Genomic DNA, 115,343 nt, shown 5'->3' with positions numbered 1-115,343 from the left:
AAAAATAAACCATTGATAATAAAAAACTTATTCAAATAACAAGCAAAAATAAGTAACAAATCATTAAAAAGAATATAATAATACTTAAACAACTAAATTTTCTGTGTTATAAAATTTAGGAGCGTGGTTAGGGGGATGAAGACAACACAACAAGCCTGGCATGCTTACTTGCGGTGCAACTATTTGGCTAAAAATGCCACCGGTGGCAAAATTGCAGGGAAAATACACTTAATAAAAAAACACACGATATCAGCACCTTGTCGAACATTAGAAGTTTTTCTAATGATGCTGATTTAACACTGAATCAAATAACTTCTGTTATTGATTCGCATTAAAATAATTTTGGAGGTTATTTTAAATGTTTAAGAAAACGACATTAGCCAGCACAATTTGTATGGCCCTTTTTGGGCAATGTGTTTATGCAGCAGATGAGGCTACAGAGCAAACACAAAACGCTCAAGCAAATGACAACAATGATTCCCTTGAAATAATTGAAGTTGTTGGGATCCGAAGCAGCTTAAATAAAGCCGTTAATATCAAGCGCCAATCAATTCAGGTTGTTGATGCGATTGTTGCCGAAGATATTGGTAAGTTTCCTGATAATAACCTTGTTGAGGCGCTGCAACGTGTAACGGGTGTACAGGTAACAGACCGCGCATCGGGTGAAGTAAATACTGTTACAATCCGTGGCTTAACCGATGTTACAACAACAATTAATGGCCGCGAAATGTTCACCGCAGCAGGGCGTCAACTTGCTGTTGCAGATATACCTGCGGCACTACTTGAAAGTGTAGAGGTATACAAAACACGAAATGCCAGCCAATTAGCGAGCGGTATTGCGGGTCAACTTAATGTTCGCACCCAACGCCCATTTAATTTTGAAGGCTCAAAGGTTGTGGTCAATGCCCGTGGCGTTTATCAAGACCAATCTGAAGAAACCGATCCTATCGTAAGTGTGCTTGCCAGCAATCGTTGGGAGTCATCAGTTGGTGATGTAGGCGCATTAATTAACCTTTCATTTGCTAGCACCAGCTACCGAGATGAAAATAGTGCGCCAGGTGGTTTCGTGCCATTTAGAGCTGATAACTTAAATCGCATTTACCCATGGCCAACTGGCCTTGAACACGGTATGGACAGAACGCCAGGGGCAACCATGTATGACCCTGCAACTGACAGTGAGGTTGAATACTATCTAAGTCGTGACGCACTAAATCAGTCAGATCTAACTGGTAAACGTGAACGCCCAGCAGTAAACCTGTCATTTCAATGGGCACCAAATGACACATCAGAGTATATTTTCGAAGCATTTTACAATGGCTACCGCAACGAAAGTAATAACCACCTTCTATTCTCATACGCAGATTCTTCACGTGTAGAAACCGTGACTCAACCTGTCTTGTTTGAAGGCACAAATGTCATCAAATCACGTGCTTGGGGTGACTCAGGTGCATTTACCAGTGGCGACTTTTCTAAGAGCCAAACTGATAGCTACATGTTTGCATTAGGTGGTAAATGGGCGCTATCTGAAGATGCAACACTAAAATCTGAGTTGGTCTATCAAACAAGTAAATATGAACGTGAGTTTGTTGCTATGCAGGCAAATACTCGTTTTCCATTTGTCATGGCAGACTTTAACCATGAAGACGGTATCATGGCATGGACTGTTTACGATGAAGAGTTTGGTACTCCACTTGATTTAACCGATCCGAGCTTATGGACCACCAGTACCATGTTCGACAACGGCGGTGAGGATAATGGTGATGGCTTAACATTCACACTTGACCTCGACTTCTATGTTGACTGGGGTATCTTTACGAAAGCGAAAGCAGGTGTTCGTTATGATAAACGTACAGCTGATAGCAGCAGTCGTGATTCTAATCGATTTAACCCTATTCCATTAGCATCTCTTGGCTCAGATGCGCACTACGTAAATAGTGATTTCTTTGATGGGAAAAGTGATTTGCCGAGATCATGGGTTGCCTTTAATGCAAAAAATTTATGGCAAAACCGTGCAGAGTATCGTGATACGTTTAATTTCTACGATAGCGCAGATGGCGAGCGTCGAATGACGCTACAAAAGAACTTCGATATCGACCAAACATCATGGGCTGCGTATGTGCAAAGCCAATTTGAAACACAACTTTTTGGTAATCGATTAGACGGTGATATTGGTCTTCGCTATACCTACGCAGGCGCTGACATGGACTTTTACCACTGGGATGGAGAAGTTGGTGGCATAGTACAAAGTACTGGCCGAAATAGTAGCGCAAAATTTTTGCCTAACTTAACGCTACGCTATCATTTAAGTGATGATTTAATTACTCGTTTTGCTTATACGCAAACCTTACGCCGTCCAGAGTTTGGCCAATTAAATAGCTTTATCAATTTACGTCCAGACACTACAAACGTTGGCTACGGTAACGCAAGCGGTGGTAATCAAAGCCTACGCCCAGTTGAATCTACGAACTATGACTTCTCACTAGAATACTACTTCAATGAAGGTAGCTCAGCGTATGCGACCTACTTCTACAGAGATATTGAAGGATTTGTTTTTGATTCATTACGCCAAGCTCAATTTCCAAACCCAGAAACAGGTGAGATGGAAGACTATATACTTTCTCAGCCTGGCAACACATCTAATGGTGTTCTTAAAGGCGTTGAAGTTGGCTTAGTTTACTTCCCAGAATCTGTTCCACAGTGGTTAGATGGCATTGGTCTTCAAGCTAGTGGTACCTTCTTAGATTCGGATCAAGATATTCCAATCTTCAGCAACGAAGGTGAGTTAACAGGATACACAAACAGAAGCGTATTTGGTGTATCAGATACCTCATATAGTGGTGTGTTAATTTATGAGCGAGAAAATTTCAGCACTCGCCTCTCTTACGTTTGGCGTGACTCATTCTTAAATCGCTATGGCTCAGGTCGTTTCGCGCATCCACGAGGTGTTTATCGTCGACCAGAACAAAGTTTAGACTTCCAAGTAAGTTACGATGTCACTGAAGACTTGGTTGTGACATTTGATGCAACAAACCTAACAGATGAGGTTTATCGTCAATACTACGAACTACCAACTGTTCTAAACGACTCAGCCTCTATTTATAGCCGTACATTCGGCTTAGGGTTCCGCTATAGCTTCTAACTAAATTTAGCAAAACCAAGGACGGTTTATTTGATTTCCCCATCAAGTTAGAAATAAAGCACTGTACCCTCAGGGTCGGTGCTTTTTTCATTTCAAATACGCTAAAATTATCTACGCGCAACAACATTGCCACCGGTGGCAATGTTTGCTAAAGTTGTTTGCATAAATAACAGTCTTAGGCCATTAAAAAACAACTAACGTGCCTAAGTTACTCACTGCTAATTAAGTTTAGTCATTACATATTTAAATTTTGCCACCGCTGGCAACGCAAGATTTTGAGGAACCTTATGTCAATTAAATCACAGCCGCTTTCACTTCACCCTGATAGGCTATTTTCGAGTGACCCGGCAATTGTTAGTGTTGCCCGAGAGCTTTATGAAGAAATTAAAGATCTTCCAATAGTCAGCCCACATGGCCATACAGACCCAAAGTGGTTTAATAAAAACCCTAACTTTGGTAACGCCACTGAACTATTTATAAAACCAGATCACTATGTATTTAGAATGCTTTACAGCCAAGGTATTGAATTAACTGAGCTTGGTATTCCTGAGCATGGTATCGATGGCGATTTAACACGATCAAAAAATGCAGATCCAAAAAAAGCTTGGCAGATTTTTGCAGATAACTATTACCTTTTTGCAGGTACTCCAAGTGGCTATTGGTTAGATGCCGTTTTTTGTGATGTATTTGGTTTTAAAGAAAACCTTAACTCTGAAAACGCACAACAATACTACGATAAAATCACCGCTGAACTTGCAACAGATGCTTATAAACCACAAGCATTAATGGATCGCTTTAATATAGAGCTCATAGCAACAACTGAAGGTGCATTAGATTCACTTGAACATCATAAAGAGATGGCTGAAACGGCCATGGCCAAACGAGTTATAACCACATTTAGGCCTGATGATGTTGTCGATGCGAGCCGAGAAGACTTTACTGACAATCTCGCTAAGCTAGCTGAGTTAACAGACCAAGATACCAGTACTTGGCAAGGTTATTTAGAAGCGATCCGAATTCGTCGCGCTTACTTTAAAAAAGAAGGTCGAGCAACTGCAACCGACCATGGTCACCCAAGTGCGATTACAGCTGATCTATCACTATCTGAATGTGAAGCATTATTTAAAAAATGCCGCACAGGTAACGCTACAGAACAAGAGCAAGAGCTATTTCGTGGCCAAATGCTAACGGAGCTGGCAGGTATGAGTATTGAAGATGGCCTTGTGATGCAAATTCATCCTGGCGCACATCGTAATCATAACCAGCCAATTTTCAATCAATTTGGTCGTGATAAAGGCGCAGATATTCCAAGTCAAACCGAGTATGTTAATGCGCTTAAGCCACTTTTAAGTAAATATGGTAATCATCCAAAGTTAAAAATTATTTTATTTACCTTAGATGAAACGACATACAGTCGTGAGTTGGCACCGCTTGCTGGTCACTACCCTAGTTTAAAACTAGGTCCGGCATGGTGGTTCCATGATAGCCCTTCAGGCATGTTACGTTTTCGTCAGCAAACAACTGAAACCGCTGGCTTCTATAATACGGTCGGTTTTAATGATGACACGCGAGCTTTTCTATCGATTCCAGCAAGGCATGATGTAGCACGTCGAGTTGATTGCCGCTACTTAGCAGAGCTTGTTACAAATCATCAAATAACGATTGAAACAGCCCACGAGCTTGCTTATCAACTGACTTACGGGTTGGTTAAAAAAGCGTATAACTTATAAAAATCTAGCACGGCATTATTGACATAATGTCGTGCTTACTCAGGAACTCGAGATGTTGATTCGCGTGTCACTAGGTGCGGCGTTACTGTTTTTGGCATAGGTAGTTTGTCTTGATTGCTACGAGAGCGATTAATCAACTTTTGTACGGCTAAGCATGCCATATTAAATACGGGTCGGCGTATTGTTGTCAGCGATGGAATGATCCGAGATGCGAGAATATTGTCATCGAACCCCGCCACCGATAACTGTTCTGGCACTTTAATACCTTGGTTGTTAGCCACACGAAGCACTGCTGCGGCCATCTCATCATTATTAGCAACGATTGCTGTTGGCCTAGGTTGTTTGTTTAACAACTCTCTGGCGCACTCTAAACCACTGTCGTAACTATTCTTGCCTTCAACAATATATTCTGAGGGTAAATTTACATCATAAACCTGCAATTCAGCTAAGAAGCCAGCTAAACGTTCTATTGATGAACGATAATTTTGTGGGCCAGAAATAAAGCCAATATCCTGATGGCCTAATTCAACTAAATGATCTGCCATATCACGCATTGCTGCACGTTCGTCAGATACAACGATATTATCAGCGTCATCCAAATCAACTGATGCAAGCCTTACGTAAGGGCAATCAATATCTCTTAAAGCCGCAGCGAGCTCTTTGTTTTCTGATACCGGAGGCAAGATAATGACGCCATCTAATTTTGAACGAGCAATAAAGCGTAAGCAGTCATCAACAAAATCTTCACGTTTTGCAGAGCCTGGATGTACCACTAGCTCGTAACCTAATTCAGCACAGACACTCAGTGCTCCTCGTTGCACTTCATCAATATAGAGTGCATCAGGGTTATCATAAATTAGTCCTAACAAATACGAACGGCTTGAGGCTAACCCCCTGGCTTGCTTATCTGGCGAGAAGCCTGTTTGCTTTATTATCTCAAGCACTTTTTCACGTGTTGCTTCACCTACTGCGGGTGAGCTATTTATTACACGCGAAACGGTACGTTTTGATACCCCCGATAAGCGGGCAATATCATTAATTGTCACTGACATAGAAGATTCCGAAATAACTAACTTAGCTATAGTAGCACCAAGCTTTTATCCATAAAAGCTGTTAACTGTAGCAAAGCAATTGTTTTTATTAATCAATCAACCCTAGTAAGCGAGGTAAAAACTCACTTATGGCAGGTAAATAGGTCACCAACATAAGCACCATAAACATCACGCAATATAAAGGCAGCATTGGCCTAATGATTTTATGAAGCGAAGTTTTTGCTACTGCGCAGCTGACAAACAGTACACTGCCAACCGGCGGCGATACCAAACCAATTGATAAATTAAGCACTATCATTACCCCAAATTGCACCGGGGACATGCCAAACTGTGCTGCAACAGGCAAAAAAATCGGAGTAAATATAAGCACAGCAGGTGTCATATCAATAAAGGCACCCACTAATATTAAAATGAGATTGATTAATAACAAAATTAGTAATGGGTTATCACTTAAGGTTAAGAAAAATTGACTCACCATTTGCGGAATGTGTGAATATGATAAAACCCACGACATCGCACTAGAAGCGGCAATAATGAGCATCACGATTGCCGTTGTCTCACAGGCTTTTAGCAGTAGTTTAGGTAACTCATCTAGCGATAATTCTTTATACACAAAAACAGCTAAAACCAATGCATATAATACAGCGACAGCCCCGGCTTCTGTGGCTGTGAATACACCTCCTATGATACCGCCAATAACGATTATTATGAGTAGCAAACTAGGGATGGCTGCAATCACTTTTTCTAAAACCAAAGCAAGTGGTAAACGTGCTGCTACAGGGTAGTTGTTTTTTAAAGAATAGATGGCACAAACCAACATCAGTGTTAATCCCAGTAAAATACCTGGTAAATACCCAGCAACAAACAATGCCGCGATCGACACACCACCACTTGCTATAGCATAAATAATTAAGATGTTACTTGGCGGTATTAGCATACCCGTTGTTGCTGCGCTGGCCGTGACCGCAGCGGCGAAGTTTTCACTGTAACCGTGCTTTTTCATTTCTGGCACCATAAAGCTGCCTATCGCCGATGTGGCCGCCACTGCAGAACCAGAAATTGCGCCAAACATCATACACGACATCACATTGACCAGCGCTAATCCGCCCGGTAAAAAGCCGACCATAGCCATAGCAGATTCAATTAAACGCCTAGCAATGCCCCCCTGCCCCATGATCAGACCCGATAGAATAAAAAAAGGAATGGCAAGTAGTGCAAAGCTGTCTATTCCCCCTATCATTTGCTGCGCAATGGTCGTTGCCGCTGGGGTAAAATCCATGTGCAAAACCAGTGCTAACAACGTCGACAGAGCAATACTAATCGAGATCGGTACATTGATTAGCAGCAGTGTGAAAAAACAAACAAGCAACAAGATGGCTGTCATTTCCATTATTCTTGCTCCTGTGTTTGTCTAAAAAAATAAATGATATTTTCAATACAATTAAATGTGATGAGTACGCCGCTAATTGGCAAAGCAGCGTAAATAAACCCCATATTGATCCCCAGTGCTGCTGAACGTTGATCTAATGCAAAGCTTAAGTTCATTAACATACCGCCTCCATAAACTAATAGGCTGAGCGCGGTAATCAGTACTGAAAACTCAATTAAAAATGAACACTTACGACGTATCGTTGGAATCATCTTTTGATAGAAAAGATCTAGCCCTAAGTGTGCTCGGGTACGATAGGCATACGAAGCACCTAAAACGCCAATCCACATAAGTAAAAAGCGAGCAAGTTCTTCAGTGTAAGAATTAGGAGATCGCAAAATAAAGCGTGAGAACACCTGCCAACTAACGACTGCAACAATGGCAAACATCGCAACAATTAATACCCATTCAATGAGCTGATTTATTTTCGCGTTAAACTCTTTCATAACGCCTCCTGCATCGCTTTTATTGCCGCAATTTGTGCGGCGATAGGCGTGCCTTTGAATGAGGCATGAAAAGGGGCTACTTTCTCTTGAAACACTTGTTTATCTGGGTAAATAACCTCAACACCCGCATCAACAACGGCCTGCAATGCCTGATCAGATGCTGATTGCCACAAACTACGTTGATAGGTAACAGAGTCTTGCATTGCTAACTTCAGCCAGTGTTGCTGCTGAGTCGTTAATTGCTGCCAAACCTTTTGACTAGCAACTACGATGTCAGGCACAAAAGTGTGTTCATCTAGGGTGTAGTATTTCGCAATTTCATAATGACGAGATAGGTAATAGCTAGGTGGGTTATTTTCTGCACCATCGACAACACCTTGTTGCAGGGCAGAATAAAGTTCACCCCACGCAATGGGAGTGGCAGCGCCACCTAAAGACTGCACAGTAGCAATAGCCATTGGGCTAGTTACAACTCTAATTTTGCTACCAATTAAGTCATCGGGCGTTCTAATAGCAGCATCTGTTGTGTAAAAACTGCGACTACCCGCATCATAATAGCCAAGCCCTTTAAGGCGAGCTACAGCTAGGTCATCAAGCAATTTTTGCCCAAGCTGACTATTAAGTACTTTCCAAAAGTGCTCACTATCGTTAAATAAATAAGGCACCCCAAATACTTTCATTTGAGGCACAAAGCCTTCAAGTGGGCTTGACGATACTTTTGTCATCGACAAACTACCGATTTGTAATAACTCTATTAACTCTCTTTCCGTGCCTAATTGTGCTGCGGGATAAATCACAATTTCCATTTGATTATCAGAGTAATAAGCTAAACGTTCTGCCATATACTCCATGGCTTGATGGGTGACATGGCGAGTATCTAATGTATGCGCCATTGTTAAGCGAATAACCTTGTTGTCGTCACTGCAAGCACTGATAAAAAGTAAACAGCAGCAGAGAAATAGCGTGCTCAGAAGATTTTTATGCATTGTTGTGTCTTCTTTGTGTGTTCAGTTGTGTGTTCATGTTGTCTTATATAATCCTTTATATTTCATTAAGGTACACGGCTATCCAAGCTATGACCTGCGTATCCATTTAAAAAATTTTGTGAGTTTTAAATGGAAAGCTATAAACAAACGTTAATTGTATTACTTATTTGTTAAAGGCCAGTTTTGACTACCGGTAGCAAATTGTCAAATCTTATTTGCCACCGGTGGCAAAATTAACTACTATGTTCTGCAATACACTGTAACAATGCTAAGAGCGGGCACAAAAATGCAAACTTTAAATCGTAAAAACTTTAATAAAAACAAATATCCAACGAGTATAATGCAGTTTGGAGAAGGCAATTTTTTACGTGCATTTGTCGATTGGCAAATAGATAAGCTTAACGAACAAACCGGTTTAAATGCCGGTGTTGCTATCATCAGACCCATCGACTACGACTCGCTGCCGCTTCTTAATACACAGGATGGCTTATATACCTGTATTATTCGTGGTATCAATGAGCAAAACAAAGCTGTTTCTGAGCAGCGTATTATCAGTTGCGTTAACGAAGAAATCCCGGTTTACAAAGAGTTTGATAACTATTTAAAGCTTGCCGAGAACAGCGACCTAAAAGTCATTTTTTCGAATACGACAGAAGCCGGCATTGAATACATTCCCGAGGACAAGTTATCTGATACACCTGCAAAGGCATTTCCTGCAAAACTAACGCAATGGTTATTTCACCGCTTCAAGCACTTTAATGGTGCAAGCAGCAGTGGCATGATCATAATTCCTTGCGAACTTATTGATTATAATGGCGAAAAGCTTAAAGAGATTGTATTGCAGTACAGTCAGTTATGGGATTTACCAAGCGAGTTTGTGAACTGGCTTAACGAGCACAATCATTTTTGTTCATCTCTCGTTGACCGTATTGTGACGGGTTTTCCGCGCGATGAACATCAAGCATTACAGCAACAATGCGGTTATTACGACAACTTCATGGTAACAGCAGAGTACTTTCATTTATTTGTAATACAAGGGCCACAGCATTTAGCTGATGTATTACACCTTGAAGGAAGTGACTTAAATATTAAGGTTGTTGACGATATTGCGCCTTATAAGCAACGAAAAGTGGCTATTTTGAACGGTGCACATACTGCTATGGTTCCACTTGCCTATATGGCAAATATTGATTCGGTTGGCGAGGCTCTCGCTTCACCTCTGCTTGAAAAATACGTTACTAAACTTGTATTTGATGAAATCATCCCGACTCTATCCTTGCCTAAAGAAGAGTTACAGATTTTCGCTAATGACGTATTAAACCGCTTTAGAAACCCTTACATATGTCACCTACTGATGTCTATTTCATTAAATAGCATGACTAAATTCAAAACACGCTTGTTACCTCAATTAGAACAATATATTAGCGACAACGAAACTGTACCACCACTCATTGCAACAGCTTTAGCTGGGCAAATATTGTTTTATCGTGGCGAGCGAAATGGCGACAAAATTGAATTAGCCGACAGTCCAGAGTGGTTGGCTTTATTCAACGAGCAATGGCAACAACATCAGCAAGGATCAATAACAACCAATGAGCTAGTAAGCTCAGTGTTAGCTGCAAAGTGGCATTGGGATAAAGACTTAAATGAAATTGCAGGCCTTACAGATAAAGTAACTGAACAACTAAGCCTAATGCTATCAAGCTCAGTTGAACAAACGCTTATTAACTTATTGGAGTCATAAGCATGAGCAGACTATTACGACTTCACAATACTGATGATGTAGCCATTGCCTTACAGCCAATTAATGCAAATGAAAGAATCGAATTTGAAGGCTTTTCTTTTACAACGTTAGAAGACATAGATAAGGGTCATAAAGTTGCGCTTAAGCCGATTGCTAAGGGTGAGCGAGTCATTAAATATGGCGCCCCAATTGGTTTTGCACTTGAAGATATTAACCCTGGCGCATGGGTACACACACATTGCATCAAAACAACTTTGCATGATGAATTAACATACCAATATCAGCCAGAGTTTGTTGCACAAGCCCCTGAGGAGCCATCACCGGAGGTTAATATTTACCGTCGTGCCAATGGTGAGATTGGTATTCGTAACGAGATATGGTTGATCCCAACCGTTGGCTGCATGAATGGCATGATCAAACAAATGAAAGATGAGTTTTTACGTAACCATGCTGATCTTGAAATTGATGGCGTACACATATTCCCTCATCAATTTGGCTGCTCTCAATTAGGCGATGATTTAGAAACCACAAAAGTTTTATTGCAAGATATGGCCTTACACCCTAATGCCGGTGGCGCGTTAATCGTTGGTCTAGGTTGCGAAAATAACCAATTAGCAGCTTTTAAAGCGGGTTTAGGTGAAATAGACGAATCACGAATTAAGTTTTTAATTTCACAGCACTCTGATGATGAAGTTGAAGATGGCGTAGCTCTGCTAGAAGAAATCTACAACGTCGTTAAACACGATAAGCGAGAAACCGGCAAGCTCAGTGAAGTAAAGTTTGGCCTTGAATGTGGAGGCAGTGATGGCCTATCAGGGATCACAGCTAACCCCATGCTTGGCTACTTCTCTGATTACTTAATTGCTCAAGGGGGCACGACAGTCCTTACGGAAGTCCCCGAGATGTTTGGTGCAGAGACATTACTCATGTCTCGCTGTAAAGATGAAGAAACCTTTAATCAACTTGTCAGCATGGTTAATAACTTTAAAGGCTATTACAAAGCACACAATCAGCCTATTTACGAAAACCCTTCTCCTGGCAATAAAAAAGGCGGAATTAGTACATTAGAAGATAAGTCGTTGGGTTGTACACAAAAGGCTGGCACAAGCAAAGTACAGGCTGTACTTGAGTATGGTGAACGCTTAAGTGTCGCTGGTCTAAATTTACTTAATGCACCAGGTAATGATCCCATTGCCACCAGCGCACTTGCCGCTGCAGGCTGTCATATCGTGTTATTCACAACCGGTCGAGGTACGCCATATGGGGGCTTTGTGCCGACTTTAAAAATTGCTACTAACTCAGAGCTGGCAAATAAGAAAACGCGCTGGATAGACTTTGATGCTGGTGTGCTAGTCAGCGGTAAAAGCATGCCTGAAGTGCATCAGGAATTTGTCGATTTATTAGTTGAGATAGTAAACGGTAAGCAAACATGTAACGAAGTTAATGATATTCGTGAAGTCGCCATTTGGAAAAAAGGAGTCACTCTGTAATGCAGGCTAAAAAAGTCGCCATTATTGGAGAGTGTATGGTGGAATTGTCTGGCGAGCTGTTCACAGCCATGCAACAAAACTTTGGTGGTGACACCATGAATACCGCAATTTACCTAAAGAAATTAGCGGGCGAAAAAATCGATGTCTGTTATGTAACTGCCATGGGTGAAGATGCATTAAGCCAAGCTATGATCGCTCGTTGGCAGGACTATCAAGTAAATTGCGACTTTGTTCTTAAAGATAAGCAAAGACATGCTGGCCTTTATATGATTCATACAGACCAACATGGCGAGCGTTCTTTTCAATATTGGCGCAATAATTCTGCAGCAAAGCACCTTGTTCAGCAGCCCAAATTTTATAATATCATCAATAAATTAACTGAGTTTGATGCTGTTTATTTATCAGGCATTAGCTTGGCGATTTTGCCCCCAGATGATTGCTATGCATTACTTAACGAGCTGACAAACTTAAAGCGCGCAGGTGTAAAAATTATTTATGATAGCAATCACAGGCCTTCGTTATGGCATTCGATGCAATACTGTCAGGATATTAATAAGCGGATGGCGCAATTAGCCGACCTGGCTTTGGTAACGTTTGATGATGAAGCACTGATTTGGAGTTGCAAAGATATTTCAGCTTGTAGAGAGTGGCTTCATCAATTAGGCGTTAAAGAACTTGTAATTAAAGATGGTGAAAATGGATGCCAATACAGTACGTTAGAGCAACAAAATGCAACGCATTATCCTACCAATAAAATTAATAAAGTCATTGATACAACAGCGGCAGGAGATGCATTTAATGCTGGTTTTTTATCGGCTTGGCTGCAGGATCAGGCTATTGAAAAATGCGCAAAACAAGGAAATTATATTGCAGGGCAAGTCATTCAGCACTACGGCGCTATCGTTGAGATAACACCCTAAGTTTTACTAAAATAAGGTTTAACCACCAATTAACTTAGTGGTTAAACCTGCAAATACGAATAACTTAATAATTATTTAAAAGTTAAAGCCTAGAGAAACCCAATAACGGCGACCATCTTCAACATATCCGTATTCATCTTCAGTGATTTCTTTATCAAACAGATTATAAACACCAAATCCTAACTTAATGCTGCGGCTTAAATCGTAGTTACCACCAATATCAGCCAAGGTGTAATCTGGGGCAATTAAGCTGTCTTGCGACGGGCCTGTTGTCGGCTGGCTTTCTTCGCCGCGGTAATGAACACGCAGCCACGTACCTAGCTTATCAACCGGGCGCCAATTAACTGAAGTTTGTAAAATATGCTTAGGTAATTGGTTAAGTGGGCTGCCTTTGTATTCACCGGTTTTTTGCTCAGAATCGGTGTAGGTGTAGTTGGCACTTACATCAAGCTCACTGGTAATGTCGTAAGATACTGATAACTCAAAGCCTTGCGTAACGGCTTCATCCACATTGACATAGGTCGTTGGCATCGAACCAAACTGGTTTGGTCCATCGGTGCACTGGGTGAGTGGGCACGAAATACGGGTAATTTTATCTTCAAACTCGTTGTAAAATACGGTGCTTGAAAGCGATAAATCACGGCTGGCATCATAGTAGATACCCATTTCGTAGTTTACTGATTTTTCAGGGCTTAAATCTGGATTACCATAAATATTACCACCTCGGCTCACTTGCCCCCAAGCTGCGGTAGATTGACGAATATTCGGCGCTCTAAAGCCTGTTGAGATGCCGCCTTTCACCGTCAGCGACTTAGTTGCTGTATACACACCATATAAACGCGGGCTGAAATGGCCTGAAAAATTACCATCATGGTCATAACGAAGGCCGGTAGTGAGTTTAAACTGCTTGGTTGCAGCCCACTCATCTTCTGCAAATACTGACCACTGCTCGTTCTCAACATGCGTTAAGTCACTAATGCGGTTACTGGTGTAATCGTCTAGCTCTTCTTTTAAATATGACGCACCAAATGCAGCATTATGATTGGTAAATGGTAAAGTCCAGCTTGTTTGCGCATCGGTATTTTCGACGTACATTTCACGAGAGGTATTATCGAATTTGTCATACTTTAAGTAACTGCGTGATGAGCCAAAATCATAAAAACCATTATGACTTAGTGAGTAGCTTTCTTGGTCATACTCTGTGGTTGATGACTCTGGGCAACCACGTCGGCCACAACTTTCACCTTCAGCTAAAGGAGCAACTGTTTTACCTAATGTTTCATCGAGTTTTTGTTTTGCAGAGCCTACTTCAAGCATAATTTCATGGCTATCAGAGGGGGTTAAGATAAACTTAGCTTTGATATTGCTTTGCTCTTTACCACGAAAACCTGCTTCAAAATCGTCTTCGTCACGCTTTGAAAACTGACCAGATAACTGCATACCTAATAACTCAGGAATTAAACCACCCGCAGTGAAGAAGCTGCCTTGGTTGATATTACCCGAGTCACTTGATTCTTGAATTGTGCTGTCTAAGCGTAATTCACCGTACCATTTTTCAGGTGTTTTACGGGTAATAATATTGATAACACCACCGATTGCATCTGAGCCATATAGTGAAGACATAGGACCGCGAATAACTTCAATACGCTCAATTGCTGAAATAGGTGGAGTCCATGCCCCCTCTACACCTGGGCCATCACTGTTTGGACGAGTTTCACGAGAGGTTTGACGCTGGCCATCAATTAAAATCAAAGTATATTGACTTGCCATCCCGCGAAGGCTGATATCTTTTCTGTCGCCACCACCTGTGACAACCACACCAGGAACGTCGGTCATTGCATCGGTTAGATCTCGGTAAAAACGTTTTTCAAGCTGCTCACGGTCGATAACACTAATACTGGCTGGCGCCTCTTTAAGCATTTGCTCGTAACCGGAAGCCGATACAACTATTACTTCCATGTCTTGTTTTTTGTCATCAGCGTATGCAAAATGGGAAAGACCTGCTAACACAGCAGCGGTGAGTGGTAAAACAGAAGAAACAACCCTCGTCATAATAATACTCCGTGACTTTTTGTTTATAAATGATAATAATTAGCGTTTGCATACTAATGAGAAGTCCCGATTTTCACAATTTACGATTTCTTAAAACTGAATTAAGAAGGCCTGAACCATGAATTCCAAGCTGATAAAAACATTGCGTGTATTTTCTCGTACTGTTGAAACAGGCAACATGAGCAGTGCAGCTGCAGAGTTATCGATGACCACATCGGCTGTCAGCCAACACATTAAGCAATTAGAACAAGAAATCGGATTGAGCCTATTTAACCGCAGCCCGCGCGAACTGACTTTAACCGAAGCGGGCCACCTGTATTATCAAAGCTGTTTAAAAATACTGGCACTGGCGGATCAGGCCAGTACGCAATTGCAACAATTACAAAATAAGCCCAGTGGCGAGCTCAAATTAGTTGCGCCAGTGGGTTTTGGCGGCGGCCTATTAAGCGAGCCATTAGATCGCTTAATTAACGAGTTTGATGATTTACGTATTCAGTTAATTTTGACTGATGAGCCAATTGATATGATCAAATGCGGCGCTGACCTAGCGATTGCGATTGGCCCATTAACTGACTCAAACCTCGTTGCTCGTAAATTAGCAACTTGGCCGTTAAAGCTATGTGCTCATAAAGACCATGCAATTAGCAAACTCGATAAAGCCAATTGGGAAGACCTTGGCAACTTTGCCCGTATCGCCCACAGCAACGCCGACAGTAATGCATTTAACCCGTCAACGCTGGCAAGCAAGCCGTTACCGAAAGCAAAGATCACCGTAAATAATATGCAAAGCTTAATTAAATTAGTGTGTGATGGTGTTGGCTATGGCGTGCTACCAGAGCCTGAAGTCAGGCATTTACTAAAATCGAAAGAGCTGGTTGAAATAGCACCCGAGTGGGCAATGCCAAATTACACTGTTTATGCCGTAACACCAGCCAGAGACAGCTTAGCGGCAAAAACAAAAACTGCCATTGATACATTAAAACTGTGCTTTAACCATGTTTCTAAGCAAGTTGAATTAGTTGATTAAGACGCTACAAGGATAATACCCATTTGCCGTATTCGGATGGGTATTATCCAAATTAGTATTAACCTAGCGCCAGCCAAACGCCCACGCACATCATTAGCGCGCCAGCAATACGATTTAACCACTTCACATTATCGCCTTTATCCAAAAACAGCCTTAAGCTTTTACCGCCTGTTGCGTAAATCAACATACAGATAAATTCGCTCAGCATGATAATGCTCACTAATACCGCAAGCTGAGGAGCAACCGCTAAATCAACATTAATAAACGGAGGGAGTAAAGAAATCATAAATGCCCACCCTTTTGGGTTTGCAATGGCAGTAATATAACCCTGCGAAAACAATTGCCCACGACCAATTTGCTGCTGTGTATCATCGTTAGGTTTAAAGCTGGTTTTAGCGCGCCACATATTAACCCCTAGGTAAATTAAGTACGCACCACCTAAGTATTTTAAAAAGGCAAATAACTCAGGGTAATTAAGCATAATACTGGCAACCCCTATCACCGCAGCAATGGCTACCGTAGCAACGCCTAACACCTCGCCGACCATCATCCACAGCGTACGTCTGACGCCTACACTCATCCCTAACGTCATAGCGAGCGTCATACACATACCAGGTGTAATAGAAACAAAGAAAAAGGTCGGAATAAAAACCGCGAGTACTGCTAAATCGAGCATAAATGCAATCACATGTTTATTGCTTAAAAAGAGAAAGCGATTAAATCACATTCACTTAAATAAGCAAACAAACACGCGATTGCTAACAGAGTTATAAACACACATTTGAGAGTATAGTTTACGCTAGCCCTTAAGAGGCTTTATTATAAGCGAGTGCTCAATACAAAAATCCCCGCTATAAGGCGGGGATTTTTAATATTTTACTAATTACTGAGTGACACCTTCAGCGGCAACTGGCTCTGCGGGTTTTTCGTCACTTAATAAGTATTTATCTAACCACTGCTCTTGCTCCCAAAGTACATGCAGCAAGCTCTTACGAGCGCGATAGCCATGTGCCTCATAAGGTAACATCACTAAGCGGGCTTCCTTACCTAGGCCTTTTAATGCAGCGTACATACGCTCACTTTGCATTGGGAAGGTACCCGAGTTAGGATCTTCTTGACCGTGGATCATCAGCATAGGCTCATTGATTTTTTCAGCGTGGAAAAACGGTGACATTGCCGAGTACACATCTTGCGCTTGCCAAAAGTCACGTTCTTCACCTTGGAAACCAAATGGCGTTAGGGTGCGGTTGTAAGCACCACTGCGGGCAATACCGGTTTTAAATAAATCGCTGTGCGCTAATAAATTCGCCACCATAAAGGCACCATAAGAGTGACCTGCAATGGCAATGTTATCTTTATCGGCCACACCTTTTTCAACAAGTACATCTACCGCAGCCTTAGCACTTGCCACCAGCTGCTCACGGAATAAATCGTTTGGCTCTTTACCATCAACACCCACAATTGGCATTTTCGGGTCGTCAAATACAGCAATACCTTTTGCAAGATAAGGCATCGGCCCCCAATAACCGATATAGGTAAATTCATACGGCGATTCACGCACTTGTGATGCAACGGCTTTATCTTTATATTCAAGCGGATAAGCCCACATTAAAACCGGTAACGGGCCTTGAGTTGAATCATAACCCGGAGGTAAATAAAGCGTACCACTAAGCTCAACACCATCATCACGCTTGTATCGAATTAGCTCTTTAGTCACCCCTTTAAACTCTGGATAAGGGTGCTCAAAAGTCGTAAGTTGAGTCAGTGTTTTATCGTCGAGGTCGCGAATAAAGAAGTTAGGTTGCTCAGTTTTAGATTCGCGAATCGTAATTAAACGCTCGCCTTCATCATCAAGCATGGCACGCACACGCTCATAGTATGGCGCTTCTGATTGCCAAACGCGTGTTGTGGTATTAGTTTTTACATCATAACGGTCTAAAAACGGAATATTGCCCTTTTCAGATGCACCCTTACCGCGTAAGAAAAGATAACGCCCGCCAACAACTTTTAATACATCAGCGCCTAAATCATTTTTTTCATAAATTGGGTAACCTGGGTTTTTGTAGGCATCGTTATAGCTGCGCTCAGAAAATAACACGCGATTTTTATCTGCATTACGCGGTTGAATAACAAATGTGCGAACTTGTCGGTCGCTAAAGCGCCATTCAGATAACAAAGCAACATTACCGTTGCCCCAAGTAATTGAATCAAAACGGCGTTCAACTTTAGCAAATAACTTAGGATCACGTTTAAATGGTGCTCTTAGGCTATAAAGGTAATCGTGATATGGCACGTCGGTTTTCATATCACCGCCGTCTTGTGCTTCTGCCCAAATTACTTCAGCGCCTTGATCTGCTCGCCATTGAAATTCGCGGCGACCAGTACGCACACTGTCATAACCTTGTGGAATGTTATCTGCTAAAGGCTGCTTCGCAAGCTCTGCAAGCGTATAGCCACGCATTCCCCAAATTTGCCAAGTTGCAGCAAATCGGCTGTAAGGCACTTGATAAGAAAAAGGCTCATCAATCATGCCAACCAAAATATTGGTTGAATCAGGTGAGACCGAAAACGATTTAATTAAGCCCGGTTGACCAATTGGTTGGCCTTGACCACTAAGCGGAATATAAGTCAGCTGGCTTTGCGCAAAAAACTTAAATTGTGCTTCATCATATGGGCTAGTTAGTAAGTTTTGATAAGTACGCGCAGGCGCTTTTTCACCACTACTTTGCTGAATAACTGGCACAATCTGCGAGCTGTCGTTGCTGATACGTGCTTTACCAATATTGACCGCTGCATTAGCTACAATGGCGCTGCTATCTGGCAACCAAGTATAAGGCGTGCGCGTTAACACTGAATTGAGAGGTGTATCACTTAACTGGCGGGCTTGCTTAGTACTTACATTATACACCCATAAGTTAGCACTCGATGCTTGTTCAACCACAAACGCCAAGTATTGACTATCGCTTGACCAACTTGGTGAGCGTAAAATGCCATTTGGCAAACCTGATACAACAATTTCAGAACCGGTTTCGACATGCTTAAGCACTAAAGATGTAAACTTATTACGCACTCGTGAGCGCGAAAAATTAGCAGGATTAAGCTTAATACCCGCAAGTTTCAACTCTTCTTTGGCTAAGTCTTGTAAGGTATCGATGCGTTTTCTATCAAATAACGCCAGCCACTGGCCATCATTCGATAAATAACTATTCGGTGCAAGCTTAGCGTCAACCACAGCAGCCAGTGCGGGCGATGGCGTTTGATAACCTTGATTAGCAAAACTGGGTGTGCAAACAGCTGCGCCAATAACTAGCGCAAAAAGCAGTTTAAATGCTTTCATGTTCGTTCCTTTTTCGTTTTTATTTTCGATTCTGTAAACAAGTAGAACATGTTTGCAGCATTTCATAAAGAGTTTCGACCCTTTTGGCAGCCAATCAGTGACTTAAACAGCTAAATTACGCTAAAATAAAAGCACTCTATTCGCCACTTTTTGCTAATAAAAATGAAAAAATCGACAGGCAAAGTCACAATTTGGGATGTAGCTGAACAAGCACAAGTTTCAAAATCAACCGTGTCTTTGGTCCTTACCAACAGTGATAAGGTCAGTAAAAAAAGTAAAGAAAAAGTACTGGCTGCCATTGATAAGCTTGGCTATGTGTATAACCGCGATGCTGCAGCACTTCGTAGCAAGCGCTCAAACCTAGTCGCGTTGGTTATAAATGACTTAACCAACCCGTATTCAGCTCAGCTTGCTGTTGGTCTCGAAAAACACATCTTTGAGCTTGGCATGCTGCCAATGCTGGTGAATATTGCGGAGTGTGTCGAAAGGCAAACTCAAGTGGTGAAAACCCTAAAAGAATACAACGTATCGGCGTTTATTATGTGTCCGGCACCGGGGACTGAGCAACAGTGGCAAGATGATTTAATAAATAGTGGTTTTCCGGTTATTAATATCATGCGTGAAATTCCGTTTTCAGCTGCGCCGTGTATTTTGCCTGATAACAAAAAAGGCACACACATTTCGACCAGCCATATTTTATCGCAAGGCATAGAAGAAGTAGCATTTTTAGGCGGCACCGCAGAAATATCTGATTACCATGAGCGCTTAAGTGGCTTTTTAGCTGCGCTTGAGCAATTTAATATTACTGACGAAAAACTGGTTATTCAGGCGCCGACAAACCGCCAAGGAGGCCGAGAAGCCTTTAATACCCTTATAAAACAAGCGCCAAATACCAAAGCAATTGTCTGTTTTAATGATGTGATTGCTTATGGCGCGATTGAAGCTATGCGCCAACACGGCCTAGAGCCTGGTAAAGACATTAAAGTTATTGGCTTTGATGACCTAGAAGATTCGCGCTTAATGTTGCCTTCCCTTTCAACCATCGCCATTAATGCCGATGAAATCGGTAAACGCACCTGTCAGGTGCTAAAAGAACTATTAGATAAATCAACACCGCCAGTTCGCACCTTGGTGGATGTTAACTTAAAAATACGAGATTCAAGTCAATGAAAAAAGTGTTAGTGATCGGCTATGTATGGCCTGAGCCTAATTCGTCGGCAGCCGGCACCCACATGATGTCACTCCTGCGCGCCTTTCGTGCAGAAAACTGGCAAGTCGAATTTGCAAGCCCTGCGCAAAAAACCGAACACATGGTGGATCTCAGCGAAGATGGCATTACTACACAAGTAATTGCATTAAACTGCTCTAGTTTTGACGAGTACGTACAAGCGTATAACCCTGATATTGTGATGTTTGACCGCTTTATGATGGAAGAACAGTTTGGTTGGCGAGTCGACAAATACTGCCCTAACGCACTTAAAATTCTCGATACCGAAGATTTACAGTGTCTAAGAAATGCCCGTCACGACGCTCATAAAGCAGGTAGAGAGTTCAGCCATAGTGATTTACACAGCGATATTGCCAAGCGAGAAATCGCCGCTATTTTACGCTCAGACATCAGCTTAATTATCTCGCATTACGAGATGCAGCTACTCAATGACGTTTTCAAAGTAGATAACGCCCTACTTCACCACCTACCATTTTTGGTCGATTTGCAGCATATCCCCACCAGCACGAAAACATTTGCTGAGCGCAAACACTTTATGACCATTGGTAATTTTCGTCATGCGCCAAACTGGGATGCAGTGTTGTACTTACAACAGATTTGGCCGCTGATCCGCAAACAATTACCCGATGCCGAACTCCACATTTATGGCTCTTACCCACCACCAAAGGCAACAGCGCTTAACAACCCAAAAACCGGCTTCTTAATCAAAGGCTGGGCTGATGATGCTTATCAAGTAATGGAAGATGCCCGAGTATGTTTATCGCCACTGCGTTTTGGGGCTGGTATTAAGGGTAAGTTACTCGAAGCGATGATCATGCAAACGCCGAGCGTAACAACTCCTATTGGCAGTGAAGGCATGCATCAAGATGAGCCTTGGTCAGGCGCAATCTGTGAAGATGCACAGCAATTTGCTGATGCAGCAGTGGCGCTTTATCAAGATGAAGCGTTATTTACTCAGGCACAGCAAAATGGCCAGCAGTTATTGCAAAAATATTATGATAAATCAAAACTTCAGTCGCAGTTAATCGCTAAAATCACCGCCATTAGTGAGTCATTAGCGCAGCATAGACAGCAAAATTTTACCGGCCAAATGCTCAAACATCACACCATGCGTTCGACCCAATACATGGCGCAGTGGATTGAAGCTAAAAATAAGTAATTTTGCCGTAAATAACACTAGACATAGCGGCTTTTGTCGCTAAAATCGCGCTGGTCAATTTAAGCGATATAGTCTAGCTATTAGACTATATCTTATTGAATTTTGGTCTATCCTTAACTGAACAATTTAACCTTTGGTTCAAAACGCCTTTGAAAACCGCAACGTTTACTGAAAAACGAAAATTTATCGTGAAGCTTGGCAAAATGCTTCATAAATACGGTACACCTGCATACCGACTAGAAGCGCACTTAATGGAAGTTGCGACTTACCTCGGTTTGAAATCATCTTTTGTTATGTCACCAACATCAGTGACATTTGTGATCTGGACAGATGGCCATGAAGAAGAGTACACCCATGTTGCGCGTGTTGATCCGGGCGATCATGACTTAGGTTCGCTGGCAGATACCGATGACTTAGTAAACAAAATGCTTAATGGCGAGCTGACACTACAAGAAGTCGATCAACAGCTCGATATTATTTACACCATGCCAAACCCATATAATAAATTTATGACTGGCGTTGCGTTTGCGACTTCGGGTGGTGCATTTGCCATGTTAATGGGTACTAGCTGGAATGATGTATTTTGGTCAGCACTTATTACCTTAGTGGTGTATTTATTTGTACTTTGGTCAACACGCTCTAAACGTGTTGCCCATATGCTTGAACCATTAGTAGCCATTGTATCGGCGATTATAGCCTGTGCTATTAGTGTCTATATTGATGCCCAAATTAACATACGACTGGTGGTACTTTCTGCCATCATTGTATTTATTCCCGGCTTAGCATTAGCCCTAGGTTTAGCAGAGTTAGCAGCAAGACATTTAGTATCTGGTACCGCTCGGGTGATGGACTCATTCATGCTGCTGTTTAAGCTCTATTTTGGTGCTTTTATTGGTATCGGCATTGGTTTTGCTATTTTTGGCCAAAGCGACTTTGTGCAACCCGAGCCTTTACCTAAATGGACGGCTTGGCTAGCTATATTCATGCTATGTAGCAGCCTAATCGTGATTTTTAGAACCAAGCTAAAGCATGCTGTTTGGTCTATTGCATCTGGCTTTATAGCGTATGGGACAAGTATTGGTTCAGCCATGTACCTAGACTACACATTAGGCACATTTGTAGGCGCATTAGCCGTGGGCGTTTTTAGCAACTTATTCAATCGCGTTGTTAATGCGCCAGCCTCCATTGTAGCTATGCAAGGCTTGATCGTATTGGTACCAGGTAGTAAAACCTATATTGGCTTAAACTCACTAATTGAAGGCCAAGATTTCGTTTATGCAGACCATATTGGCCAACAAACCTTTTTGATTTTCATGTCATTAGTGGCGGGGCTTATCTTTGCTAACGTCGCGCTGCCACCGAAGAAAAGTTTATAACTTACTAAGCCCGAATTTCTCGGGCTTTTTTACACCCTCGTTTTAATAAGCCGACTTTGCTTATCAGCAACAAACTGATATAACTCTAAGTGCATGTGGTAAAAATAAAAAGGATTTATTCAGTGATAAGATTGGCTTGGCTGTTATGCAGCTTTTTCGCATTCAATGCGTTTGCAGAACCCCAGTGTATTAACTGTCATCAAAGCCAAGTTGAGGACTGGCAAACATCCCATCATTTTCATGCTATGGAAAAAGCCACTCCCACTACAGTGCTTGGTAATTTCAATGAGCAAACCCTTGACTACCAAGGCCAGCAAGCGCGCTTTTATCAACAAGACCAACAACTTTTTATAAGCATGCCAAACCTTGATGGCAAGCTAACTGACTACCCGGTTTTATACACATTTGGCTATGAGCCATTGCAGCAATACATGTTTGATATGGGCAAAGGCCACATTCAGCTGTTTCCATTTGCATGGGACTCGCGCAGTAAAGCACAAGGCGGCCAGCGCTGGTTTGTACTGCACCCTGAGCAGAAAAAACACGACCTATTTCACTGGTCGCAAAAAGGCCAAAACTGGAATCACATGTGTGCCGATTGCCACTCAACTGATTTCAAAAAGCAATTTGACCTTAAAACGAATAGCTTTGATTCGAGTTATTCAAGCATTAACGTGAGCTGTAAAGCGTGTCATGGCGATCCAAAAGCTCATTTAAAATGGGCTGATGGCGATAGCAGTATTGCCGATAAGGGCTTTACCCATAATATTAAAAAGCAAACTCCGCTTTTTACCCAAAAAGCCGATGGCAGTATGCAAAGCGTGCAGCCACTAGTAAAAAGCGAGCAAGTGCAAGTGTGTGCAACCTGTCATGCTCGCCGCTCACAACTTGATGACCGCAAAGACCCACATAGTTTTTTACAAAGCTTTCAAGGCTCATTACTCACTCCTGAGCTTTATCATGTTGATGGTCAAGTGTGGGATGAAGACTATGTATGGGGTTCATTTTTACAAAGTAAAATGTTCAATGCGGGGGTTACCTGTAGTAACTGTCACAACCCTCATTCGGGTAAATTAAAGCTACCGGGCAATCAAACCTGTACGCAATGTCATAGCCAAGAGGTGTTCGATACGCCGAAACATCACGGTCATAAAGTGGCAAGTGAAGGTAGCCAATGTGTTGATTGTCATATGCCTGCCACCACCTATATGCAAGTTGATGCAAGGCGCGACCACAGCTTTCGGGTACCACGCCCAGACTTAACATTAAAAACCAATGCCCCAAATGCTTGTAATAGCTGCCATGAAGATAAGACGCCGCAGTGGGCGGTTGCCAAAATAAAAGACTGGCATCCAAATTCAAAACACCTTGGCACTGCGCATTTTTCTGAGGCGTTTTATGCCGCCGATAACCGTTTACCTAATGCCTCAACCATGCTGACCAAAATCGTGCAAGATAAAGGCTTTCCTGACATTATTCGCGCTTCAGCATTAAGCCGTTTAGCCGCAAGCCCTGATAACAACGCTGTCGTTGCGATTGCTCGCTCAGTAAAAGACAGCGAGCCATTAAAACGCCAAGCAGCCATTGAAGCGGCTATGCCATTTGATATCAATCAGCGCTGGCGTTTATTAAACCCGCTTTTAGATGATGAGCATTTACCAATCAGAGCAGAAGCTGCAAGAGCACTTGCAGGTATGTTAACTCAGCCGTTCCCTACGGGTCTTAATGAGCAAGACAGCAAACGCTTAAATGCAGCCCTTGATGAGTACAAAAGCATTCAACAGTACCAAGCCGAGCGTGGCTATTCCCATACCAATTTAGGTAATCTGGCACTCACACTACAAAAGCCATCGCAAGCTAAAGCACATTATCTACAAGCAATCAGTGTTGAGCCTATTTTTGCTCCTGCTTATGTCAATTTAGCTGATTTATACCGAAATCAAGGCGATGAAAAAGCAGCACAAGCTATCTTAAAACAAGGCTTAAACGTTAACGCAGAAAGCGGCGATATTCATTATGCCCTGGCTATGAGCCTTATTCGCACAAAACAAAAAGACACCGCCCTTACTCATTTACAAAAAGCAGCGCAGTTTGCGCAAGAGAATGCCAACTATCAGTTTACCTACGCGCTACTATTACAAGATTTAGGCAATATGCCAGCTGCAATATCAGCCCTTGAGCGTGCTTTTAATCTAACACCCAATAACCCAGATATCAGCTACAGTTTAGCGCAGTGGTATGTGGCAGAAGAGAACTACAGCCAAGCACTGTTTTATGCCAGAAACCTAGCCCGCTTGGTACCGGGTAACCAGCAAATTGAGCAGTTTGTGAAACAGCTCGAAATGATGAATAGCATTAATCATTAAGCATTAAAAAAGGGCCAAGTAGGCCCTTTTCAACTTAACTTATGGTTAATAATTAATGACCATAGTTTAGTGATTTTGCTTTTTCGATTGCTTCATTCACATTAAGAGACGCTGACTCTTGACGCGGTGGGAACTCTACAAAAGATTGTACATGTTCGTTTAACTTAGCAATGATTGGCTGTAACAACCAACTCTTACGCATGATTTGGTGGAAACCTGTTACTCCATCATAGTGCTCTAATGGATCTTTACGTAAGTTAAATAGTTTAGGCATGCTGTGAGTTACCATGTCTTCGTAATATAAACCATTTGGTTTAGTTGCAAAGTGCATTTTCCATGGGCCAAAACGAACTGCTGTAAGCTGAGACTCATAGTAATAGAAGAAATAATTACGTGCAGACTTATCCGCCTTACCTGTCCAATAAGCTAGGTTGTTTTCACCATCAATATAAACTTTGTCTGACTTTTTAAGTTTTTCTCGTAAGTTCTTTTCACCTAGCGCAGCAGCAACAGTTGGGAAGACATCTTCATGTGAAGAAATACCATTTAGCTTTAAGCCTTTAGGTATTTTGTTTGGCCAACGAACTAAGAAAGGCACACGCACGCCCCCTTCCCAAGTTGTCATCTTTTCACCGCGGAACTCAGTTGTACCCGCATCAGGCCAGCTTGATTGCTCAGGGCCATTATCACTGGTGTAAATAACTATGGTGTTATCGGCAATTTTAAGCTCATCAAGTTTGTCAAGCAGCTTGCCAACATGGCCATCATGTTCAATCAGGCCACTCCCAAATACGTCTTCTTCCGAACTAATGCCCGTAGCTAAATGACGACTTTCTGGTTTTAAGTGAGTGTACACATGCATACGGCTAGACGCATGCCAAATAAAGAATGGCTTTTTCGCTTTAACTGCTCGTTCCATAAAGTTAAGTGAGCGCTCTAACACTTCTTCGTCAAAGGTTTCCATACGTTTACGAGTAAGTGGGCCCGTATCAATGATTTTGCCATTGGCGTAAGATTCGATAACACCACGTGGACCAAACTTTTTCACAAACTCAGGATCTTTTGGGTAATCCGCTTGTTCTGGCTCTTCAGATACATTGAGGTGATACAAGTTACCGTAAAATTCATCAAAGCCATGCTTTGTTGGTAAGTGCTCATCTAAGTCACCTAGGTGGTTTTTACCATATTGCGCAGTCATATAACCGCGATCTTTTAAAAATTCAGCTAGCGTAGGGTCGGCTTCTTTTATGCCAAGTGGGTTACCTGGTTGGCCCACTGTTGTTAAGCCTGTTCGAATTGGTAATTGCCCCATTAAAAACGCAGCACGACCAGCTGTACAGCTAGGTTGAGCATAGTGGTCTGTAAACAATGCACCTTCGTTAGCAATGCGATCAATATTAGGGGTTGGGTAGGTCATACCGTGCGAATATGCACTGAGTGAGATTGGCGCAACGTCATCAACCATAATGGCTAATACGTTTGGTTTATCTGCAGCAAGGCTTACCGTTGAAACTAAGCCACAAATAGCCGCCGCTATTAGTTTTTTCATAAATCATCCCTTTTCATTAATATTACTTTTAACTCCAGAAGAGCAAATTCAAGTATAGATTAAAAAACAATCCAGTCTAGTCTCTAAAAGCGGCAAAAACGATTTAAATCAAATTTCCACAAAAATCACACAATTGTATTAAGCCACTGAAAAACAATAGCAAAACAATACTTAAGTGCTTTTTGATAGCCTCGTTTTATTTACTGAGGCTTGTTCGCTTTTTGTGCTCGCCTTAGTCACTATTTTTATGCTATTTTTATTTTAGAAAGGAATAAATTGTTGCCTCTTTAGAGGCTGACTTCGAATATTTATTAAGCCAAAAGTATCTAAATTCAACTTAAATAAACTAAACCAAGCATTTATTATTCAACCTTTTGTGTAAGGAAAACACATGACTTCTCTTCGATTCCCCTCTTTACTAGCACTTATGATTGCAGCTTCAAGCCATGCGGCTGAGCAAAAAGAAGTACAGGACATGTCAGACCCTCTGGCTGTTTATACACAAGCCGGAGTTGGTGTAACAAACAAAGGACTCAACTTTAAAGTTGGCCAAGCATACGATACAGGTATAGCAACAACTGCTGGCATGAATGTTTTTGAAGTAAAAGGAATATATGGCGATGCGCTGGGCTGGGAAAGCGATAGCAAAACGACAGATTCAATTGACTCTTTTCGCTTTCGTAATTTCTCAGTTGACCTAACCACAATGGGCGCAACGCAGATTGATGCTAACTATAACCTAAATGCCAACCTTGTCGCTGACGAAAGTATGGATGTTTCGTATAGCTACATTAAAGCTCTGAAACCTATGGGGCGTTTTACCTTTTACCCGTTAGCTGGTGTGGGTGCATCGCTCGGTGAAAATACCCTAGAAGATGACGGCACTCGTGACAGCGGTTATTCCATTATGGGTGCTTATGGTTTAGTCGGTATGTACGCAAAAATAACCATTAACGATAAAATTTGGCTTAACTACAATCCATTTTGGCTAACAACTATCGGCGGTAGCGATAACTATAAAGACCACTACTACGGTCTAAACCAAAGCCATATTTTGACTCATGAATTTGCAGCAAGTTACCAAATTAACCCGCGTATGAATCTACGCTATTTCGCAAACTGGAATGAAAACGTTGATTTTATGGATGGCGATCATCGTCTCGAATTTAATTATCAGCTATAAAATTTGAAGTAACAAGAAACAACAAGGTAAGGGATTAAGTGAAAAAAGTTGTACTAATAAATATGCTTACAGCAAGTTTGCTAAGCACACAAAGCTTCGCATCAAGTTACGATGAATATGCAATAAAACCTGCAGAGCAGCAATTAAGTAATCAACAACAAAAAGTTGATGAACCGATTTCATTTTTACCCATACCGACTTTTATTACAGAGCCAGCTGTAGGACCGGGGCTTGGTGTTGTTGGCCTTTTTTTTCATGACAACGAAAAGAAGGCCAAAAAGAAGAAAAAAGAAGGCTCTACCCTGCCACAAAGCATTAGTTTAGTGGGCCTAATGGGCACTAAAAATGGTACCAAAGGCGGAGCTGTTGGCCACATTACCTTTTGGGATGAAGACCGAATTCGCTATCAAGGGATTGTTGGCTGGGCGAGTATAAACCTTGATTTTTATACCTTCGACGAGATCAAGCTACTCACACCATTATCGTTGAATATTGAAGGCCCAGCGGTGTTTCAAAACCTTAAGTTACGCTATGACGACAGTAACTTCTTTTACGGCTTTAAACAGATTTATCGAAAAGTAGAAATAAGCTTAGCCGAAAACCCTATCGAAGATTTTCTGCTCGAAAACGATATTATCAAAGACCACCTTTCACTTGATGTAAATACGTCAGGTATTGGTCCATTAATAGAATACGATAGCCGAGATAACCCACTTAACCCTGAGCGAGGCTTTAACTATAAGGCCGAATATTTATATTATGATGAGGCAATTGGCAGTAAGGTTGATTACACGAGCTTAAAGCTTACCGCCTTAAATTACTGGCGTTATACCGATAAATTCAACTTTGCACTGCGCATGCAGTATGACTCAGTTAACAACCGTGGTGAAAAACGCTTACCGGTTTATATTCCGCCAAGTATTAGCCTTCGCGGTGTGTCTGCAACTCGCTATCAAGGCCTTGATGTATTTGTTACCGAAGCAGAAGCGAGCTATAAAATCACTCACAAAATAAAGCTCAATGTGTTTACTGGTATGGGCTGGGCAGCCGATAACTTTTCTGACTTATCGAAAGCTGAAACCATAGATACTGTGGGCGCAGGCTTTCGCTATTTAATTGATGAACATTACGGTATTAGTATCGGCTTAGATGTAGCCCATGGGCCTGAGCAGAATGCAATTTACATTCAGGCGGGTTCTACTTGGTAAGATTATAATACTTTTTTAATAGCTCACCTTGATTTGTTCCCATTTTATTCTAGTGTTAAGAGTGCCGATAACTTTATAAGGATAATCATGAATAATATAGCAAAATTTGGTTTTGCTGTATTGACACTAGTTTTTGTATCGCAGTTAAGTGCTAATACGGCCTCAAAACCGGCCACAGAATATACTAAACAAGCTAATGCTAACGTATTAAAAAACCTGCCTTTTAATGACACCCAAGATTTCAAAGATGCACAAAGAGGCTTTATAACAAAGCCCGACACCTTAACTATAAAATCAGATGATGGCACTGTAGTTTGGGATCTAGAGCAGTATAAAAAATTTGTACAACTTGATAAATCTGCACCAGATACTGTTAACCCAAGTCTATGGCGAAACTCACAACTCTTGATGCAGTATGGTTTATTTGAAGTAACCAAAAACATTTACCAAGTACGAGGATACGACCTTTCAAATATCACTTTTGTTAAAGGTAAAAAGGGCTGGATCATTTTTGATCCGCTTATCTCCCCAGAAACAGCTAAAGCAGCACTTGATCTAATTAATCAAGAATTAGGAAAAAGACCTGTAACAGGCATCGTCTATAGTCATAGTCACATAGACCACTATGGTGGAGCACCAGGGCTTGTAACTCGGGAGGATGTGGCACAAGGTAAGGTTGAGATTCTTGCACCAGAGCATTTTACAGAACATGCTGTGTCTGAGAACGTAATTGCAGGTAACGCAATGGGTCGTAGAGCTGTATTTATGTATGGCGCATTATTGCCAAGAGATCCCAGAGGTGGCCTAAGTGGTGGTTTAGGGATGACCACATCAACAGGGCTTGCAGGCTTGCTATTACCTACCAAAGAAATTAGTAAAACAGGTGAGGTTGTTACTGTTGATGGTGTGAAAATGGAATTCCAAATGACGCCCGGAACTGAAGCACCAGCCGAAATGAATACATGGTTTCCTCAATGGAACGCTTTATGGATGGCTGAAAATACCACAAATACGATGCATAACATTTTAACACTACGGGGGGCTCAAGTTCGTGATGCTCTGAAGTGGTCAAGTTTTTTAAATGAAACTATTGAACGTTATGGTGATAAAGTAACTGTTAAATTTCAATCACACCATTGGCCTTTATGGGATAATGAAAGGATCCTGCCTTACTTCAAGAAACAACGAGATATATACAAGTTCACACATGATCAATCCGTACGATTAATGAATCAAGGTTACAATGGTGAGGAAATTTCTGAGATGATCACATTACCTCCAGAGCTTGAAAACAACTGGGCTACTCGAGGTTACTACGGCACACTACGCCATAATAGTCGAGCTGTTTATCAGCGCTACATGGGCTGGTATAACGGCAATCCATCTGATCTCAACAATCTTCCTCAAGAAGCTGTTGCTCAAAAATACATGGAGTTTATGGGCGGAGAGCAAGCTGTTCTCAAAAAAGCTCAAAAGTCATTTGATAAAGGTGATTACCGCTGGGTTGCAGAAGTTATGAAGCATGCAGTATTCGCTAACCCAAGTAGCAAAGCATCTAAAGAGTTACTTGCTGATGCTCTCGAACAATTAGGTTATCAAGCAGAGTCAGGGCCATGGCGTTCAGTCTATTTACAAGGAGCGTACGAACTTAGAAATGGAGTGCCAAGTACTGGAGGCACACAAACAGCAACTCCTGATACAATTCGTGCGATGACTCCAGATATGCTATTTGATTATCTAGCCGTAAGACTTATTGCTGATAAAGCGGCTGGTAAAGTATTAAGTATCAATATTGACTTTACTGATATTGATAAACATTACACTATTACAGTAGAAAATGCTGTTTTAAACTATACGACTAAACAAGCAGAGTCAGCAGATGTCACACTCACGCTCTCTATGAAAACGATGAATAGCATTCAGTTAAAAGAGATAAGTTATGATGATGCTTTAAGTTCTGGTCAATTAGAAATATCTGGCGACAAGAAAGTTTTAGATGATTTTCTTGGCATGCTCGACAATTTTAATTTCTGGTTCAATATCGTTACCCCCTAGCAAATGTAATCTAAAAGGCACGTGCAAGTGCCTTTTATAATGAAATATCATTAGAGTAAAATCAAAACCAAACCTAAAGATTGAATTAATTTATTTCACTGCTATTATCAATAGTCAATAAATATTCAGGGATTGAACGGATGCATAAAAAAGTATCAACCAACCATTATCCATTCAAAGATTTTAAACCCCATGGTCTCGTAGAGTTTTATCAACGTGAGCATGTGCTTTTAACTACTGCTACTGGGCCTTTCAACGAAGAGATCATTGACGCGCACTCTTTTATGCAAAAAGATTACATCAACAAACTCAGCGCTGATTATGGTCAATGGTTTGAACTGGTTGAGTTTGAAAACTCATGCATGGCAACCCCCGGGGCACTTGAAAAACTAATGGTGTATTTTGTTGAGCTTCGACGTAAAGGTATTGCGCCAGCCAAAACAGCTTTAGTCATAAAAGAAGGGCTTGAAGGCGGTAGCTTGCTTAGCGATACCTACTGCAATTTGTATAAACGAGCTGGCATGGTAATGAGTGTATTTAAGTCAAAAACAGCGGCTCTAAACTGGTTAGCAGAAGAGCCTGCTACAGAATTAGCTTGTTAATATACAATTTAATTTAAAAAGTGTTGTTCTTCTTCACGCCAGGTCAACACTTCAACTCCCTCCCTCAGGGGTCTACCAAACGCTTTGCTAAAGATACTGCTTAATTACAACTCGGCTATCATTTTAACAAGCGCTTGTGTGGTCCATTCAAGTTCATTAAATTTAATATCAGGTTGATAGTAAAAGCCTTTTTCTCTGGGTCTATTTACATAGACCTTTATCGGCAGAATCACTTTAGCAAAGCCTGAAGGTAAGGTTTCGAGCCTCACTTCCATGTAGGTAGAGTCTGTACTACTTGGTGCGCCAACTAATTGTGTGTTTGCAAAAAGCTTAAAACTATCCAGCGCATCTAAACAAGCGCTGGCACATTGCCCTGGCACAATCACATAAACTGGTGTAGTAAACTGACTAGCGTTTTTTGGCATTGCTTGTTGCTTTGCTGAGACTATCTCGACATAAAAATGTTCACCCTTCTCATAAGCCGCTTGCATACTTTCGTGGGTTGTATTTAACCATTGATACCAAGGGCTAGCTTTATCATAGCTTGCGACTACATCGCCAAAATAGTCAGTATTACCTTTAGAAGTTCGCCACCACACTTGGGTATTTTTGTGCAACTCATAGCGACCATATTTAAACTGTTCACTGCCCCAAAGTGCTGAGGCTATTTGTTCACTCCACATTGATGAGCCACCTTGATTATGGCGAAGATCAAGCACCACAGCTTTAGCTTGCATTAACTTACTATGTTGCTGTTCAATGGCGCTCAGCATTGTTTGATAATCTGCTTGCTGCTGCTCATTGGGTGCATAAGTTGGCATGCTGATCCAAGCAATATCCTCTAAAGGCCAATTGAGCTCAATTGGTAACTTATCGCCGTTGTAAGCATTTTTAAGTTTATCTTTGACACTATCAGGCCTAATACGCCAGTTTAACTTTAAGCTGTAAGTAGAGCCGTCGGCTTTTTCAAACGTACAGCTTTCAAGTGGCGACAAGAACGGGTTTCCATCATCAACCGTTAGTCGCCAGCCATGGTTCCACCAACTACCGGGTTGTTCTACTTCGCCGTAATAGCGAAAAACACGCTCAACTAGCAAAGTATTAATTGCTGTATTATCACAGCTTACGAGCTTATCGCCTTTGGCAACCGTATCTAATTCACTGTAATACACTTTCAACGCATCACCCCGCCAAACTGTTGAAAAGCCCGGCCAACTTCTTTGTGGCTTTAGTTCTCTAGGTAGGGTATCAACCGCTCCAGCATGACCATCTTGTAGAACAGTTCTAAAACGTGCAATAGCCGCAGCAAAACCTTGTGAACTATGCGCTTTTACAGCCAGCTTTAAGCCTTCTTGCTTTGCTTTTTCGAGCTGTTTTGCAAAACCTGGGTTACGTACATCATGCATCCCTGGGTGATTGATAACCGACAACTGATAAGCCGCATCAACATCTTTTATAGCAAGTTCAGACCAATTAATTTCAGAGTGAGTGACTGTACTGCCCTCATCGGCGCGAGATAAGTTCACACCAAAAGGGCTAAAGTTTAGAGCTATAAAGATGACTGATGAGTAAAGCGTCAAGCGTTTCATAAAAATCCATTTTAAATAGTTATTATGTTTAAAAAACACCCTATTTAATCACTAAGGCATTGTTGTGGCAATAAAAAACAATTCACATGCTAATAGATTAAAAAAATTCATCTATCAGGTTTATTTTAATCGTTTGTCGGTTTAGAAGGATTACTCTAAAGTTAACCCATCAGCGCTTTTAAGCTAAACAGCTTCACACCATTGAGAGTGTTTGCGCTAACCGAATTGTTGTCACAAAAAGTCTAGCTTGTGTGTTCTCTGGGCTTTTTATATACCAAGTTACTGCACACGCGGTAACTCAACCAAATTGTTGTCAAAAGCTTAGCTTGTGTGTTCTCTAAGCTTTTTTATTCCGAGTCATTGCACTTGCGGTGACTCAACCAAATTGTTGTCAAAAGCTTAGTTTGTGTGTTCTCTAAGCTTTTTTATTCCGAGTTACTGCACACGCGGTAACTCAACCAAATTGTTGTCAAAAGCTTAGTTTGTGTGTTCTCTAAGCTTTTTTATTCCGAGTTACTGTACACGCGGTAACTCAACCAAATTGTTGTCAAAAGCTTAGTTTGTGTGTTCTCTGAGCTTTTTTATTCCGAGTTACTGCACTTGCGGTGACTCAACCAAATTGTTGTCAAAAGCTTAGTTTGTGTGTTCTCTGAGCTTTTTTATTCCAAGTCACTGCACTTGCGGTGACTCAACCAAATTGTTGTCGAAAAGCCTGGCTTGTGTGTTCGCCGGGCTTTTTTATGCCCGTTAAAAAATAAAAACGCCACTAGATGTGGCGTTTGGGTAGTTTCGACAACAATAAGAAATTGCTTTTAAAAGAAGCCCAGTGGATTCTCACTGTAACTTACTAATAGGTTTTTAGTTTGTTGGTAATGATCAAGGGCGAGTTTATGTGTTTCGCGGCCTATACCTGACTTTTTATAGCCGCCAAACGCAGCGTGTGCTGGGTACATATGGTAGCAGTTAGTCCAAACACGGCCCGCTTCAATCTTACGACCAAAGTGATAAGCACGGTTCATGTTTCGACTCCACACACCAGCACCTAAACCAAATTCTGAGCTATTAGCAAGGGCTAATGCTTCGTCTTCATCTTTAAAAGTCGACATTGAAATTACCGGCCCAAAAATCTCTTCTTGGAACACGCGCATGTCGTTAGTGCCTTTTAATAGTGTTGGTTGAATGTAGTAACCGCCGTTAAACTCATCAGACAGTTGCTCCACTTCGCCGCCAGCGAGGACTTCGGCCCCTTCTTTTTTACCAATTTCGATGTAGCTTAGAATCTTATCAAACTGAGCTTGTGATGCTTGAGCACCCACCATGGTTTCAGTATCAAGTGGGTTACCCCGTTTAATTTGTAAAGTTCGGGCAAGAACACGCTCAATAAATTGCTCGTAAATATCTTCTTGAATAAATAAACGCGATGGACACGTACACACTTCACCTTGGTTAAAGTACGCAAGTACGGCTCCTTCAATCGCTTTACTCAAAAATTCATCGTCTTTTTCCATTACATCGTTGAAGAAGATATTTGGTGATTTACCACCTAGCTCGACCGTCGAAGGAATAATATTATCAGCAGCACATTTTAAGATATGTGAACCCACTGGCGTTGAACCAGTAAAGGCAATCTTCGCGATTCGAGTACTGGTTGCCAGCGCTTCGCCCGCTTCTTTACCATAGCCATTTACCACATTTAGAACACCTGCAGGCAATAAGTCACCAATCACTTCAAGCAGCACTAATATAGACGTAGGCGTTTGTTCAGCCGGTTTTAAAACAATACAGTTACCCGCAGCTAGGGCTGGTGCAAGTTTCCACGCAGCCATCAACAATGGAAAGTTCCAAGGAATAATTTGCCCTACTACACCTAGTGGCTCATGAAAATGATAGGCCACCGTGGTTTCGTCTATCTCACCGATTGAGCCTTCTTGCGCGCGCACACAACCTGCGAAATAACGAAAATGATCAGCCGCTAAAGGCACATCTGCCGCAAGTGTTTCACGAATTGCTTTACCGTTATCCCAGGTTTCGGCCACTGCCAGCATTTCTAAGTTTTGTTCAATACGATCGGCAATTTTTAATAAGATATTGCTACGCTCGGTGACCGACGTTGTTCCCCATGCCGCTTTCGCATCGTGGGCTTTATCAAGTGCCAGTTCGATATCTTCTTTTGATGAACGAGGTACTTTACAAAACACCTTACCGTTTACTGGGCTAATGTTTTCAAAGTATTCTCCCTTTACAGGGGCAACCCACTGGCCACCAATATAATTCTCATACTGCGCTTTAAAGTTAACTTTTGCGCCTTCACTACCTGGATTTGCATAAATCATAATGTGTTCTCTCTTCAAATTGTTGTGTTTTATTTAGCATTGACTAAATTATGCGGTAGGTTATTGTTTAATGAACCGCTAACAATTGAAGTTAGCTCAGTTACTGAAAACACACTTGATTCCTAGTCCAGACTTTTTGACTATTTGTCCAGAATTTAGGAAGACTGCGAGGCAACAATGAACACATCAGTTAGTAACAGAAGTTTAGATAAAAAACGACAAAGTATTGATGTGCTTATTGAAAATAAAGTCAGTTTTGCGGGCGAACATGCCGAATTAAGTATTTACGACACCTATTTAGATGCCCAAAAAGTGGCGTTACATTCCACTGAATTATTATTTTGTGGCATGATCAGCGGTAAAAAAATCATGCATGTTGCCGACAGTGATTATCATGAAGAGTTTTTACCAAACCAGTCATTTGTACTTGCCCCAGAGCAAGGGGTGCTAATCGACTTTCCAAATGCATCTCTCAATCAGCCAACAACCTGTTTAGCGATTGAAATCAGTACCGATAAAATAAGCCAAGTAGTTGATGCTCTTAATTTTAACCAACAAATTACCCAGGATGACTTTTTCCAATATCAAGCCAAGTTAGTGCACGCCCAGCATAATCCGCAGACTCAACAACTGCTTGAGCGAATGATCACCCTATTTAGTGAAAATGAACAACACCGCGATTACTTAATTGATTTATCACTCAATGAACTCATAACCCGTCTGTTACAGCAGCAAAGCCGAGATTTAATGATAGCAAGTTGTAAGCAAGGCAAGCTCGCAACCCCATTAAGCCATGTAGTAAGTTATATAGAACAGCATCTTGCTGAGAATATTGATATCGATGTGTTATGTAAGATAGCCTGTATGAGCCGCAGTAAATTTTATCAGCAATTTAAGTTAGCCTTTGGTGTTACGCCCGCTCTTTGGCAACAACAATTACGCTTACAAAAAGCGTATAAACTGCTCGAAAAAGGCGAGGCGATTAGCCAAGTTTGTTACCAATTAGGCTTTAATAACCCAAGCCATTTTAGCCGTGTGTTTAAACAAGCCTTTGGCGCAACACCTAAAAGTATCGCTAACCATTAAGTTCTGGATTGCGATGAGAATAAACACGATAGGTCAAGGCAAGTAAAATACAAATAGCACTTGGCACATAAAGCGCAGCAAAGCTCATTTTTGCAAATAACCATGCCCCTGCTAAGCCGCCAAAAATAAACCCTAAAATGATTAGGCCAAACAGTTTAGCCTTACGTTTATCAAGCGCCTCGCCACGTAAAACGCGACCAAACATAATACCTAAATCAGTGAAGATCCCCGTTACATGGGTGGTACGAACAATTGCACCACTGTAAGTTGTTGCTAAGGCGTTTTGTAAACCACATGCCGCAGAGGCTAAAAAGTGCCCGTAACCCGAGCCATTAAACAATAACCAAAGTGCGCCCAGTAAAAGCCCTGCTTCAATCAATAATGCCGTGTCGTAATGACGACCGAGTTTAAGTGCTGAACTATGCAGCAAGAACCCAGCAATACCAGACCCAACTAAAAATGACAGTAATACACCTAATAAATGTAAAGCATCAAGGCTATTGCCATGCATAAAATCTGCGCCAAGCAAGGTTGCAGTTCCTGATAAATGGGATACCGCTTGATGCTCAAAGCTAAGTAAACCAACCGCATTCACACACCCAGCCACCAGCGCCAAAATAAATGCGCCAATCTCAACCCATTTTGGTAACTTAGAAATCACTCACTATTCGCCTTTTTCTCATACTCGTACTCATTCTTTTATGGTACGCCTATTTTTATGACTAAAAACACTTTTTTTCGACTCTTTATATGGTAATTTACCATTAAGTAAATCGATTAAGAACCTACAATGACAAAGCCAAAAACTTGGACGCTAAAAAGTATTGCCAAAGAGTTAGGCGTTTCAAATGCCACCGTATCAAATGCCTTTAATCGTCCTGATCAATTATCGAAAGCACGCCGCGAAGAAATTTTGGCGGCCTGTAAAAAGCTCGGCTATTTTGGCCCAAACAAGGCGGCGCAATCATTACGCCGAGGCACCTTTAATATTGTTGCTTTAGTATTGCCAGACAGCGTTGAATATATGGTATCAGATCCGGTTGCTAGCAGCTTTATGCGCGGTGTATCGGCGGTACTCGAAAAAAATGGCATTAATCTTTTATTATTTTCAGGTAACAACGATAACCTAAATAGCGTAGTCGATTTTGTTGATGGCTTTATTTGTTATGGTCGCCCTCGTAATAAACAACTTGTAGAACAGTTAAAACAGGTTGCCAAGCATGTTGTAACGGTTGATTTTAACATCGGTCGCGATGCCTCAGTAAACGTAAATAACCAACAAGCCAGTTTCGATATTGCCAAGCATGCACTACAAAAAAATGATGATCGGGTTGCTATTTTAGGCCTGCGCTTACTCGATAACGACGTATTATGCCGAGTATACGAACATAATGAGTTTGAAGCAGGTCAGTCGATTGCTCATCAACGACTGCGTGGCTATCACCAAGCAATCAGCGACGCTGGCATCACCTTGGGTGATGATAGAACATGGAATATTCCAGAAAGCAGTGAGCGCTATGCAAGCATTGCCGCCAAAGAAGCGCTTAGCAGCACACCAAGACCAAACGTGTTGTTGTGTATGAGTGATTTAATCGCCCTTGCCGCCATGCGCGAAGCATTAAAAATGGGCTTATCGATTCCTGAAGATGTCAGAATTGTTGGTTTTGATGGCATAGATGAAGGTCAACGATTTGTGCCAAAACTCACAACTGTCCATCAAAATAGCGAAGAAAAAGGCCGCATTGCTGCGACCTTGTTTCTATCGAAAGAGCAGCAAACAGCCGAAATCGACTATCAACTGCAATTGGGTCAAAGTAGTTAAGCTAAAAAGTCAGCCAAATTAACAATGCTTTGTTCGCCGTCTCGGTGATCAACAATAATCACTTCACGGCTAGCAAAGTCAACTTTTAACTCGATTGAGCTGGTATCATCATGCCAGCTTAAACGACACACACTGCCTTCACCTTTTGCAATAAACTCACCGTTAAATGCTGGATGCTCATTACGTAATTGAATCAGCTTAATCAACCCTTTCACCACAGGTTTAGCAAGCGCAGTATCAATGTCTTGCGCATTTAAATAAGGGCGATTGATATCACGACCTACATTGGTGCGAGCCAATAATTCCATATCGTTTTCACAAGCGAACAGGCCACCATAATAAACTTGTGGAATACCTGGCGCGAAGAACTGAATTGCACGCGCTAATAAGTAATCAAAGTCATCTGCGCCCAAGGCATTGTAGTATGTGCAGTTAACTTGATATAAATCGACATTACTTGCTGCTGCACCAGTTGCCAAGCGGCTTTGCCCTTCACTCTTTTCATGAATGGTTTCAACCAAGTTATCAATTTCTGCTGCGTTTAATAAACCCGGCTTATCACCCATAGGGCCTGCGTCAATGATGCCAATGCCATCATGGGTATCAAGTACCGTTAAACAGTTTCGCGGCGAAATGGTTAGCCAATTCAGTAAAGCTTGCGCGTCATTGCTAAACAAGCTGTGTAAAATAAGTGGAGGTAAAGCAAAGTCATAAACCATATTTACACGCTTTGCGACTTCAACCTGAGTTTGGAAATGGCTGTGGATCTCGGCAATGGTTTCCATACCTGCTTCATTTGCTTGCGCTGAAAGTTTATTTAAATACTCAAAAGTTTCATCCAACATAAAGCAATTTGTGCCAGCTTCTTTAATCGCATAGCCTGCTGCATCTAAACGAATAATGTTGACATTATTATCAGCAAATTTGCCAAGCACCGTATTTAAATACTCGATACCCGCCGTTGATTTCACATTAATATCAATTTGGTTATCGGTAAATGTGGTCCAAAAATCATAGGTTTGGCCATCACCACACGCAATAGGTGTAAAGCAGCTACCCGGACGCGGACGGTAAATCGCTTGTTGCTCAGCCTCAGACATGCCATTTGGGAATACATCGTCTTTAGTTAAAAATAAATCCCAAAATTCAGATTGCTTGCCTTTAGCAAGTACATCTTTAAATTGGAAAGATTGTGCTGAAACATGGTTAACAATTAAGTCAGCCATAAGGTCATAGTTTGCACCAAGCACTTTAATATCGTCCCAGCTACCAAGGCGCGAGTCTACTTCACTATGATCAATAGGATCAAAGCCAGCATCACTGCCATCAATCGGATTATAAAATGGCAACAAATGTACACCTGCAAACACATTGTTAAGTGGGCCATTTAATAAATTACTTAATTCATCAATACCTTGACCAGTAATACGGTCTGCGTAGGTGATTAATTGCACTTTATTGTTGATCATAATTGTTAATACCAAGTTGAAACTTAATCGATTAAGATATATCTTTAACCACGACAGCAAATTATTCAAGCAGTTTTTATAGTTTTTATACACTAATATACATAGTAAAGGCGCAGACCTTTCGGTGGGGATACAACAATGAATAGAACACACGATCCTTTGCAAACCATTAGATGGCTGACATACATGATGTTTTTTATGTTTGCGATGACCTCTGATGCGGTTGGTATGATCATTCCTGAGCTTATCGAAGAATTTAATTTAAGCATGACCCAAGCCAGTGCTTTCCATTATGCACCTATGGCACTTATTGCTTTTAGTGGCCTGTTTCTAGGTTTTTTGGCCGACAGTTTTGGTCGCAAACAAACCATTATGCTGGGGCTCGGCATATTCACCATTTGTTGTTTTCTGTTCGCCGTTAGCAGTAGTTTTAGCATATTTGTAGTGTTACTTAGCTGTATTGGTCTTGCTATTGGGTTATTTAAAACCGGTGCTTTGGCGCTGTTAGGTGATATTTCTAAAAACAATTTAGAGCACACAAAAACCATGAATTTGGTCGAAGGCTTTTTTGGTGTTGGCGCCATTGTAGGCCCTGCCCTTGTCAGCTTTTTAATCACCCAACAGGTAAGCTGGACCTACCTTTACGTTATCGCTGGGGTTTTATGTTTAATTTTAACCTTAATTGCTTGGCGTGCAGATTACCCAAAACCTAAAAAGCTTGAAGAGCACGCCAAACCGGCCTCTCTTGCAACCACCATGAGTATGATGAAAAACCCTTATGCACTGGGCTTTTCGTTGGCGATTGCCCTTTATGTTGCAACCGAAGTGGCTATTTATGTATGGATGCCTACTCTACTTGGCGATTACAGCGGCCCATGGCAATTACTGGCAACTTATGCACTGACTTTATTTTTCATATTACGCGCTGCTGGGCGTTTCTTAGCGGTGTGGCTGTTAAATCACTTCAGCTGGCAAGCGGCGATGCTGTATTTAAGCTTAGGAATTGCACTGTGTTATCTTGGTTTAATCTTCGGTGGTGTTGACTGGGCTGTATTCTTACTCCCTTTATCTGGGCTATTCATGTCGATGATCTACCCAACTTTAAACTCAAAAGGTATTTCTTGCTTTGCGGTGCAACAGCACGGTGCAGTTGCTGGGGTTATTTTGTTTTTTACTGCCTTTTCTGCGGCAGCAGGCCCATTATTAATGGGTGTGATAAGTGACTATTTTGGCCACATTCGTTACGGCTTTTATCTCGCAACAGGTTTCGCATGTATACTGTTTTTAGCCATGCTATATAACTACTTACGAAACCCTGCTGAGCAAGCTTTAGCGCAGCACAGCGCATTAAGCCACTAAATAAAAATCGTTAAAAATCAATTATCGAACATAAATTGTGCAAGTTTTTCGCTAAAAAGACTTGCACTGTGTAAAATTATTGTTATCTTTACTTAATCGATTAAGATAACAATTTAGACAACAAACCATCTGGGATTGAGACGAGGCACATTATGACAACACACAAACATGCCCTTTATACATTAAGCGCGCTTGCACTAGCAGTAAGCCAAAACTTACACGCAGAAGAGCAAGCACAACCTGAGGCTAAAAAAAGCGGCCTTGAAACTATCGTTGTAACCGGTGTACCACGCCGTACAACCATCATGGCATCAAGCTCATCGGTTAGCAGTGTGACATTAGCTGAAATTGAAGTATCAACACCTCGTTCTACTGCAGAAGCATTTAGAACAATCCCGGGTGTTCGTTCAGAATCAACTGGTGGTGAAGGTAACGCAAATATCGCAGTACGTGGTTTACCGGTTGCATCGGGCGGTGCTAAATTCTTGCAACTACAAGAAGATGGCTTACCAGTTATGCAGTTTGGCGATATTGCCTTTGGTAACGCAGACATTTTCATGCGCTTAGATTCAACAGTGCAAAGTGTTGAATCAATCCGTGGTGGCTCAGCATCAACAGCAGCAAGTGATGCCCCAGGTGGTATCATCAACTTTATTTCAAAAACGGGTGAGAACGAATCAGGCAGTGTATCGACCACTGTAGGCCTTGATTATGATTCAATTCGTACAGACTTTGAGTATGGTACGTATTTAAACGACAGTGTGCGCTATCACATTGGTGGCTTCGTTCGCCAAGGTGAAGGCCCACGTGAAACCGGTTATACATCAAATAAAGGTGGCCAAATTAAGGCAAACCTAACTAAAGAATTTGATGCTGGTTATGTTCGCGTTTACTTTAAACACCTCGATGATAAGAGCGTAGGTTACCTACCTATGCCTATGTACTCAGATGGCGATTCAATCCCAGGTTTCGATGCGCAATCAGATACGCCCCATTCAGCGCTTTTCACACAAACTCTGCGTTTAAATGGTGATAACCAAATCAGCACAGGCGATATGACCGACGGTATGAACCCAGTTGTTACCTCAGTGGGTTTTGAAGCTGCATTTGATTTAGAAAACGACTGGCGTATCGAAAACCGCTTTAGAACATCATCAGTAAGCGGTAACTTCATTTCTCTTATTCCGGCTGAAGTTGCAAGCGCAAGCTCTATTGCTTCTAGTATTGCTGGTGATGATGCATCGCTTGTTTATGCTAATGGTGGTTCAGCAGGCGAAGCCTATGGCGATGACGATTTAGCAATGCGTATTCATACATTCGATGTAACGCTAAACGACATGGGTTCAATTGTTAATGACCTTAAGCTGACTAAGTCGTTCTCTGATGAAACTAGCGTTACGTTTGGTTACTTTGCATCAAGCCAATCGATTGATATGTCGTGGCTTTGGAACTCATATGTTATGGAGCTAAAAGGCGACAACGCTGCATTACTTGACGTTTACGCTGCAAATGGCGACAGCTACTCAGATAATGGCTTGTACGCTTATGGTACACCTTACTGGGGTAACTGCTGTCAACGTAACTACGACACAGAATACGAAACTCGCGCACCTTACATTAACTTAGCCACTAAGTTTGGCGATTTAAGCATTGATGCAAGTGCTCGCTATGATTCAGGTGAAGCGCGCGGTAACTACGCAGGTGCCGTAACATCAACAATTGATATGAATGGCGACGGTACTATCTCAATTCCTGAGCAAAGTGTTGTTGGTATTGATAACGCGAACCCAAGCATTGTTAACTATGACTGGCACTATAGCTCATACTCAATTGGCGCAAACTACCAAATTGATCCAAGCTTTGCGACATTTGCCCGTTTAAGTAAAGGCGGACGCGCAAATGCAGACCGCTTACTATTCGGTAAAGTAGAAGCTGATGGTTCGGTTGCCGAAGCCGATGCAATTGATGAAGTAAACCAATACGAAATCGGTGTGAAAAAACGTTTTGATTCGCTATCAGTATTTGCAACTGCATTCTACGCAGAGACTGAAGAGCAAAACTTCGAAGCAACATCACAAAAATTCTTTGACCGCGAGTACGAAGCAAAAGGTATTGAGGTTGAATCAACCTACTACGTAGGTGATTGGGATTTCCGTGGTAACTTTACTTGGACGGACGCAGAAATTGCTAAAGATGCGTTATCGCCAGAGTTAGTCGGTAATACACCACGTCGTCAAGCTGACCTTATTTACTCACTAATGGCAACTTACAACTTTGATAAAGGTGCTGCTGGTCTAAGCTTTATTGGTACAACAGATGCTTACGCACAAGACAGTAACGACCTTGAGTTTGATGGCTATACACAAGTGAATGGTTTTGTAAGTTACAATCTGTCTGAAAACTTAAGTCTATCGCTTAACGTGAACAACCTGTTCGACACCGTAGGTATCACAGAAGCAGAAGAAGGCTCAGTACCAGATAACGACATTATCCGCGCCCGTACTATTAACGGCCGTACAACGTCGCTTACTTTAAAATACTCTTTTTATTAATTACTCTCCTCCCTCGTTTTAGCCCAGTTTTTACTGGGCTTTTTCGGCTTTAATAGTCAGCTTTTTCTACTACACTTAATCAAATAGTCGTAATTCCCCTCTTTCTAATAAAAAACACTGATAATAAGTTAATACTTTGATCTATAATCAGGGTTGGTATAAGTATTAACCATATGAATTAGGAACATACATGTTTGTCTCTAGCAAAAGCCACTCTTTACTCCAAGATCAATACAACGCGCTATTAGCTGAAGTTGAGGCACTTAAAGCCGACAATCACGTATTACGTGACGAAAACGAACGCTTAGAAGCAAAATTACATCAGCAAGCTGATGACGCAGACCAACTGTTCCTTGCTAACTTATTGAATAGTTCGATTGAATGTATCACGCAAATTGAGGGCGTACGCCAAACTGTACTCGACTCATACCTTGTTATCGAAGAAGAAAGCCAAGTTACTTTACAAATAAGCCAACTACTAAACGACTCAAATAACGCTCTGCAACATATTGTCAGTGAAATGGCGAGTATGGCAGGTAAAATGGGTAGCATGACCAGTAACATTACGGGTCTGTCTGATATGGCCGATAGCATCAACACCTTTGTATCAACCATTTCTAAAATTTCTGATCAAACCAACTTACTTGCGCTAAATGCCGCAATCGAAGCTGCCCGTGCTGGTGAGGCTGGTCGTGGGTTTAGCGTTGTTGCCGACGAAGTTCGTACACTTGCAACCAACACCAATAAATCAGCCCAAGAAGTATCTGATCTAGTCAAAGAGATCATCAATAAAACTGGCGAAACGGTGACCTCGGTTGAAGATATCCAGCAAAATAACACTCAGCTTTCAACCAGTTTTGATACGCTAAACAATGACTATGGTTCAATCATGAATCACTGTAGCTCAATGAAAGAAACCATTATTAATGCAGCCACACGCTCATTTGTGCAAACCGTAAAACTAGATCATATTGTTTGGAAAGGTGAAGTTTACTCAGTTGCCAATGGCACAAGTAATAAGTCGATTGATGACTTTTCAGATCACACCATGTGCCGATTAGGTAAATGGTATAATTCAGAGCAATCAAATGGCTTCAAACAACACAATGCTTATCGTCAATTAGAAGAGCCACATCGTGAAGTTCATCGCAATGGCGTTGAAGCGTTAGTCATGCTGCAAACTGGCAATAAAGACGCAGCTATTAATCACATTAATAAGATGGAAGCAGCCAGTGAACGAGTCATGCATTTACTGGATCAAATCGCCAATGGCTAATGATTAGTTACTCATAATCAAAAAACCGAGCTTAATGCTCGGTTTTTTATCTATTTAAGCTAGTTATTCAACTAAGCCTTCTTGCAGTACTGGCATAACAGCTCCTTGCTGCTCTTGGCGCTTTAAATAGCTAAACAACATTAAGCTGCCAAGGGCTAAACTTGCAGCTAGCATAGAGCCAAGCGTTGCAAACCTAAAACTATAAAACTGTGCAACAACCCCCGTTGCCCCTGCCCCGCACATAACACCAAGTTTAATGGCGTTCGTGTAAAACGCAGAGGTAAACCCTATTCGCTCGGGGAGCTGATCTTGTAATACGGTTAAGCCAATGCCCGCAAAAATACCGTAAAACAGGCCGTTTAAAACTTGCAACGCGATTAAGTGCCATACTTGGCTGGCAAAAAACACCCCTAAATAAAATACAATGGCACAACAAAATGCCACTGCAAGCATCGCAACTTTATTGTATTTTTTAGCAAGCTTTGCCCCATACAGCATGATAGGAATTTCTAATAGTGCCACTACACCCATAAACAGCCCGGGCGTATGTTCAGCAAATCCTAGTTCAGTAATGCTATAAAGCGGCAGTGCCGATGAATACATAATATTACCCGTTGAACCAAGCATAATAGCTAAACCCAACAACCAAAATGATAAACTCGCTGCGGCTGCAGGCTCTGAGCCATTTTGCGATTTTTGAGCGCTGTAGTCAGGAATAAACTTAAATGCAAAGATAAGTGCAACCAAGGCACACACCGCAGCAAAGTAAAACGAGCGGCTAAACTCGCCTCCAGCGGCTAACAAATAACCAAGCGGCGGGCCGCCGACCCAAGCAAAGGAAATAGCTGCACGTAAACGGGAATTAAAACTGGTAATGTCGATGTTCTGTTGACGCCCCGCCCATTGTCTTGCCACGGTCATCATTTGCGGAATTGCCGCATTGCCCATCGCAAGAAACAACACGCCTGCGAGCAATACTTGCCAAAATGCAGTGGCATTCGCAAAGGTCACTAACGCACACACCATACCTGATACAGCCACCATAAATAACTTTCGCGCACTGGTGCCTTTATCTGCCATGCCACCTAACCACTGACTAATAACTAACCCAGTAATGGTGACCGCCACCATATAAACACCTAAATACACGGGCGGTGTTTGCAGCCCTTCGACAATGAATAAGCTCATCAATGGGTTAACAAATGCCCCCATTAACCCGGTTAGCATACTTAGAAGAATAAAAATTACACCATGCTGTTTCAGCAATGCTTTCACTCACAACCCCACATTAATACGACACGTGAACAGATATTTAAAGGGCGCAAATTATACACAGTTTTAGCGAAAACTTCATTTTGTAATACAAATTAAATTAAGCCCACCATCGATAGTTAAAACCTATCTATATGATAGAAACAATCAGTTTTACCAAACTAAAACACCTTCATATAATGGCTGCAACAAAACGCCAATGCCTTGGTGACTTATGAAGAGGTTTATTATGAAATTTAATCGCACACTGACTTTAAGCGCACTTGCTCTTGCAATCAGCCTTCCTGCATCCGCTGCTACACTTACCAAAGACAATGGTGCAGCTGTAGGTGATAACCAAAACTCTATTACAGCTGGCCCGCGTGGCAGCGTTTTACTTGAAGACGTTCATCTAATTCAAAAACTGCAACGCTTTGCTCGCGAACGTATTCCTGAGCGTGTTGTTCATGCTCGTGGTACAGGTGCACATGGTGTGTTTGTTGCAAGTAAAAACCTTGAAGACCTAACCATTGCTGCGCCGTTTGCACAAGCAGGCAAAGAAACAGAGGTATTCGTTCGTTTTTCATCGGTTATTCACGGTAAAGGTAGCCCTGAAACTCTACGTGACCCACGCGGTTTTGCTACAAAGTTTTATACAGTTCAAGGTAACTGGGACTTAGTGGGTAATAACTTACCTGTGTTCTTTATTCGTGATGCGATTAAGTTTCCAGATATGGTGCATTCATTAAAACCATCTCCGGTTGATAACATTCAAGATCCAAATCGCTTTTTTGATTTTTTCTCACATGAACCAGGTTCAACGCATATGCTGACATGGGTTTATAGTGACCATGGAACACCAGCAAGCCTGCGTAAAATGGATGGCTTTGGAGTGCATTCTTATAAAATGATCAACAAAGACGGTGACGTAAAATACGTAAAATTTCACTGGCTTAGCCAGCAAGGCATTGAAAACTTAAATGCTAAGCAAGTTGCTGAAGTTCAAGGTAAAGATTTTCAGCATTTAACCCGTGATCTGTACCAAGAAATCAATAACGGTAATTTCCCGAAATGGGATTTATATATCAAAGTATTAGACCCTTCTGAACTGGATGACTTTGATTACAACCCGTTAGATGCAACAAAAGTGTGGTTAGGTGTTAAAGAGACCAAAGTGGGTACCATGACACTCAACCGTATGCCAGGCAACTTCTTCCAAGCAACAGAACAAGTCGCTATGGCCCCTGCGAATATCATTCCGGGTATTGAACCATCAGAAGATCGTTTGTTACAAGGCCGTGTATTTTCATATGCCGACACCCAAATGTATCGTTTAGGTGCAAACCACCAGCATTTGCCAATTAACCGCGCCAAGGTAGAAGTGGTTAATTACAACCAAGACGGTGCGATGAACTTTGGTCATACCACCAGCAATGTGAACTATCAGCCAAGCCATGAAAACGTGCAAGAAGACCCAATTGCTCGTAAGGCGCAAACTAAGCTGGCTGGCTATGTACAACAAGCAGCCATCAAAAAGCAGCAAAACTTTGCTCAAGCTGGCGTGTTATATCAAAGCTTTTCTAAACAACAGCGCACAAACCTGATCAACAACTTAGCGGGTGATTTAGGGAAGGTAAAAGATAGCAAGGTAAAGCACATTATGCTCAGCCACTTTTACAAAGCAGACACCGAATACGGCATGCGCTTAACCAAAGCCGTCGGCGGTAACCTAGCGACCGTGAAAAAACTAGCAAGCTCACTTTAATTCACTCTCCCAACCTTGATGAGGAAGGCACGTCCTTCCTCTTTTTTTAGGAGTTAACTATGCGAATTTTTACTTTTCTACTGCTGAGCCTTTTATTAACATGCAACCCAGTTAATGCTGATCAGCAAACAGACTCACAGACGCAATATCAAACCTTACTTGCCTATTATTTTGCTGCTGCGCGAACCGCAGAGAACGACATCATTGAACAATTTGTTGAGGCCGGATTACCAATCAACAGTGTTAATGAAAAAGGCTATACCGCGCTGATGATTGCCACTTATCATGGCCACAAACAAACGGTAAACCAACTATTAGCATTAGGCGCCAATGCTTGCCTTGAAGATAAACGCGGCAATACCGCTTTGATGGCCGCTATTTTTAGAGGTGAATTTAGCATCGCTAAAACATTAATGAAGCAAGACTGCGACACAGAGCATGCGAATAAAGCAGGGCAAACCGCCGAAGCATTTGCAGCACAATTTGGTCAACAGCATGTACTCGCTTTACTTACGCAATATAAGAAGGCAAAACAATAAAAAAAGCCCAGTGGGGAAACTGGGCTTTGAGCAGTGAAACAATGTTAGTCGAAGGACACTGTCACTGGGTTAGAACAAACAGTATCAGATACACAAACTTGATATTCATAGCTTGGTAACTCAGCTTTACGCTCTACATCGCGATAGAAACCACGATCAGCTACTGTTTCAAGTAGTTCACCATTACGGTAGATGCTTACTTGATCAGCCACAGTTTGCCAGCTTAAATCAACACGCATAGTACCTAAACGTGTTTTGTTAGCACGTTTAACCGATAGCTCAATTTCAACATCAGATACCACAACCGTTTGCGTGAACGTATCTGTTTGACCTTCGCTATCTGTCGCAGTTAGCGTCACTTCATAGCTGCCTGCTTGTGCGTAAGTATGCATAGGATCAGCATCTGTAGATGATGCACCGTCACCAAAATCCCACGCCCAAGCAACAATATCGTCATTGCTATCTGTGCTGGTATTAGTGAAAGTGACATCTAAACCTGATGTTTCAAATGCAAAGCCAGCTTGTGGAGGCTGCGGGCTCACTTCACCAATAGCGCTAAACGTCAGTGACCAGCTGTTTAAAGTACCGGTATCAGCAGACAGTACGTCTTTGACATTAAGTACCCAATCACCTGTCGCAACTTCGCCATTAAAGTTAGCCAGCGAGTAGCTTTGTACTAGATCATCAGCACCACCGCCAGATTGGCTGTGAAGTGTTGCAGTTGTTCCTTGCGGCGACGTTAATGTGACGATTAAATCACCAATGTAAGTATGAGTAATATCAATACTTGCATCCGTTGAGAACACAGTAAGTTCATCAGCTACCGTAATCACCGAATCAATACCCGTGTCATTGTTATCTGGAATAGACACTGGTGTTTCATTTGAGAAAGTAAAGTCATTTAAGCCAACAGGGTTAACAAACAATGACGCACTGCTTTGTTTAGCTAACTCACCTGATGTTGCATCAACAACAAAACTATAACTGCCCCATGCTGTTGCTTCTTGTGTTGGCACCGTTAGTGTAACTACATCTCCAGGTACAGCTTCTGTTTGCGATAATGTTGCGCCCGCTAAATCAGCTTGAAGTTCTAGGCTAACGACACCATCCCACTGGGCGATTGAACCAATTTCAAAGGTATATGTTGCAGTTTCACCAGCAGTAATTTGCTGTGAACTTGGCGACACCGAGATTTTGAAGCTTGGAGTCGGATCTGCTTGCTCAAGTGCTTGATTCACATTTAAGCGATTGCCAGACACTGTTTTGCCTTGCAGCGCTTCATTTTGGTCGCCGCTATTCATTAGCAACTCTTTAAGTTCAAGCGCTGATAAATCAGGGTTGATCGAAAGCACTAATGCAGCTGCACCAGCAACATGCGGTGTTGCCATTGATGTACCAGAATAGCTAGCGTAACCATTGCCCGGTACCGTTGATAAAATTGCACTACCTGGTGCGCCTAAATCAACACTTGTTAAACCCCATTGTGAAAAGCTCGACATGTTATCTCTGTTGTCAGTACTGGCAACTGATAATACGCTGTCATGCTCGTAGTTAGACGGATAATGAGGGTTTTGATCGTTATCAACCGCATCGTTACCCGCTGCTGCTACAAATAGAATATCGGCTTGTTCACTTGCCGTAATAGCATCTGCCAGTGCTTGGCTAAAGCCACCGCCACCCCAGCTGTTATTTAAAACACGTACATTTACGCCTTGGTTTTTAAGATCAACCATGTAATCGATACACTTAATTGCATCAGAAGTTGAACCTGTACCATCTGCACTTAAGAACTTACAGCCCGCAATTGATACCTCATGGTTCACACCAACAACACCGGTGCCATTGTTACCTGACGCACCTATTGTGCCCGATACGTGAGTACCATGGCCTTGGTCATCCATTGGATCACCTGAGTCGGTAATCGCATTAATACCGTGCACGTCATCGATGTAACCATTACCGTCATTATCGATACCATCACCCGGAATTTCGCCTGGGTTGATCCATGCGTTATCAGCTAAATCTTCGTGGCTGTAATCAACACCGGTATCAATTACACCAACAACAACTTCGCGGCTACCGGTTGAGATTGACCATGCTTCAACTGCATCAATGTCAGCATCGGCGACACCACCTGTTTGACCTTCGTTGTGTAAACCCCACAGCGACGAAAAATCAGGATCATTAGGTACACTGGCAATCGATACACGGTAGTCAGGCTCTACATATTCAATAGCAGCGTGGTTTTGTAGGCGTTTGATAGCTTCTTTGCTGCTCATACCTGAAACTTTAAATTTAGCTAAACGGCCAGACAAAATGGCTGAATAGTTATCATCAACACCATCTTTGTTGATGTCGCTGATGGTGGCTTTAACTAAGCTACGAGCATGGGCACGCATTGCAGCAGAGGTGCCTTTTTTATACATAACAAGTACTGAGTCTTCACTTGCACCAACGACAGTTGTTTTTGCTGGTGTGCTGATTTGTGCAGCACCTAAACATGGTAATAAGGCTAGGCTTAATACAGATAATTTAGTTTTCATATTTACTATCCATAATTTGTTGAACTGATCGAATCACTATGATCCGACCACCAAAGCTCATTACTTCTGAATGATGAATATCACGTGGCATATTTCATAAATGGCAAATTGCAGATAACAGGCAAGAAAAAAAGTGACACTTACTTTAAATCCATACTTTTTTGCTGATTGAATCAATAAAAATACGTCCAATTCACACTTTTTTGTGAAAAAAGCACCCTCAATGATCCATTAATATTTCTCCAACTTTTTTACTGCTTTTAAATCAAACCCCATACTAAAACCTAAACAAACACACATAACCAATTGAAAAAAAATAATTTATAAAAACCACAAAAACTGATGATTTTATATTATTCCAAATCTGTCTAAAGTAATTTTCTTGTTATTTGTATGGCCTCATAGTCGCAAATAACAACGTTGCTTCATTCACTTCTGATTGTTAGCTAACAGTTGAATATCACAGAAATTAATCCGGCAAGGCATGCTGGTACATGGTTCTAAAAGCGAAAATAATAATTTTAGAGCTTTGATTAATAATAATTTAAAGGAAATAATCATGAAGTTAAGAAAGTCTCTACTTACCTGTGCAATTACTATTGCGTTAGGTTCAAGCTTTGCAGCAAGTGCAAACACAGATGATAAAACACAATCTAGCACTGAGCTTGCAAGCCAAGTTTCAACACTGGGTGTATCAAACTCAATTACCCTAGATCAAGTATCGGTTACCGGTGTTGGTAACGATGCGGTTATTGCTCAGCAAGGTACAGGTCATCGTGCAGAAACTGTCAGTGTAGGTGATGGCAACATGGTTGAAGTAAGCCAAGCACAAACATCTAACTTATCTCTTATCTACAACACAGGTGACGATAATACTGTTTCGCACAGCCAAAACGGCACCATGAATGGCGCATTATCTGAAACCGTTGGTGTTGGCAATGCTGTTCGCGTTGAGCAAGAAGGTGCAGGATTCTTTGGTGTTAACAACGAAGCTATCAACGTCATGGTTGGTGATGAAAATAGCGCAACTGTAACGCAAGGTGATGGTGGCCATTGGTTCTACAACTTTGATTTACAGGGTAACAGCAACACAATCAGCGCAGAGCAAAGCGGCTTACTAAATGAAGCAACGTTCAATGTAATTAGAGGTGATGACAACAGCATCGAAGTAATGCAAGAGGGTGTTTTCAATGCGTTTACCTCTGATGAAGTAATTGGCAACGGCAATGAAATTACTATTGACCAAACAGGTTTCTTCAACAACGCTGAGCTTACTTCGCTGCATGGTGATTATAACGAAGTTGAGTTTGAGCAAGATGGTGACTCTAACAGCGCATTAGTTGCAGAAATCACAGGCAATGACAACGAGGTTAAGTCTGATCAAGAAGGCAACAGCAACAGCTTTGAGTCAGGCGTGATTGTTGGTGATGGCAATACATTACTGGTCAATCAAAAGCATGACAGCAATACCGCTGGCTTAGATGCTATTGGCAACGACAACGAACTCACTGCTTTCCAAAATGGTAACGGTAATGATGTGTACTTAGGTGCTATTGGCGATAGCAATGAGTTTGTTGCTAACCAAATTGGTGACGCAAACAGTGCTCACGTTGCTAACTTCAATGGTAGCGACAACAACGTTGATATTGCTCAAGGCGGCAATGAAAACACTGTACTAGTCCAGTCTTCATACCCAGACGACTCACTCTCTTCAAACGATAATGACATTTCAGTTAATCAGCTGGGTGACCTTAACGAAGCGGCATTAACATTCGCAAGCGTGCTTGATAGCAACAACAACCAAGTTGCTTTCACACAAGTTGGTGAACTCAATGCCATCGACCTGATTATGGAAGGTAGCAACAACTCTGTTGATATTAGCCAAACAGGCTCAGAAAACTTTGTAGCAGGTATCGGCGAAGGTGCATTCTTGCTAGGTGGTGAGGGTAACTCACTGGTCGTTGTACAAGACGGCAACGCAAACCTTGTTGAAGGCTCAATGATTGGCTCTAACAGCACAGTTGTTATCACTCAACTAGGTGATGGCAATACCGCAACTGTAACCCAAGAATAATCGCTTAAGAGGGAGCCTTGCTCCCTCATTCCATTATGAAAATAAAAAACTTACTACGCATATGTTGCATCGTGCTTGCAGCTCAAAGTACGGCTAGTTATGGCGAAGACCTCGAAATCGATGGCTTAGTACTCGATAGAAGTATTAGCCGATTTGGCCATCAATTTTATTTTGAGTTTGCCAACCTATGGCGCGATTTACCTTCAACAGCAGGCTTTAATATCGAAATAAAAGAAACGGTATTACCCCGAGCGGGGACTCGACTTGTCTTAAAAATGAATAACCAAATAGTGTACGTCACCTATCTAGGACGTCGCTTAGAGCCATTAGATGAACGTGTAAAACAAGCCATGTATAGCGTGATGGATGCCATGGCACGCAGTCAAATGCAGCAATCAACACCCGATATGGCAAAAAATGGATGGTAAAATGAAATACTTAACAACACTAATAATAATCCTCTGCCCTCTTTCTAGTTGGGCAACCGAACTCGTTTATACCCCAATTAACCCAAGCTTTGGTGGCAGCCCATTAAATGCCAGCATGCTACTTAATAAAGCGCAATCACAAAACAAGCACAAAGCGCCGGTTATCGAACAAACCTACGGGGAAAAATTTCAAGATTCGTTAGAGCGTACCTACTTAAATAGAATGGTACGAGAAATCACAGATATGGCATTTGGTGACGAAATCGACGACAGCATCTTTAATGGTGACTCGACCTTTATGACGGGTGATTATGAAATTCAAATTATCACCAGTACCAGTGACACAATCACCGTTAGAATTACCAACACCTCTGATGGCACAGTGACAGTAATTGAAGTACCGAGGTTTGGATAATGAAGACACTCACATTAGCAGCAATGGTATTACTTCTGTCAGGTTGTTCATCAATGGGCAATTTAATCCCGCCGACCAAACAACTAGCAGACTCTCTTGAGCCAACCGAAACATTCCAGGCTTTGCAGGCCCTTCCTCAACCAATGGGAAGCATTCCTGTGTCAGTATACTCATTTCGTGACCAAACTGGTCAATACAAACCACAGGCAAATGTAAGCTCATTTTCTACCGCAGTAACACAAGGCGCTAACTCTATTTTAGTGCAAGCATTGCATGAATCAGATTGGTTTATTCCGGTAGAACGCGAAGGTCTACAAAATATCTTAACTGAGCGTAAAATTATTCGCGCTGCGCAAGCCGAAAACGATAAGCTACCTGAATTACCACCGCTCACAACAGCAAAAATAATCTTAGAAGGCGGTATTATTAGTTACGACACAAATATCAAAACCGGCGGGATTGGTATGGAATACTTCGGGATTGGCGCATCAGAGTTATATCGTGAAGATGCAATCTCAATTTACTTACGCGCTGTCGATGTTCGTACAGGCCAAGTTTTGTTATCCGTTGCGACAAGCAAAAAAGTACTCAGCCAAGAAATGCGCGCAGGCTTCTTTCGCTATGTGAGCTACAAACGTCTTGCAGAAGCAGAAGCCGGATTCACCGACAATGAGCCTATGAGTATTTGCGTCACGCAAGCAATTGAAAAAGCGCTTAGCGACCTTGTATTAAAAGGTATTAACAAAGGCATTTGGTCTGCAAAAGCAGTCTAATTGAATAAGTGTGGCGCTGAACACCACAGCGCCCAATTTGAACTTTCTGCTAAATTACCCATCGAAATAAATACTTATAGCATTCAGTCAATTAAGTTTTATTTATGAAATGGATTACTTTCTCCAAATGCGCTTATTCTCTTATTGTTTTAGCCGCACTGATTACCCTAGTCATCACCATTGATAATTTTGACAGTTCAAAAAGTCTGCCAATTGGTTTTGTTTTATGGGGTATTTCGCCCTATTTATTAATGGCGTGGATGGTTGAACACAGTAAAACAAGAGTGACACAAATCGCCTCGCTTATTGTCACTATCATGTGTGTCTTATTTGGTACTGTGACCATAGGTTCAATCTATTTTTCTCATGATGCACAATCAGCACTGGTGTTTCTTTTTGCGCCATTATGGCAATGGCTGGGATTATTAATACTTTGTATTCCACTGTATTTCATGAATAAGCTCACATCTAAATCGAACTGAGTATCGAATAATGGAAGCTAAACGGAAACACGATTTTGAAGGATACTTGCTCGAAGCTGGATTTTTAAGCATCGAGCGAATGTTAAACCAGCTTTAATAGCAAACACTACCACTGGGATTAAACTGGCTATAGTTTGTCACTGTGTATTTTGTAAAGACAAACTCACTGCCATGTAATTTTGTGCCCAATTAGCCAGCTCCACGCGGTTACGCGATGCCGTTTTCTTGAATGCACTGTACAGATGGGTTTTAACTGTATGATCGCTGATATTTAAACGCTCTGCGATATCTCGATTACTCGCACCTTGGGCAAGTAAGTGAATCACTGATTTTTCTCGTTTAGTCAGTAAGCTGAGGTCAATATCTGTATTTACCGAATCGTTACTAGCATTGAATTGGCTGCGAGACATTGCAGATAGCATATGGTTAAAGGTAGTAGAAATACTTTTACGGCTAAAAAACAGCTCGCCATTGATCACTCTGACCAGCCCTGCAAAAATATCTTCAGGTGATTGATCTGCAAAAAACACCCCTTTAATGCCATTTAAAAGTAAGTTTTTTTCGCAAATTGCATTAGCGTCCGCATTAAAAATAACCACTAAATGTTGCTTAGCAAGTTGCACTAACTCTGCAGGTAGTAAGTCTTTCCAATGTGCGTCAGTGCTATCAATCAAATAAAGGTTAAACTCTTCGCGCATAGACTCTTGAGGCAAGCTTGCATCAACTTTCACGCGCATAAAAAACGCATCGAGTATTTTAATTAAATATTGATAATTTTGACTGCGGTTTTGTAACCTTGGCTGTGTTTTTAGAAATACAGAAGTTGGTTGAATCATCTCATTTCTTCCTTGAAACATTTTATTCACAATACCTAATTTAGATACATGATTCAACCGTTCATAAGCCTTTATTTTGGCAATTTACAACATTGCTAACCCATTTGGATGGCCAGACTCCAAAGTTAACAAAGTGTAAACACCCAATACTCACATCTCCCCTTTTACAGCGAGTCATCAAGTAGTTTGTAAAAACGTGAAGTTACACCGTTCGTCCAACCGAATCCTTGTTGTACTGTGTATTCGCCACCACCTGCACGGCTAACTAATTCACACACATTGTACTTTTCAAGGAGGCACTTATCTTCTGCAAAACGCATTTCGATCATACTCAGCCAGTTTTTTATGATCGCCTGTGCCTCGCTGACAAAGCCATACTCTGTTAAACCTTTTACAGCGAACCATTGTAGCGGCGCCCAACCGTTAGGACTATCCCATTGTTGTGATGTGCTACACAATGTTGTCACTAGACCACCAGGTTTTAAAAACTCACTCATCAGTTTTTGCTTCACTTGTTGAGCTTGTTGTACAGATGCAGCACCTACAAACAAAGGAACAGCCATTGCCATCGAATCGACACTACTTTGCTGATTGAGTCTAATGTTGTAATCACGATAAACACCCGCCTCAGAATTCCAACAATAGGTATTAATTGCATCTAAGCGCAGTGTAGCCAGCTCAGCAATCGACTGGCTCTTTTGTTCTTCACCAAGTAACCGATAAAAACGAGATAACGTATGCTCTAAGTTATACAGTAAGCTATTCAAATCAACCGGTATGATATTGGTTGTTTCAATGCTTTTTAAGTCATTATGATCGCAAAGCCAACGGCTACTAAAATCCCAGCCAGACTCGCATGCCGCACGAATATGTTGAAAATAACTTTGCTGCTGCTCAGTTGTTAGCCCTTCAGCGTCATGTAAATCTTCTTTTAATGACTCTGGACGAGGTGTTGCCGCACTATCCCAATAGCGGTTTAAAATAGCCTTATTAGACATTTTTACAACACGCCTAATAGCAGGCGTTTCACTGCTAAGGTCGTTACAGCCTTGCATCCAAAATTGATACTCAGCTTCAAGTGCTTTTACCGCGTTTGCTAGCCAAGTTAAGTCAGCTACATGTTTATATTTAGCATCCCATAGCAACGCTAACATTAACGCCAAAACAGGTGGTTGCGAGCGAGAGCTATAATAAACTCGGTTACCATTTGGAATACAGCCATTACGTTCTTGTAGGTCTATAAAGTTATTAACCATGGCTTCAATGGTGGCTAGGTCGCCAATATCTTCTAGACCCAAGGCTGTAAAATAACTATCCCAATAATAAATTTCTTGAAAACGACCACCCGGCACAATGTAGTCAAACTGCAAGGGCATTAGTGAGCTTGCTAAATCAGTATCTGCATTGCGATGCAAATGCGGCCATAAATCAAGAATATACTGTTTAACCGAAGTGGTATCTAATTTCGCTGTCGGAATAGTCTGATCAGCAAACAAAAAGTTCGACATAACAAATTCTCGCAGCTCATCACCTTTTAAAGGACCTACAAGTTGATACAACTCACAAGCGCTTTGCCAAGATAAATTTGGCACTGCATCGGCAAACATTTTTGAATCAGCAAACACTTCTGCTAGCTGTACGTCTTTAAATAATTGGCTATTAACGAAGTTCATGACAATCCCTTATTCTGCGCTTGAAGCCGCTTGATACTGTGGTTTTAGGGTAATTTTCTTAAAGATTGAAACGGTGATTAATAGCAAGGCTATTGGCACTAATGTGAGATAAAATGCATGCTGACCGCTAAATTTATCAAATACAAAGCCCGTAATAATTGAACCTGTTGTTCCACCTAATGCAGAGAAAACCACAATTAAACCTGTCATAGCAGCGTGCTTGTGCTTCGCTAATGAACTCAGCATGACAGAGTTAAGTAACGGGTAAATCGGTGCCATAAAAAAGCCAATCAACGGCAGCATGTATGCTGCAAAAGGCACATCAAATACACTTTTAACTTGGCTACCATCTACATCGTGAGTCAAAGGCAACACCAATAATACGAGCACACCCATAGCGACCAAGCAGCCCATTAATAAACTAAACCAACTAATAAACCTAAGTACTTGCCCTGCTACCAAACGACCAAGCGCTAACGCAGCTGCAAACAAACTAGCAAGTTGTATACTGACATCAACAGGCAATTTTAAAACTTGGTTATTAAAGGTCGGCAGCCAAGTGCCCACGCCTTGCTCAATTAGTACATACATAAATGCACTAACAACAAAAATAAGCACAAGGGGTTGGTAAGTCAGCTTTAACATGTCAATAAAATCATGAAGCTGAGATTGCTGATTAGTTTTTAGTTCTGGCGATTTTATTGGTGCTGCGATCACAGAAACAAACGCCACTGCCACAATCGCTGCTAGTAAGTAATATACATTCAACCAGTGACTACTTTGCGGATTGTCAGCGTCTATAAATAACGCAAAAATCCAATAACCCGACAGCACACCTAGCATAAACACCCCTTCAATGGTGTTTAATAACGCTGAATGTTTATTAGCATTATCAGTCACTTGACCAATAACAGAGTAAACAGAGATTTTCATAACAGCAAAACTGCAACCAATTGCGGCAAAGAGCGCTTTTAATACCCAAAAGTCGGCAATGCTCGGAACAACCAAACACATTGCTGCTACCAGTAATAAAGCACCGAGCATAGCAATTTTATAGCCTATGCGAGGGATAAATGACGCCACTAAAAATGACACAATGGCAATACTAAGATCCTTAAATCCTTCAAGAACAGACGCCTGAGTTTTGCTTACATCTAAGCTATTGATTGCTTGTAAAATAACAGTGCCCACACTATTGAGCATAATAGCAAAGACAAAATAGCTGCATGCCAGCGCGATAGTTATTCTTATAGGATTCATTCACTTCAACCTATGATTATTTTTATTCAGTCTAGTTTAGCGCAAAACAAAATGCAAACGTTTGCATTTGAAATTACACATATTGCTAACATTCAATAGGCTTAGCGCTGGCTCGACTGCCTATTTACTAGTTCTATTTCAACAACTTGAGATTCTACCGACTGCCCTGCTAACTGGGCTAACAACTTTTCAACAAGAATAACTGAAGCGCGTTGAGTATTTTGTTTAATACTCGACAAAGAAGGGTGACTGATATCTGCCATGGCAATATCATCAAAGCCCACGAGGGCAACGTCATTTGGAATACTAATGTAACGCTCTTTCAGGGCTTTCATCGCACCAAAAGCCACCATGTCACTACATGCCATAATGCCATCAAAGCACAGCCCTTTTTCTACCAACAATTGGTTAATTCCTTTATAAGCAGCACTACTAGTAATATCGATAGAAACCACGTGAGGAGTGGCTTTGGCTTCATTAATAGCATCTAAATAACCACGGTGGCGTTCACTAATTTCAGCGTGCCCAGGGTCACCTAAAAACAATATGTTTTTAGCTCCATTTGCCAATAAGTGCTCAGTCGCTAGGCGACCACCTAAATAATTATCGCTGCCAACAATTGGGTAACTGCTGGGTGTTTTTGGATCTCCCCACACAACTAAAGGAACACCAGCACTCGCTGCAGCTTCAATATTTGCTTGGCTTTTACCTTGGCCGACCACAATAATGCCATCGGCGCGGCGGCTATTAATAAAGTAATTTGCCCAATCATCGCTGGCCATAAACGAATTAGAAAGTAATAACTCTAAGCCAAATTTATTTAGCGCTAAATTTATTTCACCAACAATTTTAAGTAAGAAAGGGTCGTTAATAGACTGTTCTGTATCACCATCGAGGTTAATAATAACCGCAACAACATTGGTTTTTTGGGTGCGAAGGCGGCTAGCAGCCGTGTTTAAACTAAAGTTATGTTTTTTTGCCAACTGTTGAAGCTTGTCGCGAGTTTCCTGCTTTATCAATGGGTTATCATTGAGCGCACGAGATACTGTCGACGTAGAAACACCGGCTAATTTAGCAAGATCAGCTAACTTTAATTTTCTATCATTCATGATACTGAAACACTGCTTTCCTTTAAAACATATGCTGGCAATATACCACCATTTTGACCAAATCGCTGCGCCAAAGAGCATAATATTTTTTCAGTAAGCAAAACATACCAACTCACCCTGTGTGTAAAAAAGGACAAAAAGTTGAAAAAACAAATTGCAAACGTTTGCATAAATCTTTATGGTTTATTAAAGCAAGGTGTTAACAATTGCAAAATATTCGCTAATACATTGCTTTCAACAACATAAAAAATGGGAACACACAATGACAACTACATACACACGCAGTGCGCTAGCCTCTGCAATTTTGCTAGCTTTGAGTGGCCAAACAGTTATGGCCGAAGAGCAAACTGAACAACCAGCTAAAGAAAAAGTAGAACGTATTATTGTATCGGGTACACCAGCAGGTATTGGCGTACGTAAAATTGATGCTGGCTATGCAGTAACCAATATCGATGCAGATCAAATCGTTAAACTATCGCCAAAAAGTACAGCTGATTTATTCAAAGCCGTGCCGGGTGTGTGGGTAGAAAGCTCGGGTGGTGAGTCTGGCGCGAACGTATTTGTACGTGGTTTCCCTGGTGGTGGTGATGCACCATTTTTAACATTAAGCCTTGAAGGTTCGCCAATTTACCCTGCGCCTACTTTGTCATTTTTAGAAAACTCGTCGTTATTCCGTTTAGATGAAACAATTGAAACGATGGAAGCATTACGCGGTGGTCCAAACCCTGTTGTATCAAATGGCCAACCAGGTTTAACAACTAACTTCCGCCTTAAACGTGGTAGTGAAGATACTGAAGGTGTATTCAAATACACAACCTCAGATTATGACCTTCAACGCATTGACGCTATGGTTAGTGGTGAGATTTCTGATGACTTATTCTTCATGGTGGGTGGTTATGTTAAAAGCTCTCCAGGTATTCGGGATGCTGGATTCACATCAGAAAAAGGCAGCCAGTTCACAATTAATATCACTAAAGAATTAGAAAACGGCACCATTAACTTATACACCCGTCAAACAGACGACCATGGTGCTTGGTACTTACCAACACCACTAAATGTTGACGGTGTTGATGCAAGCTACACGCAGCTGGGTACTTTAAATCGCAAAGCGACTATCTACACAGGCCCAAATAATGACGAGCAACAAATCGACTTAGGTGAAGGCCGTGGTTGGAAAGGTCATGTTTCTGGCGGTAGCATCAAACTTGAATTCGATAACGGTTGGAGCTTCACAGATCGCTTCAACATCACCAAAGGTGATGCAAACACGTACGGCTTAGTACCGGCAGGCTCTGCAACAACCGTTGGTGCAGTGGCTGATAACGGTGAAACAGCAACAGGTGCAGTAACTGGCACAGAATACGATGCAGACACAGCGGTTCAACAACTTGGCCGTTGGGTGGTATTAAAAGAAATTAGCGCATTCACTAATGATTTAGCATTCGCTAAAAAGCTTGAAAACTTATCACTGGCCTTTGGTTATTACACAGCAAGCACATCAGCAAATGACTGGTGGAGCTTAGGTAACACAGCGTATCACGTGCTTGAAGCGGGCGGCGAAATGCTAGACGGCATCGAGTGTAATGCAAGTGTTGATGGTTGTGACTTCAACTACGACATCAACTCTACAGGTGATGCACGTACCAATGCCTTTTACACAACGGCTCAATATAAATTCAACGATGACTTTACACTTGATGCCGGTGTTCGCTTTGAAAACCACGAAGTGGAATACTCAGTCGATGAAGACCTTGACGGTGTGATCACTAAGTCTGTTCAATATGACGAAAGCAAAACATCTTGGACAACAGGTATTAACTACTCAATTTCCGATGACATGGGTGTATTTGCTCGCGTAAACCGCGGTTACAAAATGCCTTACTTCGACGACTTCCGTGACAACTTTACTGCATACGAAGGTGGCGAAAAGTTAATTAAAGAAGTAACACAAGCCGAGTTTGGTTATAAACTATTAACTGATAGCACCGACTTCTATGCAACATTCTTCACTAACGAAGTAAAAGGTGACACCTTTGTTCGTCGCCCAGGAGTACCAGCTGAAATCTTAACAAACGAAGCATACGGTATTGAGCTTGATTATAACTACAACCACGAATCTGGTTTCTCAGTTAACTTAAACTCAACACTTCAAGAAACAGAAATCACAGAAAGCCCAACTAACGAAGGCAACGAAAGTCAGCGTCAGCCAAAATGGCAAGTACGTGTAACACCAAGCTATGACTTTGAAGTAAGCGACATGTATGCAACCTTATACGGCACAATCTCAGCGGTTGATGATCGTTGGGGCGACAACGAAAACACGGTTGTGTTAGAAGGTTACGAAAAAGTAGACATTGGTTTAATTGTTGAGCCTATGGAAGGTATTAAAGTGCAGCTAGCAGTTGATAACTTAACTGACGAGCAAGGTATCACCGAAGGTGACCCTCGTAATGCTGATGCACCGAATGGTCGTTACATTATGCCTCGTACTACACGCTTAAGCATTAGCTACGAGTTTTAAGCGATTCTCCCAAACCCCTTGATTGAAAGAATCAATACCTAAGCCACAGTGTTTTATAACCTGTGGCTTTTTTGTTTTTCTATTATGCGCTGCAGGTGCTGCGCTATAGACTTATGCGATTCAAGGGTAAAATGCACACCTTCTTGCTGGCAAGGCGTAGCGATTGCTGTGATATCCAAAAACAGAGTTTGCTGTTTCACACACACTTCAGAAAAAGCCTCAACTAGCTCGCTAGACTTTGCAGCCGCTCCAGCATAAATATATTGATACGCGCCAACCTCATACACCGCTGGCGGGCTTAGTATCATTATTTTGGGCAATAAGCGGTGCAGATAGTAGTTTTTTATATCTAAAATAAGTGCTTCGAGGGCATTGGCAACATCAGCAGGCGACAGTGCAAAACGGCGCTTTAAATCATTCGTGCCGAGCTGAATAACAATCACATCTAAATGATAAGCCGCTAAGTAGGGCTCTAAGTATTTAATGCCCAGTTTATCACCACTAAAAGGTGGGTCGTTCACCAGTGTACGATTAGGCTGGCCGGCTTCAATAACTTGGTAGCCGGCACCTAGTTTAATCCCAAGTAAACTAGGCCAACGCTCATCGGCAGCAAAGCGTTTACCATCGACAGGCGAAATACCATAAGTGTTTGAATCACCAAAACATAAGATATTCATTAGAATGGATTCAGTGTGTAACCTTGCTGCTGCAACTGTGCATGCGCCGTCATTGCTGATAATGCCATTTGCACACCAGGAATAAGCTGTTGCTGTTTTACCTTCATGTGCGTTGCAGACTGCCCGCACACATACACAACGGTATTATGTGCCAACAATTGTGAGATCAATTGCTGATTTTTATTGTCACTGTCAAAGCGCTGTTTATAAAAACTGTTTTCCAGTACATCAACACTTGCGCCACCATGCACAACTAAAGCAAGTTGAATGTTCTCAGGCTTCACACCATGGGCTATATGCATATTAATGAACCGTGCTAATGAGTTCATTTTGTTATTCTGCGCCCCTTTTTCTGCCGCATCAGCTACATCAAACGCCACTTTGAAAACCGTTTGATCAGAGATTTCTGCATGGTTTGGCACATCATAATAAAAACCAAAACCTTTGATAGCAGGCTCAGCTTGCTCTGCATGACTAAATGAAGATAATAAGGCTAAAGATAAACCTAACAGTGTTGATTTCATAAAAGTTCCTGCTGTTTTTTACTCTAGCCTACCTTGTTTAAACGCGTTTAACTAGCATCAATATGTTGGTGCGCTTTAAAGGTCATGCCTAAGTAATTAAAGGTGTTTTTAAACATCTCGATAAACGCGTTAGGTGCGTGAGCAGATCCTGCATTTGAGAGCAATGAAAACTGCTTTTCACGCAATGTTCTCAGTTTTGGCCTGAGTGTTTCATCATCCATGTAATCAGTGATCCGGTCTAAAAATGCTTTAAACTGCGGTGTGGTGTTATACCAATACACAGGCGATGCAAGCACCCAGTGTTGATAATTTAACAGCGCTTCAAATACCGCATAAAAGTCATCATTTTTATATTGTTTATCGTAGCAATAAGGCGAGATAACATAGTCATCTAGACATACTACATCGCCGCCATATTGCGCTTTATAATCATTAACTTGTAAACTCGTATTACCTTGTTTTCGAGCACTTGAATAAATAATTACCGTATTTGTTATTGGTTTTTGTTGCATGACTATCACTCCTTTTTTATGATGTGCGCAGCGTAAAACCTCAAGCTAACTTTAGGTCAACACCTTGGAGCAAATTATGGCTGGATCAGAAAAGAAACTTATTGATGCAAACCTAGCGGTTGGCTTTGTGGCAAAACGCAGTGGCGTAAAAGTTTCAACCTTGCATTTTTATGAGTCTAAAGGGCTTATTCGCAGCTGGCGTAATAACGGTAACCAGCGACGCTATAAACCCGATGTATTGCGCCGAATTGCCGTAATAAAAGCTGCGCAAACCATGGGCATAACTCTTGAAGACATTAAACAAACGTTAAGCACCCTACCCGAGCAACGCACACCCACTAAACAAGATTGGGCAGCTCTTTCAAAAGTCTGGCAAACGCAATTAGATGAACGAATTCAATACATGCAACGTTTGCGCGAGCGTGTTAACGGTTGCATTGGCTGTGGCTGTTTATCAATGGCCAAATGCCCTATCTACAACAAAGACGATTATTTAGGTGAAGAGCACAGCGGCGCTGTGTTGTTAGAAAGAGATTAATACACGACTGTTTGTTTTCTTAAATTAACTGCAAATAATACAGTGACGACAGTGCACTGCAATTAACAATAATTGTTAGCCAAAGTACGGCAATAAAACTGCGTTTTTTAGATTTGTGTCTTAACCATTGCTGTGCAATTAATGAACCTGGCCAGCCACCGATTAACCCCAAAATATGCAGTGTACGCTCAGGTACTCTTATCACATGCTCGCCATGTTGCATCGCTAAACGTTTATCCCAGCCATATACCAAAAAGCTTATTAAGCTCGCTACGCTGTAAGTGCCTGCAATAAAGTAGGTAATATTAAGTTGCCACGATACCAGCCATAGCAGCGCTAAAAACAACAATGAAAATGTAATTAATGTTTTCTTAATCAACGAATTATCACCTATACTCTGCAACACAAATTAATTTTATCGGGGCGCTATTATGGCATACCTAAAATCACTTTTACTATCAATCTGCCTGTGTTCGCTTTCTGTTATGGCAGCAGAGCAACAACTTGATGACAAGCTAAAAGTGTTTGAACCTTACTTAGGCACGTGGCAGTCAGACTTTAATGTCGCAGCAGGTAAACCTGCGGTGCAAGATGTGAGTACCTGGCAACGTGCACTCAATGGCACGGCTATTAAAACCATTCACTCTATCAATGAAGGTGAATATGGTGGTGAGTCGATGATTTTTTGGGACAATAAAAAGCAGTCTTTGGTGTTTTATTACTTCACTACAGCTGGGTTTTACACCCAAGGCACTATGAATGTACTTAGCCCTACTCAGTTTGTTGCTTATGAAAATGTAACGGGTAATAAAGATGGGATCACTAAGGTAAAATCAACAAGCGAGTTTAAAGACAACAGCTTTGTGGTGTCGACCTCTTATCTTAAAAAAGGCCAGTGGACAAAACCCGATACCCGAACTTACACCCGCAGCGAAAAAACAGTTAAGTTTAAATAAAAGCTTTGAAAAAGGGTAAGGCGCTTATCACCTTACCCCCATATATCAATGCCTAAAGTCAGCCATTAATGCCGGAATACCTGGCAGCATCCCTACTATTGCCATCACGCTTGTTAAAATAACAAACATTATAAATGGGATGATCCAACGGCTCATTGGAGACAGCTCAGAGCTTCGCTCTTTACAACCAATTAAGCCCAGATTGTCGAGCAACATAGTTAATGACCAGCCAAATGCAGGATTCACTAAAGTCGATGAAAACACCACAATTGCAGCCGATTGCGTGGTTTTACCTTCACGGGTCATTTCCATGCCAGCTTCTAGAAGTGGGATAAACACACCAACTATCAAAGCTACACATAGCACGGGTTGCCAAATGGCTAAATCCATTGGGTAACCCCAAATACTGGCAATAATACAAAATAATGCCGTTAATACCGCACCTGCCGGAATTGGGCGTTTAGCGATGGCTGCTGGCACGATGTAGGTTCCCCATGAAGAGGTAAAGTTAGAGCCGCCTAACAAAGAACCAAACGTTTGGCGGATTGAAGCACTGAACATGGTATCGTCAATATTCATTTGTACTTTTTCTGTGCGTTCTGGGTAACTAATTTTTTGGAACACTTGATGCCCTAAAAAGTCAGGTGACCACATAGCAACCGCAAGCACCGCGAATGGCAATACCACTACAAAGCTCTCTAGGGTTGGTAAACCCAGCATCCAACCAGTGTTTTCACCCCACCAATACATTGGGTTCATATTTGGTAAACCCGGTGCTGTTTTAAACTCAAATGGCGCTCCCAGTAAAAAGGCGATTAAACCGCCAAGTAAACAGCTTAATGGCACGGCTAACCAACGTTTCTTGTAATGCTCAAGTAATGCATACAACACAATTGTCGATAAGATCACAATGAAAGCAATATGGGTCATATCAATACCCTCAGCCCATGCAAACAGCTTTTTAACCTGCGAAATCGTGCCAATAAAACCAAGGTAGAGCAGTAAACCGCCACACACGCCTCGGCTGGTTAACCCCGCCAGTAAACTTCCGCCTTTACTAAGTGCCAGTAACAGACCAAACGCCCCTATCAGTAAACCGAAGGCCATTGGGTGGCCACCCGCAGCAACCACAATCGGGATCAAAGGAATAAGCGGCCCATGCGTACCCGCTAAGTTTGCTGTTGGTAGAAAGAAGCCCGAAAATAATAAAATGAAGATTGATACAATTAACAGCTCATAGCGCACGTTTTCTAGAATAAAGCCTTCACCTAAGCCTAGTGGCGCTGCAAACGTTGCAGCAATTGCCCCCACCATGACCACTTTGCCTATGGTCCCTGCCATAGCAGGGATAGAGTCTTCTAATTCAAACCGATAATCACGAAATGGTAAGTTAGGACGCCAGCGCTTAGGCTGCATAATTTGTAATTCGTGTTCAAGGTATTCGTCACGACTCGAAAATTCACTACTTGGTTTATGAAGTGCTTGATAGCTTTGCTGGTCGGTATGAGTATCCGATCCTTGTTCAGCAGGCGTTTTTGATGCTGATTGCTGCCTCGTATTCATGAGTTCTCCTACTGCCTATCTTGAAAAATTGTGTGAGTTTTTATTATGCAGTTAGGGTAAAGCAGCCAGATACAAAACACGATTAGGCAAAAGGTCGGGTATGAATTTATAAAATAGGTGTTTTTAATAAGTTGAGAGCATCAAAAACAAATTTAACTTATTGATATTTATATTTTTATTTGTGGTCAATGCAATTAAAGACTAAGCATTGGGCTATTTTTCGAGCACATTAACTATTAGTCTAATAAATTGTATGAATAGCAAACAATAAGATAAAAACTACTTTTAGATTAATCGAATTTGCCTATTCCCCAACTACTAATATACTAATTTATTAGTAGTTTAATTAATGCTAACTCGCCGATCGGTGGCTTTCTTACATAAGCACATAAAGGGATGTATGAACACACAGCTCAAGCCTTGGCAATTTAATATCATTGTTTGCTCTGTTTATCTACTGTTTGGCTTGTTTACTATGCAAGTGTTAAAAACACTGGCGGTATGGCCACCAGCAGGAGTCGCATTAGCAGGCTTGATGTTATTTGGTCGTAAAGCCTGGTTGGGCGTTGCATTAGGCACCTGTTTAGTTGTGCTTTGTTACTTTTATCTAAGCGGCTTGAATCCATTCACTTTTAAACACATAGCAATAAATGCCGCGACAACCACAGGTAATACTCTCGCTGCTTTAACTGCATTTTGGCTAATTAACCGAAAACTTAAACAACACACGCTGCTGACAAGCGTCACCAGTTTAGCTAGAGTGTTTATTGTTGCTTGCATAGCGATTGGCGTGATTTCTGCGTTTTTCGGTGTGGGCATATACTCACTAGTTGGTATCGAGTGGTTTAATGGCTTGTATGTAGGCATATTAAATTGGAGTATTAGCAATGCCTTAGCGGCAATTGTGTTTACCCCTGCCCTTTACTTTTTATGGCGAAATTGGCCGCACCCGGTCACGCCTAGTGAATTTTCTAAACTTCTGTTGCTTACTTTGACCGTGGTTTTGTTGTGTTATTTTATTTTTGGCCCCGCATACACAGCTATGACATTACCATTTTTGCAACCTGCATTACTGTTGTTTCCGCTACTTTATGCAGCTACGCGGTTATCACCAACTGCAACCAGCTGCATGAATATGCTGGTGTTTTTTGCAGCTTGGGTCGGAAGTAATCAAGGCTGGGGGTATTTTTATTATCATCATCCTAAAACAGCAGAAGTGACCATGCAGTTTTTCTTTTTATTTACTCTTTCAGCGGTATTACTTATTCAAGCTGTGTTTATTCAGCGCAAGAAAGAACAACAAAAGCTGACCACCATGCTCGAACAAAAGGTAGAAGAAAGAACCTATGAGCTAGAACGTGCTAAGCATGAAGCATTAGCCTTATCTGTGACAGATCATTTAACACAACTTTATAATCGCCGTGGTTTCTTCGAAAAGGTTAATCAGCAGTTTGCAAAATATCATAACGCGCAAGGTACCTGCTCCTTGTTACTGTTAGACTTAGACCAATTTAAAGCTATAAACGACAAATATGGCCACGCTACTGGCGATGAAGTAATACGAACCACCGCACATAAACTCACCCAACATAGCAGAGCATCAGATATTGCGGGGCGCATTGGTGGTGAAGAATTTGTCTTATTTTTACCTATGGCAAATAACCACACAGCCTTTGCTATCGCAGAAAAGATCAGAGCCGATATCGAACAGCAAGACATCATCGCCGACAACAAACACGTTAAATTCACCGTGAGTATTGGCGTAAGCACCTTACAAGCAAGCGATCTGCACATAGAATCGATGTTAAAACGCGCCGATAAAGCATTGTATCAAGCCAAAAATCGAGGACGTAACCAGGCGCAGTGTAGTTAGAATGAGTTACGAGTTGCTAGTTACGAGAGTAAAGTTACGAGAAGCGAGATGGCGAGGTACGAGATGCGAGGTGCGAGAGACGAGGTGCGAGAGACGAGGTGCGAGAGTAAAGATACGAGGTGCGAGAATCGAGGTGCGAGCATGTAGCAGCGATTTTACATCGCGTATCTCTCTTCCCCCAAAAATGACGTGGCATAAAGCCGCTGCTACCTGTAGGCTTGGCGCGCGAAACAAGTTTCACGCCTACGTCCAAGGGTTTAACTTTTGTGTGGTGGTTAATTATTCATGGCTAAAATCATTCCTACGAGATGCGGGATGCGGGATGCGGGATGCGGGATGCGGGATGCGGGATGCGAGCATGAGCCTAAGATTCCTTGCACTATACGACTAGTAATTAATTAACGGCTCTGTTAAAAATACACTGACTATGGAAGAAAACGAGCTATTAGCCCGTTAAGTTTAATGGAATTACTATCCTTGTGAGGTTCAAATGGAAATTGAAGTAACAAGACCAAAACAATATCATGATAAAATTAGAGATTACACTTTATGGGCCGACTCTAAAAAAATCGGCAAAATCAAACCCAACTCTTTAGCCAACTACACAATACCTGATGACGCTGAATTTATCTGGTTCTCCATAGATTGGTGCTCTAGCCCTAAACTTTCTGTCAAAGATATTCAATCAAATAAAGTAACTGTTTCGAACACTATGAGCAGGAACTTACTATCGGGTCTATTTTTACCCATTTATTACGTTACTTTTGGTAAAAATAAATATCTAACAATTACGAGCGATGTATAACTACCCTTAATCGATTTCAGATTCGATTACTTCATCGCATAACGATATTTTTACCCTTTATCGCGGCATAAAGCCGCTGCTACCTGTAGGCTTGGCGCGCGAAACAAGATATTAGATACGAGATGCGAGGCACGAGGAACGAGGAACGAGATGCGAGGCACGAGTCTGTAGCAGCGATTTTACATCGCGTTTTTCTCGCACCTAGCGCCTTAAAACTACTTCGTCTTCAACTTATTCAACTCATCATCTTGTTGTGCAACGAGTGCATTGAGGGTTTGGCTACCATCTCCGGCTTGGGTAGATAGCTCAGCTAGTTGCGATGCCGCATCTGAAATTAACGTCAGGTTGCGGTTTATCTCTTCTGTGACTGAGCTTTGCTCTTCTGCAGCCGTTGCAATGTGGGTAATTTGCTGCGTGATTTCGTCCACTTTGACGACAACTTCGTGTAATGCATCAAATGCAACGGAGGTTTCATCTACCGCGGTTTGTGCACGCACAACACCTTGCTCAATTACTTTAGATGCATTACCTACTTCTAGCTGTAAGCTGTCGATTAGGCCGCTGATGTCATCGGTTGATGAACGTGTTTTTGAAGCAAGTGCCCTTACTTCATCAGCCACCACCGCAAAGCCACGGCCTTGTTCACCGGCCCTTGCCGCTTCAATTGCTGCATTCAGTGCAAGTAAGTTTGTTTGCTCTGCAATTGTTCTGATCACATCTAAAATTTGTGTAATGTCGTTACTACGTGCCGCAACTTTTTCAACCGCTTGATTGGCCTCTTTGATTTCATCCGACATGGTTTTAACTTGGGTAACCGCAGACGACAAGCTCGATTCACTACTCACAACAAGGCTGTTTATTTCATCAGCTTGTTGCGCTGACTGCTCTGAGGCTCTTGCTACTTCGAGGGCTGTTGCGCTCATTTCATTCATGGCGGTCACAACACTCTCAATTTCTTGGAACTGCGCTTGAACGTTGTGCTTAGTATCAACAGCAACACTGGTCGCTAAGTGAGCCTGCTCTTTGGTTTGCGTTGATACATTTTTAAGCTCACCAATTAAATCTCGTAATTTAGCAAGAAACGCATTAAAGCCAGTTGCCAGTGCGATTAGCTCAGCGTGGGTATCAACATGCAAGGTTTGAGTTAAGTCACCTTCAGCACTGGCAAGGTTATCAACGCGCTGTTGAATTTGCTGTAGTGGTGCCACAATGGTGCGGATCACTAAGGTCATGATAACAAAGGCTGCACCAGCAATAATAATACCTGTAACCAAGATTAAGCCGCCTAGTGTATTGGCATTTTCACTCATGCTATTTGCCAGTGCATGCGGCCCTTCAAGGGCAAGCTCAGCGGGTACTTCGATCAATAAGTTCCACTGTGTTTTTGCAAGCTTTATGCTAATTGGGTAGTTAACTAAATACTCATCACCAACTTTAAATACACCACTTTGTTTTTTCGCTTTTACGTAATTGTCTAAAATGCTTTTAGTCACCGCCTCTTTTAACGGTCTGCCTAGCTTATCTTTGTAATGGCTACTACCAACCACTAAATCGAGTGAACTTAGCAAGGTGACGCGTGCTTTACCGTTGTACAGCTCTTTTGAGAGCTTTTCGGTCATGCTTTGAAATACAGGCAATGTTAAATCAACCCCAGCAACACCTATAAATTCGTTATCACGAAGAATGGGCACAGTTAGAGAGGTCATCATTTCAGAGTAACCTGGGGTGATTTCGTATAGGTAGGGCTCCATAATACAAGGCACTTTGGTGTCTTTTACACACAAGTACCACTCAGCTTCCCGCTGGCCAAATTCATTGAGCGTATCAACATATTTTTCAGCTACATCGTCAACCACTTGTTGCTCAATTGCACCATCTCGGTTGCGCGTAAAATAGATTTCTAGTGTGCCAACACCTGCTACAGAATGATCATACCCGCTAATAAAATTAGCATCACGGCCATCAAACGCATTTGCTTCAAATTGCGAGTAGATAGATGAAAGAATATCATTTTTTTGTAATAGAGAGCGATTCAACTCAACCACAGCATCGCGGGTTAAGGTAGCTGCCGCATCATTGTCACCTAAGATAGCGGCAAATGAATAAGGCACTCGGTACGCTTCGTTAATAAACCCAGCAACTTGTTCACCATATGCGGCGGCATTTGAAGCGAGCTTATCCTCCACCTCTGCAACAATCAGCTTTTCTGATTGCTCAGCTAGCTGCTGGTTGCTGCTTGACAGCTGCCACCATAAAACACTTGATAAAACAAACACAGTAATAAAAATACTGCCTACCGTAAGCCATAATAACTTTTTCGCTAATGCTAACTGCCGCATCGACATTTCCTGTTTTTATTGTAGGTTTACTAATAGTTTAGACCATTTGCATGACTACACAGGGACAATTAGAAAAAAAGTATGAAGTTTTACTGTGATTGAGCCGCTTTGTTAAGTTAGCCCAAGTTTTGCTGCCATTCGGTGGGTGACATACCAAACCATAACTTAAAGCGACGACTAAAAATCGACAGCTCCGCATAGCCTAAACGCAGTGCTAAGTCGGTAATATTGATATGCTTTTGTTGTAATAGCCGCATTGCCTCTGACTTTCGTACTTCGTCCAACAATTGCCGATAAGTGGTGTTATGCTCAGTTAATATTCGCTGCAGCTTTTTGGGGTGTAGCCCTACACTTTTCGCTGTATTTTCTTTATTACACTCACCGGTTGCTAACAACATTTTCATCGCACTTTCTATTTGCAGCATTTCATCGGGGAGTTTATTAAGGCGTTGCAGCTCAAGTTGATCAGCTATTAAGGTATCTAAAATGGCATCATTGAGCTGGGGTTTATAGGATAAAAATGCGCTTGAAAAGTAAATCGCATCTACATCACTGTTAAACTCAACCTCGCAATTAAGCACTTTATTAAATAATGGCCGCTGTTTCACCGCGACAGATTGCCTTAAACACACTTTATCTGCACGCCATTTCGGGCCAACTAATTCTTTTAATATTTTATTGACCAAACACACTGCCAACTGTGATTTTTGCTCAAACTCGTGTTTTTCGTCAGATAGTCTGACAAAACGTACCTCACAACTTGTTTGCCCAAGCAGTGCAAGGTTTAGCACAATGCCTTCGGCATGCAGGTATATGTATTTTTGGGCAACATTAAGGGCATCAAGAATCGTAGGTTGGCGCGACATGTAAGCACCAATCAAGCCTACCGTACTCATACTTTGTGATGCGCCAAGCTTTAAGCCAAAACATGGCTCGTCACAGGCTTGGGCAGCAAGTTCAAGTAACTCAAGGTAATGAGCGTAAACAACAAAGCTGTCTGGGTCGCGTAATTGTGCGGGTAAAATACCTGCTTTCTCCAACAAAGTAATTGGATTTACGCCATATTGCCTCACTAAATTCTCAAACCCAGCTAAACTAGAAGAGCGAATTAAACTTTCCACGCAGTGTGCCTTTTGTCCTAAAGAGTCATTTCAGTGTCCTAAAAAGTCAAATCAACTGCAAGTGATTTATTTATGCTAGAACAAACTCTGACAAACAGAACATACAGATGAACATTGCAGCAAAACCGATAAACATAGACAGCATTTTAATGGCCGACTTAGTCGCGCAGCGCAGCCACGCTAAAGCTGAGGGTATTGAAAGCTACCAGCAAAGACGTGAGCACTTACTTGCGTTAAAAGCCATGCTCACTGAGAACCAAGCACGTATTATCGAGGCTATTAATCAAGACTATGGTAATCGCTCTCGCCATGAAACCTTACTTGCCGAAATCATTAATGCCTGTGCAGATATCAATAGCACTTTAAAGCACCTTAAAAAGTGGATGAAAGTGCAAAAGCGACATGTTGATCATCGTATGTATTTAGGGGCAAAAAACCGAGTTATTCCTCAGCCGCTTGGTGTTGTAGGGTTAATTGTGCCGTGGAATTTCCCGATAAATTTAGCCTTTAGTCAATTAGCCGCAGCATTTGCAGCAGGTAATAAGGCGATGGTTAAAATGTCTGAAAACTCTCGGCATTTAAGTGCGCTTTTAGGTGAGCTTGTAGGCCACTATTTCAAACCAGAAAAGCTGAAATTTTACTGTGAGACAGGTGAAGTAGGCATCGCCTTTTCAAAGCTTCCCTTTGATCATTTGATGTTCACAGGCTCAGGTGAAACCGGTAAAAAAGTGATGGCTGCAGCAGCGCAAAATCTAACGCCTGTAACCCTTGAGCTAGGTGGTAAATCTCCAGCTGTGATTGCTACTGATTACCCGATGCAAAAAGCTGTTGAGCGCATCATGTATGTAAAACAAATGAACGCGGGGCAAATTTGTACCAATGTTGATTATGTATTTGTGCATCAGTCTCAACTTGCGCTATTTATCGATACAGCCACACGCTGGGCGAAGAAACATGTGCCGGATATTCATAGCCAAGATTACACAGCCATTATTGATGACCGCGCATTTAAACGCCTTACAAACTGTATTGCTGAAGCCAAACAACTAGGCGCTGACGTTATTACGCTTAGCGACCAAGTGGCAGATGCCAACACGCGAAAACTGCCTCTGACATTAATTTTAAACAGCAATGACAGTATGAGCATTGATACCCGCGAGACATTTGGCCCTATTTTAATGGTAAAAACCTATCAAGACTCGCAGCAGGTCGTTGATTATATTGCAGGGCGAGATAGGCCTTTAGCGTTTTACCCGTTTAGCTACAACAAACAGCTTATTAACTTTTATATTGAGCAGGTGATGTCGGGTGGTGTAAGCGTTAACGATGCCCTGTTTCATGTCGGTCAGCACGACTTGCCTTTTGGTGGCGTAGGTGCCAGTGGTATGGGGCATTACCATGGCTATGAAGGCTTTTTAACCTTTTCAAAATTACGTCCGGTGTTTTATCAAGCCAAGTTTTCAAGTGTGAAATTTTTAATGCCGCCTTACGGCAGGTTTGCCGATAAGCTTTTAGCCTTTTTGAGTAAATTAAATTCATAATAATAAACACCAACAGGTGATAATAATGCAGCAACACACATTTGATTTTGACCAAATTATTATAGGCTCTGGATTTGGCGGCTCTGTGAGTGCGCTTCGCCTAAGCGAAAAAGGCAACCGAGTTTTAGTACTCGAAAAAGGCCTACGCCGGGACGATAAGGAGTTTCCAAAGACCAACCTAGATATCAAAAATTATATGTGGCAGCCAGAAATTGGCCTTAAAGGCTGCATTCAATTTTCGTTTACCAGCAAAGTCACTGTGCTGCATGGTGTGGGTGTTGGCGGTGGCTCACAAATTTATGCCAATGTGCACCTTATTCCTGATGATGAAGTATTTCAATCTCCAGCGTGGACACGAATAAAATCAGACTGGAAAGAAAGTCTAATGCCCTACTACGGCCTTGCACAGCGCATGTTAGGCAGTGCCAAAAATACCTATACCAATGTTGCCGATCACACTCTAAAAGACATTGCTGAGCAGATGGGTCAAGGTGACTCATTCAAAACCGTGAACACTGGGGTACTTTTTGCAAAACCCGGCGAAGCCTATAACAAAGAGCTACCCGATCCATACTTTAATGGCGATGGTCCAAGGCGAAATACCTGCCATTACTGTGGTAGCTGCATGATTGGTTGTCGCCATAATGCCAAAAACACCTTAATGAAAAACTATTTGTACTTTGCCGAACGCAATGGCGTAGAGATAAGACCCAGCTCTGAAGTAATCAAAATCACCCCGCTCAATGCAGATGGCAGCGCCGGATACAAAATTAAGATTAAAGATACCAGTCATCGCAATAGCCATATTTATACCTTAACAACTCGCGGCGTTGTGCTGAGCGCAGGGGTCATGGGCACCGTGCCTTTGCTTTTAAAAATGCGCGATAAAGACAAAACATTGCCCAATATTTCAGCTTGGCTTGGTCAGCAAATTCGCACTAATTCAGAAACCCTCACCACCGCGAATAACACCACCAAAAAAGTCGATGATGGCGTTGCGATCAGCTCATTTATTTCGGTCGATAAAGACACTAACATTGAAATTTGCCGCTTTAGAGAAGGCGCCGATGGCACATGGCTATATTTACCTTACGTTCCTATGGTGACTGGAAAAGGCCTCAAGCGCATTGCTAAGTTCTTAGTGAATACACTGCGCCATCCAATAAAAACAGCCAAAGTATTGCGGCCAAAAGGTAAAGCCCGCAGCTCGATTCTATTTTTGGTGATGCAAAAATCCGAGGCGTTTATTCACCTAGAATGGCGACGTAAATGGTATCGCTTATTTAAAAACGGCATTACTGCGGTGCAAAAAGACAATGACACGCCGCTTAGCGTTAGTTTTCCAAAAGCAGAAGAAGCAACCAAACTCTACGCCGAAAAACTCGGTGGCGTGCCGGGCTCAGCCTTATCTGAAGTGCTCTTTGGTGCCCCAATGACGGCGCATATAATGAGTGGAGTCGCCATGGGAACTGATGCCTCTAACGGCGTAGTTGATAGCTCTGGAGAAGTGTTCGGCTATCAAAACCTACGAGTTATTGACGGCTCAATCATACCGGGTAATTTAGGGGTAAACCCATCTTTAACCATTACCGCATTGTCGGAATATGCAATGAGCCAAGTGCCGGTATTCGATGCATCCCGAGCAAGCAAGATAAAACCAATAGAATTTAGTGAACCACGCGAAGGCCAAGTATCAGCGCTTACGGGTTCTGGTGATTTAGCAAAATCGATTGCTGAAAAACAAAAAAGCCGTGCATAAAGCACGGCCTATTTTGATAAATAGCGATTAGATCACTGATAATTCAACAGCAATGTTACCGCGCGTTGCGTTTGAGTATGGGCATACTTCGTGCGCTTTATTAACAAGTGCAAGAGCGGTGTCTTTATCAAGATCACCTACCGATACCGCAAGCTTAACAGCAATACCAAAACCACCTTCAATAGGACCAATAGATACTTCAGAGTTAATATGAGTATCTGCAGGTAATTTAATTTTTGCTTGGCCAGCCACTAACTTTAATGCACCGATAAAACAAGCCGCGTAACCTGCTGCAAATAATTGCTCAGGGTTTGTACCTTGACCATCATCACCACCTAACCCCTTAGGAGTTGATAGTGCCACATCTAAACGACCATCATCTGATTTTGCTGTGCCTTCACGGCCACCTGTTGCTGTTGCTTTTGCTGTGTATGCGACGCTTTGTAGTTCTTTCATGATTACTCTCCTAATTGAGTGACAATATATTTTGTATGCAAAATATATTAGATCAGCTTTTTCGGGATTGCAAATACTTTGTATGCAAATTAAAATACTCGTATTGAATTTTGAGGATCGAGTATGAAATACCCACAACTAAAATTAGATAACCAGCTATGCCATCGCTTATATATGGCATCGAATGGGATTGCCCGTGCGTATCGAGATTCTCTTAATCAATTAGATTTAACCTACCCGCAATACGTAGTGATGATGGCGCTGTGGGAAAAAGATCAGATCAGCATTGCTGAATTACTTGAAAAAACCGCCATTGATGGCGGTGCAATGACGCAAATTTTGAAAAAAATGAGCGATAAAGCATTGTTGTCGATCATCAAAGATAGCCAAGATAAACGCAAACGACTCGTGCAGCTCGAAGCCAAAGGCAAGGCGATGCAAGATCAAGCTGCCGATATCCCGTCGCAAATTCGTTGTCGCTTCCCAAGCATTAACGAACAACAAGCACTGCAACTGATCGAGTTACTCGATTTAGTAAATAGTGACCTTAATTAACAAAAATTATTTGAAAGTGAATTTGGATTACACCGCTTTTTAATAAAACTAGATGCGCTATAGTGTTCAAAACTCATCAATATGGACACTATCATGAAAGCATTTGGATACACTACAGCAACCCCAACGTTATCAGACTCATCACTACAAGCGATTGAATTACCTGATCCCGTTGCTACAGGTCACGACATTCTTGTCGCCGTAGAAGCAATTTCAGTTAACCCTGTTGATACTAAAATTCGCGCTAATGTGTCGCCAGACAGTGGCTACAAAGTTATTGGCTGGGATGCCGTGGGAACAGTTAAAGCTGTTGGCGATAAAGTATCGTTATTTAATGTCGGTGATCGTGTGTTTTATGCTGGCGACTTAACGCGCCAAGGCAGTAATGCTGAGCTGCAACTTGTTGATGAACGCATTGTCGGTCTTGCACCAACAAGCCTCAGTAATAGTGAAGCAGCCGCCCTGCCCTTAACCAGTATTACGGCATGGGAGTTATTGTTTGACCGCTTACAGATTGAAAAATCTCAAAACAATAAGCCAGCCTCTGTATTAGTGATAGGCGCCGCCGGTGGTGTAGGCTCAATTTTAGTGCAACTTGCCAAACAGCTTACCAATTTAACGGTTGTTGGTACCGCCGCACGAGAAGAAAGCGCCAACTGGCTTAAAGGTTTAGGTGTTGATCATGTGCTTGATCATAGCAAAAACCTTAACGAGCAACGTCTTGCGGCCGACCTGAGTGAATTTGATTACGTAGTGAGCTTAACGCACACCGACCAACATCTTGATAGCATTATGGAAGTGATCAAGCCACAAGGTAAATTGGCACTGATTGACGACCCTGCAAGCTTTGATATTTTAAAGTTAAAGCGTAAAAGTATTTCGTTGCATTGGGAGTTTATGTATACCCGCTCAATGTTCCAAACCGATGATATGATTGCCCAGCATCAGCTTCTTTCTGAGCTCTCGACCTTAGTTGATAGCGGCACAATCAAAACAACATTGGGTGAGCATTTAGGTAAGATAAACGTAGCAAACCTTATTAAAGCCCATGGGATTTTAGAATCTCATCAAGCTCGCGGAAAGCTTGTGTTGGAAGGGTTTGAGTAACGAGTTGCGAGGGGAAAGTTAGCGAGAGTAAAGTTTCGAGAAGCGAGGTGCGAGCATGTAGCAGCGATTTTACATCGCGTTTCATTCTCGTATCGCCCCTACCTCACCAATATAGCGGCATAAAGCCGCTGCTACCTGTGCGCGCGAAACAAGTTTCACGCCTACGTCCAAAGGTTTTACTTTTGTGTGGTGGTTAATTATTCATGACTAAAGTCATTCCTACGAGAAATAGATACGAGGTGCGAGCATGTAGCAGCGATTTCACATCGCGTACTTCCTCGATCATTAATAAAAACACGCATCATTAAAGTGCATTACTACGCTTGCCTTTCACTATTTTAGTGCCTGATTTTAGCGACGCCCTTACCGCAGAATATTAACCAATTGATTTTTAATGTATTTAATTTTAATAAAGGTTTGGCACAGATCTTCCAATAGTGAGTATGAACTGGCACTAACAAGGAGACTAACGTGACTAACTTCTTTCACACTCTTTATCTACTTTGGCGATTAGACATCAGCACATGGCATATGCATGAAGCAAACGATCCTCATAATGTTGCTGATTTGGAGCGTCGCTATGTTAAATAATGACCCCGCATTTATCGAAGCGCTTAAAAAAATTTCGGTTCATCAACTGACAATCACTGAAGCGTCTGAGCAGTACGACATTCCTAAGCGTGTGTTATACAAAGCCGCACGACAGCAACAAGTTAAACAGAACAAACAAAAAGCGTATTTAATTGCCACTCAGAAGCGCCTTCAAAAAAGTCTACGTAATGTAGAAATGGAGTTAGCTAGCTTCAGCTAAATAACTTCTGTATGGTTAAAATACACGCACAATAATGATGGATTAAGTATGCACGCAGTAGAAGTAAACTTTGATGGCTTAGTGGGGCCTACTCACAATTACGCGGGATTATCGTATGGCAATGTCGCTTCACTAAGTCACGCCTCTTCGCATTCAAACCCCAAAGAGGCCGTGCTACAAGGCCTTGAAAAAATGAGGGCAATGCACGAGTTAGGGCTAGAACAAGGTATTTTTGCACCCCATGCTCGCCCCGACATTAACGTGCTAAAGCGTTTAGGCTTTACAGGCAGCGATAGCCAAATTATAGAAAAAGCGTTTAAAGCCGACCCTGTTTTACTGCGAGCTTGTTACAGTGCATCGGCCATGTGGACAGCCAATGCTGGCACCATTTCGCCTTCTGTCGATACGATTGATGGCAAAGTGCACTTTACCGCAGCTAACTTAAATAACAAATTTCACCGCTCGCTAGAGCCCGTTACAACTACGGCTTTATTAAAAGCCATGTTTAACGATGAGCGTTACTTTAGCCATCATACGCACTTACCTGATCAAGGTTTTTTTGGTGATGAAGGCGCAGCAAATCATAATCGATTATGCGACAGCCATGCAGATGCAGGGCTTGAGATCTTTGTTTATGGTGCAAGTAGTTTTAATAGCGCCTTGCCAAAGCCCGTTAAATTTCCTGCAAGACAATCTCTTGAAGCTTCGCAAGCAATTGCCCGTTTACATCAGCTAAAGCCAGAAAATCAGTTATTTATTCAACAAAATCCTGATGTAATAGACCAAGGTGTTTTTCATAACGATGTAATCGCTGTAGCCAATGGCAATGTACTTTTATGCCACGAACAAGCGTTTTTGCATCAAGCTGATACGTTAAAACAAATTAAACAAGCTTATCTTGGCAACAAGCCACTCCATATTATTGAAGTGCCAACCAATAAAGTGAGCATTACAGATGCTGTTGGCAGCTATTTATTTAATAGCCAATTAATTACCTTAAGCGATGACAGCATGATGCTGGTTGCACCTAAAGAATGTCAGCGTAATCAAGCTGTTCACGATTACATTCAAGAAATGATTTTGGCAGATAATCCAGTTCAGCAAGTGCGCTTTTTTGACTTGCGCCAAAGCATGCAAAATGGCGGTGGGCCTGCTTGTTTACGCTTGCGTGTTGCGCTCAATACTGACGAACTAGCCGCGGTCAATCCGGGTGTACGATTCAGCGAAGAAAAATATAACCAATTAGTGAGCTGGGCGAATAAGCATTACCGTGACTCGTTAAGTAGCGACGACTTTGCCGATCCAATGCTTTTAACCGAAAGCTACCAGGCACTTGATGAGTTAACTAGCTTACTTAACTTAGGCTCTGTGTATCCATTTCAACAAGAATAAATAATGAAAATTAAAGCAGTACACTCTATTAAAGGTGTGTCTAAATCACTCAATAGTTTACTGATTGATAGCGTTGCCAGTGGCGCATCAATCGGCTTTATTGCCCCTTTATCATTACAGTCAGCACATGACTACTGGCAAGGGGTCGATGGAGATTTAGCAACGCCTTACCGTAGGCTTTATCTTGCCCTTGATGGTGATACGGTGATTGGCTCAGTGCAGCTTTCTTTGTGCGCTAAAGCCAATGGCACTCACCGCGGCGAGGTTGAAAAGCTCATGGTGCACAGCGAATATCAAGGTAAAGGAATTGCAAAACAATTGATGAATAGCCTAGAAACCGACGCCCGTATCTTAGGTATTCAATTATTAATTCTTGATACCCGCCAAGGTGACACTGCTTCATATTTGTATCGCAAACTCGATTATATTGAAGCTGGCACGATTCCTGGTTTTGCGAAAAGTTCATCCGGTGAATTTGACGCAACGGTGTATTTTTATAAGCAAGTCGCCTAGATCTGCTTTTATAGCCAATTGATATAATCATAAAGTCGACTAATAAAAATCTATAAACGTACTAAACTAGTACTGCGGATTTTTATTAGGAGCGATAAATGGCGCTATCAATACAGCAACGGGTACTCTTTCTAGCCCTACTTCCCCCCCTACTCATTGCAATTATGCTGACACTCTACAATTATGTGCAGTCAAAACACAGTGGTGCGCAAACCGTTGAAAGTTTTGCTACACAAATGGAAAACGACCGAAAAGCAGAAGTCAGTAACTATCAAAAAATTGCCATGAGTTCGATTGCTCATCTCATCGCACAAGATGATGGCTCTAATACTGAACAGCTGCAAAACCAAGCAAAAAGCATTTTGCGTAATTTGCGTTTTGATGATGCTGGCGATACAGGCTATGTATTCGTTTATGATGTAAAAGGTGTCAATATTGCCCATGGCGTTAACGCCTCACTTGAGGGTAAAAACCTATATGATTTTAAAGATCCTAATGGGGTTTATCTGATACGAGAGCTGATTGATGCCGCAAAAAAGGGCGGTGGCTATGTGCAATATTCTTGGAAAAATACCAATGGCAGTGTAAACCCTAAACTCGGTTTTGCCGCTTTGGTACCAAAATGGAACTGGGTGCTAGGAACCGGCTTTTGGATCAGTGGCCTTGAGCAACAAGTTGCAGTGACAGAGCAACGGGTTAATGAAGGTATCGATAATGCCTTTATAAACACCGTTATCGCTTCAATATTCGCAGTTGCAATTACCGCAGCGATTGCAGTAGTGGTATCGCGTAGTATTACTAGCCCTCTGCACACAACCGTACTAGCAATGAACGATATATCACAAGGTGATGGCGATTTAACCCAACGTTTAATGGTGAAACGAGACGATGAACTCGGCAAACTTGGCAGCTCGTTTAACCGTTTTGCCGATGACGTTGGTAAGATGGTTATTGATATTCGCCAATCATCACAATCGATGAATCAAGCATCGCACAAACTCAACGAGCTACTTGCCAATATGCACGCAGGTATTAATCGTCAACATGAAGAAAGTGAACAAGTTGCAACCGCAATAAACGAAATGTCGGCGGCGTCAATGGAAGTTGCCCGCAGCGCCCAAGAGGCCTCAACGGCTGCTGAACATGCCGATCATTTAGTTAAGCAAGCTAACAATCAATTGCTCATTGCCATAAAAGTGATTAATGGCCTTGCCAAACAAGTTGATGAAGGGGCTAATGCAGTTGATCAGCTTAATCAACAATCAAGTCAAATTGGTAGTGTGCTTGATGTGATCAGAAATATTGCCGAGCAAACAAATCTACTGGCACTGAACGCGGCTATTGAATCTGCCCGAGCTGGTGAAGCGGGTCGTGGCTTTGCGGTGGTGGCTGATGAAGTGCGAACTCTAGCAAAACGCACGCAAGATAGTACTCATGAAATAGAGGCAATGATTGAGCAAGTACAGCAAGGAACAACAACTGTAAACAGCATTATGCAATCAATTAAATCAGGCAGTGCAACCAGTGTTAATGAGGCGGGCGAAGTCGAAAAAGCGCTTAATGAAGTACTGCTTTCGGTTAACACTATCACATCACAAAATGCACAAATTGCCACAGCCGCTGAAGAGCAAACTTCAGTGTCTGAAGCGATTAATCAAAACATGACGACCATTGTCGATATTGCTAACAAAACCGCTAATGATACCGATGTAGCCACATCGTACATGCATGAACTAACAGACACAGCAACGCAGTTAGAACAAAATGTAAGTCGCTATAAAACGTAATATTTAATGCGATTGTTAGGCAGGCAAATGCGCCTGCTTAACAAAAATCATTGGTTTTTTGTAAGCTCTTTAACCAATCGAACAAGTCATTATCGTAGCGCTTAAGACGCTGTTGTTGTTTGTCATTAAGGCTATAAAAAGGCGCAATGCAGATATATTTTTCACCCATAATAAGTACTAACCGTAAACCAAAAAATGAGTAATGGTGAATAAACTGTACTTGTCTTGCATGCATATGGCAGCATTGCCCAAGTAAATTACGGTAATGCACACCATGGCGACACACCGTTAAATTGCGCTTTGAATTAAATACTAATAGCGCTAATAGTAATGAAACAGTGCACAGTAAAAAGCTAAAAAGTAAATTACTTACCTCTGATTTACTACTCATAAAGCCCATCAGTAAGAGCACATTAATTGCACTTAATAATGCCCAGCCCATAAGCTCAAAGCGCTTTTCCAAGTCAATAACCTTCATTTTCATTCCTAGGTTCTTATTTTTTGTCATGGTGTCAGCAAAATGTGGAAGAAAAATGGATTTACCTAAAAGCACGCTAAATTAGCATTTATTTTATTCTCACTTTCAGCTTGTTACATAAAAGGTACAAAGGTGTTAATCGAAACTTATCATTAGCAATTCAAGTTACATTAAGTTTTAGTTATTACACTCTTAGTAAATTTTTAGAACACAAAGGGAAGAAATGATGAACTTTAAAACTACATTACTTAGCAGCGCTGTTTTATTTGCACTTGTTGGTTGTGGCTCAGATGACGACAAGAACGACTCGGTTGATCCTCAGCCGCAAACTGCACAGTTCACGTTAGGTGTGTCTGATGCACCAGTGACAGGTTTAAAAGCTGTTAATGTTGTGTTTGATTCAATCACATTGAAAACCCAAGGTGGTGAAGAGTTCACTTTTGAGACCCGTGAAGATGATGATGAAACCATGCCTGAAATGGTTAACCTATTAGACTACACAGGTGATGATGTGTTTTCTTTATTAGAAGATGAAGAAGTAGCTGCGGGTGAATATCAATGGATCCGTGCAGATGTTATCAATGGTGACACAAACGATTTAACCATGACTTCGCATGTTGTTTACGAAGATGACAGCATTGCACCACTGGTTGTTAAACGTAAAGGCAACGATGGTATCGGTGAAATCCAACTTGATGGCTTTACCCTTAACCAAGCTGGTAACGAGTTTGTTATTGAATTTGACCTTAAAAAGTCACTAGTTGATCCACAAAATAGTGATGAGATCTTCTTAAAACCACGCGGTGTTCGCTTAGAAAACCTTGCTGAATCAGAAGATATCGAAGGCACTGTAAGCGATGTACTTATCGCTAACTGTGAAACAGATAATATCGATATCGCACTAGAAGATGGCTCATTTAGTCATGCTGTTTACCTATATAGCAGCGATGTTGAAATGCCAATGGATAACTATGAAGTTAACGAAGACGAAACACCATTAGATGCACCTCTTGCAACGGCGGATGTTGTTTTCGATAGCGAAGATAACCAATACGAATTTGAACTTGCTTTCATTCAACCTGGTGATTATCAACTTGCTTATACCTGTGCAGCACATATCGATGACGTTGAAACGCAAGACGAAGCATTTACGCTTTATCAAGTAAAACCAATTACAGTTACATCGGGTGAAGACTTAGACGTGTCTTTCACTGTTTCTGAATAATATTGGAATATTGGAATCAATACCCCATTAAAAAGCCCGCATTGCGGGCTTTTTGTTGTTTAAATGATAGTTTTAACTTGATGATTTATAGAGTTTAAACAGGCCTGTTTTATATGTGCCAATAGCAGCTTTTTAATCAAATAGCTTCTTCTTATTTCTTATAAGAATCTACCCAATCAGAAACTATAGATTTGGCATCTAAAAAGTTCACTGGCTTTTTTAACTTATTCATATTCTCTTTTGCTGTTTCAAAAGAAATTTTTTGAGATTTACAACGATTGAAGTATGTTTGGAGCTTTTGGTCATGCAGTTTTTTGGGTTGTTCAGACCCAGCTAAAACCCAATACACAATATGAACTAACGCATCATTGTGCTTGCCTTCTTGCCTAAGAATATTCGCCATATCTTCATGCACTTTGCTATCTAGAGCTAACGCTTGTTTTGCTGAAAATCCAGCTTGATTTGCATGCTTCATATATAAAAATTTTTGTTCTTGAAAAAGTCCCCAAGCCTCATCAAAATTCTTTAGTTTCATAGCTTTTTTTGCTTTCAGCCCCACTTGAGCAGCCACTCCAAGAAAGTCCTCTTGGATATTCCCATTACTTTCCTTCACCCCACTTTCTACACATTTGCCAGTGAACATATTACCGGAATACTTAGCTTCCTTCATTCCGCTACGAGATACTGGTTTATACTCATTCTCTATACTTTGTTTATTTCCATTTTTTTTCAGGGTCAAGCAAACTATAATTATCACTACAACAGATAAAACAAAAAAAGTAATCATATGAAGAAAAATATCCTTTTTATAACGTGCGACATCGATATTTGGTGTATTTGAGAAAAAACTATATTTAATGTTTTTTCAATAAAGCGAATGCTTTTATTAGAGTCTGAATTAATAGCATCTAAAACAAATCAATCATAATTTATACTTAATATTATCGTGACACTTTGTTATATAGCACTTTAACCCAGTATAGGCGAAAATCTATCTCTCGATTTCGTAGCTAAAAGAAAACCTATAAAAAATAAACAAAATATGAGCACGTTGCTAGCCCACAGCTCACCCGCAGTAACCAGCAAGATAACTGGCTAAATCTACTCACCTAGACTGTCAGGTTTACTCTGAGCTAAAACTTTTTACTTTAAAGTGTATCGTAACGAATAATCACTTCGGATATCTGATCCACAACTTTATCCGCACCGGTTTTAATGTCTTCCATGATCATGCTGACTTCTTCAACATTTTGCTGAGACTCGCCAGACAGAGCTTCGATTTCTTCGATAAGAGCCGTCATTTTTGCTGCGATTTCTTGCGTCTTTCCAATTAAGCCTGATATTTCACTGGTCGACACAGAAGTACGTTGCGATAAATTTCTTACTTCATCGGCAACCACAGCAAAACCGCGACCATGCTCCCCTGCTCTGGCAGCTTCAATCGCTGCATTTAAGGCTAGTAAGTTTGTTTGCTCTGCGATGCTATTAATGGTTGTTACAATTTCACCTATTTGTGATGACTGCTGCGCTAACACATCCGACAGTTCACGAGTTTGATGAACCTGCTCGCTCACTTTTTTTGATGACGCAACACTACTTAAAATTCGTTGCTGACCATTTGTCACGACTTGCGAGGTTTCTTCAGACGTGTGGCCTGCATTTTCTGCTGCATGTTTAACTTCTTCGGTGCTGTTAACTCTGGCAGTGACATCAGATGCAAACTTAATGATCTGCGTCACTTTACCCTGTTTATTAAAAATAGGGTTGTAGGTTGCTTCTAAATAAAGTGGGCTGCCATCACGCTTTTTACGAGAAAATTGCCCAGAGAAAATGCGCCCGTTTGCAAGCTCTTGCCAAAAGTTAGGGTTCTTTTGATAAAAGTCATCATAACAAAACAGTTTGTGATGTTGACCTTGAATTTCAGCAAGACTGTAACCTACAACATTTAAGAAAATATCATTTGCAGAAATAATATGACCATCCGGCGTAAAGCGGATCATCGCAGTGCTTTTATTAACGGCATCATAGATTGCCGACATTTCATCAAGTTTCTCGACTTCTTTAGTAATTTCTGAAGCGAACTTAATTGCACAGCGCACCTTGCCATCATCACCGCGAACAGGAAAATAGGTTGCACGCAGCCAAATATCTTCGCCGGCACCATTTATGCGCGAGAAAACCCCTGACTTTGCTTGGCCTCTAGCAATATCTTGCCAAAACGTTTGATACTCTTTTGAGCTGCTATATTCAGGCGCACAAAACTTACTATGATGCTGACCAATAATATCGCCAGCTTGCACTTTCATTGTTTTACAAAACAAATCATTGGCTTCGAGAACAGTTCCATCTGGTGTGAATTCGATATAAGCAATATTTTCTCTGATCCCAGCTAAATATTGCTGACTTTTATCAACATCATGCTGCAAGGCATCAATGAGTTGATCTTTATTTTTACTAAACCACATTGAAACACCAGTTATTAGGGTAGTTAAATATATATTAGCTCAGTAGCACAAGAAATAGAATTACAAAATGGTTCTTTTTTCTTAATGATTAACAGGTTAACTAACTGCCTATTCTAACACTCAAGCGCTTTCTTCTTAAACATTGAGCAAATATATAATATTATAAGCCTTACCCAAACAGCCTAGGCTTTGTTATGACCTCGCGTATTCTCAAATCGATTTTTTACTCATCTTTTCTATTAGGCTCTGCCGTATTTTTGCAAGGCTGCCAAGAACAACCTCAATCAGATCAAATCGCCGTCACTGGCGGGCTCATCCAAGGGCAAAATGAAGGGCGTTTTATTGCTTATAAAGGCATTCCGTATGCTGCACCTCCGGTAGGAGAGCTACGCTGGCGAGCACCAGAGCCCGTGCCCAAGTGGCAAGATGTAAAAGTACTTAACGATTACGCGCCTGACTGTATGCAAAAGCTGTTTGCAGCCGATGCAGCACCGCTTACAACAACTCCTTCGGAAGATTGCCTTTATTTAAATGTATTTAAACCCACTAAACACAGCGATACCCCTTACCCTGTTGTGGTATGGATACACGGTGGTGGCTTTGTAAATGGTGGCGCATCACCCGCTGTTTACTCAGGTGAAAGCTTTGCTAAACAAGGGGTTATTTTTGTTAGCTTTAATTATCGTCTAGGCCGATTTGGCTTTTTTGCGCACCCTGCTCTTAGTCGTTTTGAGAACGATGCGCTTGGCAACTACGCTTTAATGGATCAAATTGCGGCCCTTGAATGGGTTAAACAAAATATTGCTCAATTTGGTGGTGATGCTGCAAAAGTGACGCTCATGGGTGAATCTGCAGGAGGCGCATCGGTACATGCGATGATGCAAACCCCTGCTGCTAATGGCTTATTCCAACAAGCGATTATTATGTCAGCGGGCGGACGAGAGCTATTTAAGCAGTTGCCTCTAACTAGTGATGATGACACCGTGTTAAGCGCCGAAAAAATTGGCGAAAACTTTGCCAAGCAACACACCATTTTAGGCAGTGATGAAAATGCCCTTGCTGCACTACGTGAGTTATCTGCCGAAGAGGTGGTTGATAACCTAAATTTGAGCACATTAAACCGACAAAATGATGATGAACCTACGTACGTTGGCGGGCCAATTATAGATGGCACCATCATCAATTCGGCGACAGAAGCGCGCTTGAGTAAAGGCACATTTAGCCATGTTGCGACCATGGTTGGCACAACAGATATGGATTTAGGCTTTGCTAACTTTGCTTCTAAAGAGGCGTTATTCGCAAGTTTTGCTCCGCACAGTACACAAGCAAAAATGACTTACGATGCAAGTGGCGAAACGCCATTGCCTTTACTCAATTACCAAGTTGGGCAAGATGCGTTAATGCAAGAGCCTGCAAGGTTCGTTGCAAAACGTGTGACAGATATGGGGAACGATGCATTTTTATATCGTTTTGGTTATGTGGCGCAAACTTTAGATAAACCCGGTGCAGAGCACGCTAGCGAAATTCCGTACTTTTTTAATACTGTGGCAGCGAAATATGGGCATGTCACCACTGAGCAAGATAAGCAAGCTGCTAAAATAATGCACCGTTATGTGACGAATTTTATTAAATTAGGCACACCAAATGGCCCAGGTTTACCGACTTGGCAAGCATATAAAAATGATGAATCTTTTATACTGCAAATGAGTAAATCAGGGACTGCAGAGTTTTTACCGGATCCCTTACAAGCAAGGTTAAACATCACAGAAACAAAAGCTGAAAATTAATCAAATAAGGCGCTTAATATAAGCGCCTTATTTTTACCCTTGCTGCTGAACATACTCAAGTGCAGTCATTTTGTGATATGTCACATTAGGATGAAATACATGAGCAGGATCCGGGTCAACCACCTCAATTGGCGTGCCTTGACTGCGTGCAATATCGAGTGCCATTTGGGTAATATTGACGCTAAATGAGGTGCCGATAAAGACGATTTTATCAGCATCGAGCATGCGCTGTTGCGCCTCTGAAATTCGATAAAGTTCAGTGTAGTATTCGTCAAATAACAACACGTAAGGCTTGAACGATTCGTTAAGCTTAGGGCTTTCATTATCAATATTGAACACCTCAAGCAAGGAGTTGTGGAGGTTGTCTTCGTTGACATTATCCCACGGCGCGTTAAAAGCCATCACATCGTCACCTTGATGGTGAAACAGTGTCATTTGATCTAAGCGACCATGAATAGCAATAAAATCGGTGTTACCTGCTTTGCCATCAAGACCATCGATATTTTGCGTAATGAGATTTTTATCACTCAACCAATGATGCACTTCATTGGGACCGTGATGGCGATAGGTTGCAAAACGATGATAATACCAAGCTAAAAATTCGCGGGGATTATTTTCGTACATAGCACGCGTTGCCATTTCCATCGGCGTATAATTTTTGCTGCCAATGGTCCAATAACCATCTTCGCCACGAAAGGTCGGTATACCGCTAGCCGCACTCACACCCGCCCCAGTAATATAGAGTATATTCATAGAGATAACTTTACCTTGTAACCAAGTGCATCGGCTGTCACTTGTTGATTATTATCCATACCACCAAGACGATACAAACTTCCTTGGTACTCTAATAAACCTCGATGATCCATGCTCGCGGTATCGGCTTTTGGCATTACTTGCCACGTGTTTTTATCAACATCAAAGCGCCAAACATGATCACTCGCTGGCGCAGGTTTGCTATCGTACCCCATACCATTGTAGTTGTATGGGTTATCAGAGCCGCCCATCATATAAATGTCGCCATTAAAACTGGTTGCTGCCATACGGTAATGGGCAACACCTGTTGGGTGTGGCACGGTACGCCAATCTATCTTTAATGGGTTATCAGCATCAATTGTGCCTTTTAAACACTGTGCAACCGCAGCAAAAGAACGACGTTTATCGGCATTCGCCTGTGTTTTAACGCCATCACACACCAAAATAGTGTTTCCACTAATTGCCGCCGCTTGACCAAACACCGGTTGACCTAAAAATGGCGAAGCCTGTTGCCAAGTATCTGTATGCGTATCATACACTTGTACAAGGTTAACATTACCATCGTTATGCCAACCACTGACTAAATAGATATAACGCTGCTGGTACGAAAGCGCCACGCTATCATCCACCGGTACTGGCATATTGGCAAGTTGCGTATAGGAATTAGAGAGCACATCATAGCGATATACATCGGGTGTAGAGATTTCTTGATGATCGGCGCTAACGGTATACCCACCAAATACATAGGCATGCTTACCCACACCCACTGCGGTACTCGCCAAACGACCAGTAAGGGGCAATGTACTTGGCACAGCTTTAGCTGTTTGCCACGCCTTATCGCCCACTTTAAGGACCCACACTTTATTGTGAACATCGGTATGTGCTTTGCCTGAGCTCAAGCCCATAAAGCTTAGGAAGTAGGCTTGTTCATCAATAACAACTTTGGCAACAGCATTGTTCGCGACGGGTTCAGGTAAGGCAGGTATGGTTGCAAGTGCAATAGAAAATAACAGGCTCATAAATTAAATTGGTAACTTAACACATCGCTAAAGAATACCATTTTATGAGCCTGAAGAAAGACTCGCTATTAGTAAGCAATACTAATACGTTGATTTAAATGAGCTGCTGATTGTGCTTCATCAAGCATCGCTTTAGCATAATCAGTGACTGATATTTTGCTTTCGCCGTTTGCATCAGTAAAGAAGCTGTCGCCACCAACACGGTACGGGCCTTCTGACTCCCCTGGGTAGATTACCGCTGCGGGTGATACAAAGGTCCAAGCTGTATCTACTGTTGAGGCTCTAAACACATCAAGTGCCTCACCTTGAGCAATGGCTTCTGCTTTGTATTCAGTAGGAAAATCTGGGCTTGATACCAGTGTTACACCGGGTGCGACTTCTAAGCTACCTGCACCGCCCACCCATAGAATGCGTGTGTTAGTACCTGCAAGTGCGTTTAGTAATTGTTTTGCTGTATTTGCCACAATTTCATGGTTACCTAAAGCACGACCACCAATTGCAGCAATAACAACATCACTACCTGCAGCTGCAGTTGCGATATCGTCTTTAGTTAAATCAAATTCAGTCACAGTAACGTTATCTTGGGTTACTTTAGCTGCGTCTCTAACTAATGCATTTACTTGATGACCACGTGCGATTGCTTCTGAAGTAATGTGGCTGCCAATCCAACCTGTTGCGCCAATAACTGCTAATTTCATAAGGAATTCTCCGTTGTTTGTTTCAATGATTGCAGTTTACTTGTTCACTAATTGCTGATAAATACACTATATAGATACACATTGTTTCACTTGAAGATACCAATGGATAAACTCAATTCAATTACTAGCTTTGTCGAAGTTGCCCGTACCGGCAGCTTTACTCAGGCTGCGGAGCATTTAGGTCTAAGCCGATTACAAGTTTCTAGACATATTCAAGATATAGAAAAGTGGCTAAATTTAAGGTTGTTTCATCGCACAACACGCAAAGTAAGTTTGACCCTTCAAGGCGAAGAAGCCCTTAGCTATTGCCAGCAAATATTAAATCAAGTGTCTGATTTACAAAGCCGAGCACACAGCCATAACAACGAATTGGTAGGTACCATTCGAGTTGCCTCTCCGATTGGGCTTGGCCAACATAAACTGTTTGATGCCATTGAAGTGTTCACCAAGCGCCATCCTCAGACGCGCTTTGAACTGTTACTTTCTGATAGTTTATCGCAGCTGGTTGATGACCGCGTTGATATCGCTTTGCGTTACATCCACCAGCCCGATGAAGGTCTTATTGCCCGTAAGCTAATGTATATCGCAACCGCAGTATGTGCTTCTAACGATTATTTAGCTGCGAACCTACCAATTAATGAGCCCAGTGACTTAACTGCACATAATTGCCTTATTCACAACAAACACACTATTTGGCAATTTCAACACGACGACAACACACAAAAAGTCACGGTTAAGGGCAACATTGTTGCCAACGATATGGGCGTGCTTTTAAAAGCAGCAAAACAAGGAATGGGGATTGCTCACCTACCTTGCGATCTCGCCAATGACTATTTGGCATCAGGTGAGCTTGTAAAAGTACTGCCAGAGCACACTACTATGGGCTCTCACTTATGGGCGGTGTATTTATCGCGTAACTTCCAACAAAATGTGGTGAGAGCGTTCATCGACTTTTTAGCAGAGCACTGGCAACACGATATCTTATAATCTAAATCTGCTGCAAATACGTATAAGCTACAAAAAGGAGCCGTAATGCAGCACTTAGATCATGAAATATCACGCATCATAGAGATGGCGTGGGAAGACAGAACCCCGTTTGAAGCAATAAACCAACAGTTTGGTTTAAATGAAAAAAGCGTTATCGCGCTAATGCGTGAGCAATTAACAAGCTCGAGTTTTAAACTTTGGCGAAAACGCGCAGCGGGTAGGCAAACCAAACACTTAAAACTACGCCATCCAGATATATCCCGTGGTTATTGTAAAACCCAATATAAACATAGATAGTTTACTCGGCTTAAAACCTGGTATTACAAAGATTAGTGATTCAGTTGATTAGCAAATTGCCCTACTGCATCAACCACTTGCTGGGCACCGTGTTGTATGTCTTCCATCACTTGACCAGACTCATTTGATAAAGACACGCCTTGCTCAGCTTTCACCTTACCTTGCTCAATAACCTTTACCGTATTTTGCGTAAGTGACTGATTATTATTTACTACTTCAACAATTTCTTCGGTGGCTTTTGAGGTTCTTGAAGCAAGCTGTCTGACTTCATCAGCCACCACCGCAAAACCTCGACCTTGCTCACCGGCACGGGCAGCTTCAATTGCTGCGTTTAGCGCCAGCAAGTTCGTTTGCTCCGCAATACTACTAATACTTTGCACAATGGCTGCAATTTGTTGTGACTGTTTATCGAGGGCTGAAATCTCTTGGGCTGCTTGCTCCATCTGCTGGGCTAATTCATTCATCACCGTCATGGTGTTTTGTAACACCTCAGCCCCTTGTTGAGCGAGTCTATCAGTCTCTGTTGATGTGCCATACGCAATTTCGGCCGCTTGTGAAATTGCCTGTTCACGATTAACTTGCTCAGTGATCACAGTGGCAAACTTCATCACCTTGTAAAGCTCACCAAAATCATTTGAAATGGGGTTGTATGAAGCTTCAAGCCACACTTCATTGCCATGACGGTCAACACGTTTAAAGCGATCAACAACAAACTCACCACGTCTTAAGCGCTGCCAAAACTTCTCATACTCAACTGACTCAGCCAGTTCAGGTTCACAAAACATACTATGGTGCTTACCTAGTATCTCTTCTTTTTTATAACCCATGCTCTCTAAAAACGGTTCATTTGCGTTAATAACCTTACCCTCTAAGTCAAACTCAATAACCGCCATCGAGCGATAGATGGCATTTATAGTGTCGCGCTGTTCACGAGAAGTAGAAATGGCATCGGTAAGCACAGTGCCGTAAATAGCGAAGTAATTGAGCTCACCTTGCTCTGTGTGTACCGGGTGTGCAATCAAACGGAGCCACTCAAGCTTGCCGTCATAGCGAGTTATTTGTAAGTGCCCTACTCCATGCTGTTGATTTTCAATGGCGTTTTTTAAGTCTTTAAACTGGTCAGTATTTCGAGATTGTTCAGTAATAATATCTTGGAAGGGCGAGTCAATTAGCTGGTTGTGCGAGTAGCCTAATTCATCTAAAAAATTCTGGTTAATATAAGCCATTGTGCCATCTGCACGCAGCCTAAGCACTAACATCTCTTCATCAATACCAGAAGTGAGATCTTTTAGTGGATAAAGCTCAGCTTTTAACGCATCAATTTCAGCCTGTAAGGATTTACTAAACCACATAAAACGCCCTGATTTTTTATTAACGTGTTGTTGTTCATAAAATTGTAGAACAATTATCGCAGGGCGCTACTTTAAGATAAGCAAAAAGAATTAAGAAAAGTAATTTAACTAAGAAGCTTGGGAGGTCAATTTAACGTATTTCTCAGCCAACTCATCTAAAGTTTCACGATGATTTGGATCTGGCTTAATGCAATCAATAGGACACACACTAACACATGTAGGGTTATCGTAATGTCCAACACACTCCGTACATTTATTTGGGTCTATTTGATATATCTTCGCGCCCATATAAATAGCTTCATTCGGGCACTCCGGATCACACATATCACAGTTAATACATTTGTTATTGATGAGTAATGCCATTTAATGACCTCGAACATAAATCACTATAAAACAGATAGTTACATGAGTCGGTATGTAACACATATATTTTTCAAACAAGCTTAGTTTGAAAAATATTCGATAAATAATAACACAATTCGTAGCACACTCTGTTTATGAGCAGCCGTTACAAAAGCGGTCGCGCATTCTACTTTACCCCACTCTAAATTTTGTTGATCTAGATCAAACGACAGGCCTACAGGGCTTAATAAACCTGAGTTTTAGAGAAATGAAAAACACGAATAAACCCATAACAAAAGCCGAATACATCAAAGCAAAAGCAGTTTGGAAAGAGACGAAGGCACCTTTTTCAATGTTGTACATAAAAAAGTGTGTTACTGCGATTCAAATAATTTCAAATTTTGAGAGAAAAGTTGCTTTAAAACAAGGGATTAAAAATAAGCCCTTGGTTCGTTTGTCTAAATATGAGCAACAACACAATTTACGGCTCGTATTCACCCCAAAAGGTAAGGTCATCTTCTATTCTAATTTCCCGAAAAAGTTAGAGATCCGAAACGTAAAGCTAGGGGAGTTACCAGAACTCACCATTGCAAAAGCAAGAGAGCTTACGAAAACGATATTGGAGGGAAGAACGATATTCGCCGATTTAAACACTATTTTTAAAGAATATGAGCAGAACCTGACAAACCGACATTTACTCGCACCCACAAAGTTTGCAGCCGGTTCATTGAGAACATATAAGTGCAGAGTAAAAAAACTTAAGCAATACTTTAATCTGAAAACGAGATTTCAAAGTATTACGGCAGGGGATCTTGAGCGAATCATTGATAAAATTATTGCTAGCGAATCCAATAACCAAGCCATTGAGCTATTTGCTCAAATAAGGCGTATATGGAAGTTTGCCAAAAATAAGTTTAACAATGGCCGTAATCCTGCTGCTGACATTGATGATTATTATGTTTCGGATCGAGTTGATACTCCCCGCCCGTGCCAAGCCTACACTGACTTAGATTCAATTGCAGAGTTGTGGATCAACCTTGCAACTACGCCATGCATTCACCAGAAGAACGCAGCCAGGTTTATGATTTTAACGGGCTTGAGGCCTATCAACATTCCTCAAATGAAATGGTCATGGCTGAATAGCATTACCTTTCCGACCTTAATAACTTTTCCGTCATCCATCGTAGGTGTACGTGGTGAAATGAAAAACCAAAAAGAATACAGACTCCCACTAACAAAAATGATGCGTACTATTATCCTTGAACAAAGGGCATGGATGGAATCGGCACGACCTAATTGCAATCAAGAGTTCATTTTTCTGCAACCACGCGACCCTATGAAGCAATTTTCTAAACGCTCCCTCGATAAAATTATCAAAGACTATTCTCCATTTGATGCAGTAAAAGGTGATATCGAACAAATTGTAATGAAAGGCTCTGCGGGTGCATTTTGTACTATGTGTAGAAGCTTCTTTAAATCCAATACAAAAGAGCTGATGGTATCAAACGGCTACCACTTTAAGCATGCAGAAGACTTAACCCGTTTAGCACTTCATCATTTGAGAAAGTCTGATGATCCGAATGGGCTTAACTACGATAAATCTGAAGAGCTCTACGGCACTTCAACAAAACTTAAGTTCAATGTATTTAAGTTACACGAGGTCAGCATTTTAAAACGAGTCCATGAGTTTCAAAGCTTAGAGTTAAGGCCTACAGCATTTCAGGTAAACCAACAAAAAATAATCAAAGATAAGGAACATAAAAAAGCGCTAAGAGAGCGAATAAAAGCATCTCTTGTCCATAAAGGTGCATACATTCAATTCATAAATCAGCCTTTTGGTGATACAGGAAAATCAGTTAAAGAGTTAATTCTGACTAAAGATGGTAGAACTGTAATCGAAAGTTACCTTGATGATATTGCTGTTTAAGCTAAATACTCATCCGAAAAGTATACTGAAAGAGCATATAGAAACTAAATAATGACTTAGCGTAAAGCCGGGTCATTTTTCGTACAACACCAAAGATAATGAACACTTTTTGTTCAAAAATAATAAACAGCATTGGCAAAAATAAATTTAACGGTAGAACGAAGAAAAGTATTGAATTTTGATGAACTTACAAAGAATTTATAAAAAGTACACAAAAATCTTTAAAAAGTTTTATTTAAAAAAATTTAAAAAAATTTAAAAAAGTTTAGTACCCAAAACATACTAATACACCACCAAAAAGCTCAGATTTGATAATAAGCTTATAAACGACTTATCAGTAGCTTAAACAAAGCCATTTAATTTCACCACCAAAATGATCTTAGTAGTCATAGGCTTAAAGCCATAGCTGGCAAGGCTTCCCCCTCTTGCAGCAATCAAAAAACTCATTCAACATAATAAAAAAGCGACAACGTTAATTCATCCCAGATGAAGTAATAAAGACTTAATAAAATATGAAAAAAACTAAAAATAAGTTTAAGAAAAATAAAATAAGCAAAATATTAGATAAAATTAAAAACCTATCTAAGATAACAAGTGAAAATGAGTCTGAGAAGCAAAGTGAAAGTGAGTGTATTAGCAAGTCGAAATTTGACAGTTTTAAACCACCATATAGTGATAAAGATATTTTAATATTATCTGAATACGCTGTATCAATTAAATACCCGGAACAAGAACCAGGCCAACCCAAAAAAGATTATAGGAAATCTAAATATTGTAGCAAAAGCAAATTAAGGTTCATTTTTAACTTAAATGGAATCGTACAATTTTTTGCATACTATCCTGGCCATCGAAAGTTAAAAAGGCCTTTATTAGGTAACAATAAAACAATGACAGTCGCTGAAGCTGCAACTCTTAGCGCCATCATTTTTGATAATCAACTGTATGGTCAAACGCTTGGAGAAGTTGCTGAACTGTATATAGAAGAATTAAAACAAGAGCAAAAGAGTGATCGTCGTTTATTTTCAGATGGAACCATTAGAACGTATTCATGCTACCTTAGAAAATTTTCAACTATCATTGGTGTTGATAAAAGGTTTATTGATATTACAAGTGAAGATATTCAACTAGCGTTTACGAAATTAAAGCGTGATCTTACAAGGGAATATGTAGAAACCATTTTCCATCGCGTTAAAGATTTATTTAAGTTTTCAATAGACAGACTAAATTATAAGAACAACCCTTTTAATAATGTCAAAAGTTTATATTTATCTAAGAAAAGATGTGAAATAAGAAAGTATGAAGGCTACACAGATAATGAATCTACAGCAAAGCTATTAATCACCCTGGAACACAACGAAAATAGAAATTTAGTAAATGCTTTAAAGCTTTGTATTTTTGCCGCATTAAGACCTCAGTGCGCTTGCACATTAAAGAGCAGCTATTTAGATAATTTAGATGATCCTAAGGTTTTGATAATACCAGGTAGTACCACAACAGAAAGAGGGCCAACAAAAAACCAACAAGAACAGAAAATAATATTAACCAGTGAAATGATAAAAGCCATAAAAGATCAATTAGCATATTCAAAAAGAGTATATGGTGAGATAAAAGAGTACTTGTTTGTAAGCATACGAAATCCTGAAAATCATTTACCATACAATACGCTTAGGGAGTTCATGCAGAAAAATGCACCTAAGAATATGGATAAGGCAAACCCTTATAAAATTAACAAGAAAGGCTCTAAAGGTTCTTGCTTAACTATGTTTAGAAAACTTGCTAAAACAAATGTAATGGTTGCATTAACAAATGGTTATTCAACACTAACGGAAGCTGAAATTGACTCAAAAGAAATATTACACCACATAAGTAACTCTGAGAAAAAGCCATCAACAGAAGAAATAAATGAAGCTGAAGCAAATAGAATGCTGCATATTTTACATACAAATCATGACCGCTCCGGAAAGCATTACACTTCCGCTGAGGAGCAACACGGGACGTACTCAAAAGAATCAAACAATTTATTCATGATGCATGAAAATGCAATCCTTGAAGCTATGAATAAAATAAAGAAAAGTAATGAAGAATATCATACCATCTAAATCTGGCGCATTATCTAACTCGTTATTGGACAAAAACGTTTTAGGTCGTCGGCTATTAGATGAATTTCACATAAATATTTCTATGAGGCAACGCACTAATAACAGGCTAAAAATAGTGGGCTAAAATGGAGCGAAGCGAACAGCCCTTTGGTTTAGGCACTTGTTAGGTTCTTCTACTATTTTTCCCTATACTATTTGCTGGAGGTCGCAATAAATCAATTAGATAAGCCTCGATAGCCACAATTTCAAACCACGAATCTCTTGGGACTGGCAGAATACCGATTGTTTTAACCTCACCATACCACTTAGAGTTTTTAGCGAAGTGCTTACTCATGCGGTAACCGAGGATCTCAGCTTTACCAATATACTGAAGTTCTTCTTTATTATTAAAAAAGAAATACACACAAGGCTCATCAGTATAAGTACGTAGTAATCCTTTATCTGCCCAAAGCGAGGACCAATTGCTTTGAGTCACATAAGTTGATTGAAAGCATTCAACTAGGGAATCTATCCCTGGACGTTTAAATTTACTATCAAATTCAGCTATAGCTTCTTTTACAGATTCAACGTTCATTTTTGATTCCATGCTCCATGAACCTAACATTTTAGTATTTATGCAACACGCAGTTTGTGTTGCATAATCGATTGTTGGACTGAGCCTCTACCTGCTCGATGTGTAAAAGCTTGTGTTGTTTATGCTATGGCTTACTTATATAAAATAAGCTTTTTGGAGGCTCTCATTTTCCTAGCTAGTGTTAAGTTAGCTTAGATAATGTAAAGTAAGCTTCCCTGCATTTCTCAGCGCTTATTATGTATTCATTACACCTAAATTTGCCTTAATAAGCAATTATATTTTTACGCACACAGAGGCAGCTAGCCCGAGCAATTAAGCTTAGCTCGTGTTGGGGCAAACGCGAGTTATATTTATAACTCGTCGATGGACAAAAACGAGCTAGGTCGTCGGCTGTATTTGATGAATTTCGCATACAAACTTCTATGGCTAGCGCGACCATAACCCACAACCGACCATAGTGCTTTGGGCTAAACTGGCACTTGCGTCAAGCCCAAAAAGCTCAGCGGAAGGAGTCGGGTTGATGGCCCCGTTAGATGCTTCTATCTTTAAGACGAGACTCAAGGAACCCCCTTATTTTTCTCTCTCTTCATCTGACTCAATTAGATGACATAATCTTTCTAAGCTATCTTGGAGTCTACCCAAAGAATCAGATTCATTGTATGAATAATCAATAGGTGTTTTTAGATTGAAATCAGTATTTGCAGCAACACTACTGGTATGAAGTCTCTCTGAAGGTTCATAATATTTTATATTCGCTTCAAGAAATTCTAATCTTCTAGCCATGTAATCTACACAATCCTGAGATACCGCCAGTATATGTTCAGTTATTTCCTTGAAATCTGGAGGATATGCAAAGTCAATAAAGGATGAAAACACCTTGTGTTCACCTGATTCTTTTACATAAGAGTTAATTGCAAGTTCCAAAACAGCGATGTTGGAGAAAATTGCACTTGGTATCAAGTTCCCTTTCATCTCTAAATTAAAGAGAGATGGTTGCCATTGAATGCTCTTTTCAAGCAATTTAGCATCTAGATGGCCTACGCCCTTATTTCTAATATGTTTAATGAAATCGAGTTTTCTCCTCAACTGGGACATATTCGAGCTTTTAAAACCTAAAGCATTAAGGGAACGTTCTATTTGATTAAGATTATCTGTTAGGTTTGTCAATGTGATGACGAGAAATCTGAAATTCCTAAAGTAGCTCAATAAACTATCAGCATCATTTCGAACATCTATCATCATTTCTGTAGATGCAGTGATATCATCCAATGTGAGAAGCATTGTCAGATAAGCTTTCTTTGCGTCTATTTGTTCAGGACTAAACATTCAATATTTCCATAATCAATGGTGAATTGCTCTAGCATCTAACGCCCAAATCAGCTGCTCTGTAAGCGTCGGCTACCTTTGCTTGTTAAATGTTTTTTTCGCTATTTTTCTTAAATTTAAAGAACTTTTTGCTTGAGCTATCTTGCCGACTGTTTGTGATTCAACGGATTCATAATAACCAAGCCTTTCCGTTAACTTAACTAGCAACTCTCGAACTTTAGTTTGATCAAACAAATGATTCGGCTGTGTAAACTTATTATCTACAACGCCTGCGTATAAACTATTGTTTTTATGAGTATTTAATTGCGATGTACTCGTCAACCCGTTTTGAAAATCACGAAGATCTGAATCATCAGAACGAATTTCACTATTTAGATAGTTTTCTACATGCATGAAGTCTATTTTTTTTATATGACTAGATATCCTCTTGTTAAAAACTTTCCAGTCGATTGACTCACCATTGGCTACATCCATTGCTATGCCAACGAGCATCGGAAGCTTGGAAAGCTCTTCATTACAAATATGCGCTAATGTGTATGCACGAGCATAAAAACCATGGCTTTCAAGTAATAGGGCTTCTTTATACAAGCTCTGCGCATTTTGTAAAACACAAACTCTCGCATGTTCTAACTCTTCAATATTTAAATTTTTCACCGTGCTATCAACTCCATTTAACGTCGCAATAACGGGCGCTTACCAAACTGCCCAAAACTGCTTAATCATTTATATTCACAACACTTTGAAAAACTTCCGCATTGACAAAGCGTCCCTTTTTATAGCCTTGTTATATTTACACTTTTCCCAATGCGCAATTTACAGCTTCTTGTAAATGTGGCGGGTTTCTTTCTGGGTACCTTTCTCTGATTATTACTTCGATTGCATTTCTAAAAGCCTTGGACAAATGAATAATATCCGTGCCAACAGAATCAACATTTACAGGTTCAAACGTGTATCGAGCATGAGTAAAAAGATTCTTATAGCGTTCTAATTTCGACTCAATGTCAAGATTTGACAGCTTTTCTTTTAACGCTGCTTTATCATCGAGATCTATTTCTAAATACAGTTTAAGGAGATCATGTCCTTTTTTAACCTTTTTATACCCCTCATAGCCGTCAACTTTGTCTTGGATGACTAAGAAAGACTTTAAATAGATTTCAATCGATAGTGCTGCATTTATAGCGGCAACCCAGAGACAACCATCGGTTTTAGACAATACTACAGCCGCATCTTGATATTGGTTCGCTGAAGAAAAAACCCTTTTGTTAGGGACTTGTTTCATAACCTTCCTCTATAAATATAACAATTTAATATCGACCCAATGGGTCGTTTTCTTGACTATAGGAGAAATACGGAATCACTGTATATAAGCACAGTCAAATTTAGAACTAACTCAATGAGAACTCGTTCACCATTTTTAAACCATATCGTCGAATTTATGCTGACTAAGCAATATTCGCTCAGAACCGATGATACCCCGTTAAGCAAAATTTTCTAGCTTGTTTTGGGGCAAAGGCGAGTTATATGTATAACTCATCGATGGACAAAATTACGTTAGATTGTTTATTCGGTAACGCCAAGCTTAGTAGTGCAGCTCTACTGCGCTCTTGCTTGAGTGCCTTGTTGGAGTTTATAGTGTGAGGTAAGTCCAGCTTTTCATTATGAGTTTGTGCATCATCTTCCCAAATTAGCCTAACAACGTGCTTTCGTTTCGTTTGCATGTAAATAGCTGCAAGCTGCAATAAGCTCAACGGACTGATGTCTCTCAATGCTTTCCATTGGGAATTTATTTGTTCTTATAATCATGTTTCCGCCTTCTACATGAAGTAAAGGTTGTTTTAGCACTCTTTAATATTTGCCATTCAACGATTCAATCAAAACCACCTTTATCTCAATTACATTTTATGCAAATTACTAAATTTATTTGTGATTATATGAAAAAATACTTTTCACCTTGTTCCCACAATCTTCGGGGGCTTTAGCTGTTTTGAGTATAGAAATGTGTGTGAATTCTGCATGTTAATAAGTGTAATCAGTTGTAATCCTAAAGTCTGAATCTATACTGAATGCAAATATATTTGTCATTTATATGGATTGTTTATGAAAAAGCTATTGTTTGTACTGTTTTCTATAGTTTTGTCTGGAGTTGCGTTTGCTAATGAGGCCCCAGTAGTAACAGTGACTGATTTTGGTGAATCGAGTGATGGAGGTATCTACCTTCTTTTTAGGTTGGATGATGCTGAAGGTGAGAATATGGGGGTGGATGCCTATATATCAAAGCCGAATTCTACAACAAGCTTTGAGTTTGCGACTAAAAATGGCTTATCTAGTAGAGTGAATGGTGTTCATACTATCACTTGGGCTCAAGAAGACATTAGTTCTTATGTCGCTTCCGGTAACTCATATTCAGTCAGATTGAATGTGTTTGATGAGCAAAATAATGAGACAGTAGCCTATTCAGGACAGATTGCTTATACATATGAAGTGGATAATCAATCCCCTATTGTATCAATCAGTGATTTAACTGAAAATGAATCTGGTGATTTGGTGTTAACTTTTTCATTGGATGATCATGAAGGTGAAAATATGGGAGTGGATGCATATATTTCGAATGCAAACTCTACTTCCTCTTACCAGTTCGGAACTAAAACAGGATTGTCTAGCCGTCAAAACGGTAACCATACAATTACTTGGCCGCAGGAAGATATAGCGGCTTATGTCAGCTCTGGTAATAATTATACTGTGCGATTAAATGTATTTGATGAGCAGAATAATGAAACAGTCGCCTATTCTCAGTCTATTCGTTACTCTTTTGAGGTGTCAAATAGCCCCCCTTCAATTACAAATGTCGGTATCTATCAAGCTGATGATAACAGTCTTAATGTTCAATTTTATATTAGTGATGAAGAAAATGAGTTAATGGACATCGCTGGTTTTTATTCTTGGGAAGATCACCCAGGTAGTAAAAATGAGAATTCTGAGAAGAATTTGTATAGCAAAGGTGACGGCCAATACAGCTTTACTTGGTTATATGAAGAGAGTGATTTTTCAGGAGGATTCTCTTATACCTCTACTATTGAAGTCACTGATAGTGCGGGTAATAAAACTACATTCACAACCGAAGAAATCGATTTAAATTACAATCCACCAACGCCAGAGTATCCCATACTGAAGGACTACAGTTTTTCTCAAATTGAGTCTGGTAAGGTTGAGCTTGTAGTTGTATTTGAAGACCCTCAAGGTGATGGAGTTAACCTTGAAGCTGAATTGTTTATGTGGAGTCCTTATTGGCAGGCTCAAACCCGTAAGTCTTTTGAAAACCTTAATTCTGGAGAGCATCGTGTTGTTTGGAGTTATGATGAATTCTCAAGTTTTGCTGAAGATGGTCAGCCTTTGAATGTGAAATTTTCAATTGAAGATGAGTATGGAAATCATGAGTCTGATTATTCAATTACTGGTTTAACTTATAGGGTGGTAGACAACTCACCTGCCACTGTGGATATTCGTGAATTTGCAATGTCGGGTGATGGTGGTGTATATCTGACTGTTCAATCAGATGATCCAGAAAATGAACCACTTATTGTTCAAGCTACAATTTCAGAGGCGAATTCAAACACAAGTTTTCCTTCCGGTACTGATAAGCTCTTTACAGGTGTTCCAGATGAGCAATCAAAGTTCATAACTTGGAGTTATGATGAGGTTTCACCGTATTTAGAAGTTGGAAATCAATACTCGGCCAAGGTTGTGGTTACAGATTCTGCAGGTAACGAAACAATAAAAATAGCGCCCTTCATTTCTTATGATTTTGAGCCGTCCAATGATGCCCCAAGTGTTTCGTTTGGTGCTATAAATATCACTGAGGATGGTTCTGTCTCGGTTGTATTTACAGCTACCGACCCTGAAGGTGGGTTAATGGATGTGCTTGCTTTTACTTCAGAGCCTGATGATCCTTCAAGTTTTGACCCAGCGACTGCCAATCGTAAAAATGGTATTTCTAGTGGGAGTCATACTTTAACTTGGGATGCTGATAGCTTTGAAAATGGACGTGAATATGCAGTTCAGTTGAACGTTGTTGATGCAGAAGGTGTGCAAACTAAAGTAGTTTCTGGTGCGTTTCTTTATGCCTTTGAAAAAGAAAACTTACCGCCATCAATTACTATCCGTGAATTTGCAATGTCGGATGATGGTGGTTTATATCTGACTGTTCAGCCAGATGATCCTGAGGGTAATCCTTCAAATATTGAAGCTGTAATTTCTTTTGCAAATTCAACGTCTCAGTTTCAAGAATCTACATCTAAATCATATGTTAATAGCCCTGATAAAAGTTCAACTTTTGTTCTTTGGGCTAGAGAAGAACTTGCGGCCTATGTTGAAAAGGGTGAGGAGTATTCGGCTAAGGTTGTTGTTACAGATGATAGTGGGAATACATCAACGTCTATTACTGCATTAATTCCTTATACTTATGACCCTGTAAACAACAGTCCGTCTGTTACTATTACAGCGCTAGAATTAGCAGCTTCTGGTTCAGTATCTATCTCTTTCACAATAAATGATCCTGAAGATGAAAGTATGTCAGTGATGGCTTATGTGTCGGAGCCAAATGATAGGGCTACTTTCAATCTTGGTAGTAAAAAGGAGTTGTCTGGTAAAAGTGATGGTAATTTTACCCTTGAGTGGGGGCCGGAACAATTCGAATACAACAGCGCTTATGCGATACAATTGAATGTGTCTGATGACGAAGGTAATGTGACGACAGTTGTCTCCGATAGTATTGTGTTTGATTATCAAGCGAACCAGCCACCTTCAATTGATATTTTAGAGTTTGCTACCACTGATGACGGTGGTGTGTATCTGACAGTGAAGGTAAATGATCCAGAAGGACTGCCCTCCTCTATTAGTTCAAAAATTTCTTTTGGTGACTCAACGACTCAATTTCAATCTGGTACCCAGAAAGTATTTACAGACAGTGAGGATAATAAGTCAGTCTTTATTACTTGGACACCAGAAGAATTATCAACATTTGTAGAAAGCGGTAAGCGCTACTCTGCGATAGTTGAAGTTGTTGACTCTGCAAATAACGAAGCATCGAAAGTTACATCAACTATTCTTTATGACTTTGAGCCAGAAAATGAAAGGCCGACTATTGCTGTTACGTCACTCCGTACAGGGGTTGATGGTAGTGTCACTGTGTCATTTAATATATCAGACCCTGAAAGTGAGTTGATGGGTGTTGACGCTTATTACTCAGAGCCTGATGACATAGATACATTTGTTCCTGAGTCGAAGCTCCAATTGGTAAATAAAGAAAGTGGCGCATATCAACTTAGTTGGTCGGCATCTAACTTCCAAAATGGTCGGGAGTATAGGTTGTTATTAAATGTCTTCGATGAAAGTGATAATGAGACCGCGCTTTTTAGTAATTCATTTGAGTATGAGTATCAAGCTGAAAACGAGCCCCCTAGTTTAAGGTTGGTGTCATTTAGCGAAAATGCGGATGGTTCATTAGAGTTTGTTGCTGATGTGGGTGATGTTGATGATTCATCTGCTGAAGTTGTTGTTGATTTATATGAGCAAGGTAATTCTGATCCAATAAGCGCGGCGCGTAAAACCTTTGTGCACGAGATAGCCAGTAATAATTTGGCTGTTGCTTGGTCTAGAATTGAGTTGTTGCCTTATATTAATACAGGTTCTAGTTATAGAGTTTCAATACAGGTAACAGATGAATCGTCAAATACTGTGAGCGGCCAAACTGGGTGGCTGGAATATCAGTACGATGCTTCATCTGGCATGCCTACTTTGCTTGTTAACAGTTTTGATTTAATGGATGGTGACACATTATCGTTGTCATATTCTGTTGCAGGTATTGATTCTGCTGATTATGAGGTTTCCGCTTTAATTTCGAGTTCAGATGAAACAGTTGGATATATAGAAGCTAGTAAGAAGACTGTCTCAATCAGCGCTTCGGGTAACTACTCTATCAGGTGGGCTAGTGATGAATTGGCGGACTATCTTTCTGTAGGTGAAACCTACCATGCTAAATTAGTTTTAAGTGATGAAAATGGTGATATTGTCACTAAATTATCCAGTCCTGTAACGTTTGAATCGACTGATTTTTCTGTAGGTGAAGTCAAATTAGAAAAAACATCTGATGGCTTGCTTGTGAACTTTGAGATGAATAACCCTGAGCTGGAAATGCTTGAATTGGTTATTCAATTATCTGAATTGGGGCAAACAGGCAGTAATGGCGTATATATGGAGGCTTCAAGGCAGTCAGCTATGATAAGTGTTGGTGGCTTCTTGTCTGTTGATTATTCAAGAGATGAGTTGAGTGGCCTTTATTCCAAATCAGGCTTTATCAGTGCTCGTGTGTCACTAGTTGACTCCGATGGTAGAGTTGTGAATTCATACTCTAATTCAGTAGCGTTAGCTACAGGGTTGACCTTTGAAGTTGTAAACGAAAACATTTCTTTTGAGCCTGGTGCTTTGTCTAGTATAGATGTGAGGTTCTCCGAGCCTCTCATTGGTGACACTACTTTTAAAGTAGATGGCCTAAGTGTCTCTGTTAACAAGCTAAGTGATACTTTTTATAGTTATAGTTTTACTCAAGAAGATGCATGTAAGCTAACTGACACTATTGAGATGAGTGTAAATGATAGTTTTGGAAATCTAATATCATTACTTGCATATAACTTCACAAATGCCAATAAAAAGCCTGTCTTGGTAAATCCTTTCAATGAGGCGGTTATTACCAAGGATTTAAATTTTGCCCAGTATGTTGAGTCTGTTGTGGAGGTGGAAGATCCAAACAATAATCTTCTTCCATTGCAAATTACGCCGCCAGACCAATCTAAAGTTGGTGTTCATAGTACGTGGACTGTCGCAATTGAAGATACGTGTGGGGAGATTGAATTTTCCACTGGAAGTGTATTTATCGCAGATAGTAAAAATAGTTGGGATTTCACAGATGGTTCAGACGAAAATTTCGATGACGAATCTGATGTAGACATAGGTGTAAGTTCTACTAAGGAGTGGAACCTTAGGAATGTTGGCCCAAATGATTGGGTAGACTTTAAAGTTATGCAATGTAGTAATATTGCAGGTACTGATTGTGTTATGACGGATATTGAAGTTCCTTACACGTCAGTGTCTAATACTGCGCCAATTAAGTTTGAGTTCACCGCACCTGATCAAGAGGGTACATTTAGTTATTACTTTAAATTGGTTGATTCTGAAGGTAATGCCGTTAGTCACGTTGGTGGGCACCCTACTTTCTATCTCACTTTGAATGCGATTGATCGATTGAAAGGTGTTTGCAGTGTTTTGGGTCAGGACCATGCCTTATGTGTGACAGGTAGAACGATTGATGACTATTTAGAAATTTGTGAGGCTTCTTCAACTGCTTCAAGGAGTATCCCTATTGGTATTCCAGTTAATGTTACAGGATTCGGTTATAAGGTTTTAACTCAGCTATCTTCAAATGGCGAGTATTCACTCTCAGCTCAATATAGTGCATTTGATGAATCTGCAATAACACAGGCCATTAGAAATAGTGATTATTTGGACTACGTTGATCAGATGAGGGAAACGGTTCATTTTACCCCCTCTTTCTTGATTAATAACCCATCCGAGAAGGCGTTAACATTTTGCCAATGGGACTTAGAGGCCAAATTATTCAGTACCGTTGTTGAGCCGATGCGGGTTGATCAAATTCTTTATAAGTCTGGTCAGTTAAAACAATTGGATGCAGAGTTAGTAAACCAATCTAAACAAGATAGTGTTTGGTATAGCCACGTATCAACGGGTTCATTGGATGCGGTTTCTGACATCAATGAACAAATATCTGCAGTGCTGCAGGAAAGAACATCAGTGTTGTATGCGGTTAAGTTAAGTGTTTCAGATTTCTTTGTAAGGGACGCTGTTGAAATTGCAGAAATGATCAATTGTGAGAGTTCTGATGGGCAAATTATGGGTGTAGATGCATGTTTGCAGTCTAAGATTGATGCAATTGCTTATGATATCCAGCAAATTAATAGTTTACTTAGTGGTATGGACCACGGAAGTTTAAAGAGTCTTCAAAATGAACTGTTAGCCATGGTCCAAAACCTAGATGTAGAGGGGACATGGAAAGGTACCATTAGGCATGCAGATATTATGAGGCGATTCGACTTCAAGGGTGTTTTTGCACGTTATTATAACCTTGAAGGTACCGAAGTTATTAATTCTAATGAGTTTGCCTATTTAGTAGGCTTTCAAGGCACTATTCTTATAAATGAATATCTGGAATTGCTTTCCATGAAAAAGTTATTGGCACTTTTAAAGAAAAATGGTGCAAAGGCTATCGCAAAGAAAGCTGCTTTAAGTGTGTTCAAAATTGGCAAAATTGGTTCGCGATTATTGAAAGGTGGTATTGCTGCTGAAAAAATAAAAACAGATTCAATTAATGTAATTGAGCAAATCAAAGGAATGCGTGAGTTGCTTAATGAAATTGCTAATATGAAATTAGAGCCTGATTACCAGCCTGCAGCATCAGCATCATCCCCTTTGCAAGCTGAGTTTAACTCTGATGCAAGTAGCGCTTCCAATGTATTTAGTATCTGGCGACCTTGTTATGAAGATGCGAGTCTTCAAGTTAAGCATGATTGTTTTAAGCCTAATTTTTCTCCGAAATTAACTGACAGCAAGACAGTTAAGAAGGAGGCTATAAGATATATTAGTAGGCCGAAAATTAAATACATGTATGTAGAAAACCTTGACGACAAAGGTAGTCTAAGCTCATCTAAGTTAGCTAAAAACTTGTTTGGTGTTAAGGGGTACTTAACTGGGGAGTTGTGTCAAGTCCATCACATTATACCTAAAGAGCTTAGTACTGTTATTTCAGACCTCTCAATAGATGGGGGAGTCAATTACTTTTTAGATGAACCAAACAATGGTCTCCCTCTTCCGTCAAATAAATGTCTAAAAACCGCTGGATGTGTTTGTGATTTGGATGTCAACGTAAGACATCAAGGTAGTCATAGTTTCTACAATTTAATTGTTAAGGAAGCTATCATTGGCCTGGCTAGTGCGGATGTAATTAAAAATACACGAGATCTATTCAAGTTAAGAGAAACCCTAAGGTTGGCATTAACTAAAGGTCGAGCAGTTTTATCTTTAAATAAAAAAGAATCTGATGAAGCTAATGCGAAAGAAAAGCGTGTAGCTAAGCCTAAGAAGAATCAAATGCAACGTATAATGGTTGTTTTTGGTAAGTATGCACTATTGCATGGTAATGGCAATGCTGAATAGGGATATTGATATGAAAGCCAACAAAATTAAAATGCTTTTTTTAACGCTGTTTCTGGTAGGTTGTGGCGGTGGAGGTTCTGAAAGTAATGATGAGCAGCCAGTGACGATTGATCCTCCTCCAGTTCAGGAAGTTGAGCCATTGCTTGTTACTGTAGCAGTGCAAGGTGAAGGTTATGAGGCCGCTAGTCTCTCTGTTTTGACACTTGAAGGTGACGTTGTGTTGTCTGGGAGTAATAGCTTTAAATATGCAGAAGATGGCGCGTATGTTTTTGATATATACTCTCTTCAAGATAATTTAGAGGAAAGAGGTTTTAACCTCAATTCACCTATAATATTTGAAGCTTCCTACGGGGGGCAAACTTTTAAATCAATGACGGTAGGAAGTTACTTTACACTTTCGGGCAGCTATTTGCTTTTAAACAAGTATACCGATTTTTTTGTAAATTATGCTGAAGGTGAAGTGATTGAGTCCCATAACGATATTACTGAATTGGCAAATAACTTTTTTGTTGAGTTTGGTCACTCGGACTCAAACTTAGATGGGCTTCTAGATTATATAGATATTGGCTTATTTGATGTAGAGCGCGATCAAAGTGACCTGCTGGATTATATCGATGAGTACTATGCTTCTACTGCTGAAGTAGATATTGTCAGTTACGTCAGAGAAAATCTAAATCCGTCTGTTGGGGGTATACCATTTACTATCCAGTCGAATGGTAGTGAAGATCTGCAGATGTTGTTAAATGATGTGGGTGAAACTGACTTTTATTATTCTATCGAAGAGAGTTGTCCTTCAGAGCAATCAGTTACTGATTACACTCTATCTGCAGGTGAGAGTTTTACATTTAGTAGTGGTTGCGCAATCAGTTATTCATTTTGCTACGATGAAGAGGTGGAGAATTGCGGGCTGCGAAGTTACTTGTACAATGATTCTGGTCTTTTAAAAGCTGATTCTATCTCTTTAAGTTTTGATGGAAACCTGTCCGGTATTTCTAAATCTATTCTGCAAATTAGTGCCGCGCAGTTGAGGGATAACTCTGAATTCATGGGGCGCTTGGATAATATTACGCGTAATGAGACAATCGGAAGTTCATTGAAAAACTTCAGAGTTTGTAAGTTATTCGTAGAATTCGGATCGCATTGTGGAGTTTGATGTGAGCTAAAATTATGGGTATTGTAAATTTAGCCTCAGGTTTCGCTGAGGCTAAATTGTTAGTTTACTCAATACAAATCTTGTATCTAAAATAATTTTGAGCCTCTCGGAACAACCCCGTGCCCTTTCAAGGAAGGTGGAGTTAATACTTATTATTTGAAATCAGAAAATTGCCTTCAACTTCAATAAATGAACAAGCGAGACCTAAATTCCTTTGTAACGGTAGGAGCTGAGCCCCATAGCAAAGTACAAAATTATCCATCGTATTTTGTGCATCATGCCTCTGAATACCAGTATTTTTGGCGCAGGTGTTTTGTGTACTTTATAAATCGAGGACTTCTTTTACTTTCTAGAACTCTAGCCTGACTTTCAACAATACATATCTGTATACCAGATAGTCAGGAAGTGCACCACCAACTAGTTGTTTCACAAGCTGATAAAGTCAGTCAATTCATTCAAAAATTTAATCCTTCTATAGCATCTCCCAACTTTTAAAGAACTATATCTTAGATAAATCGTTTGATGCCTCAGTTAATTAAGTAATTATTGCATACTATTAACACTGACACTCAATATAAGTAGTAGAAAGTTTTTGAACTTAGAAGTTCAAAAAATCCCTAACAATAAACAGAATTAAGTTCTGATAATGTTATTTTCTGATTCATTATTACCTGGGAAACAATCTAAGCTAAAACTTAAATTTAAAAGCCCTGCCTTTGTATTAAGCGTTCATCCAATAACTATAAATTATCACCTAACAAACATACGTATTTGCACAGTACAAATGAGGAGAATCTGTGTGAAGACATTTTGTTTAGAGCTCGTACTTGGGTTAGTGCGAGTCGGTGTGAATAGTATTTATCTGTTTATTCCACTTGCGATATTTTTGTGGGTTCTTAATTACCCCAAAACTTCTAGACTAGCGTCTGATAACTTACTCGAAGGCTATGAGCACATTATTTTGGCATACATATGCGCTGACATTTTAAGTCTCATAGAATCAAAATTACGAGACAAATACCTTTAATTCTAAGCGCCCTGTGGGCGCTTTTTTAAATTCTGATATAACTACGATTTTACTCTCTTATAAACCGAAAAAGCGCCTTAAAGGCGCTTTGGTGGACAAACATAGGAGGTTAGTAAAACCTTAGTAACACATACTCAAGCATCTTTTTCATGCTGGGTGTGTGCTTTTCTGCATAGAGATAGTAGCCCGTTGCACCCATTACAAATTTGGTGCAAAACAGGCTCATTACGATTAACCAAACGAGATTATCTGTGCTCTTAAGCTGATAAAACGTAAATCCAACACCACTGAATAGAATCAGTGCGATAACAATCTCGATACGATTGCGATAGATAAATGAGTGTTTAAAACTCATCTATTCCACCGCAAGAAATATCAATCCCCCAATCAGTATCATCAAATACAGAGAAAGAATCACAGCTTGTTGTATCAGAAAAGTCACTGTTATCGGTGCCAAATACGTTGCCACCTATATCAACACAATTGCCATTATCAGCATCATTGATAGGTAAACCGGTTGCAGGATTAATCGATGTAGTCGTCATTTTTTAACCTCTTAGAGTGGGTGAGTTCTCTTTAAAAGTTAATGATTTTGTGATAAAAAACAAACTTGTTTGACTGCGAAGCTCAGCAACAAACAGTTTGGATTATCACTTTCTTCTTTTCTATTTATCTCACTATTCACAGACAATATTACTTTGTTTTGTTACGAAGTAGACTTACTTTTTCGTCTGAAAGACATCAAACCCAGCCTAATTCGGAACGAAATTAGGCAATAAAAAGCGTCTCAGAATGAGACCAATAAGTCGCGTAATGTGCCGTAGGCGAAGCCGAAGAAACATGGAGCAGCGCGAATGTACAGCTGGTCTGTACTCACCGCGATGATGTTTCGCCCTAGCGAAATTCGGTTGAAATTTGGTACAAATTGAAAAGCGAACCACCTTTGCGATAGAAAAGTAAGCGATATGATGAAGGCGGATAATGGGGCACCCATCGCCTGTTCATAAAGCGGCATTGTGGCGGTGAGTACAGAGCGTAGCTCGGTACATTCGCGCTATGGCTTAATACGCTAGAGCGGTAGCTCGTTGAGTCATCTCGTTGCGGAGCAACATCAGAGATGACGGGCGTTTTAAGCCATATGTTTGAACAACAACGTTGTGAAGACATCAGCTGAAAGCTGCCTGTTGTTGCGATAATCATCGCGACAACCCTACCGAGCATGCGTACAAAGCATCCCGGTAGGAAAACCGGCAAACAATCGCTAAACAGCGATAATTTGCAAGGTGGGTTGTTAGTTAAAGATTCAAACTAACAACCTAGGTCTTTAAACATGACAAGCATCCAAAACAACAAACCCAGTAACCAACTGCAGCTCGCCTACCCTCGCTATTTTGATATTGATATGCGCTACTATGACGGTGCAAACAATCATCAAAAGTTTAGCAATCGCCTGAGGCTCTCAACTCTCATTGCCATTCGATTTACTATCATCACACCAGGCCTTGTGAGTTGGCTTTATGCCATCTCACACCGATTAGCCTTGGAGCACTTAAATAGGCTCACCAACGATGGCTTTTTAAAGCTCGTTAAAACACATCGTAGCCCCGATGGGCGCGTCTATGTTCCAACCTACAGCGCCGCAAAGTACGCTGAAGAAATAATGAATATTGATGTGTACTTCAGAGCCAATACCAACCCCGCTTTACAATTTAACCACAACAACGTTATGCATAACCTAATTAACGCCTTTGTGATGCTAAGAGGCATTCACAATTATCATAATGATGGCACCTACGCCCCCATGTGGCAAAGCTTTATAACTGAACCCGAATTCAAACGCGCCAATACAAGCACAGAGACCCGAACAGTCGATGGCGCAGTTCGCTTATTAGATGGCTCAATTGCAGCCATGGAAGTCGAACACTCCTTCAAGAACAAAGCAGCACGGCAAGCCATTCTTTTAAAATACCTAGCCTCACTTAAAAATGGCGACTACGACAAAGTGTTTTTATTCTCCCAATCACTGCAAATTTTTGATGATATAAAGCGCCTGCACGAACAATTATTCGATGAAATGACAACACGATTCGATAAGAAAACTCGCCACCCTCTCCTATCACCTGAAGATGTCGAGCTACTTCAATCGTCGATTATCTATCGAACCAAGCTATGTGATGAAATAAGTGAAAGGTTTTATAGCATCTAGATTTTGCTTACTCATACCAGTGACAATAACAAGCGCTATATAAAAACTAAAATTTTTTCGCAGAAATGGGCTATGAGGAAGGGTTCTAAATTGGACTTAACCGAGTAATGTTGGGAAAAATAAGTTTAGGAGCCCTTCATGAATATCAAAGTTGGCATCTTTTGGTTTGCTGAAAACACATTAGTCTTTAAAGCTCAAAGTGCTATCGACTTAAAGCCAGATCAACTTGGATTTATTGATAGCACGCTGCAACACCAAGTTGAGTGGGAAGATAATAGTATTTA

At 41.0% G+C, this 115,343-nt stretch carries 88 protein-coding genes; 48 read left to right on the top strand and 40 right to left on the bottom strand.

Going from position 1 to position 115,343, the window contains the following annotated elements; all coding sequences use genetic code 11:
- Window positions 1-358 precede the first annotated feature (358 nt).
- The gene (locus AUR67_RS06790) at window positions 359-3,139 is read left to right on the top strand and encodes a TonB-dependent receptor (protein ID WP_058584691.1); all 2,781 of its coding nucleotides are present in this window, start codon (window positions 359-361) and stop codon (window positions 3,137-3,139) included.
- A gap of 287 nt (window positions 3,140-3,426) precedes the next feature.
- Window positions 3,427-4,869 carry a glucuronate isomerase gene (uxaC, locus tag AUR67_RS06785; protein WP_058584690.1) on the top strand — a complete coding sequence of 481 codons (1,443 nt, stop codon included), beginning with the start codon at window positions 3,427-3,429 and terminating at the stop codon, window positions 4,867-4,869.
- 35 nt (window positions 4,870-4,904) lie between these two features.
- Here uxaC and AUR67_RS06780 read toward each other — a convergent pair whose 3' ends face one another.
- The 4 genes from AUR67_RS06780 to AUR67_RS06765 form a co-directional block, all read right to left on the bottom strand.
- Window positions 4,905-5,921, bottom strand: coding sequence for a LacI family DNA-binding transcriptional regulator (locus tag AUR67_RS06780; RefSeq protein WP_058584689.1), 1,017 nt, complete (start codon window positions 5,919-5,921; stop codon window positions 4,905-4,907).
- 88 nt (window positions 5,922-6,009) lie between these two features.
- Window positions 6,010-7,311: a TRAP transporter large permease gene (locus AUR67_RS06775; RefSeq protein ID WP_058584688.1), complete on the bottom strand. Its 1,302-nt coding sequence runs from the start codon at window positions 7,309-7,311 to the stop codon at window positions 6,010-6,012.
- The gene (locus AUR67_RS06770) at window positions 7,311-7,796 is read right to left on the bottom strand and encodes a TRAP transporter small permease (protein ID WP_054562500.1); all 486 of its coding nucleotides are present in this window, start codon (window positions 7,794-7,796) and stop codon (window positions 7,311-7,313) included. The genes AUR67_RS06775 and AUR67_RS06770 overlap by 1 nt, the downstream gene beginning before the upstream one ends.
- Entirely contained in the window at window positions 7,793-8,689 is an 897-nt protein-coding gene (locus AUR67_RS06765) for a TRAP transporter substrate-binding protein (RefSeq protein ID WP_095209690.1), read from the bottom strand. Before AUR67_RS06765 ends, AUR67_RS06770 begins: the two co-directional genes overlap by 4 nt.
- A gap of 379 nt (window positions 8,690-9,068) precedes the next feature.
- Here AUR67_RS06765 and AUR67_RS06760 point away from each other — a divergent pair, with 379 nt between their 5' ends.
- Genes AUR67_RS06760 through AUR67_RS06750 form a run of 3 tightly spaced genes read left to right on the top strand, consistent with a single transcriptional unit; the run spans window position 9,069 to window position 12,936 of the window.
- On the top strand, window positions 9,069-10,526 hold the full coding sequence (locus AUR67_RS06760) for a tagaturonate reductase (RefSeq protein WP_058584686.1): 1,458 nt from the start codon (window positions 9,069-9,071) through the stop codon (window positions 10,524-10,526).
- 2 nt (window positions 10,527-10,528) lie between these two features.
- Window positions 10,529-12,016, top strand: coding sequence for a UxaA family hydrolase (locus tag AUR67_RS06755; RefSeq protein ID WP_058584685.1), 1,488 nt, complete (start codon window positions 10,529-10,531; stop codon window positions 12,014-12,016).
- Window positions 12,016-12,936 carry a sugar kinase gene (locus AUR67_RS06750; RefSeq protein WP_058584684.1) on the top strand — a complete coding sequence of 307 codons (921 nt, stop codon included), beginning with the start codon at window positions 12,016-12,018 and terminating at the stop codon, window positions 12,934-12,936. The genes AUR67_RS06755 and AUR67_RS06750 overlap by 1 nt, the downstream gene beginning before the upstream one ends.
- 75 nt (window positions 12,937-13,011) lie before the next feature.
- On the opposite strand, the gene AUR67_RS06745 is transcribed toward AUR67_RS06750, so the two are convergent.
- Window positions 13,012-14,988 (bottom strand): ligand-gated channel protein, encoded by a 1,977-nt coding sequence (locus tag AUR67_RS06745; protein ID WP_058584683.1) that lies wholly within the window; start codon window positions 14,986-14,988, stop codon window positions 13,012-13,014.
- A gap of 118 nt (window positions 14,989-15,106) precedes the next feature.
- Between AUR67_RS06745 and AUR67_RS06740 the strand changes: the two genes are divergently transcribed.
- Window positions 15,107-16,015, top strand: a complete 909-nt coding sequence (locus AUR67_RS06740; RefSeq protein ID WP_058584682.1) for a LysR family transcriptional regulator — start codon at window positions 15,107-15,109, stop codon at window positions 16,013-16,015.
- Window positions 16,016-16,073: 58 nt separating this feature from the next.
- Here the strand turns inward: AUR67_RS06740 and AUR67_RS06735 are convergent, their stop codons facing one another.
- Window positions 16,074-16,691 carry a LysE family translocator gene (locus AUR67_RS06735; RefSeq protein ID WP_054562642.1) on the bottom strand — a complete coding sequence of 206 codons (618 nt, stop codon included), beginning with the start codon at window positions 16,689-16,691 and terminating at the stop codon, window positions 16,074-16,076.
- Window positions 16,692-16,898: 207 nt separating this feature from the next.
- Window positions 16,899-19,352: a S9 family peptidase gene (locus AUR67_RS06730; protein ID WP_058584681.1), complete on the bottom strand. Its 2,454-nt coding sequence runs from the start codon at window positions 19,350-19,352 to the stop codon at window positions 16,899-16,901.
- Window positions 19,353-19,514: 162 nt separating this feature from the next.
- On the opposite strand from AUR67_RS06730, the gene AUR67_RS06725 reads away from it, so the two are divergent.
- The 4 genes from AUR67_RS06725 to AUR67_RS06710 all read left to right on the top strand — a co-directional run bounded on the left by AUR67_RS06725 (window position 19,515) and on the right by AUR67_RS06710 (window position 25,481).
- The gene (locus AUR67_RS06725) at window positions 19,515-20,522 is read left to right on the top strand and encodes a LacI family DNA-binding transcriptional regulator (RefSeq protein WP_058584680.1); all 1,008 of its coding nucleotides are present in this window, start codon (window positions 19,515-19,517) and stop codon (window positions 20,520-20,522) included.
- Window positions 20,519-21,739, top strand: a complete 1,221-nt coding sequence (locus AUR67_RS06720) for a glycosyltransferase (protein WP_058584679.1) — start codon at window positions 20,519-20,521, stop codon at window positions 21,737-21,739. Before AUR67_RS06725 ends, AUR67_RS06720 begins: the two co-directional genes overlap by 4 nt.
- Window positions 21,740-21,888: 149 nt before the next feature.
- On the top strand, window positions 21,889-23,115 hold the full coding sequence (locus tag AUR67_RS06715; protein WP_082665599.1) for a threonine/serine ThrE exporter family protein: 1,227 nt from the start codon (window positions 21,889-21,891) through the stop codon (window positions 23,113-23,115).
- A gap of 122 nt (window positions 23,116-23,237) precedes the next feature.
- Window positions 23,238-25,481: a tetratricopeptide repeat protein gene (locus tag AUR67_RS06710; protein ID WP_235591802.1), complete on the top strand. Its 2,244-nt coding sequence runs from the start codon at window positions 23,238-23,240 to the stop codon at window positions 25,479-25,481.
- A gap of 52 nt (window positions 25,482-25,533) precedes the next feature.
- Here AUR67_RS06710 and AUR67_RS06705 read toward each other — a convergent pair whose 3' ends face one another.
- Window positions 25,534-27,030 carry an arylsulfatase gene (locus AUR67_RS06705; RefSeq protein ID WP_058584678.1) on the bottom strand — a complete coding sequence of 499 codons (1,497 nt, stop codon included), beginning with the start codon at window positions 27,028-27,030 and terminating at the stop codon, window positions 25,534-25,536.
- Window positions 27,031-27,421: 391 nt separating this feature from the next.
- Here AUR67_RS06705 and AUR67_RS06700 point away from each other — a divergent pair, with 391 nt between their 5' ends.
- The 4 genes from AUR67_RS06700 to AUR67_RS06685 all read left to right on the top strand — a co-directional run bounded on the left by AUR67_RS06700 (window position 27,422) and on the right by AUR67_RS06685 (window position 32,078).
- Window positions 27,422-28,213, top strand: coding sequence for a hypothetical protein (locus AUR67_RS06700; RefSeq protein ID WP_063124314.1), 792 nt, complete (start codon window positions 27,422-27,424; stop codon window positions 28,211-28,213).
- A 38-nt stretch (window positions 28,214-28,251) separates the two neighbouring features.
- Window positions 28,252-29,421 (top strand): BamA/TamA family outer membrane protein, encoded by a 1,170-nt coding sequence (locus tag AUR67_RS06695; RefSeq protein ID WP_235575485.1) that lies wholly within the window; start codon window positions 28,252-28,254, stop codon window positions 29,419-29,421.
- A gap of 87 nt (window positions 29,422-29,508) precedes the next feature.
- Entirely contained in the window at window positions 29,509-31,476 is a 1,968-nt protein-coding gene (locus AUR67_RS06690; RefSeq protein WP_082665592.1) for an alkyl/aryl-sulfatase, read from the top strand.
- A gap of 140 nt (window positions 31,477-31,616) precedes the next feature.
- A complete protein-coding gene (locus tag AUR67_RS06685; protein WP_058584677.1) occupies window positions 31,617-32,078 on the top strand; it encodes a hypothetical protein in 462 nt (153 codons plus the stop codon).
- A 104-nt stretch (window positions 32,079-32,182) separates the two neighbouring features.
- On the opposite strand, the gene AUR67_RS06680 is transcribed toward AUR67_RS06685, so the two are convergent.
- Window positions 32,183-33,667: a S41 family peptidase gene (locus AUR67_RS06680; protein ID WP_058584676.1), complete on the bottom strand. Its 1,485-nt coding sequence runs from the start codon at window positions 33,665-33,667 to the stop codon at window positions 32,183-32,185.
- Between the two features lie 812 nt (window positions 33,668-34,479).
- Window positions 34,480-36,000 carry an aldehyde dehydrogenase family protein gene (locus tag AUR67_RS06675; protein ID WP_058584675.1) on the bottom strand — a complete coding sequence of 507 codons (1,521 nt, stop codon included), beginning with the start codon at window positions 35,998-36,000 and terminating at the stop codon, window positions 34,480-34,482.
- A 177-nt stretch (window positions 36,001-36,177) separates the two neighbouring features.
- On the opposite strand from AUR67_RS06675, the gene AUR67_RS06670 reads away from it, so the two are divergent.
- Window positions 36,178-37,086: an AraC family transcriptional regulator gene (locus tag AUR67_RS06670; protein WP_058584674.1), complete on the top strand. Its 909-nt coding sequence runs from the start codon at window positions 36,178-36,180 to the stop codon at window positions 37,084-37,086.
- Here the strand turns inward: AUR67_RS06670 and AUR67_RS06665 are convergent.
- A complete protein-coding gene (locus AUR67_RS06665; RefSeq protein ID WP_058584673.1) occupies window positions 37,076-37,747 on the bottom strand; it encodes a YoaK family protein in 672 nt (223 codons plus the stop codon). The two genes, AUR67_RS06670 and AUR67_RS06665, sit on opposite strands and share 11 nt — an antisense overlap.
- A gap of 129 nt (window positions 37,748-37,876) precedes the next feature.
- Here AUR67_RS06665 and AUR67_RS06660 point away from each other — a divergent pair, with 129 nt between their 5' ends.
- Complete coding sequence (locus tag AUR67_RS06660; protein ID WP_058584672.1) at window positions 37,877-38,908, top strand: LacI family DNA-binding transcriptional regulator; 1,032 nt, start codon at window positions 37,877-37,879, stop codon at window positions 38,906-38,908.
- Here AUR67_RS06660 and gtfA read toward each other — a convergent pair.
- Entirely contained in the window at window positions 38,905-40,377 is a 1,473-nt protein-coding gene (gene gtfA, locus AUR67_RS06655) for a sucrose phosphorylase (protein ID WP_058584671.1), read from the bottom strand. The genes AUR67_RS06660 and gtfA overlap by 4 nt on opposite strands.
- 138 nt (window positions 40,378-40,515) lie before the next feature.
- Between gtfA and AUR67_RS06650 the strand changes: the two genes are divergently transcribed.
- From AUR67_RS06650 to AUR67_RS06640, 3 genes are all read left to right on the top strand, one after another.
- Window positions 40,516-41,736 (top strand): MFS transporter, encoded by a 1,221-nt coding sequence (locus tag AUR67_RS06650; protein WP_058584670.1) that lies wholly within the window; start codon window positions 40,516-40,518, stop codon window positions 41,734-41,736.
- A 152-nt stretch (window positions 41,737-41,888) separates the two neighbouring features.
- Window positions 41,889-44,288, top strand: coding sequence for a TonB-dependent siderophore receptor (locus AUR67_RS06645; protein ID WP_058584669.1), 2,400 nt, complete (start codon window positions 41,889-41,891; stop codon window positions 44,286-44,288).
- Between the two features lie 190 nt (window positions 44,289-44,478).
- Window positions 44,479-45,564, top strand: coding sequence for a methyl-accepting chemotaxis protein (locus AUR67_RS06640; protein ID WP_058584668.1), 1,086 nt, complete (start codon window positions 44,479-44,481; stop codon window positions 45,562-45,564).
- A gap of 63 nt (window positions 45,565-45,627) precedes the next feature.
- Here AUR67_RS06640 and AUR67_RS06635 read toward each other — a convergent pair whose 3' ends face one another.
- Window positions 45,628-46,839: a sugar efflux transporter gene (locus AUR67_RS06635; RefSeq protein WP_235591801.1), complete on the bottom strand. Its 1,212-nt coding sequence runs from the start codon at window positions 46,837-46,839 to the stop codon at window positions 45,628-45,630.
- A 226-nt stretch (window positions 46,840-47,065) separates the two neighbouring features.
- Between AUR67_RS06635 and AUR67_RS06630 the strand changes: the two genes are divergently transcribed.
- Entirely contained in the window at window positions 47,066-48,580 is a 1,515-nt protein-coding gene (locus AUR67_RS06630) for a catalase (RefSeq protein ID WP_152996500.1), read from the top strand.
- A gap of 59 nt (window positions 48,581-48,639) precedes the next feature.
- Window positions 48,640-49,119 carry an ankyrin repeat domain-containing protein gene (locus AUR67_RS06625; protein ID WP_082422987.1) on the top strand — a complete coding sequence of 160 codons (480 nt, stop codon included), beginning with the start codon at window positions 48,640-48,642 and terminating at the stop codon, window positions 49,117-49,119.
- Window positions 49,120-49,163: 44 nt separating this feature from the next.
- Here the strand turns inward: AUR67_RS06625 and AUR67_RS06620 are convergent, their stop codons facing one another.
- The gene (locus AUR67_RS06620; RefSeq protein WP_058584666.1) at window positions 49,164-51,662 is read right to left on the bottom strand and encodes a S8 family serine peptidase; all 2,499 of its coding nucleotides are present in this window, start codon (window positions 51,660-51,662) and stop codon (window positions 49,164-49,166) included.
- A gap of 559 nt (window positions 51,663-52,221) precedes the next feature.
- Here AUR67_RS06620 and AUR67_RS06615 point away from each other — a divergent pair.
- The 5 genes from AUR67_RS06615 (at window position 52,222) to AUR67_RS06595 (ending at window position 55,834) form a co-directional block, all read left to right on the top strand.
- On the top strand, window positions 52,222-53,736 hold the full coding sequence (locus AUR67_RS06615) for a curlin (RefSeq protein WP_058584665.1): 1,515 nt from the start codon (window positions 52,222-52,224) through the stop codon (window positions 53,734-53,736).
- 35 nt (window positions 53,737-53,771) lie between these two features.
- On the top strand, window positions 53,772-54,164 hold the full coding sequence (locus AUR67_RS06610) for a curli production assembly/transport protein CsgE (protein ID WP_055021612.1): 393 nt from the start codon (window positions 53,772-53,774) through the stop codon (window positions 54,162-54,164).
- Window positions 54,154-54,579 carry a curli assembly protein CsgF gene (locus AUR67_RS06605; protein ID WP_054562528.1) on the top strand — a complete coding sequence of 142 codons (426 nt, stop codon included), beginning with the start codon at window positions 54,154-54,156 and terminating at the stop codon, window positions 54,577-54,579. The genes AUR67_RS06610 and AUR67_RS06605 overlap by 11 nt, the downstream gene beginning before the upstream one ends.
- A complete protein-coding gene (locus AUR67_RS06600) occupies window positions 54,579-55,352 on the top strand; it encodes a CsgG/HfaB family protein (RefSeq protein WP_054562529.1) in 774 nt (257 codons plus the stop codon). Before AUR67_RS06605 ends, AUR67_RS06600 begins: the two co-directional genes overlap by 1 nt.
- A gap of 104 nt (window positions 55,353-55,456) precedes the next feature.
- Window positions 55,457-55,834, top strand: a complete 378-nt coding sequence (locus tag AUR67_RS06595) for a hypothetical protein (RefSeq protein WP_058584664.1) — start codon at window positions 55,457-55,459, stop codon at window positions 55,832-55,834.
- A 137-nt stretch (window positions 55,835-55,971) separates the two neighbouring features.
- On the opposite strand, the gene AUR67_RS06590 is transcribed toward AUR67_RS06595, so the two are convergent.
- The 4 genes from AUR67_RS06590 to AUR67_RS06575 all read right to left on the bottom strand — a co-directional run bounded on the left by AUR67_RS06590 (window position 55,972) and on the right by AUR67_RS06575 (window position 60,712).
- Entirely contained in the window at window positions 55,972-56,670 is a 699-nt protein-coding gene (locus AUR67_RS06590) for a helix-turn-helix transcriptional regulator (protein WP_058584663.1), read from the bottom strand.
- A 164-nt stretch (window positions 56,671-56,834) separates the two neighbouring features.
- Window positions 56,835-58,343, bottom strand: a complete 1,509-nt coding sequence (locus AUR67_RS06585) for a trehalase family glycosidase (protein WP_058584662.1) — start codon at window positions 58,341-58,343, stop codon at window positions 56,835-56,837.
- A 9-nt stretch (window positions 58,344-58,352) separates the two neighbouring features.
- Complete coding sequence (locus AUR67_RS06580) at window positions 58,353-59,603, bottom strand: MFS transporter (RefSeq protein ID WP_058584661.1); 1,251 nt, start codon at window positions 59,601-59,603, stop codon at window positions 58,353-58,355.
- Window positions 59,604-59,704: 101 nt separating this feature from the next.
- The gene (locus AUR67_RS06575; RefSeq protein WP_058584660.1) at window positions 59,705-60,712 is read right to left on the bottom strand and encodes a LacI family DNA-binding transcriptional regulator; all 1,008 of its coding nucleotides are present in this window, start codon (window positions 60,710-60,712) and stop codon (window positions 59,705-59,707) included.
- 262 nt (window positions 60,713-60,974) lie between these two features.
- Between AUR67_RS06575 and AUR67_RS06570 the strand changes: the two genes are divergently transcribed.
- The gene (locus AUR67_RS06570) at window positions 60,975-63,233 is read left to right on the top strand and encodes a TonB-dependent receptor (protein ID WP_058584659.1); all 2,259 of its coding nucleotides are present in this window, start codon (window positions 60,975-60,977) and stop codon (window positions 63,231-63,233) included.
- 53 nt (window positions 63,234-63,286) lie between these two features.
- On the opposite strand, the gene AUR67_RS06565 is transcribed toward AUR67_RS06570, so the two are convergent.
- From AUR67_RS06565 to AUR67_RS06555, 3 genes are read right to left on the bottom strand one after another with little or no spacing between them, the layout of a single operon-like run.
- Window positions 63,287-63,910, bottom strand: a complete 624-nt coding sequence (locus AUR67_RS06565) for an SGNH/GDSL hydrolase family protein (RefSeq protein ID WP_058584658.1) — start codon at window positions 63,908-63,910, stop codon at window positions 63,287-63,289.
- Window positions 63,910-64,434 (bottom strand): DsrE family protein, encoded by a 525-nt coding sequence (locus tag AUR67_RS06560; RefSeq protein ID WP_058584657.1) that lies wholly within the window; start codon window positions 64,432-64,434, stop codon window positions 63,910-63,912. The genes AUR67_RS06565 and AUR67_RS06560 overlap by 1 nt, the downstream gene beginning before the upstream one ends.
- Before the next feature lie 47 nt (window positions 64,435-64,481).
- Window positions 64,482-64,946 (bottom strand): flavodoxin family protein, encoded by a 465-nt coding sequence (locus tag AUR67_RS06555; RefSeq protein ID WP_058584656.1) that lies wholly within the window; start codon window positions 64,944-64,946, stop codon window positions 64,482-64,484.
- A 76-nt stretch (window positions 64,947-65,022) separates the two neighbouring features.
- Here AUR67_RS06555 and soxR point away from each other — a divergent pair, with 76 nt between their 5' ends.
- Complete coding sequence (gene soxR, locus AUR67_RS06550; RefSeq protein WP_058584655.1) at window positions 65,023-65,484, top strand: redox-sensitive transcriptional activator SoxR; 462 nt, start codon at window positions 65,023-65,025, stop codon at window positions 65,482-65,484.
- Window positions 65,485-65,503: 19 nt separating this feature from the next.
- On the opposite strand, the gene AUR67_RS06545 is transcribed toward soxR, so the two are convergent.
- A complete protein-coding gene (locus AUR67_RS06545) occupies window positions 65,504-65,863 on the bottom strand; it encodes a DUF1294 domain-containing protein (protein WP_054562543.1) in 360 nt (119 codons plus the stop codon).
- 52 nt (window positions 65,864-65,915) lie between these two features.
- Here AUR67_RS06545 and AUR67_RS06540 point away from each other — a divergent pair, with 52 nt between their 5' ends.
- Entirely contained in the window at window positions 65,916-66,440 is a 525-nt protein-coding gene (locus tag AUR67_RS06540) for a hypothetical protein (protein WP_054553611.1), read from the top strand.
- Between the two features lie 45 nt (window positions 66,441-66,485).
- Here the strand turns inward: AUR67_RS06540 and AUR67_RS06535 are convergent, their stop codons facing one another.
- On the bottom strand, window positions 66,486-68,003 hold the full coding sequence (locus AUR67_RS06535) for a DUF3360 family protein (RefSeq protein WP_058584654.1): 1,518 nt from the start codon (window positions 68,001-68,003) through the stop codon (window positions 66,486-66,488).
- A gap of 400 nt (window positions 68,004-68,403) precedes the next feature.
- On the opposite strand from AUR67_RS06535, the gene AUR67_RS06530 reads away from it, so the two are divergent.
- Together AUR67_RS06530 and AUR67_RS06525 are read left to right on the top strand one after the other, a co-directional pair.
- Window positions 68,404-69,876: a diguanylate cyclase gene (locus tag AUR67_RS06530; RefSeq protein WP_058584653.1), complete on the top strand. Its 1,473-nt coding sequence runs from the start codon at window positions 68,404-68,406 to the stop codon at window positions 69,874-69,876.
- Window positions 69,877-70,366: 490 nt separating this feature from the next.
- Window positions 70,367-70,681 carry a hypothetical protein gene (locus tag AUR67_RS06525; protein WP_058584652.1) on the top strand — a complete coding sequence of 105 codons (315 nt, stop codon included), beginning with the start codon at window positions 70,367-70,369 and terminating at the stop codon, window positions 70,679-70,681.
- Between the two features lie 215 nt (window positions 70,682-70,896).
- Here AUR67_RS06525 and AUR67_RS06520 read toward each other — a convergent pair whose 3' ends face one another.
- Window positions 70,897-73,020 (bottom strand): methyl-accepting chemotaxis protein, encoded by a 2,124-nt coding sequence (locus tag AUR67_RS06520; protein ID WP_058584651.1) that lies wholly within the window; start codon window positions 73,018-73,020, stop codon window positions 70,897-70,899.
- Window positions 73,021-73,136: 116 nt separating this feature from the next.
- Window positions 73,137-74,141, bottom strand: coding sequence for an AraC family transcriptional regulator (locus AUR67_RS06515; protein ID WP_058584650.1), 1,005 nt, complete (start codon window positions 74,139-74,141; stop codon window positions 73,137-73,139).
- 107 nt (window positions 74,142-74,248) lie between these two features.
- Between AUR67_RS06515 and AUR67_RS06510 the strand changes: the two genes are divergently transcribed.
- Window positions 74,249-75,682 carry a coniferyl aldehyde dehydrogenase gene (locus AUR67_RS06510; protein WP_082665590.1) on the top strand — a complete coding sequence of 478 codons (1,434 nt, stop codon included), beginning with the start codon at window positions 74,249-74,251 and terminating at the stop codon, window positions 75,680-75,682.
- Window positions 75,683-75,707: 25 nt separating this feature from the next.
- The gene (locus AUR67_RS06505) at window positions 75,708-77,441 is read left to right on the top strand and encodes a GMC family oxidoreductase (RefSeq protein WP_058584649.1); all 1,734 of its coding nucleotides are present in this window, start codon (window positions 75,708-75,710) and stop codon (window positions 77,439-77,441) included.
- A gap of 27 nt (window positions 77,442-77,468) precedes the next feature.
- Here AUR67_RS06505 and AUR67_RS06500 read toward each other — a convergent pair whose 3' ends face one another.
- The gene (locus tag AUR67_RS06500) at window positions 77,469-77,897 is read right to left on the bottom strand and encodes an organic hydroperoxide resistance protein (protein WP_054553604.1); all 429 of its coding nucleotides are present in this window, start codon (window positions 77,895-77,897) and stop codon (window positions 77,469-77,471) included.
- A 123-nt stretch (window positions 77,898-78,020) separates the two neighbouring features.
- Here AUR67_RS06500 and AUR67_RS06495 point away from each other — a divergent pair, with 123 nt between their 5' ends.
- The 6 genes from AUR67_RS06495 to AUR67_RS06470 all read left to right on the top strand — a co-directional run bounded on the left by AUR67_RS06495 (window position 78,021) and on the right by AUR67_RS06470 (window position 84,062).
- Window positions 78,021-78,452 carry a MarR family winged helix-turn-helix transcriptional regulator gene (locus AUR67_RS06495; protein ID WP_058584648.1) on the top strand — a complete coding sequence of 144 codons (432 nt, stop codon included), beginning with the start codon at window positions 78,021-78,023 and terminating at the stop codon, window positions 78,450-78,452.
- A gap of 93 nt (window positions 78,453-78,545) precedes the next feature.
- Window positions 78,546-79,559, top strand: a complete 1,014-nt coding sequence (locus AUR67_RS06490) for a zinc-binding alcohol dehydrogenase family protein (RefSeq protein WP_058584647.1) — start codon at window positions 78,546-78,548, stop codon at window positions 79,557-79,559.
- 580 nt (window positions 79,560-80,139) lie between these two features.
- On the top strand, window positions 80,140-80,370 hold the full coding sequence (locus tag AUR67_RS06485; RefSeq protein ID WP_058584646.1) for a helix-turn-helix domain-containing protein: 231 nt from the start codon (window positions 80,140-80,142) through the stop codon (window positions 80,368-80,370).
- Between the two features lie 48 nt (window positions 80,371-80,418).
- Window positions 80,419-81,762 carry an N-succinylarginine dihydrolase gene (astB, locus tag AUR67_RS06480; RefSeq protein WP_058584645.1) on the top strand — a complete coding sequence of 448 codons (1,344 nt, stop codon included), beginning with the start codon at window positions 80,419-80,421 and terminating at the stop codon, window positions 81,760-81,762.
- Between the two features lie 3 nt (window positions 81,763-81,765).
- Entirely contained in the window at window positions 81,766-82,275 is a 510-nt protein-coding gene (locus AUR67_RS06475; protein WP_058584644.1) for a GNAT family N-acetyltransferase, read from the top strand.
- A 98-nt stretch (window positions 82,276-82,373) separates the two neighbouring features.
- Window positions 82,374-84,062: a methyl-accepting chemotaxis protein gene (locus AUR67_RS06470; RefSeq protein ID WP_058584643.1), complete on the top strand. Its 1,689-nt coding sequence runs from the start codon at window positions 82,374-82,376 to the stop codon at window positions 84,060-84,062.
- Between the two features lie 37 nt (window positions 84,063-84,099).
- Here AUR67_RS06470 and AUR67_RS06465 read toward each other — a convergent pair whose 3' ends face one another.
- Complete coding sequence (locus tag AUR67_RS06465) at window positions 84,100-84,540, bottom strand: hypothetical protein (protein WP_058584642.1); 441 nt, start codon at window positions 84,538-84,540, stop codon at window positions 84,100-84,102.
- A gap of 226 nt (window positions 84,541-84,766) precedes the next feature.
- On the opposite strand from AUR67_RS06465, the gene AUR67_RS06460 reads away from it, so the two are divergent.
- Window positions 84,767-85,765: a DUF4382 domain-containing protein gene (locus AUR67_RS06460; RefSeq protein ID WP_058584641.1), complete on the top strand. Its 999-nt coding sequence runs from the start codon at window positions 84,767-84,769 to the stop codon at window positions 85,763-85,765.
- Between the two features lie 151 nt (window positions 85,766-85,916).
- Here the strand turns inward: AUR67_RS06460 and AUR67_RS06455 are convergent, their stop codons facing one another.
- Both AUR67_RS06455 and AUR67_RS21505 read right to left on the bottom strand, forming a co-directional pair.
- Complete coding sequence (locus AUR67_RS06455) at window positions 85,917-86,552, bottom strand: hypothetical protein (RefSeq protein ID WP_058584640.1); 636 nt, start codon at window positions 86,550-86,552, stop codon at window positions 85,917-85,919.
- A 361-nt stretch (window positions 86,553-86,913) separates the two neighbouring features.
- A complete protein-coding gene (locus tag AUR67_RS21505; RefSeq protein WP_058584639.1) occupies window positions 86,914-88,230 on the bottom strand; it encodes a methyl-accepting chemotaxis protein in 1,317 nt (438 codons plus the stop codon).
- A 194-nt stretch (window positions 88,231-88,424) separates the two neighbouring features.
- Here AUR67_RS21505 and AUR67_RS06445 point away from each other — a divergent pair, with 194 nt between their 5' ends.
- Window positions 88,425-90,017 (top strand): carboxylesterase/lipase family protein, encoded by a 1,593-nt coding sequence (locus tag AUR67_RS06445; protein ID WP_058584638.1) that lies wholly within the window; start codon window positions 88,425-88,427, stop codon window positions 90,015-90,017.
- A gap of 33 nt (window positions 90,018-90,050) precedes the next feature.
- Here the strand turns inward: AUR67_RS06445 and AUR67_RS06440 are convergent, their stop codons facing one another.
- The 3 genes from AUR67_RS06440 to AUR67_RS06430 form a co-directional block, all read right to left on the bottom strand.
- Entirely contained in the window at window positions 90,051-90,770 is a 720-nt protein-coding gene (locus AUR67_RS06440; protein WP_058584637.1) for an SIR2 family NAD-dependent protein deacylase, read from the bottom strand.
- On the bottom strand, window positions 90,767-91,789 hold the full coding sequence (locus AUR67_RS06435) for a Kelch repeat-containing protein (RefSeq protein WP_058584636.1): 1,023 nt from the start codon (window positions 91,787-91,789) through the stop codon (window positions 90,767-90,769). Before AUR67_RS06435 ends, AUR67_RS06440 begins: the two co-directional genes overlap by 4 nt.
- Before the next feature lie 68 nt (window positions 91,790-91,857).
- Window positions 91,858-92,487 carry an NAD(P)-dependent oxidoreductase gene (locus tag AUR67_RS06430; protein ID WP_058584635.1) on the bottom strand — a complete coding sequence of 210 codons (630 nt, stop codon included), beginning with the start codon at window positions 92,485-92,487 and terminating at the stop codon, window positions 91,858-91,860.
- A 102-nt stretch (window positions 92,488-92,589) separates the two neighbouring features.
- Here AUR67_RS06430 and AUR67_RS06425 point away from each other — a divergent pair, with 102 nt between their 5' ends.
- Both AUR67_RS06425 and AUR67_RS21010 read left to right on the top strand, forming a co-directional pair.
- A complete protein-coding gene (locus tag AUR67_RS06425) occupies window positions 92,590-93,474 on the top strand; it encodes a LysR family transcriptional regulator (protein ID WP_058584634.1) in 885 nt (294 codons plus the stop codon).
- Window positions 93,475-93,519: 45 nt separating this feature from the next.
- Window positions 93,520-93,771, top strand: a complete 252-nt coding sequence (locus tag AUR67_RS21010) for a TIGR03643 family protein (protein WP_058584633.1) — start codon at window positions 93,520-93,522, stop codon at window positions 93,769-93,771.
- Window positions 93,772-93,803: 32 nt separating this feature from the next.
- On the opposite strand, the gene AUR67_RS21540 is transcribed toward AUR67_RS21010, so the two are convergent.
- The gene (locus AUR67_RS21540) at window positions 93,804-95,123 is read right to left on the bottom strand and encodes a methyl-accepting chemotaxis protein (RefSeq protein ID WP_058584632.1); all 1,320 of its coding nucleotides are present in this window, start codon (window positions 95,121-95,123) and stop codon (window positions 93,804-93,806) included.
- A gap of 108 nt (window positions 95,124-95,231) precedes the next feature.
- Window positions 95,232-95,486 (bottom strand): YfhL family 4Fe-4S dicluster ferredoxin, encoded by a 255-nt coding sequence (locus AUR67_RS06410; RefSeq protein ID WP_054562570.1) that lies wholly within the window; start codon window positions 95,484-95,486, stop codon window positions 95,232-95,234.
- A 247-nt stretch (window positions 95,487-95,733) separates the two neighbouring features.
- Here AUR67_RS06410 and AUR67_RS06405 point away from each other — a divergent pair, with 247 nt between their 5' ends.
- Both AUR67_RS06405 and AUR67_RS06400 read left to right on the top strand, forming a co-directional pair.
- Complete coding sequence (locus AUR67_RS06405) at window positions 95,734-97,392, top strand: tyrosine-type recombinase/integrase (RefSeq protein WP_058584631.1); 1,659 nt, start codon at window positions 95,734-95,736, stop codon at window positions 97,390-97,392.
- A 512-nt stretch (window positions 97,393-97,904) separates the two neighbouring features.
- Complete coding sequence (locus tag AUR67_RS06400) at window positions 97,905-99,491, top strand: hypothetical protein (RefSeq protein ID WP_058584630.1); 1,587 nt, start codon at window positions 97,905-97,907, stop codon at window positions 99,489-99,491.
- Between the two features lie 163 nt (window positions 99,492-99,654).
- On the opposite strand, the gene AUR67_RS06395 is transcribed toward AUR67_RS06400, so the two are convergent.
- From AUR67_RS06395 to AUR67_RS06380, 4 genes are all read right to left on the bottom strand, one after another.
- On the bottom strand, window positions 99,655-100,065 hold the full coding sequence (locus AUR67_RS06395) for a GIY-YIG nuclease family protein (RefSeq protein ID WP_058584629.1): 411 nt from the start codon (window positions 100,063-100,065) through the stop codon (window positions 99,655-99,657).
- A 570-nt stretch (window positions 100,066-100,635) separates the two neighbouring features.
- A complete protein-coding gene (locus tag AUR67_RS06390; protein ID WP_058584628.1) occupies window positions 100,636-101,391 on the bottom strand; it encodes a hypothetical protein in 756 nt (251 codons plus the stop codon).
- Between the two features lie 72 nt (window positions 101,392-101,463).
- Entirely contained in the window at window positions 101,464-102,045 is a 582-nt protein-coding gene (locus AUR67_RS06385; protein ID WP_058584627.1) for an AbiV family abortive infection protein, read from the bottom strand.
- A gap of 136 nt (window positions 102,046-102,181) precedes the next feature.
- Complete coding sequence (locus tag AUR67_RS06380; protein WP_058584626.1) at window positions 102,182-102,670, bottom strand: hypothetical protein; 489 nt, start codon at window positions 102,668-102,670, stop codon at window positions 102,182-102,184.
- 818 nt (window positions 102,671-103,488) lie between these two features.
- On the opposite strand from AUR67_RS06380, the gene AUR67_RS06370 reads away from it, so the two are divergent.
- Entirely contained in the window at window positions 103,489-110,673 is a 7,185-nt protein-coding gene (locus AUR67_RS06370; protein ID WP_058584624.1) for an NBR1-Ig-like domain-containing protein, read from the top strand.
- Between the two features lie 10 nt (window positions 110,674-110,683).
- Entirely contained in the window at window positions 110,684-111,826 is a 1,143-nt protein-coding gene (locus AUR67_RS06365) for a hypothetical protein (RefSeq protein WP_152996499.1), read from the top strand.
- Between the two features lie 1,136 nt (window positions 111,827-112,962).
- On the opposite strand, the gene AUR67_RS06360 is transcribed toward AUR67_RS06365, so the two are convergent.
- Entirely contained in the window at window positions 112,963-113,208 is a 246-nt protein-coding gene (locus tag AUR67_RS06360) for a hypothetical protein (RefSeq protein ID WP_058584622.1), read from the bottom strand.
- Window positions 113,198-113,398, bottom strand: coding sequence for a hypothetical protein (locus AUR67_RS06355; RefSeq protein ID WP_055022470.1), 201 nt, complete (start codon window positions 113,396-113,398; stop codon window positions 113,198-113,200). The genes AUR67_RS06360 and AUR67_RS06355 overlap by 11 nt, the downstream gene beginning before the upstream one ends.
- A gap of 785 nt (window positions 113,399-114,183) precedes the next feature.
- On the opposite strand from AUR67_RS06355, the gene AUR67_RS06350 reads away from it, so the two are divergent.
- Complete coding sequence (locus tag AUR67_RS06350; RefSeq protein ID WP_058584621.1) at window positions 114,184-115,059, top strand: hypothetical protein; 876 nt, start codon at window positions 114,184-114,186, stop codon at window positions 115,057-115,059.
- The last annotated feature ends 284 nt before the right edge of the window (window positions 115,060-115,343 follow it).

Origin of the sequence: Pseudoalteromonas sp. XI10, from assembly GCF_001469895.1 — a bacterium.
GTDB lineage: Bacteria > Pseudomonadota > Gammaproteobacteria > Enterobacterales > Alteromonadaceae > Pseudoalteromonas.
This window is presented reverse-complemented; position numbering and strand designations above follow the sequence as displayed.

Bases quoted from the DNA above. Each gene is read 5' to 3' on its own strand.
- AUR67_RS06775 (WP_058584688.1), bottom strand. From the start codon at position 7,311: ATGGAAATGACAGCCATCTTGTTGCTTGTTTGTTTTTTCACACTGCTG.
- AUR67_RS06645 (WP_058584669.1), top strand. From the start codon at position 41,889: ATGACAACACACAAACATGCCCTTTATACATTAAGCGCGCTTGCACTA.
- AUR67_RS06790 (WP_058584691.1), top strand. From the start codon at position 359: ATGTTTAAGAAAACGACATTAGCCAGCACAATTTGTATGGCCCTTTTT.
- AUR67_RS06745 (WP_058584683.1), bottom strand. From the start codon at position 14,988: ATGACGAGGGTTGTTTCTTCTGTTTTACCACTCACCGCTGCTGTGTTA.
- AUR67_RS06670 (WP_058584674.1), top strand. From the start codon at position 36,178: ATGAACACATCAGTTAGTAACAGAAGTTTAGATAAAAAACGACAAAGT.
- AUR67_RS06700 (WP_063124314.1), top strand. From the start codon at position 27,422: ATGACTTCTCTTCGATTCCCCTCTTTACTAGCACTTATGATTGCAGCT.
- AUR67_RS06585 (WP_058584662.1), bottom strand. From the start codon at position 58,343: ATGAACTTCGTTAATAGCCAATTATTTAAAGACGTACAGCTAGCAGAA.
- AUR67_RS06505 (WP_058584649.1), top strand. From the start codon at position 75,708: ATGCAGCAACACACATTTGATTTTGACCAAATTATTATAGGCTCTGGA.
- AUR67_RS06565 (WP_058584658.1), bottom strand. From the start codon at position 63,910: ATGAATATCTTATGTTTTGGTGATTCAAACACTTATGGTATTTCGCCT.
- AUR67_RS06620 (WP_058584666.1), bottom strand. From the start codon at position 51,662: ATGAAAACTAAATTATCTGTATTAAGCCTAGCCTTATTACCATGTTTA.
- AUR67_RS06615 (WP_058584665.1), top strand. From the start codon at position 52,222: ATGAAGTTAAGAAAGTCTCTACTTACCTGTGCAATTACTATTGCGTTA.
- AUR67_RS06495 (WP_058584648.1), top strand. From the start codon at position 78,021: ATGAAATACCCACAACTAAAATTAGATAACCAGCTATGCCATCGCTTA.
- AUR67_RS06490 (WP_058584647.1), top strand. From the start codon at position 78,546: ATGAAAGCATTTGGATACACTACAGCAACCCCAACGTTATCAGACTCA.
- AUR67_RS06765 (WP_095209690.1), bottom strand. From the start codon at position 8,689: ATGGCGCATACATTAGATACTCGCCATGTCACCCATCAAGCCATGGAG.
- AUR67_RS06435 (WP_058584636.1), bottom strand. From the start codon at position 91,789: ATGAGCCTGTTATTTTCTATTGCACTTGCAACCATACCTGCCTTACCT.
- astB (WP_058584645.1), top strand. From the start codon at position 80,419: ATGCACGCAGTAGAAGTAAACTTTGATGGCTTAGTGGGGCCTACTCAC.
- AUR67_RS06540 (WP_054553611.1), top strand. From the start codon at position 65,916: ATGGCATACCTAAAATCACTTTTACTATCAATCTGCCTGTGTTCGCTT.
- AUR67_RS06650 (WP_058584670.1), top strand. From the start codon at position 40,516: ATGAATAGAACACACGATCCTTTGCAAACCATTAGATGGCTGACATAC.
- AUR67_RS06360 (WP_058584622.1), bottom strand. From the start codon at position 113,208: ATGAGTTTTAAACACTCATTTATCTATCGCAATCGTATCGAGATTGTT.
- AUR67_RS06410 (WP_054562570.1), bottom strand. From the start codon at position 95,486: ATGGCATTACTCATCAATAACAAATGTATTAACTGTGATATGTGTGAT.
- AUR67_RS06355 (WP_055022470.1), bottom strand. From the start codon at position 113,398: ATGACGACTACATCGATTAATCCTGCAACCGGTTTACCTATCAATGAT.
- AUR67_RS06770 (WP_054562500.1), bottom strand. From the start codon at position 7,796: ATGAAAGAGTTTAACGCGAAAATAAATCAGCTCATTGAATGGGTATTA.
- AUR67_RS06350 (WP_058584621.1), top strand. From the start codon at position 114,184: ATGACAAGCATCCAAAACAACAAACCCAGTAACCAACTGCAGCTCGCC.
- AUR67_RS06590 (WP_058584663.1), bottom strand. From the start codon at position 56,670: ATGATTCAACCAACTTCTGTATTTCTAAAAACACAGCCAAGGTTACAA.
- AUR67_RS06755 (WP_058584685.1), top strand. From the start codon at position 10,529: ATGAGCAGACTATTACGACTTCACAATACTGATGATGTAGCCATTGCC.
- AUR67_RS06640 (WP_058584668.1), top strand. From the start codon at position 44,479: ATGTTTGTCTCTAGCAAAAGCCACTCTTTACTCCAAGATCAATACAAC.
- AUR67_RS06500 (WP_054553604.1), bottom strand. From the start codon at position 77,897: ATGAAAGAACTACAAAGCGTCGCATACACAGCAAAAGCAACAGCAACA.
- AUR67_RS21540 (WP_058584632.1), bottom strand. From the start codon at position 95,123: ATGTGGTTTAGTAAATCCTTACAGGCTGAAATTGATGCGTTAAAAGCT.
- AUR67_RS06560 (WP_058584657.1), bottom strand. From the start codon at position 64,434: ATGAAATCAACACTGTTAGGTTTATCTTTAGCCTTATTATCTTCATTT.
- AUR67_RS06460 (WP_058584641.1), top strand. From the start codon at position 84,767: ATGAACTTTAAAACTACATTACTTAGCAGCGCTGTTTTATTTGCACTT.
- gtfA (WP_058584671.1), bottom strand. From the start codon at position 40,377: ATGATCAACAATAAAGTGCAATTAATCACCTACGCAGACCGTATTACT.
- AUR67_RS06580 (WP_058584661.1), bottom strand. From the start codon at position 59,603: ATGAATCCTATAAGAATAACTATCGCGCTGGCATGCAGCTATTTTGTC.
- AUR67_RS06660 (WP_058584672.1), top strand. From the start codon at position 37,877: ATGACAAAGCCAAAAACTTGGACGCTAAAAAGTATTGCCAAAGAGTTA.
- AUR67_RS06475 (WP_058584644.1), top strand. From the start codon at position 81,766: ATGAAAATTAAAGCAGTACACTCTATTAAAGGTGTGTCTAAATCACTC.
- AUR67_RS06595 (WP_058584664.1), top strand. From the start codon at position 55,457: ATGAAATGGATTACTTTCTCCAAATGCGCTTATTCTCTTATTGTTTTA.
- AUR67_RS06730 (WP_058584681.1), bottom strand. From the start codon at position 19,352: ATGAAAGCATTTAAACTGCTTTTTGCGCTAGTTATTGGCGCAGCTGTT.
- AUR67_RS06740 (WP_058584682.1), top strand. From the start codon at position 15,107: ATGAATTCCAAGCTGATAAAAACATTGCGTGTATTTTCTCGTACTGTT.
- AUR67_RS06630 (WP_152996500.1), top strand. From the start codon at position 47,066: ATGAAATTTAATCGCACACTGACTTTAAGCGCACTTGCTCTTGCAATC.
- AUR67_RS06370 (WP_058584624.1), top strand. From the start codon at position 103,489: ATGAAAAAGCTATTGTTTGTACTGTTTTCTATAGTTTTGTCTGGAGTT.
- AUR67_RS06390 (WP_058584628.1), bottom strand. From the start codon at position 101,391: ATGTTTAGTCCTGAACAAATAGACGCAAAGAAAGCTTATCTGACAATG.
- AUR67_RS06380 (WP_058584626.1), bottom strand. From the start codon at position 102,670: ATGAAACAAGTCCCTAACAAAAGGGTTTTTTCTTCAGCGAACCAATAT.
- AUR67_RS06525 (WP_058584652.1), top strand. From the start codon at position 70,367: ATGGAAATTGAAGTAACAAGACCAAAACAATATCATGATAAAATTAGA.
- AUR67_RS06470 (WP_058584643.1), top strand. From the start codon at position 82,374: ATGGCGCTATCAATACAGCAACGGGTACTCTTTCTAGCCCTACTTCCC.
- uxaC (WP_058584690.1), top strand. From the start codon at position 3,427: ATGTCAATTAAATCACAGCCGCTTTCACTTCACCCTGATAGGCTATTT.
- AUR67_RS06510 (WP_082665590.1), top strand. From the start codon at position 74,249: ATGAACATTGCAGCAAAACCGATAAACATAGACAGCATTTTAATGGCC.
- AUR67_RS06605 (WP_054562528.1), top strand. From the start codon at position 54,154: ATGGATGGTAAAATGAAATACTTAACAACACTAATAATAATCCTCTGC.
- AUR67_RS06535 (WP_058584654.1), bottom strand. From the start codon at position 68,003: ATGAATACGAGGCAGCAATCAGCATCAAAAACGCCTGCTGAACAAGGA.
- AUR67_RS06685 (WP_058584677.1), top strand. From the start codon at position 31,617: ATGCATAAAAAAGTATCAACCAACCATTATCCATTCAAAGATTTTAAA.
- AUR67_RS06425 (WP_058584634.1), top strand. From the start codon at position 92,590: ATGGATAAACTCAATTCAATTACTAGCTTTGTCGAAGTTGCCCGTACC.
- AUR67_RS06680 (WP_058584676.1), bottom strand. From the start codon at position 33,667: ATGAAACGCTTGACGCTTTACTCATCAGTCATCTTTATAGCTCTAAAC.
- AUR67_RS06625 (WP_082422987.1), top strand. From the start codon at position 48,640: ATGCGAATTTTTACTTTTCTACTGCTGAGCCTTTTATTAACATGCAAC.
- AUR67_RS06575 (WP_058584660.1), bottom strand. From the start codon at position 60,712: ATGAATGATAGAAAATTAAAGTTAGCTGATCTTGCTAAATTAGCCGGT.
- AUR67_RS06405 (WP_058584631.1), top strand. From the start codon at position 95,734: ATGAAAAACACGAATAAACCCATAACAAAAGCCGAATACATCAAAGCA.
- AUR67_RS06725 (WP_058584680.1), top strand. From the start codon at position 19,515: ATGAAAAAATCGACAGGCAAAGTCACAATTTGGGATGTAGCTGAACAA.
- AUR67_RS06780 (WP_058584689.1), bottom strand. From the start codon at position 5,921: ATGTCAGTGACAATTAATGATATTGCCCGCTTATCGGGGGTATCAAAA.
- soxR (WP_058584655.1), top strand. From the start codon at position 65,023: ATGGCTGGATCAGAAAAGAAACTTATTGATGCAAACCTAGCGGTTGGC.
- AUR67_RS06465 (WP_058584642.1), bottom strand. From the start codon at position 84,540: ATGAAGGTTATTGACTTGGAAAAGCGCTTTGAGCTTATGGGCTGGGCA.
- AUR67_RS06760 (WP_058584686.1), top strand. From the start codon at position 9,069: ATGCAAACTTTAAATCGTAAAAACTTTAATAAAAACAAATATCCAACG.
- AUR67_RS06365 (WP_152996499.1), top strand. From the start codon at position 110,684: ATGAAAGCCAACAAAATTAAAATGCTTTTTTTAACGCTGTTTCTGGTA.
- AUR67_RS06750 (WP_058584684.1), top strand. From the start codon at position 12,016: ATGCAGGCTAAAAAAGTCGCCATTATTGGAGAGTGTATGGTGGAATTG.
- AUR67_RS06705 (WP_058584678.1), bottom strand. From the start codon at position 27,030: ATGAAAAAACTAATAGCGGCGGCTATTTGTGGCTTAGTTTCAACGGTA.
- AUR67_RS06485 (WP_058584646.1), top strand. From the start codon at position 80,140: ATGTTAAATAATGACCCCGCATTTATCGAAGCGCTTAAAAAAATTTCG.
- AUR67_RS06445 (WP_058584638.1), top strand. From the start codon at position 88,425: ATGACCTCGCGTATTCTCAAATCGATTTTTTACTCATCTTTTCTATTA.
- AUR67_RS06570 (WP_058584659.1), top strand. From the start codon at position 60,975: ATGACAACTACATACACACGCAGTGCGCTAGCCTCTGCAATTTTGCTA.
- AUR67_RS06600 (WP_054562529.1), top strand. From the start codon at position 54,579: ATGAAGACACTCACATTAGCAGCAATGGTATTACTTCTGTCAGGTTGT.
- AUR67_RS06690 (WP_082665592.1), top strand. From the start codon at position 29,509: ATGAATAATATAGCAAAATTTGGTTTTGCTGTATTGACACTAGTTTTT.
- AUR67_RS06675 (WP_058584675.1), bottom strand. From the start codon at position 36,000: ATGATTTATGCAAATCCAGGTAGTGAAGGCGCAAAAGTTAACTTTAAA.
- AUR67_RS06530 (WP_058584653.1), top strand. From the start codon at position 68,404: ATGAACACACAGCTCAAGCCTTGGCAATTTAATATCATTGTTTGCTCT.
- AUR67_RS06440 (WP_058584637.1), bottom strand. From the start codon at position 90,770: ATGAATATACTCTATATTACTGGGGCGGGTGTGAGTGCGGCTAGCGGT.
- AUR67_RS06555 (WP_058584656.1), bottom strand. From the start codon at position 64,946: ATGCAACAAAAACCAATAACAAATACGGTAATTATTTATTCAAGTGCT.
- AUR67_RS06455 (WP_058584640.1), bottom strand. From the start codon at position 86,552: ATGATTACTTTTTTTGTTTTATCTGTTGTAGTGATAATTATAGTTTGC.
- AUR67_RS06720 (WP_058584679.1), top strand. From the start codon at position 20,519: ATGAAAAAAGTGTTAGTGATCGGCTATGTATGGCCTGAGCCTAATTCG.
- AUR67_RS06735 (WP_054562642.1), bottom strand. From the start codon at position 16,691: ATGCTCGATTTAGCAGTACTCGCGGTTTTTATTCCGACCTTTTTCTTT.
- AUR67_RS06430 (WP_058584635.1), bottom strand. From the start codon at position 92,487: ATGAAATTAGCAGTTATTGGCGCAACAGGTTGGATTGGCAGCCACATT.
- AUR67_RS06610 (WP_055021612.1), top strand. From the start codon at position 53,772: ATGAAAATAAAAAACTTACTACGCATATGTTGCATCGTGCTTGCAGCT.
- AUR67_RS06520 (WP_058584651.1), bottom strand. From the start codon at position 73,020: ATGCGGCAGTTAGCATTAGCGAAAAAGTTATTATGGCTTACGGTAGGC.
- AUR67_RS21010 (WP_058584633.1), top strand. From the start codon at position 93,520: ATGCAGCACTTAGATCATGAAATATCACGCATCATAGAGATGGCGTGG.
- AUR67_RS06395 (WP_058584629.1), bottom strand. From the start codon at position 100,065: ATGAACGTTGAATCTGTAAAAGAAGCTATAGCTGAATTTGATAGTAAA.
- AUR67_RS21505 (WP_058584639.1), bottom strand. From the start codon at position 88,230: ATGTGGTTTAGTAAAAATAAAGATCAACTCATTGATGCCTTGCAGCAT.
- AUR67_RS06400 (WP_058584630.1), top strand. From the start codon at position 97,905: ATGAAAAAAACTAAAAATAAGTTTAAGAAAAATAAAATAAGCAAAATA.